Origin of the sequence: Duganella sp. LjRoot269, assembly GCF_964254095.1 — a bacterium.
GTDB lineage: Bacteria > Pseudomonadota > Gammaproteobacteria > Burkholderiales > Burkholderiaceae_D > Rugamonas > Rugamonas hordei.
This window is the reverse complement of the sequence record NZ_CAXUSL020000001.1, coordinates 6374892-6487928: the sequence shown is the minus strand read 5'-3', so window position 1 is coordinate 6487928 and position 113037 is coordinate 6374892. Positions and strand designations below refer to the sequence as shown.

The 113037-nt window shown below is 65.1% G+C and carries 99 protein-coding genes and 1 tRNA gene (2 of these 100 running past the window's edge); 52 read left to right on the top strand and 48 right to left on the bottom strand.

All coding sequences use genetic code 11. From position 1 onward, the window contains the following. Positions 1-352, bottom strand: partial view of a TRAP transporter small permease gene (locus tag ACSQ3S_RS29020; RefSeq protein ID WP_176652567.1) — the 5' portion only. 302 nt of this gene lie to the left of the window's left edge; the window shows 352 of its 654 coding nt (coding positions 1-352); it begins with the start codon at positions 350-352; its stop codon lies beyond the left edge, outside the window. Positions 353-947: 595 nt separating this feature from the next. On the opposite strand from ACSQ3S_RS29020, the gene ACSQ3S_RS29015 reads away from it, so the two are divergent. Genes ACSQ3S_RS29015 through ACSQ3S_RS29005 form a run of 3 tightly spaced genes read left to right on the top strand, consistent with a single transcriptional unit; the run spans position 948 to position 2580 of the window. Next, complete coding sequence (locus tag ACSQ3S_RS29015; protein WP_436145089.1) at positions 948-1469, top strand: methylated-DNA--[protein]-cysteine S-methyltransferase; 522 nt, start codon at positions 948-950, stop codon at positions 1467-1469. Continuing rightward, positions 1445-2350: a site-specific tyrosine recombinase XerD gene (gene xerD, locus ACSQ3S_RS29010; protein ID WP_176652568.1), complete on the top strand. Its 906-nt coding sequence runs from the start codon at positions 1445-1447 to the stop codon at positions 2348-2350. Before ACSQ3S_RS29015 ends, xerD begins: the two co-directional genes overlap by 25 nt. A gap of 53 nt (positions 2351-2403) precedes the next feature. Beyond that, the gene (locus ACSQ3S_RS29005) at positions 2404-2580 is read left to right on the top strand and encodes a hypothetical protein (protein ID WP_176652569.1); all 177 of its coding nucleotides are present in this window, start codon (positions 2404-2406) and stop codon (positions 2578-2580) included. A 46-nt stretch (positions 2581-2626) separates the two neighbouring features. Here ACSQ3S_RS29005 and ACSQ3S_RS29000 read toward each other — a convergent pair whose 3' ends face one another. Together ACSQ3S_RS29000 and ACSQ3S_RS28995 are read right to left on the bottom strand one after the other, a co-directional pair. Next, positions 2627-5764, bottom strand: coding sequence for an efflux RND transporter permease subunit (locus ACSQ3S_RS29000; RefSeq protein WP_353400798.1), 3138 nt, complete (start codon positions 5762-5764; stop codon positions 2627-2629). Between the two features lie 2 nt (positions 5765-5766). After that, positions 5767-6978, bottom strand: coding sequence for an efflux RND transporter periplasmic adaptor subunit (locus ACSQ3S_RS28995; RefSeq protein WP_436144550.1), 1212 nt, complete (start codon positions 6976-6978; stop codon positions 5767-5769). A 240-nt stretch (positions 6979-7218) separates the two neighbouring features. Between ACSQ3S_RS28995 and ACSQ3S_RS28990 the strand changes: the two genes are divergently transcribed. Further along, positions 7219-8973 (top strand): EAL domain-containing protein, encoded by a 1755-nt coding sequence (locus tag ACSQ3S_RS28990; RefSeq protein ID WP_436144549.1) that lies wholly within the window; start codon positions 7219-7221, stop codon positions 8971-8973. A 3-nt stretch (positions 8974-8976) separates the two neighbouring features. Here ACSQ3S_RS28990 and ACSQ3S_RS28985 read toward each other — a convergent pair whose 3' ends face one another. Further along, a complete protein-coding gene (locus tag ACSQ3S_RS28985) occupies positions 8977-9975 on the bottom strand; it encodes an endonuclease/exonuclease/phosphatase family protein (RefSeq protein ID WP_436144548.1) in 999 nt (332 codons plus the stop codon). 48 nt (positions 9976-10023) lie between these two features. Between ACSQ3S_RS28985 and ybaK the strand changes: the two genes are divergently transcribed. The 7 genes from ybaK (at position 10024) to ACSQ3S_RS28950 (ending at position 15419) form a co-directional block, all read left to right on the top strand. Next, positions 10024-10515, top strand: coding sequence for a Cys-tRNA(Pro) deacylase (gene ybaK, locus ACSQ3S_RS28980; protein ID WP_353400790.1), 492 nt, complete (start codon positions 10024-10026; stop codon positions 10513-10515). Between the two features lie 58 nt (positions 10516-10573). Beyond that, positions 10574-11215 carry a glycerol-3-phosphate 1-O-acyltransferase PlsY gene (gene plsY, locus ACSQ3S_RS28975; protein ID WP_436144547.1) on the top strand — a complete coding sequence of 214 codons (642 nt, stop codon included), beginning with the start codon at positions 10574-10576 and terminating at the stop codon, positions 11213-11215. A 78-nt stretch (positions 11216-11293) separates the two neighbouring features. Continuing rightward, positions 11294-11941, top strand: coding sequence for a DsbA family oxidoreductase (locus tag ACSQ3S_RS28970; RefSeq protein WP_436144546.1), 648 nt, complete (start codon positions 11294-11296; stop codon positions 11939-11941). A 136-nt stretch (positions 11942-12077) separates the two neighbouring features. Beyond that, positions 12078-13130 carry a sensor domain-containing diguanylate cyclase gene (locus ACSQ3S_RS28965; protein WP_176652576.1) on the top strand — a complete coding sequence of 351 codons (1053 nt, stop codon included), beginning with the start codon at positions 12078-12080 and terminating at the stop codon, positions 13128-13130. A gap of 19 nt (positions 13131-13149) precedes the next feature. After that, a complete protein-coding gene (locus tag ACSQ3S_RS28960) occupies positions 13150-13440 on the top strand; it encodes a DUF427 domain-containing protein (protein ID WP_436144545.1) in 291 nt (96 codons plus the stop codon). Between the two features lie 10 nt (positions 13441-13450). After that, entirely contained in the window at positions 13451-14185 is a 735-nt protein-coding gene (locus ACSQ3S_RS28955; protein ID WP_436144544.1) for an AAA family ATPase, read from the top strand. A 4-nt stretch (positions 14186-14189) separates the two neighbouring features. After that, positions 14190-15419: a metal-dependent hydrolase gene (locus tag ACSQ3S_RS28950; protein WP_436144543.1), complete on the top strand. Its 1230-nt coding sequence runs from the start codon at positions 14190-14192 to the stop codon at positions 15417-15419. On the opposite strand, the gene ACSQ3S_RS28945 is transcribed toward ACSQ3S_RS28950, so the two are convergent. Next, complete coding sequence (locus ACSQ3S_RS28945; protein WP_436144542.1) at positions 15416-16279, bottom strand: oxidoreductase; 864 nt, start codon at positions 16277-16279, stop codon at positions 15416-15418. The two genes, ACSQ3S_RS28950 and ACSQ3S_RS28945, sit on opposite strands and share 4 nt — an antisense overlap. Positions 16280-16387: 108 nt before the next feature. Here ACSQ3S_RS28945 and ACSQ3S_RS28940 point away from each other — a divergent pair, with 108 nt between their 5' ends. Continuing rightward, complete coding sequence (locus ACSQ3S_RS28940) at positions 16388-17329, top strand: LysR family transcriptional regulator (protein WP_436144541.1); 942 nt, start codon at positions 16388-16390, stop codon at positions 17327-17329. A 96-nt stretch (positions 17330-17425) separates the two neighbouring features. After that, positions 17426-17608, top strand: a complete 183-nt coding sequence (locus ACSQ3S_RS28935) for a hypothetical protein (RefSeq protein ID WP_353400777.1) — start codon at positions 17426-17428, stop codon at positions 17606-17608. Here ACSQ3S_RS28935 and tsaD read toward each other — a convergent pair whose 3' ends face one another. Beyond that, positions 17609-18649 carry a tRNA (adenosine(37)-N6)-threonylcarbamoyltransferase complex transferase subunit TsaD gene (gene tsaD / locus ACSQ3S_RS28930; RefSeq protein WP_176652583.1) on the bottom strand — a complete coding sequence of 347 codons (1041 nt, stop codon included), beginning with the start codon at positions 18647-18649 and terminating at the stop codon, positions 17609-17611. 186 nt (positions 18650-18835) lie between these two features. Here tsaD and ACSQ3S_RS28925 point away from each other — a divergent pair, with 186 nt between their 5' ends. Further along, entirely contained in the window at positions 18836-19150 is a 315-nt protein-coding gene (locus ACSQ3S_RS28925; protein ID WP_176652584.1) for a hypothetical protein, read from the top strand. 41 nt (positions 19151-19191) lie between these two features. Here ACSQ3S_RS28925 and ACSQ3S_RS28920 read toward each other — a convergent pair whose 3' ends face one another. Continuing rightward, positions 19192-20250, bottom strand: a complete 1059-nt coding sequence (locus ACSQ3S_RS28920) for a 3-deoxy-7-phosphoheptulonate synthase (protein ID WP_176652585.1) — start codon at positions 20248-20250, stop codon at positions 19192-19194. A gap of 74 nt (positions 20251-20324) precedes the next feature. Between ACSQ3S_RS28920 and ybiB the strand changes: the two genes are divergently transcribed. From ybiB to ACSQ3S_RS28865, 11 genes are all read left to right on the top strand, one after another. Continuing rightward, on the top strand, positions 20325-21314 hold the full coding sequence (ybiB, locus tag ACSQ3S_RS28915; protein WP_176652586.1) for a DNA-binding protein YbiB: 990 nt from the start codon (positions 20325-20327) through the stop codon (positions 21312-21314). A 46-nt stretch (positions 21315-21360) separates the two neighbouring features. After that, positions 21361-22569 (top strand): NAD(P)/FAD-dependent oxidoreductase, encoded by a 1209-nt coding sequence (locus ACSQ3S_RS28910; RefSeq protein WP_176652587.1) that lies wholly within the window; start codon positions 21361-21363, stop codon positions 22567-22569. Between the two features lie 173 nt (positions 22570-22742). Then, entirely contained in the window at positions 22743-22955 is a 213-nt protein-coding gene (rpsU, locus tag ACSQ3S_RS28905; RefSeq protein WP_008451879.1) for a 30S ribosomal protein S21, read from the top strand. A 139-nt stretch (positions 22956-23094) separates the two neighbouring features. Beyond that, complete coding sequence (locus tag ACSQ3S_RS28900) at positions 23095-23544, top strand: GatB/YqeY domain-containing protein (protein ID WP_176652588.1); 450 nt, start codon at positions 23095-23097, stop codon at positions 23542-23544. 99 nt (positions 23545-23643) lie between these two features. Continuing rightward, a complete protein-coding gene (dnaG, locus tag ACSQ3S_RS28895; RefSeq protein WP_436144540.1) occupies positions 23644-25440 on the top strand; it encodes a DNA primase in 1797 nt (598 codons plus the stop codon). Positions 25441-25935: 495 nt separating this feature from the next. After that, complete coding sequence (rpoD, locus tag ACSQ3S_RS28890) at positions 25936-28176, top strand: RNA polymerase sigma factor RpoD (RefSeq protein ID WP_176652590.1); 2241 nt, start codon at positions 25936-25938, stop codon at positions 28174-28176. 103 nt (positions 28177-28279) lie between these two features. Continuing rightward, positions 28280-28358 (top strand) — tRNA-Ile (locus tag ACSQ3S_RS28885). Positions 28359-28657: 299 nt separating this feature from the next. After that, the gene (locus ACSQ3S_RS28880) at positions 28658-29146 is read left to right on the top strand and encodes a DUF2442 domain-containing protein (RefSeq protein WP_436144539.1); all 489 of its coding nucleotides are present in this window, start codon (positions 28658-28660) and stop codon (positions 29144-29146) included. 37 nt (positions 29147-29183) lie between these two features. After that, a complete protein-coding gene (locus ACSQ3S_RS28875; protein WP_176652606.1) occupies positions 29184-29495 on the top strand; it encodes a DUF1778 domain-containing protein in 312 nt (103 codons plus the stop codon). Next, positions 29458-29961: a GNAT family N-acetyltransferase gene (locus ACSQ3S_RS28870; RefSeq protein ID WP_436144538.1), complete on the top strand. Its 504-nt coding sequence runs from the start codon at positions 29458-29460 to the stop codon at positions 29959-29961. Before ACSQ3S_RS28875 ends, ACSQ3S_RS28870 begins: the two co-directional genes overlap by 38 nt. Before the next feature lie 62 nt (positions 29962-30023). Next, a complete protein-coding gene (locus ACSQ3S_RS28865; protein WP_436144537.1) occupies positions 30024-31133 on the top strand; it encodes a Gfo/Idh/MocA family protein in 1110 nt (369 codons plus the stop codon). Here the strand turns inward: ACSQ3S_RS28865 and ACSQ3S_RS28860 are convergent. Next, complete coding sequence (locus ACSQ3S_RS28860; protein ID WP_436144536.1) at positions 31130-31768, bottom strand: hypothetical protein; 639 nt, start codon at positions 31766-31768, stop codon at positions 31130-31132. The genes ACSQ3S_RS28865 and ACSQ3S_RS28860 overlap by 4 nt on opposite strands. A 14-nt stretch (positions 31769-31782) precedes the next feature. Then, a complete protein-coding gene (locus tag ACSQ3S_RS28855) occupies positions 31783-32244 on the bottom strand; it encodes a GNAT family N-acetyltransferase (protein WP_176652610.1) in 462 nt (153 codons plus the stop codon). Between the two features lie 81 nt (positions 32245-32325). Between ACSQ3S_RS28855 and ACSQ3S_RS28850 the strand changes: the two genes are divergently transcribed. Together ACSQ3S_RS28850 and ACSQ3S_RS28845 are read left to right on the top strand one after the other, a co-directional pair. Next, positions 32326-32688: a DUF5710 domain-containing protein gene (locus ACSQ3S_RS28850; RefSeq protein ID WP_436144535.1), complete on the top strand. Its 363-nt coding sequence runs from the start codon at positions 32326-32328 to the stop codon at positions 32686-32688. Between the two features lie 9 nt (positions 32689-32697). Beyond that, positions 32698-33759, top strand: coding sequence for a histone methylation protein DOT1-like protein (locus ACSQ3S_RS28845; protein WP_436144534.1), 1062 nt, complete (start codon positions 32698-32700; stop codon positions 33757-33759). On the opposite strand, the gene ACSQ3S_RS28840 is transcribed toward ACSQ3S_RS28845, so the two are convergent. Next, a complete protein-coding gene (locus ACSQ3S_RS28840; protein WP_436144533.1) occupies positions 33756-34640 on the bottom strand; it encodes a LysR family transcriptional regulator ArgP in 885 nt (294 codons plus the stop codon). The two genes, ACSQ3S_RS28845 and ACSQ3S_RS28840, sit on opposite strands and share 4 nt — an antisense overlap. Before the next feature lie 87 nt (positions 34641-34727). Here ACSQ3S_RS28840 and ACSQ3S_RS28835 point away from each other — a divergent pair, with 87 nt between their 5' ends. Further along, positions 34728-35333 carry a LysE/ArgO family amino acid transporter gene (locus ACSQ3S_RS28835; protein WP_436144532.1) on the top strand — a complete coding sequence of 202 codons (606 nt, stop codon included), beginning with the start codon at positions 34728-34730 and terminating at the stop codon, positions 35331-35333. A gap of 2 nt (positions 35334-35335) precedes the next feature. On the opposite strand, the gene ACSQ3S_RS28830 is transcribed toward ACSQ3S_RS28835, so the two are convergent. After that, a complete protein-coding gene (locus tag ACSQ3S_RS28830) occupies positions 35336-36295 on the bottom strand; it encodes a GlxA family transcriptional regulator (protein ID WP_436144531.1) in 960 nt (319 codons plus the stop codon). Positions 36296-36412: 117 nt separating this feature from the next. Between ACSQ3S_RS28830 and ACSQ3S_RS28825 the strand changes: the two genes are divergently transcribed. Next, the gene (locus ACSQ3S_RS28825) at positions 36413-36712 is read left to right on the top strand and encodes a putative quinol monooxygenase (protein WP_436144530.1); all 300 of its coding nucleotides are present in this window, start codon (positions 36413-36415) and stop codon (positions 36710-36712) included. A gap of 24 nt (positions 36713-36736) precedes the next feature. Here ACSQ3S_RS28825 and ACSQ3S_RS28820 read toward each other — a convergent pair whose 3' ends face one another. Next, positions 36737-37255 (bottom strand): hypothetical protein, encoded by a 519-nt coding sequence (locus ACSQ3S_RS28820; RefSeq protein ID WP_436144529.1) that lies wholly within the window; start codon positions 37253-37255, stop codon positions 36737-36739. A gap of 497 nt (positions 37256-37752) precedes the next feature. Between ACSQ3S_RS28820 and ACSQ3S_RS28815 the strand changes: the two genes are divergently transcribed. Next, positions 37753-39633, top strand: coding sequence for a putative bifunctional diguanylate cyclase/phosphodiesterase (locus tag ACSQ3S_RS28815; RefSeq protein ID WP_436144528.1), 1881 nt, complete (start codon positions 37753-37755; stop codon positions 39631-39633). On the opposite strand, the gene ACSQ3S_RS28810 is transcribed toward ACSQ3S_RS28815, so the two are convergent. Together ACSQ3S_RS28810 and ACSQ3S_RS28805 are read right to left on the bottom strand one after the other, a co-directional pair. Continuing rightward, positions 39626-39982 (bottom strand): hypothetical protein, encoded by a 357-nt coding sequence (locus ACSQ3S_RS28810; protein WP_436144527.1) that lies wholly within the window; start codon positions 39980-39982, stop codon positions 39626-39628. The two genes, ACSQ3S_RS28815 and ACSQ3S_RS28810, sit on opposite strands and share 8 nt — an antisense overlap. A gap of 35 nt (positions 39983-40017) precedes the next feature. After that, positions 40018-41298 carry an NRAMP family divalent metal transporter gene (locus ACSQ3S_RS28805; RefSeq protein WP_436144526.1) on the bottom strand — a complete coding sequence of 427 codons (1281 nt, stop codon included), beginning with the start codon at positions 41296-41298 and terminating at the stop codon, positions 40018-40020. A 193-nt stretch (positions 41299-41491) separates the two neighbouring features. On the opposite strand from ACSQ3S_RS28805, the gene ACSQ3S_RS28800 reads away from it, so the two are divergent. Further along, complete coding sequence (locus tag ACSQ3S_RS28800; RefSeq protein ID WP_436144525.1) at positions 41492-43726, top strand: TonB-dependent receptor; 2235 nt, start codon at positions 41492-41494, stop codon at positions 43724-43726. Then, a complete protein-coding gene (locus ACSQ3S_RS28795; protein ID WP_436144524.1) occupies positions 43726-45438 on the top strand; it encodes an alkaline phosphatase family protein in 1713 nt (570 codons plus the stop codon). The genes ACSQ3S_RS28800 and ACSQ3S_RS28795 overlap by 1 nt, the downstream gene beginning before the upstream one ends. A 13-nt stretch (positions 45439-45451) precedes the next feature. Here ACSQ3S_RS28795 and ACSQ3S_RS28790 read toward each other — a convergent pair whose 3' ends face one another. Together ACSQ3S_RS28790 and ACSQ3S_RS28785 are read right to left on the bottom strand one after the other, a co-directional pair. After that, the gene (locus ACSQ3S_RS28790) at positions 45452-45637 is read right to left on the bottom strand and encodes an oxidoreductase-like domain-containing protein (RefSeq protein WP_176652619.1); all 186 of its coding nucleotides are present in this window, start codon (positions 45635-45637) and stop codon (positions 45452-45454) included. Between the two features lie 6 nt (positions 45638-45643). Further along, positions 45644-48727, bottom strand: coding sequence for a diguanylate cyclase (locus ACSQ3S_RS28785; protein WP_436144523.1), 3084 nt, complete (start codon positions 48725-48727; stop codon positions 45644-45646). 275 nt (positions 48728-49002) lie between these two features. On the opposite strand from ACSQ3S_RS28785, the gene ACSQ3S_RS28780 reads away from it, so the two are divergent. From ACSQ3S_RS28780 to ACSQ3S_RS28770, 3 genes are all read left to right on the top strand, one after another. After that, on the top strand, positions 49003-50571 hold the full coding sequence (locus ACSQ3S_RS28780) for a DEAD/DEAH box helicase (RefSeq protein WP_436144522.1): 1569 nt from the start codon (positions 49003-49005) through the stop codon (positions 50569-50571). A 104-nt stretch (positions 50572-50675) separates the two neighbouring features. Then, positions 50676-51641, top strand: coding sequence for a glycosyltransferase family 2 protein (locus ACSQ3S_RS28775; RefSeq protein ID WP_436144521.1), 966 nt, complete (start codon positions 50676-50678; stop codon positions 51639-51641). Then, a complete protein-coding gene (locus tag ACSQ3S_RS28770) occupies positions 51638-53740 on the top strand; it encodes a GtrA family protein (protein WP_436144520.1) in 2103 nt (700 codons plus the stop codon). The genes ACSQ3S_RS28775 and ACSQ3S_RS28770 overlap by 4 nt, the downstream gene beginning before the upstream one ends. On the opposite strand, the gene ACSQ3S_RS28765 is transcribed toward ACSQ3S_RS28770, so the two are convergent. The 11 genes from ACSQ3S_RS28765 to ACSQ3S_RS28715 form a co-directional block, all read right to left on the bottom strand. Next, positions 53737-54771, bottom strand: a complete 1035-nt coding sequence (locus tag ACSQ3S_RS28765) for an acyltransferase (RefSeq protein ID WP_436144519.1) — start codon at positions 54769-54771, stop codon at positions 53737-53739. The genes ACSQ3S_RS28770 and ACSQ3S_RS28765 overlap by 4 nt on opposite strands. A 9-nt stretch (positions 54772-54780) precedes the next feature. Continuing rightward, positions 54781-55182: a GtrA family protein gene (locus tag ACSQ3S_RS28760; protein WP_436144518.1), complete on the bottom strand. Its 402-nt coding sequence runs from the start codon at positions 55180-55182 to the stop codon at positions 54781-54783. After that, the gene (locus ACSQ3S_RS28755) at positions 55169-56110 is read right to left on the bottom strand and encodes a glycosyltransferase family 2 protein (protein ID WP_436144517.1); all 942 of its coding nucleotides are present in this window, start codon (positions 56108-56110) and stop codon (positions 55169-55171) included. Before ACSQ3S_RS28755 ends, ACSQ3S_RS28760 begins: the two co-directional genes overlap by 14 nt. Next, positions 56107-57807, bottom strand: coding sequence for a hypothetical protein (locus ACSQ3S_RS28750; protein ID WP_436144516.1), 1701 nt, complete (start codon positions 57805-57807; stop codon positions 56107-56109). Before ACSQ3S_RS28750 ends, ACSQ3S_RS28755 begins: the two co-directional genes overlap by 4 nt. Positions 57808-57901: 94 nt before the next feature. Next, positions 57902-61645 carry a glycosyltransferase gene (locus tag ACSQ3S_RS28745; protein WP_436144515.1) on the bottom strand — a complete coding sequence of 1248 codons (3744 nt, stop codon included), beginning with the start codon at positions 61643-61645 and terminating at the stop codon, positions 57902-57904. Next, positions 61645-63051 (bottom strand): class I SAM-dependent methyltransferase, encoded by a 1407-nt coding sequence (locus ACSQ3S_RS28740; RefSeq protein ID WP_436144514.1) that lies wholly within the window; start codon positions 63049-63051, stop codon positions 61645-61647. The genes ACSQ3S_RS28745 and ACSQ3S_RS28740 overlap by 1 nt, the downstream gene beginning before the upstream one ends. Beyond that, on the bottom strand, positions 63048-64268 hold the full coding sequence (locus ACSQ3S_RS28735; RefSeq protein ID WP_436144513.1) for an ABC transporter ATP-binding protein: 1221 nt from the start codon (positions 64266-64268) through the stop codon (positions 63048-63050). The genes ACSQ3S_RS28740 and ACSQ3S_RS28735 overlap by 4 nt, the downstream gene beginning before the upstream one ends. 21 nt (positions 64269-64289) lie before the next feature. After that, positions 64290-65090, bottom strand: a complete 801-nt coding sequence (locus tag ACSQ3S_RS28730) for an ABC transporter permease (RefSeq protein WP_436144512.1) — start codon at positions 65088-65090, stop codon at positions 64290-64292. Between the two features lie 159 nt (positions 65091-65249). Next, positions 65250-66002 (bottom strand): Crp/Fnr family transcriptional regulator, encoded by a 753-nt coding sequence (locus ACSQ3S_RS28725; protein ID WP_436144511.1) that lies wholly within the window; start codon positions 66000-66002, stop codon positions 65250-65252. A 57-nt stretch (positions 66003-66059) separates the two neighbouring features. Beyond that, the gene (locus tag ACSQ3S_RS28720; RefSeq protein WP_436144510.1) at positions 66060-67346 is read right to left on the bottom strand and encodes a tetratricopeptide repeat protein; all 1287 of its coding nucleotides are present in this window, start codon (positions 67344-67346) and stop codon (positions 66060-66062) included. Next, the gene (locus tag ACSQ3S_RS28715; protein ID WP_436144509.1) at positions 67334-69154 is read right to left on the bottom strand and encodes a CHASE2 domain-containing protein; all 1821 of its coding nucleotides are present in this window, start codon (positions 69152-69154) and stop codon (positions 67334-67336) included. Before ACSQ3S_RS28715 ends, ACSQ3S_RS28720 begins: the two co-directional genes overlap by 13 nt. 261 nt (positions 69155-69415) lie before the next feature. Between ACSQ3S_RS28715 and ACSQ3S_RS28710 the strand changes: the two genes are divergently transcribed. The 6 genes from ACSQ3S_RS28710 (at position 69416) to ACSQ3S_RS28685 (ending at position 79516) form a co-directional block, all read left to right on the top strand. Then, positions 69416-70822: a FecR family protein gene (locus tag ACSQ3S_RS28710; RefSeq protein ID WP_436144508.1), complete on the top strand. Its 1407-nt coding sequence runs from the start codon at positions 69416-69418 to the stop codon at positions 70820-70822. A 394-nt stretch (positions 70823-71216) separates the two neighbouring features. Next, a complete protein-coding gene (locus tag ACSQ3S_RS28705) occupies positions 71217-74342 on the top strand; it encodes a beta strand repeat-containing protein (protein WP_436144507.1) in 3126 nt (1041 codons plus the stop codon). 342 nt (positions 74343-74684) lie between these two features. Beyond that, positions 74685-76580: a type I secretion system permease/ATPase gene (locus ACSQ3S_RS28700; protein WP_353405077.1), complete on the top strand. Its 1896-nt coding sequence runs from the start codon at positions 74685-74687 to the stop codon at positions 76578-76580. Between the two features lie 3 nt (positions 76581-76583). Continuing rightward, positions 76584-77948, top strand: a complete 1365-nt coding sequence (locus ACSQ3S_RS28695; protein ID WP_353405078.1) for an HlyD family type I secretion periplasmic adaptor subunit — start codon at positions 76584-76586, stop codon at positions 77946-77948. An 11-nt stretch (positions 77949-77959) separates the two neighbouring features. Then, entirely contained in the window at positions 77960-79291 is a 1332-nt protein-coding gene (locus ACSQ3S_RS28690; RefSeq protein ID WP_353405079.1) for a TolC family outer membrane protein, read from the top strand. Positions 79292-79312: 21 nt separating this feature from the next. Then, complete coding sequence (locus ACSQ3S_RS28685; RefSeq protein ID WP_353405080.1) at positions 79313-79516, top strand: hypothetical protein; 204 nt, start codon at positions 79313-79315, stop codon at positions 79514-79516. A gap of 3 nt (positions 79517-79519) precedes the next feature. Here ACSQ3S_RS28685 and ACSQ3S_RS28680 read toward each other — a convergent pair whose 3' ends face one another. Genes ACSQ3S_RS28680 through ACSQ3S_RS28655 form a run of 6 tightly spaced genes read right to left on the bottom strand, consistent with a single transcriptional unit; the run spans position 79520 to position 85482 of the window. Further along, positions 79520-80272: a glycosyltransferase family 2 protein gene (locus ACSQ3S_RS28680; protein ID WP_436144506.1), complete on the bottom strand. Its 753-nt coding sequence runs from the start codon at positions 80270-80272 to the stop codon at positions 79520-79522. Then, positions 80269-81732: a hypothetical protein gene (locus ACSQ3S_RS28675; protein ID WP_436144505.1), complete on the bottom strand. Its 1464-nt coding sequence runs from the start codon at positions 81730-81732 to the stop codon at positions 80269-80271. The genes ACSQ3S_RS28680 and ACSQ3S_RS28675 overlap by 4 nt, the downstream gene beginning before the upstream one ends. Before the next feature lies 1 nt (position 81733). Then, entirely contained in the window at positions 81734-82615 is an 882-nt protein-coding gene (locus ACSQ3S_RS28670; protein WP_436144504.1) for a lysylphosphatidylglycerol synthase domain-containing protein, read from the bottom strand. Then, positions 82612-83457 carry a glycosyltransferase family 2 protein gene (locus tag ACSQ3S_RS28665; protein WP_436144503.1) on the bottom strand — a complete coding sequence of 282 codons (846 nt, stop codon included), beginning with the start codon at positions 83455-83457 and terminating at the stop codon, positions 82612-82614. The genes ACSQ3S_RS28670 and ACSQ3S_RS28665 overlap by 4 nt, the downstream gene beginning before the upstream one ends. A 4-nt stretch (positions 83458-83461) precedes the next feature. Further along, complete coding sequence (locus ACSQ3S_RS28660; protein WP_436144502.1) at positions 83462-83839, bottom strand: GtrA family protein; 378 nt, start codon at positions 83837-83839, stop codon at positions 83462-83464. Continuing rightward, complete coding sequence (locus ACSQ3S_RS28655; protein WP_436144501.1) at positions 83836-85482, bottom strand: hypothetical protein; 1647 nt, start codon at positions 85480-85482, stop codon at positions 83836-83838. The genes ACSQ3S_RS28660 and ACSQ3S_RS28655 overlap by 4 nt, the downstream gene beginning before the upstream one ends. On the opposite strand from ACSQ3S_RS28655, the gene ACSQ3S_RS28650 reads away from it, so the two are divergent. After that, on the top strand, positions 85475-86017 hold the full coding sequence (locus ACSQ3S_RS28650; RefSeq protein WP_436144500.1) for a colicin D domain-containing protein: 543 nt from the start codon (positions 85475-85477) through the stop codon (positions 86015-86017). The two genes, ACSQ3S_RS28655 and ACSQ3S_RS28650, sit on opposite strands and share 8 nt — an antisense overlap. After that, positions 86001-86300, top strand: a complete 300-nt coding sequence (locus ACSQ3S_RS28645; RefSeq protein ID WP_413448055.1) for a colicin immunity domain-containing protein — start codon at positions 86001-86003, stop codon at positions 86298-86300. The genes ACSQ3S_RS28650 and ACSQ3S_RS28645 overlap by 17 nt, the downstream gene beginning before the upstream one ends. Before the next feature lie 76 nt (positions 86301-86376). Here ACSQ3S_RS28645 and ACSQ3S_RS28640 read toward each other — a convergent pair whose 3' ends face one another. Next, positions 86377-87267, bottom strand: coding sequence for a sulfurtransferase (locus ACSQ3S_RS28640; RefSeq protein ID WP_436144499.1), 891 nt, complete (start codon positions 87265-87267; stop codon positions 86377-86379). Positions 87268-87495: 228 nt separating this feature from the next. Between ACSQ3S_RS28640 and dnaE the strand changes: the two genes are divergently transcribed. Next, positions 87496-91041, top strand: coding sequence for a DNA polymerase III subunit alpha (dnaE, locus tag ACSQ3S_RS28635; protein ID WP_436144498.1), 3546 nt, complete (start codon positions 87496-87498; stop codon positions 91039-91041). 7 nt (positions 91042-91048) lie between these two features. Here the strand turns inward: dnaE and ACSQ3S_RS28630 are convergent, their stop codons facing one another. Then, complete coding sequence (locus ACSQ3S_RS28630; RefSeq protein ID WP_353405097.1) at positions 91049-91282, bottom strand: DUF6139 family protein; 234 nt, start codon at positions 91280-91282, stop codon at positions 91049-91051. A gap of 40 nt (positions 91283-91322) precedes the next feature. Then, positions 91323-92297, bottom strand: coding sequence for a VirK/YbjX family protein (locus tag ACSQ3S_RS28625; protein ID WP_436144497.1), 975 nt, complete (start codon positions 92295-92297; stop codon positions 91323-91325). A gap of 365 nt (positions 92298-92662) precedes the next feature. On the opposite strand from ACSQ3S_RS28625, the gene ACSQ3S_RS28620 reads away from it, so the two are divergent. Together ACSQ3S_RS28620 and ACSQ3S_RS28615 are read left to right on the top strand one after the other, a co-directional pair. Beyond that, complete coding sequence (locus tag ACSQ3S_RS28620) at positions 92663-94285, top strand: ATP-binding protein (protein ID WP_436144496.1); 1623 nt, start codon at positions 92663-92665, stop codon at positions 94283-94285. Further along, positions 94275-94886 carry a response regulator transcription factor gene (locus ACSQ3S_RS28615; RefSeq protein WP_436144495.1) on the top strand — a complete coding sequence of 204 codons (612 nt, stop codon included), beginning with the start codon at positions 94275-94277 and terminating at the stop codon, positions 94884-94886. Before ACSQ3S_RS28620 ends, ACSQ3S_RS28615 begins: the two co-directional genes overlap by 11 nt. Positions 94887-94903: 17 nt before the next feature. Here the strand turns inward: ACSQ3S_RS28615 and ACSQ3S_RS28610 are convergent, their stop codons facing one another. Then, positions 94904-95716 (bottom strand): glycosyltransferase family 2 protein, encoded by an 813-nt coding sequence (locus ACSQ3S_RS28610; protein ID WP_436144494.1) that lies wholly within the window; start codon positions 95714-95716, stop codon positions 94904-94906. A 134-nt stretch (positions 95717-95850) separates the two neighbouring features. On the opposite strand from ACSQ3S_RS28610, the gene ACSQ3S_RS28605 reads away from it, so the two are divergent. From ACSQ3S_RS28605 to ACSQ3S_RS28595, 3 genes are all read left to right on the top strand, one after another. Further along, entirely contained in the window at positions 95851-97035 is a 1185-nt protein-coding gene (locus tag ACSQ3S_RS28605) for an O-antigen ligase family protein (RefSeq protein WP_436144493.1), read from the top strand. Next, positions 97032-98084, top strand: a complete 1053-nt coding sequence (gene waaF, locus ACSQ3S_RS28600) for a lipopolysaccharide heptosyltransferase II (RefSeq protein ID WP_436144492.1) — start codon at positions 97032-97034, stop codon at positions 98082-98084. Before ACSQ3S_RS28605 ends, waaF begins: the two co-directional genes overlap by 4 nt. Positions 98085-98182: 98 nt before the next feature. Further along, positions 98183-99748, top strand: a complete 1566-nt coding sequence (locus tag ACSQ3S_RS28595; RefSeq protein WP_436144491.1) for a diguanylate cyclase — start codon at positions 98183-98185, stop codon at positions 99746-99748. A gap of 16 nt (positions 99749-99764) precedes the next feature. Here the strand turns inward: ACSQ3S_RS28595 and ACSQ3S_RS28590 are convergent, their stop codons facing one another. Genes ACSQ3S_RS28590 through ACSQ3S_RS28580 form a run of 3 tightly spaced genes read right to left on the bottom strand, consistent with a single transcriptional unit; the run spans position 99765 to position 102144 of the window. Beyond that, the gene (locus ACSQ3S_RS28590; RefSeq protein WP_436144490.1) at positions 99765-100493 is read right to left on the bottom strand and encodes an alpha/beta hydrolase; all 729 of its coding nucleotides are present in this window, start codon (positions 100491-100493) and stop codon (positions 99765-99767) included. Between the two features lie 60 nt (positions 100494-100553). Next, a complete protein-coding gene (locus ACSQ3S_RS28585; RefSeq protein WP_436144489.1) occupies positions 100554-101210 on the bottom strand; it encodes a hypothetical protein in 657 nt (218 codons plus the stop codon). A gap of 34 nt (positions 101211-101244) precedes the next feature. Next, entirely contained in the window at positions 101245-102144 is a 900-nt protein-coding gene (locus tag ACSQ3S_RS28580) for a cupin domain-containing protein (protein WP_436144488.1), read from the bottom strand. Between the two features lie 98 nt (positions 102145-102242). Between ACSQ3S_RS28580 and ACSQ3S_RS28575 the strand changes: the two genes are divergently transcribed. Both ACSQ3S_RS28575 and torT read left to right on the top strand, forming a co-directional pair. Further along, on the top strand, positions 102243-102983 hold the full coding sequence (locus tag ACSQ3S_RS28575; protein WP_176652650.1) for an SDR family oxidoreductase: 741 nt from the start codon (positions 102243-102245) through the stop codon (positions 102981-102983). Between the two features lie 97 nt (positions 102984-103080). Further along, on the top strand, positions 103081-104229 hold the full coding sequence (torT, locus tag ACSQ3S_RS28570) for a TMAO reductase system periplasmic protein TorT (RefSeq protein WP_436144487.1): 1149 nt from the start codon (positions 103081-103083) through the stop codon (positions 104227-104229). Position 104230: 1 nt separating this feature from the next. Here the strand turns inward: torT and rng are convergent, their stop codons facing one another. From rng to ACSQ3S_RS28530, 8 genes are all read right to left on the bottom strand, one after another. Next, positions 104231-105697, bottom strand: a complete 1467-nt coding sequence (gene rng, locus ACSQ3S_RS28565) for a ribonuclease G (protein WP_176652652.1) — start codon at positions 105695-105697, stop codon at positions 104231-104233. Between the two features lie 74 nt (positions 105698-105771). After that, positions 105772-106392: a Maf family protein gene (locus tag ACSQ3S_RS28560; protein ID WP_436144486.1), complete on the bottom strand. Its 621-nt coding sequence runs from the start codon at positions 106390-106392 to the stop codon at positions 105772-105774. Between the two features lie 11 nt (positions 106393-106403). Next, entirely contained in the window at positions 106404-106874 is a 471-nt protein-coding gene (gene rlmH / locus ACSQ3S_RS28555) for a 23S rRNA (pseudouridine(1915)-N(3))-methyltransferase RlmH (protein WP_008451768.1), read from the bottom strand. A gap of 6 nt (positions 106875-106880) precedes the next feature. Next, on the bottom strand, positions 106881-107585 hold the full coding sequence (gene rsfS / locus ACSQ3S_RS28550) for a ribosome silencing factor (protein ID WP_353405119.1): 705 nt from the start codon (positions 107583-107585) through the stop codon (positions 106881-106883). Beyond that, the gene (locus tag ACSQ3S_RS28545; RefSeq protein WP_436144485.1) at positions 107586-108245 is read right to left on the bottom strand and encodes a nicotinate-nucleotide adenylyltransferase; all 660 of its coding nucleotides are present in this window, start codon (positions 108243-108245) and stop codon (positions 107586-107588) included. It lies immediately after the preceding gene. Positions 108246-108258: 13 nt separating this feature from the next. Further along, positions 108259-109173: an oxygen-dependent coproporphyrinogen oxidase gene (gene hemF / locus ACSQ3S_RS28540; RefSeq protein ID WP_436144484.1), complete on the bottom strand. Its 915-nt coding sequence runs from the start codon at positions 109171-109173 to the stop codon at positions 108259-108261. 6 nt (positions 109174-109179) lie between these two features. Next, the gene (purD, locus tag ACSQ3S_RS28535) at positions 109180-110448 is read right to left on the bottom strand and encodes a phosphoribosylamine--glycine ligase (protein ID WP_176652657.1); all 1269 of its coding nucleotides are present in this window, start codon (positions 110446-110448) and stop codon (positions 109180-109182) included. A gap of 6 nt (positions 110449-110454) precedes the next feature. Next, a complete protein-coding gene (locus ACSQ3S_RS28530) occupies positions 110455-111180 on the bottom strand; it encodes a YebC/PmpR family DNA-binding transcriptional regulator (protein ID WP_176652658.1) in 726 nt (241 codons plus the stop codon). A gap of 204 nt (positions 111181-111384) precedes the next feature. Here ACSQ3S_RS28530 and ACSQ3S_RS28525 point away from each other — a divergent pair, with 204 nt between their 5' ends. After that, positions 111385-113037, top strand: partial view of an alkaline phosphatase D family protein gene (locus ACSQ3S_RS28525; protein WP_436144483.1) — the 5' portion only. Its footprint extends 888 nt past the window's final position; the window shows 1653 of its 2541 coding nt (coding positions 1-1653); the start codon lies at positions 111385-111387; its stop codon lies beyond the right edge, outside the window.

Below are 113037 nucleotides of genomic sequence, written 5' to 3'. Positions count from 1 at the left end.
TCAGGCCCAGGGTGCCGATGATGCCGGTAAACAGCATGCCGCACATCAGCGCGACATAGGTGGCGCGGCGGCGCCAGGCGGTCGGCAGCCGGCTCACCAGCACGTCGACGCCGACGTGCACGCCCATGCGCACGCCGTAGGCGGCGCCGAACTTGGCCATCCACACGAACATGATGATGGCCAGTTCCTGCGCCCACTCGAAGTGCAGCGACAGCAGGTAGTCCTGCACGCCGGGGATGGGCAGGCCGGTGCCGTAGCGGTGCGCCACCGACAGGAAGATGATCAGGGTCGCCCCTGCCATCAGCAGGGTGATGATCCACTCCTCCAGATGATCCAGTATTTTTGTAAACATAGGTTGTCTCATGGGTTTTATTGATGCCAGGAAATCTGACATTTGCCCATAAATTATATTTTTGCCGGCATCGTGGCAATGAGGGGTACTACTAGGTGTTTTGCCAAGAGTGTTGCCAACAGCGAGGCTAATACCACAACTTTCTTGATACGCGTCAAATTTGTTTGATGTTTAAAACATGCGCGGCTCGGTACGGAAAAAAATGCGGAAAAAGCCAAAAAGATACGTTATGATTGCGTCGCTCTCAGGGATCCATGCATATCGATATGCAGCCCGGTAGCAAGAGCAAAGAATTGTAGGTGGGGAGTGTGTAGAGAAACGGTAATGAATACCGGCGAGATCGAGGAGACACACGTTTTACAGAATGTCGTTGCTATAGCCCTTGCAAGCCGCCACAAGCGCGCTACGAGGACAGGCAAACGACCGGGAACGTGAAGCAGGATTTGAAAACGCACCGCGAGGTGCGTTTTTTTTTGGCCGGCGTTCTACAATGCTGGCCAAGGCACGGAATGTTGTGGTTTTTATGCTGTAGCGGGAATGCGACGGTGTGGTGCATTTCGACAACTTTAGCTCTCTTTTGGTGCAAATCCCTGTGATGAAAATACAACAGCTGCATGAAATTTTTTCCGCCGTGGTAGCGTTCCCATTCGGGAAACTCGGTGTTCGTACGGAAAGTGGTCTGATAACTGAGCTGTGTTACCTGCCGCCCCATTTTGATGCGAAATCGCCACAGGACGCCATCGCCGAGCTGGCGATGGAGCAGATCGGGCGCTACTGCGCCGACGCCGATTTCAAGTTCGACCTGCCGCTCAAGCGCGCCGGCACCGCCTTCCAGCAATCCGTGTGGGACGCCATCAGCTCGATCCCGCGCGGCAGCGTGCGCACCTATGGCGAACTGGCCCGGTACATCGGTTCGGCGCCGCGCGCGGTCGGCCAGGCCTGCGGCGCCAACTGGTTTCCGGTGGTCGTGCCTTGCCACCGGGTGACCTCGGCCTCCGGCCTGGGCGGCTTCGCCAACAGCGACGACCCCAACGGCTACCTGCTGGGCATCAAGCGCTGGCTGCTGGCGCACGAAGGTTCCAAAGAATACGCATGGCAACAGACAACCTTGCTCTGATCGACGAGTTCTGCGACAGCCTGTGGCTGGAGGATGGCCTGTCGAAGAACACGCTGGAGGCCTACCGCCGCGACATGCGCCTGTTCGCGCGCTGGCTGGAAAAGATGCGGCCAGGCGTGGCCGGGCTGGCGGCCGCCGGCGCCCACGATATCGAGGGCTACATCGCGGCCCGCCACGAGGACAGCAAGAAGGCCACGTCGTCCAACCGGCGGCTGTCGGTGATCAAGCGCTTCTACCAGATGCTGCTGCGCCAGCGCCGCATCACGGACGACCCCAGCCTGAAATTGGTATCTGCCAAACAGCCCCAGCGCTTCGTCCACACCTTGAGCGAAATTCAAGTGGAGGCGCTGCTGGCGGCGCCCGACGTGGCCACGCCGCTGGGTCTGCGCGAGCGCACCATGCTGGAGCTGATGTACGCCAGCGGCCTGCGCGTGTCGGAGCTGGTGGCGTTGAAGATGCTGGAGCTGAGTCTGAACGACGGCGTGCTGCGCATCACCGGCAAGGGCGCCAAGACGCGGCTGGTACCGTTCGGCCAGCAGGCGCGGGTGTGGATCGAGCGCTACCTGAAGGAGGCGCGCGGCGTGATCCTCAACGGCCAGGTCGACGACGCGCTGTTCGTCACCGGACGCGGCGGGGCGATGACGCGGCAGATGTTCTGGGTGTTGATTAAAAAACATGCCTTGAAGGCCGGCATCACGGCGCCGCTGTCGCCGCACACCTTGCGCCACGCCTTCGCCACCCATTTATTGAATCACGGCGCCGACCTGCGGGTGGTACAGTTGCTGTTAGGGCACTCCGATATTTCCACCACCCAGATCTACACGCACGTCGCCCGTGAGCGCCTGAAGCATTTGCATGCGCAACATCATCCTCGTGGATGACCAACTTCGGTCATAATGTGACTTACGTAGTGCAATTCTGAAAGAGGTAGCAAATGGCAAAGACAAACTTCGCGTACGAAAAACGGCAGCGTGAGTTGGAAAAGAAGAAAAAAGCGGAAGAGAAAGCCCGGCGCAAGGCCGAGCTGAAGCAGAATCCCGGGCTGGCTGAGCCTGGTGAGCTGGACGACGACGGCGAGGAAGCCGGCGACGCCGCTCCTGCCGAGGAATAAAAAAACCGGGCTGCCAGCCCGGTTTGTGTTTGTTTGTGTCGTTAACTTAAGCCACTTCGGCTTCCTGCTTTACCTGATGCAGGTGCTCGCCGTCATCCTTGTGTTCATCCTCATGCTTGCCCTTGAAGAAGCGCGCGCAGCGTTTGCCCAGGCTGTCCAGATAGGTGTAGGCCACCGGCACCACCACCAAGGTCAGCAGGGTTGAGGTCAGCACGCCGCCGATCACCGCGCGGCCCATCGGCGCCTGCGTCTCGCCGCCGTCGCCCATGCCGATCGCCATCGGCAGCATGCCGAACACCATGGCCAGCGTGGTCATCAGGATGGGACGCAGCCGCACCTGGCCGGCGCACATCAGCGCCTCCAGCTGGCTCATGCCTTCCTTCTGCGCGTGGTTGGTGAAGTCCACCAGCAGGATCGCGTTCTTGGTCACCAGGCCCATCAGCATGATGAAGCCGATCACCGAGAAGATGTTCAAGGTGGTGCCCGTGACCAGCAGTGCCACCAGCACGCCGATCAGCGACAGCGGCAGCGACATCATGATCGCCACCGGCTGCAGGAAGCTGCCGAACTGCGATGCCAGCACCAGGTAGATGAAGATCACGGCGATGCCCAGCGCGATCATGGCCGAGCCCATGCTCTCTTCCATGTCCTGCGCGTTGCCGCCGACGTCGAAGCGCACGCCGGCCGGCAGCTCGATTTCCTTCATGGCCTTCTTGACGTCGCTGTCGACGTCGCCGCCGGGACGGCCTTCGACGCCCGCATACACGGCCACGCGGCGCTGCAGGGCCTGGCGCTTGAGCACCTGCGGGCTGAACGCCGGCACGAACTCGACCACCTGGCGCAGCGGCACCATGACCGGACGGCCGTCCGGTCCCAGCTTGCTCGACGCCAGCGACAGGTCGGCCAGGTCGGCCACCTTCTGCCGGCCGGATTTCGGCAGCTGCACGTTGACGTCGTAGTTCTGGCCGTCCGCGGCCAGGAAGTGCGAGGTCGTGTCGCCCGCCACGAACGGACGCAGCGCGGCGCCGATCTGCTGCGTGGTCAGGCCCAGGTCGCTGGCCAGCTCGTTGTTGATCTTGATGTTGGTGGACGGGTTGGCGCCCTCCTGGCTGTATTCCATGTCGGCGATGCCCTTGATCTTGCGCATCTTGTCCATCAGGCGGTGCGCCACGTCGTCCAGCTTGGCCTCGTCGGTGCCCAGGATGGCGATGAAGATGGGCTTCCAGCCCACCGTCAGCGTGATGCCGGCGATCTTGCCCAGGCGCGCGCGGATCGCCGTTTCCATTTCCTTCTGCGAGCGGCGCTTGTGCAGCTTGCGGTCCAGCAGCTTCATGTCGATCTGCGCCGTGTTGCGGCCGTCCTGCGTGCCCACCACCGCGATCACGTTGGCGATTTCCGGGAAGGCCTTGAGCGCGTCCTCGACCTGGTGCACCTTGTTGTCGGTGTATTCCAGGCTGGAGCCGACCGGGGTCTTGATCAGCAGGTTGACCCAGCCGCTGTCCTGGTCGGGCATCATCTCGCCGCCTATCATCGGCACCAGCAGCAGCGAACCGGCGAACAGCGAGAAGGCCAGGGCCAGCGTCAGCTTCTTCCAGCGCAGCGCCAGCGCCAGCACCTTGCCGTACACCTTGTGCAGCGCTTCGACGCCGCCTTCGAGCCAGTGCATGAAGCGGCCCAGCCACGGCACGTACTTGAAGCGGTCCTGCACCGGATCCGGCCACACCGACGACAGCATCGGGTCGAGCGTGAAGCTGACGAACAGCGACACCAGCACCGCCACCGCCACCGTCACGCCGAACTGCAGGAAGAAGCGGCCGATGATGCCCTGCATGAAGGCCACCGGCACGAACACGGCGACGATGGCGAAGGTGGTGGCCATGACGGCCAGGCCGATTTCGTTGGTGCCGTCCTCGGCCGCCTTGTGGTGGTTCTTGCCCATGCCCAGGTGGCGCACGATGTTCTCGCGCACCACGATGGCGTCGTCGATCAGCAGGCCGATGCACAGCGACAGCGCCATCAGGGTCATGAAGTTGAGCGTGAAGCCGAAGGCCTTCATGGCGATGAAGCTGGCCATCACCGCGATCGGCAAGGTCAGGCCGGTGATGATGGTCGAGCGCCACGAGTGCAGGAAGAAGAACACGATGATCATGGTCAGCACCGCGCCTTCGATGATGGTCTCCTTGACGTTGTCGAGCTGGCTTTGCACCTTCAGCGATTCATCGTTCAGCACTTCGACCTTGATGTCGGAGGACAGCGTCTTCTGCAGGTCCGCCGCCACTTTCTGGATGCGCTTGCCCACTTCGACCACGTTGGCGTCCTGCACCTTGATGATGTCCAGCGTGACCGAGCGCTGGCCGTTGATGCGCGAGATCGACAGCTCTTCCTGCGCGCCGTCCTCCACCGTGGCGACCTGCTCCAGGTAGACCGGGCCGTTGGCGCGGCGCGCCACGATGATCTTGTTGAAGTCGCGCGGGTCCTTCATCTTGCCTTCGACCCGCACCAAGCGCTCGCTGGCGCCGTAGCTGATGGAGCCGGCCGGCAGGTTGGCGTTGGTGTTCTGGATCGCGGCCAGCACTTCGTCGACGCCGACCGCCTGCGCGTTCAGGTCGTTGGGACGCAGGTTGATCAGGATCTGGCGCGCCGTCATGCCGTTGATGCGCACCTGGCCGACGCCGGCCACGCCCTGGAAGCGCTTGGCGATGACCTGGTCGGCCAGTGTCGACATGTCGCGCACCGAGGTGTTGGTGGCGGTGATGCCGATCTGCGCCATCGGGCGCGCGTTCTCGCCCTCGAAGCGGACGATGAACGGGTCCTTGGCCTCGCGCGGGAAGCGCGGCCGCACCTGCGCCACCTTGTCGCGGATGTCCTGCATCGCGCGGTCCATATTGGTGGTCAGCTCGAACTCGATGTAGACGCCGGCGCGGCCTTCCCACGAATTGGCGCGCAGGTTCTTGATGCCGCTGACGGTGTTGACCGCTTCCTCGATCGGGCGGGTGATGTCGTTCTCCACCGCTTCCGGCGAGGCGCCCGGATACTGCACCTCGATGGCCGCGCCGGGGATGTCGATGTTGGGCATGGCTTCCAGGCCCAGTCCCTTGTACGAGAACAGGCCCAGCACCATCAGCGCCACCATCACCATGGTGGCGAAGACCGGATTACGGATACTGATTTTGGTAATCCACATGATCAGCCTTTCGCTGGTTCAGCTGCTTTGGCCTGTTCGGCCGTGGGCGCGCCGCCCGCGCCGGCAGGCAGCTTGACGGAGGCGCCGGGCTTGAGGCTGTCCAGGCGCGAGACGATGACGTTGGCGCCGGCCTGCAGGCCTTCCACCACTTCGGCATAGCCTTCGTCCTCGTTGCGCAGGCCCAGCTTGACCGGCTGCGCGATCAGCTTGCCCTGTTCGACCTTGTAGACGATCTGCTTGTTCTTGTCCGCGTGCACGGCGGCCAGCGGCACGATGGGCGCGACGGCCGACCGGTCGGTGACGATGCTGCCCTTGGCGAACATGCCGGCGCGCAGCGCGCTGTCGTCGTTCTTGACCGAGATGTAGACCAGCATCGCGCGCGAGCCCGCTTCGGTGGCCGGATTGATGCGCGCCACCTTGCCGTGGAAATCGCGCTGCTGGAAGCCGTCGACCTTGAACTTGACGTCCTGGCCCACCTTGACGCGGGGGATTTCCGACGCCGGCACCTGTGCCTCCAGGGTCAGCTCGGACAGGTTGACGATGCTGTAGACCGGCATGTCCGGCGCCAGCTTCTCGCCGGCCTGCACGTGGCGCTTGCTGACCACGCCGCTGATCGGCGCCTTGATGATGCCGTCGTTCAGCGCCAGGCGGGCGATCTCCACCATCGCGGCGGTGGACTTGACGTTGGCGCGCGCCAGGTCGACGGCGTTCTGCGTGGTGTCGTAGGCGGTCTGCGCGATGAATTTCTGCTTGAGCAGGGCCTGGCTGTTGGCTTCGTTCTTCAGCGCCAGCGACAGCTTGGCCTGCGCCTCGTCCAGCATGGCCTGCTGTTGCTGCAGGCGCGCGCGCAGGTCGGCCTGGTCGATGCGGGCCAGCACCTGGCCGGCGCTGACGGCCATGCCTTCCTGCACCGTGGTGACCTCCACCACGCCCGAGATCTTGGACTTGATGGTGGCCGAACTCAGGGGCGCCAGCGAGCCGGATAAGGGCAAGCTGACCGCCAATGACCGGGCATCGATGGCCGCGACGTCGCCGCTGGCCAGTTCGAAGACTTCCTGTTTTTTCTTGTCGTCCTTGCCGGCCTGCGCGGCGGCCGGCGGCGCGGCCTTCTTCGCCTGCATCACGGTCCAGCCGCCGCCGGCGAGGGCGATGACGATCAGGGCCGCGGCCGGCTTGCGCCAGCGCTTGCTGCGGACGACGGGCTGTGGGGACATGGGCAAGGTTTCAAGTTTCATATCGTTCTTCTGGTCTAGGGTTGCCGCAGTGGGGATTGCGCATGTTGGCACTTTATGAAAATGCAAGGCCGGCGGCCACCGGAATGCGACGGGCGGTCAGAAAACACGGCTGAACTGCAGAAAAACGGGATCAAGCGCGTTTGCGCAAGGTCAATAGTCAATTCCTGAGGGCGGCAAGAATGAATGAGGCCTGAAAAGGCGTACGCCAGAGAGGGCCAAGTGGACGAACAGGATGACGGTGCGGAAGAGGGCGCGGAGGGGACTGCAATCGATTTCCGCGCATTGTACGAAAAGACCGGCGATGCGATGCTGCTGTTGCATAACGGGCGCATCGGCGGGGCCAACCCGGCGGCGCTGGCGCTGTTCGAGTGCGACCGGGTGGCGCGGCTGTTCGGCCTCGGGCTTGCCGATTTGTCACCATTGCAGCAGGCCGAGGGCGTGCTGTCGGAGCGGGCGCTGGCCGAGTTGACGGCCGCCGCTCTGCGCGACGGCAACTGCCGCTTCGAATGGTGCTGCGTCGGCTGCAACGGCGGCCCGTTCTGGGCCGAGGTGCTGCTGACGGCCCTCGCGCCGGACCTGGTGGTAGCGACTATGCACGATATTTCCGCCCGCAAGCAGGACCAGCTGGCGCTGTCGCTGGCCCTGCTGAGCGACGTGGGCGAGCGCCGCCGCTCCGAGGAGCGCACCCGCCACCTGGCCGAGCACGATTTCCTTACCGACCTGCCCAACCGCGTGCTGCTGCTCGACCGGCTCAGCCTCGCGCTGGCGACGGCGCGCCGCAAGCGCACCCGGCTGGCGATCCTGTTCCTCGACCTCGACCGCTTCAAGAACATCAACGACACGCTGGGCCACCACGTGGGCGACATGCTGCTGCAGGAAGTGGCGGCGCGGCTGGCGCGCTGCGTGCGCAGCGTCGACACCGTCAGCCGCCAGGGCGGCGACGAATTCGTCATCATCCTGTCCGAGCTGGGCGGCGTCGACCAGGCGGCCCACGTGGCGGCCTCGGTGCTCAACGCGATCAGCCAGGAGTTCGTGCTGGAGCCGCACCGGCTGCACGTCAGCACCTCGATCGGCATCAGCATCTATCCGGACGACGGCGCCGACATCGACACGCTGATACGCAACGCCGACCTGGCGATGTACCACGCCAAGGAAAGCGGCCGCAACGGCTTCCAGTTCTTCAGTCCCGAAATGAACGCGCAGATCGTCGAGCGGGTGGCCTTCGAGAACGATCTGCGGCGCGCGCTGCGCGAGCAGCAGTTCGTGCTGGAATACGAGGCACAGATCGACATCGCCAGCGCGCGCCCGCTGGCGGCCGAGGCGCTGATACGCTGGCGCCACCCGATGCTGGGCCTGCTGCGCCCCGAGCGCTTCATCGCGGTGGCCGAGGATTGCGGCCTGATGGTGCCGATCGGGCACTGGGTGCTGGAGCAGGCCTGCCTGCAGGCCAGGCGCTGGCACGACGCCGGCCATCCGCTGACGGTGGCGGTCAACCTGTCGCAGACGCAGTTCCTGCAAAAGAACCTGGCCGACAGCGTGCGCGAGGCGCTGGAATTATCCGGGCTGGCGCCGCAGTGGCTGGAGCTGGAGCTGACCGAGGCCGTCATCATGAAGCACAGCGCCAGCGCGCCGGCCACCTTACAGGCCTTGCGGGAGCTGGGCGTGCGGCTGGCGATCGACGATTTCGGCACCGGCTACACGCGCGTCGGCCATCTGCGCGAGTACCCGTTTGGCAAGCTGAAAATAGACCAGACCTTCGTCGGCGGCATCGGCGATGGCGACGGCGCGGCGCCGGCCGTCACGACCATCATCGCGATGGCGCGCAGCCTGGGCCTGACGGTGCTGGCCGAGGGGGTGGAGACGCAGGCGCAGCTGCATTTCCTGCGGCGGCACGGCTGCGACCAGTACCAGGGGCACTATGCGCGGCAGGACGGCCAGCTCGACGGCCTCAACGGCCTGCTGGACGGCGCATGACGATTACATCGCCGCCGTCAGGTCGCGCGCGCCGTACAGGCGCAGGCGCACCAGCACCTGGCCATGGTCCGACGCTTCCGGCTTGTGCTGCAGCAGGTGGTCGTTCAGATAGGTCACGTCCAGCACTTCGCCCACCGCATAGCGCGAGGCCGGATTGAATTCCTCCGACACCAGCACGTGGTCGATGGTCATGTAGTGGCCCTCGTGGATGTTGGTGTAGCCGATGTGGCGCAAGGTGTCGCGGCCCTGCTGGATCTGGTTGCAGTCGAACATGCGGCCGCTCAGTTCCTCGCCCGGCAGGCCGGCCGCGCCGGAGCCCATGACGATGGCGGTGGTGACGGCATCGGCCGTGTCGTTGAAGTCGCCGAGCACGATGCGCGGGCGGCGGGCCTGGTCCTCCAGCCTGCTCAGCAGCGCGCGCAGCGCCACCGCCTCGGTGCCGCGCCGTATCAGCGAGCGCAGGTTGGCTTGCGCGTACTGCATCGGATCGGCGAAGTCGTCGCCGCTGCGGTAGTCGGGGCGCTTGGATTTGAGGTGGATGACGATGACGTCGGCGATGCGCCGGTCCGGCAGCACCACCTGCGCATGCAGCGGCGCGCGGGCGAAGCGGCCGGCGTCGCGGCTGCCGGCGGGCAGCGCCACGCCGTCGGGGAAGTCGGTGTAGACGGCGGCCGGCACGGCCAGCGGCAGGCGCGAGACCAGCGCCACCTGCGGCATCAGGCGTGGCGCGCCGGTGTCCGGATCGGGGGCGGCATCGAAGCCGGCCAGCGCGGCCTCGCGGTAGCGGCGGCTGCGCGCCAGCACGTCGCGCAGCGCGTCCATCGAGAAGATTTCCTGCAGGCCGATCACGTCGGCGTCGAGCTGGTCCAGCTGCTGCGCGGTCCAGGCGACTTTCGCTTCGTATTCCGCCGGGGTCAGCGGCGGCAGATTGTCGTACAATTTCGCCCCAGGTTGGGAAAGATTGCAAACATTGAAAGTGGCAAAGCGAATTTCCTGCTGCATAATGGGCAACTCCCGGAATCAACAGACTTCATCAACAGCGTATCACGCATGGCCAAAAAAGAGCACATCTCCGAAACCCCCGCAACGCAAATGCTGCGCAAGCACAAGGTGGCCTTTACGGAGCACCCCTACGACTACGAAGAACACGGCGGCACCACGGTGTCCGCGCGCGAACTGGGCGTCGACGAACATCACGTGGTCAAGACCCTGGTGATGCAGGACGACGCCGCCAAACCTTTAATTGTGCTGATGCACGGCGATTGCAAGGTCTCCACCAAGAACCTGGCGCGCGGCATCGGCTGCAAGGCCGTCGAACCGTGCAAGCCGGAGGTGGCGCAGCGCCACAGCGGCTACATGATAGGCGGCACCTCACCGTTCGGCACCAAGAAAGCCATGCCGGTGTATGTCGAGGATAGCATCCTTGCGCTGGAAACGATTTATATCAATGGTGGCAGGCGCGGCTACCTGGTCGGCATCGCGCCGCGGGTGCTGGTCGATTTATTGCAGGCCAAGCCGGTGCACTGCGCTCTGGCCGACTGAGCGCCGGCAGTGTATATTCACCCTCCCGCAGGGGAATTGATACGACTTTGAGGAAATAATGAATACAGTTTGGATGACCGTCGCCGCCTACCTGATCGGCTCGATCTCATTTGCCGTCGTCATGAGCAAGGTGTTCGGCATCGCCGATCCGCGCACGTACGGCTCGAAAAACCCCGGCGCCACCAATGTGTTGCGCAGTGGAAATAAGGGCGCGGCCGTCATGACCCTGATCGGCGACGGCGCCAAGGGCTGGCTGGCGGTGTGGCTGGCGATACACTACCAGCAGCAGCTGCAGATCGGCGACGCCACCATCGCGCTGGTGGCGATCGCCGTGTTCCTGGGCCATCTGTGGCCGGTGTTCTTCCGCTTTGTCGGCGGCAAGGGCGTGGCGACGGCGCTGGGCGTGCTGCTGGGCCTGAATCCCTGGCTGGGTCTGGCGACCCTGGTGACCTGGCTGGTGGTGGCGTTCGCCTTCCGCTACTCGTCGCTGGCGGCGCTGGTGGCGGCGCTGTTCGCGCCGTTCTACTATGGCCTGCTGTTCGGCCTCGAGCCGCAGCTGCTGGCCGTGTTCGTCATGAGCGCACTGTTGGCTTTCCGTCACAGCAAGAACATTTCGAACCTGATCGCCGGCAAGGAAAGCCGCATCGGCAGCAAGAGCAAGGACGCCGCCCAGGCTGCGCCGAAAAGCAAAAAAAAGTAGTTTCGTCCCCTGCGCCCGGCGCTTGATTTTGCGCCGGGTGTCGCCATATGCTGGAAATTACTTTAGCAAAGGCGCGCCATGACCACTCCCCTGAAAATCGATTTCGTCTCCGACGTTTCCTGCCCGTGGTGCGCCATCGGCCTCAAGTCGCTGGAAAAAGCGCTGGACAATATCGGCGACGACGCGGCGGTGAGCCTGCACTTCCAGCCTTTCGAACTGAATCCCAACATGGGCCCCGAGGGCCAGGACATCGGCGAGCACCTGACCGAAAAATACGGCTCTTCCGCGGCGCAGCAGGAACAGGCGCGCGAGATGATACGGACCCGCGGCGCCGAAGTCGGCTTCGATTTCGCGATGGGTAAGCGCGACCGCATCTACAACACCTTCGACGCGCACCGGCTGCTTCATTGGGCGGACCTGGAGGGCAAGCAGAGGGAGTTGAAGGAGGCGCTGTTCTCCGCCTACTTCACGCAGGGCGAGGATCCCAGTTCGCACGACGTGCTGCTGCGCGTGGCCGGCCAGGTCGGCCTGGACACCGGCGTGGCGGGCGAGGTGCTGCAGTCGAACCAGTACGCCGACGAGGTGCGCGAGCGCGAGCAATTCTTCCAGCGCCACGGCATCAACTCGGTGCCGGCCGTGATCATCAACGAGCGCCACCTGATCTCGGGTGGCCAGCCGGCCGCCGTGTTCGAAAAAGCGCTGCGCGAGATTATGGCGCAGGCTTAAAAAATGCGGTCGCGGGCGGGGGCAAGTGCTCCCGCCATCCCTGTTTTGCGATAAACTGACCGGGTAGCACCACAGTTCGGACCCGCCGCATCGCGGGGACCCTAAAAAAGATCGCCGTCGCTACACAGGGAGGCCTATGCTGGCCGCAGAAAAAGTACATACACTTTCCACCGCCCGGCCGCAGGCCGACCAGTTCCGGCTGGCCGCGCTGCACCGTTACCATATCCTCGACACCCCCGCCTGCGAAGACTTCAGCTTCCTCACCGAGCTGGCCGCCAAGGTGTGCGAAGTTCCCTACGCTTTCATTTCGCTGGTCGACGCCGAGCGGGTGTGGATCAAGTCCTGCACCGGCATGCAGCTGGGCGAGCTGCCGCGCGGCGACAGCTATTGTTCGCTGGCCGTGCTGGGCCAGGCCGTCACTGAAATTCCCGACCTGACGCAGGACCACCGCACCGCCCACATGGCGATGACGGTCGGCGAGCCGCACATGCGCATGTACAGCAGCGTGGCGCTGACCTCGTCTGATGGCCATGCCATCGGCACCTTGTGCGTGATGGACACCAAGCCGGGCGGCTTGAGCGAGGCGCAGCGCGTCATGCTGGTCAAGCTGGCACGCCAGGTGATGGCGCTGATCGAATTGCGCTCGAATGAAAAAGCGCTGGAGTCGACGGTGCGCGAGCTGGAGCAGCTGGCCACCACCGACGAGCTGACCGGCCTGCACAACCGCCGCTCGCTGCTGCACAAGCTGAAGTTCGAGACGGCGCGCTCCAGGCGTTTCCGCTCGCCGCTGTCGGCGGTGATGATCGACCTCGATCACTTCAAGCGCATCAACGACGAATACGGCCACGCGGTCGGCGACCAGGTGCTGGCCAACGTCGGCCGCCTGCTGCGCGAGAGCGTGCGCGTGATCGACGTGCCGGGCCGCTACGGCGGCGAGGAGCTGTGCGTGATCCTGCCGAATACGCCGCTCGAAGGCGCCGTCAAGTTTGCCGAGACCCTGCGCGGCAAGATCGAGGCGCAACTGCATTATGCCGGCCCGCGCCTGCTGCCGGTCACGGCCAGCATCGGCGTGGGCGCGTTCGACCATATGGAAATCGCGGACGCCGAAAGCCTGCTGCGCCAGGCCGACGCCGCGCTGTACCGCGCCAAGCATGCCGGCCGCAATCGCGTGGAGTGCGGCCCCGTCTGACCAAGAGAGGGAGTACCTGATGCCTACAGCAACCTGGAACGGCGTCGTCATCGCGCAGGCAAGCGATGACGAAGTCGAGATCGTCGAGAACAATGTGTACTTCCCGCCGGCCAGCGTCAAGACGGAATACCTGCAGCCCAGCGCGCACACGTCGCGCTGCCCGTGGAAGGGCCTGGCCAGCTATTACAGCCTGAACGTCAACGGCAAGGTCAACGAGAACGCCGCCTGGTACTACCCGGAACCGTCCGAGAAGGCCAGCCAGATCAAGGATCACGTGGCCTTCTGGCGCGGCGTGGACGTGCAGCGCTAGCCGCCAGGCGATGGGCTTACAGGCCAAGCCGTATCTGCAAAGGATCACGGCGCTGTTCGGCGACGATATCGACTGGGAACGCCATCCGTATAGCGTGCCGGCGGTGCGCAACCTGGAGTCGATCAGCTTTCATCCGGATGTGACGTTCTTCATCGGCGAAAACGGCGCCGGAAAATCGACCGTGCTGGAATCGATCGCGCTGGCGCTGGGCTTCGGTATCGACGGCGGCAACAAGAACATCAGCCTGAATACCGCGAGCGAGAGAGCCCCGCTGCAGCATGCGTTGCGGCTCTCCAGGAGTTTCAGGACGCCTCGCGACGGCTACTTCTTCCGTGCCGAGAGCTTCCACAACGTCAGTACCCACATGGATGAGTTGTGGGAGCGAGATTCCGCCAGCGCGGAGTCGCTGCACGCGCGTTCCCATGGCGAGGCTTTCATGGCGGTGCTGTTGAACAAGTTCAAAGGCAGGGGCCTGTACCTGCTGGACGAACCGGAAGCCGCGCTGTCGCCCAACCGGCAACTGGCTGCGCTGACGGCGATCCATCAGCTGGTGGAGGAAGAGTCGCAATTCATCATCGCCACGCACTCGCCGATCCTGCTGGCTTATCCCAACGCGAAGATCCTGCTGTTCGACGGCACCGGCATCTCCGAAGTGGCCTACGAAGACACCGAACACTACTCCGTCACGCGCGACTTCCTGAATCACTACCCGCGGCGGCTGGAGCAGCTGCTCAAACCTGAATAGGTACATGGACAATATCACCCACAGCATCATCGGTTTCGGCGTTGGAGAAGTAGTGCATCGCAGTCTGCCCGACGAGGCGGACACTCAGTCGCAGCGGGTGCGGCATCGGCTGCTGCTGGTGTCGTGTGCGCTGGCCAGTAATTTTCCCGATCTCGATCTGTTCCTTGGTAAGCGCTTGCCCGATCCGCTGGGCTATCTGCTTTATCATCGCGGCCACACGCATACGGCCTTGATGGCGTTGCCGCAGGCCTTGCTGCTGGCAGCCTTGTTGTGGTTATGCTGGCCCTCCGCGCGGGCGCTGCTCAGGGCCAGCATGCCGGCGCGCTGGGGGCTGGCGGCCAGCATAGTCGCCGGCCTGGCGCTGCACCTGCTGCTGGACTTTACCAATTCCTACGGCGTCCATCCGTGGTATCCGTTCGACGGAAGATGGCTTTACGGCGACATGGTGTTCATTGTCGAACCGCTGTTCTGGGTGGCGTTCGGCGTGCCGATGGCGCTCGTCATGCGCTGGCGTTTCGCGCGCATGGCGGGACTGGCGGGTTTGCTGGCGGTGCTGGTGGCGTTTGCCGTCAAGGGGTACCTGGGGTGGACGTCGTTTGCTGCGCTGCTGTTGATTGGCGCGCTGTGCGGCGCAGCGCAGTGGCGTGCAGGCACGCGCGGCCGCGCGGGATTGCTGCTGGCGCTGGGCGTCGGTCTTGGGTTCATCGCGGTGCAGGGCGTGGCTTCGCAAGCGGGACGGCAGCAGATCACGGCGGCGTTGCAGGGCATCGATCCTGCATCGCGCGTGCTCGATGTGGCGATGACGGCGTTTCCGTCGCAGCCTCTGTGCTGGTCCTTTGTCAGCGTGGAGAGCAATGAGGCGCAGGGCAATTACCGCTTGCGGCGCGGCGTGGCCAGCATCGCGCCGACGTGGCTGGAACCGCTGGCTTGTCCGGTCGGGCTGGTGGAACAGCTGCCGTCGCAAGCGTTGTCGCCCGGCGTACTGCAATTCGCCACAGCGTCGGCGGGCTTGCAGGCACTGCGCCTGCTGAAGCAATCCAACTGCCAGGTCGACGCCTGGCTGCGGTTTGGCCGCGCGCCCTTGCTGGCATTGGCCTCCGGCGAATTGTCGGATTACCGCTTCGCCGCCACGCCGCGCGGGAATTTCACGACGCTGCATTTTTCGCAGGCCTTGAAATGTCCCGACGGCGTGCCCGGCTGGGGCTATCCGCGAGCGGACCTGCTGTCGCCTTAAGCGGCTTGCTTGAGCGGAGCCGCGTGGTCGGTCGATACCGCGAGCTCCAGCCATTGCGCCATCTCGGTTTCGACGAACAGGTTCTTGGCGCGCACGCGTTCCACCGTGTCGGAACCCAGTTGCAGGCGCACCGGCGGCTTTTCGCTGTCGGCCAGTTGCAGCAGTGCGCCGGCCAGCTTGAGCGGATCGCCCGGCTGCTGGTGGTTGGCGCCTTCGGCAAAGTCGCGCATCGCGCCGACGGTGGCGGCGTAGTCGGCGATGCGGTCGCGGGTGGCCACCAGCGACGACGCGTCAAGGAAGTCGGTGCGGAAGAATCCCGGCTCGACCACCGTGACGTTGATGCCCAGCGGCGCCAGTTCCATCGACATCGCTTCGCTCAGGCCTTCGACGGCGAACTTGGTCGAGCTGTACACGCCCCAGCCGGCGTAGGCCGAGTAGCCGCCGACCGACGAGATGTTCATGACATGGCCGCTGCCTTGCTTGCGCATCGCCGGCAGCACCGCGCGGGTGACGTTGAGCAGGCCGAAGACGTTGGTCTCATACAGCGCACGGATTTCCTCGCCGTTGGCTTCCTCCACCGCGCCCAGCAGGCCGTAGCCGGCGTTGTTGACCAACACGTCGATGCGGCCGAAGCGGGCCACCGCCTGCTGGGCGGCGGTGATGGCCTGGGCTTCCAGCTTCACATCCAGGCGCACGGCTAGCAGATTCGGATGCTCGCCCAGGGCGGCGATGACGGTTTGCGGATCGCGCGCGGTGGCGACCACGAAATCGCCCCGTTCCAGCGCCTTTTTCGCCGTCAGCAGGCCGAAGCCGCGGGATGCGCCGGTGATGAACCATACTTTTTGTGCAGTGGCAGTCATGATCGTTTCCTTCAGGTTGGGTGAGTTGGTAGAGGCAAGTGTAGGCCGTCGTTACCTGCTACACTAGCCATAGGAAAGCTGTTTGATTATCATCTTCTGGTTGTTAATATGGATAAAGCCCGGGTTATCAGTCTGTTCATCGGCGTGGTGCGCGCCAAGAGTTTCAGCCAGGCGGCGGTGGAGGCCGGCCTGACGCCGCAGGCCGTCAGCAAGGCGGTGCGCCAGCTGGAGGATCACCTGGGCGTGCGGCTGTTCCACCGCACCACGCGCAGCCTGAGCCTGACGGAGGAGGGCACGCGCCTGTTCGAGCTGGCCAACCCCGGCCTGCGCCTGCTGGACGAGGCGCTGGACCAGATCCAGAACAGCCGGCTGGAAGTGGACGGCCTGATCCGCGTGGCGGCGCCCTTGTCGATCGGCAACGGCATCATCGTGCCATTGCTGCGCGAGTTCCAGGAGCGCTATCCGGGGGCGCATTTCGACATGCAGCTCGACGACCACTTTACCGACCTGGTGGAAAGCAAGATCGACGTCGGCTTCCGCGCCGGCAGCCCGCCCGAGCGCAACCTGATTTCACGCAAGCTGGGCGAGATGCTGCTGCTGGTCTGCGCCACGCCCGGCTATCTGCAGAAATATGGCACGCCGACGACGGTGGCGGAGCTGGCGAACCACCGCTGCACCGGCTTCCGCCATCCGAATACCGGCCGGCTGCTGCCATGGGAGCTGCACGTGGACGGCGCCACCGTCTACCAGGACGTGCCGGCGGTGGCCAGTTTCAATACGGTGGAGGGGGAGCTGACGGCGGTGCTGAACGACACCGGCATCGGCCAGATGCCGGTCTTCATGATCGAGCGCGAACTGGCTGACGGACTGCTGATTCCTTTGCTTCCCGGAACCGTAACGTGCAATAACGGGGTCTTCATGTACTATCAGCAACGTACCCAGATGCCGCTGCGGGTGCGTCACTTCATCGATTTCATCTCGGAGCGGGCTGCGCAGAAGCTGGGCACGCAACAGGGCGTCGTGTCGCGCGTGCACCACAAAAGGGCCTGAAATCAAGCTGTATAGGCCAATCTGTGCCTATTTTGTTGGCACGACAATTGCGTTACTTTCCAGAAAGGAAGATCATCAACGGATATGGAGGCTGTTATGAATACCGCAACTGAGCAAAAAGCAAGCACCGTGGCCCACGAATCGTCGGCCGATGAACACCGTCTGCGCAGCGAGCGCATTGCCGCCCGTGGCGTGCGCCTGGGCGCCGGCAAGGCCAAGTACCTGATACCGCTGGTCGGACTGGCGGTGCTGGCCTCGATGGCCTTCGCCCAAGGCTAATTACACGACCTTGATGTCGTCCAGCGGCCAGCGTGGCCGGACGTTGAACGAGTAGTCCTTCTTCGCGGCGTCGGGATTGATCATCAGGCGCATGGCGCCGGCGAAGGCGATCATCGCGCCGTTGTCCGTGCAAAATTCCAGTTCAGGGTAGTAGACCTTGAACTTCTTCTTGGCTGCCGCCGCGTTCAGCGACGCCCGCAGCTGCGAGTTGGCGCCCACGCCGCCGGCAATCACCAGCCGTTTCAAGCCCGTATGCTTCAGCGCCGACACGCATTTGGCGGTCAGCACGTCGACGATGGCGTCGACGAAGCCGCGCGCGATGTTGGCCTTGTCTTGCTCGCAGATATTGGCGATGACCTTCTCTTCGTGGTTCTTCACCACCGTCAGCACCGCCGTTTTCAGGCCGGAGAAGCTGAAATTGAAATCCTTGGTGTGCAGCATGGGGCGCGGCAGCTTGTAGGCGGCCGGGTCGCCGAATTCGGCCAGGCGCGAAATCGCCGGTCCGCCCGGATAGCCCAGGCCCAGCAGCTTGGCCGACTTGTCGAAGGCTTCGCCGGCGGCGTCGTCCAGCGTTTCGCCCAGCAGCGTGTACTGGCCGACGCCATCCACCCGCATCAGCTGGGTGTGGCCGCCCGACACCAGCAGCGCGATGAAGGGGAATTCCGGCGGCTGCGAGGCCAGCAGCGGCGACAGCAGGTGGCCTTCCAGGTGGTGCACGCCCAGCACCGGCTTGTCCAGCGCCAGGCCGAGGCTGCAGGCCACCGACGAGCCGACCAGCAGCGCGCCGGCCAGGCCGGGACCCTGGGTGTAGGCGATGGCGTCGATGTCGGCGAGCGACTTGCCGGCACCTTCCAGCGTCTGCGTCAGCAGAGGAATGGCGCGGCGGATATGGTCGCGCGAGGCCAGTTCCGGCACCACGCCACCGTACTCTTCATGCATCGCCACTTGCGAATACAGGGCGTGGGACAGCAGGCCGTGTTGCGTGTCATACAGCGCAAGGCCGGTTTCGTCACAGGAGGATTCGACGCCGAGTACGATCATGAAGAATGCACAAATCAAAAGGGGAATCCGCCATTGTAATGGAAAGTGCGTGCAAGCATGCACCACGGCGGCCCCGGCCCGCACCCGCGCAGTGCGAGATTTTGCCAAATGGTCAGAATTTTCAGCCTTTTGCGTGGCATCGGTTTTGCTTAGACAAGTGCAGGAAGTTGACTAGGGAGACGGGCGATGTCCGGACAATGGAAGCTGATTTGCAAAGTGAGGGATGTGCCCATGAGCGGCGCGCGCCTTGTGCCGCGCGGACTGGCTTGGCAGGAATTGCCGGGCGTGGCGCTGTTCCGTACCGACGAAGAGCACGTACATGCGGTGCTCGAGTGCGGCGACATCGACCCGCGCGAGAGCACGACGCGCCGCTATTCGGTCAAGGTCGAGGATTGCAAGGTCTACCTGGACCTCGCTGAGCTGAGCGCCCCTGCCAGCAAGGCCGAGGCGGCGCTGGCGGGGTCGTTTGGTGTCGCCACCAGGGTGATGGCGTTCGGCTAGCGAACCAACCGTCATTCCCGCGAAAGCGGGAATGACGTGGCTTAGGGCCGGTTCTTCAGCTGCTTGTGCGCCTCGCGCAGCATCTGTTCGGTGGTTTCCCAGTCGATGCAGCCGTCGGTCACCGAGCAGCCGTACTTCAGCTGGCTCAGGTCGGCCGGGATCTTCTGGTTGCCGCCGACGATGTTGGACTCGATCATCACGCCCACCAACGACTTGTTGCCCTGCACGATCTGGTGGATGACGTCGGCCATCACCAGCGGTTGCAGTTCCGGCTTCTTGTAGCTGTTGGCGTGCGAGCAGTCGACCACCAGGTTGGCCGGCAGCTTGGCCTTGGCCAGCGCCTGCTCGGCAATCGCGATCGACACCGAATCGTAGTTCGGACGGCCGTCGCCGCCGCGCAGCACCACGTGGCCGTAGGCGTTGCCGCGGGTGCGCACGATCGACACATTGCCCTGCGAATTAATCCCCAGGAAGGAGTGCGGATGCGCCGACGACAGGATGGCGTTGATGGCGATGCTAATGTCGCCGTCGGTGCCGTTCTTGAAGCCCACCGGCGTGGACAGGCCGGACGACATCTCGCGGTGGGTCTGCGATTCGGTGGTGCGGGCGCCGATGGCGGTCCAGGCGATCAGGTCGCCCAGGTATTGCGGCGAGATCGGATCCAGCGCCTCGGTCGCGGTCGGCAGGCCCAGTTCGCACACGTCCAGCAGGAACTGGCGCGCCTTCTCCATGCCGGCGTCGACGCGGAAGGAATCGTCCATGTCCGGATCGTTGATATAGCCCTTCCAGCCGGTGGTGGTACGCGGCTTTTCGAAATACACGCGCATCACCAGCAGCATGGTGTCGGCCACTTCGGCTTGCAGGGCTTTCAGGCGGCGGGCGTAATCCAGGCCGGCCACGGGATCGTGGATCGAGCATGGACCGACGACCACGAACAGGCGCTTGTCCTGGCGGTCGATGATGTTGCGCAGGGCTTCGCGGCCCTTCATCACCGTGTCCGAGGCGCTGTCGGTCAGCGGCAGCTTGCTGTGCAAGGCTTCCGGCGACGGCATCGGGCCGAACGAGGTGACGTTGATGTTTTCGATATCTGGGGAGATCATGATTCTCTACGTATATTTATTGCGGGGGAGGGATAGTGTAGCCGAAATGTGGCGTAGTGGTTTAAGCTGATGCCATGACCACATCAACTCACGAACCCTTCCTCGCCGCACGTTTCATCAAAGAAATAGGTCGCGGCAAAAACGGCGCCCGCAGCATGAACCGCGACGACGCCCACGACCTCTACCAGGCCATGCTGGACGGCCGCGTTTCCGACCTGGAGCTGGGCGGCATTTTGCTGTCCATGCGCATCAAGGGCGAATCGGTGGAGGAGATCGCCGGCTTCCTCGACGCGGCCGAAGGCTCGTTCGAACCGCTGGCCGCGCCGCCGGGGCAGTTCGCGCCGGTCATCATCCCGACCTACAACGGCGCCCGCAAGATGGCCAACCTGACCGCGCTGCTGGCGATGCTGCTGGCGCGCGAGGGCGTGCCGGTGCTGGTGCACGGCGTCGCGCACGACCTGGGCCGCATCGCCACCGCCGAGGTGCTGGAGGCGCTGGGCGTGCCGGCCGCGCGCCACCGCGCCGAGGCGGAGGAGGCGATGGCGCAGGGCCATGTGGCCTTCATCACCATCGATGCGCTGGCGCCCAAGCTGGCGTATCTGCTGTCGCTGCGGCGCCGGCTGGGCGTGCGCAACTCGACCCACACACTGGTCAAGATCATGCAGCCGTTCGCCGGGCCGGCGCTGCGGCTGGTGTCGTACACGCACCCCGAGTATCTGGAAATGCTGGGCGAATACTTCACCACGGCGGCCTTGCACGAGCGCGGCGACGCCTTCCTGATGCGCGGCACCGAGGGCGAGACGGTGGCCAACGCCAACAAGGCGCAGCAGATCGACTGGTTCCACGGTGGCCTGCGCACGACCTTGGTGCCGAAGCAGACCCAGGTCGGAGAACTGCCGCTGCTGCCCGAGGGCAAGGATGCGGCCACCACGGCGGCGTGGATCGCCTCCGTGCTGAAGGGCGAGGTACCGGTGCCGCCATCGATCGCCGAGCAGGTGGCGCAGTGTCTGCTGGTGTCGCGCACCCTGCAGTCGCGTCAGCGGGTCAGCGAGCCCATCGAGTAAGGCCGGCCAGTCAAGTACAATACGCCTTTGGACGATTGGATTTGACATGGCAAAGTTTGATGTAGCGGTAATCGGCGCCGGCGCGGCCGGCATGATGTGTGCGGCGACGGCGGCCCAGCGCGGCAAGCGCGTGGTGCTGATCGACCACGCCACCAAGCTGGCCGAGAAAATCCGCATCTCCGGTGGCGGACGCTGCAACTTCACCAACATCAACGCCGGTCCGGCCAACTTCCTGTCCGAGAATCCGCACTTCTGCAAAAGCGCGCTGTCGCGCTACACCCCGGCCGACTTCGTCGCGCTGGTCAAGAAACACCGCATCGGCTACCACGAGAAGCACCGCGGCCAGCTGTTCTGCGACGACTCCGCCGAGCAGATCATCGACATGCTGAAAGACGAATGCGCCGGCGGCGACGTGCACTGGCGCATGCCGTGCAAGGTCACCAGCCTGCAGCAGGCGGCCGAAGGTGGTTTCCTGCTGCAGACCGACGGCGGCGACATCGAGGCCGACAGCGTGGTGATCGCCAGCGGCGGCCTGTCGATACCCAAGATCGGCGCCAGCGACTTCGGCTACCGCGTCGCCCAGCAGTTCGAGCTGCGCATGGTCGAGCCGCGTCCGGCATTGGTGCCGCTGACCTTCGATCCGCAGCAGTGGGCGCCGTTCGTCGAAATGGCCGGCATCGCGCTGGAGGTGGACGTGGAAACCGGCTCCCTCAAGGGCCGCAACCCGACCGGCGGCCGCTTCCGCGAGGACCTGCTGTTCACCCACCGCGGCCTGTCCGGCCCGGCGATCCTGCAGATCTCCTCGTACTGGACGCCGGGCACGCCCATCGTCATCAACCTGATACCCGAGCTGGACCTGGCGGCGACCTTGATCGAGGGCAAGGGCACGATCAAGAAGCAGCTGGGCAATGTGCTGTCGCAGTGGCTGCCGGCGCGCCTGGCCGAGGGCCTGCTGCTGGCGCACGGCTTCGCGCTGGACGCGCGCCTGGCCGACCTGCCGGACGCGCAGCTGCGCAAGCTGGGCGCGGCGGTCAACCAGTGGACCATCACGCCGAACGGCTCGGAAGGCTACAAGAAGGCCGAAGTGACGCGCGGCGGCATCGATACCCGCGAACTGTCGCAGCAGAGCATGATGGCCAACAAGGTGCCAGGCCTGTACTTCATCGGCGAGGCGGTGGACGTGACCGGCTGGCTGGGCGGCTACAACTTCCAGTGGGCGTGGGCGTCGGGTGTGGCGGCCGGGCAGGCGGTCTGATATAATTCGGTTCCCGGAAGTTAGCGGCGTAGAAAGATTGTCTAGTACGCCGCGTTGTTTTTGCAGTGAAAGCCGCATCGATGGCCGTCCAGATGGCCAAGCGTCTTCCATTTTGCTGCAAAACCTGCTATAGTCTCTTTCTCCCTATAACCTCAAACGGTTTGAATTTTTACATGACCACTATTCGCCTTAAAGAAAACGAGCCGTTCGAAGTCGCAATGCGTCGCTTCAAACGCACCATCGAAAAAACCGGCCTGCTGACCGAACTGCGCGCTCGCGAGTTCTACGAAAAACCAACGGCTGAGCGCAAGCGCAAGCTGGCAGCTGCCGTGAAGCGTCACTACAAGCGCATCCGCAGCCAGCAACTGCCGAAAAAACTGTTCTAAGACTGCTCTTGCAGATTCAACCCGGCAGTACGGCGCTTACGCCTCGGGTTGTATCTTGTTGCATCTGGAAGATACCCGCTCTGGTTCGCCACGGCGGGTTTTCGCATTTTTACTCCACTAATTTTCTGAGAGAAACGCCATGGGCTTGAGAGAACAAATCACCGAAGACATGAAAGCCGCGATGCGCGCCAAGGAAGCGGGCAAACTGAGCACCATCCGCCTGATCATCGCTGAAATCAAGCGCAAGGAAGTCGATGAGCGCATCGAAGTCAACGACGCGCAGACCGTCGCCATCGTTGAAAAAATGATCAAGCAGCGCAAGGACTCGATCACCCAGTTCGAAGCCGGCGGCCGCGCCGACCTGGCCGACATCGAAAAAGCCGAACTGGCCGTGCTGACCGCCTACATGCCTGCCGGCCTGTCGGACGAGGAAGTGGCCGCCGAAGTGGCCGCCGCCGTCGCCGCCTCGGGCGCCGCCGGTCCGCAGGACATGGGCAAGGTCATGGCCATCGTCAAGCCCAAGCTGGCCGGCCGCGCCGACATGACCGTCGTGTCGGCCCTGGTCAAGAAAGCGCTGACCCCGGCATAATGCCCCAGCTCTGTTGTGAGCTCTGCCGCGACTTGATCCGCATCAAAGCCGGATCGGCGCGGCGGTATAGTCTGATCAATAACAAGACCGCATAGCCAAGTGATACCACAATCCTTTATTTCCGATCTGCTGAACCGCGTCGACATCGTCGACGTCGTCGGTCGTTATGTGCAGCTGAAAAAAGGCGGCGCGAATTTCATGGGCCTGTGCCCGTTTCACAGCGAAAAATCGCCCAGTTTCACGGTCAGCCCGACCAAGCAGTTCTACCATTGCTTCGGCTGCGGCGCCCACGGCACCTCGATCGGTTTCCTGATCGAGTATTCCGGCATGGGCTTTGTCGATGCCGTCAAGGACCTGGCGCAGAACGTCGGCATGGTCGTGCCCGAGCAGGATGACAAGATACCGCCGGCCCAGCGCGCGCAAATGGCCGCGCAAAGCCTGGCGCTGACCGAGGCGATGACGCGCGCCAGCGATTTTTACCGCTCGCAGCTGCGCGGCGCCACCGACGCCATCGCCTATTTGAAGAACCGCGGCCTGACCGGCGAAATCGCCGCCCGTTTCGGCCTCGGCTATGCGCCGGCCGGCTGGGACAACCTGCGCTCCATCTTCCCCGATTACGAGGCGGTGGCGCTGGCCGAGGCCGGCCTGGTGATCGACAAGGTGGACGAGGACGGCGGCAACCGCAAACGTTACGACCGCTTCCGCGAGCGCGTGATGTTTCCGATTAAAAACACCAAGGGCCAGGTCATCGCCTTTGGCGGCCGGGTCCTCGACCACGGTGAACCGAAGTACTTGAATTCTCCCGAAACGCCTTTATTTTCTAAGGGATTCGAACTGTATGGCTTGTTCGAAGCGCGCCAGGCGATCCGCGATGCGGGTTATGTGCTGGTGACGGAAGGCTATATGGATGTGGTGGCGCTGGCGCAAATGGGTTTCCCGCAAGCGGTGGCAACCCTGGGCACGGCCTGCACCACCAACCACGTACAGAAATTGTTGCGTCAAACCGACACGGTGATTTTCAGTTTCGACGGCGACAAGGCCGGCCGCCGCGCCGCGCGGCGCGCGCTGGAAGCCTGTCTGCCGCACGTGACGGACAACAAGACCATCAAGTTCCTGTTCCTGCCGACCGAGCACGACCCGGACAGCTACGTCCGCACCTACGGCAACGAGGCGTTCGAACAGGAGATACACGAAGCGATGCCGCTGTCGCAGTTCCTGATCAAGGAAGCGGTCGGCGAGCACGATTTGCAAAGTCCGGAGGGCCGGGCCCGCGCCCAGTTCGACGCCAAGCCGATGCTGCAGTCGATGACGCCGACGTCGCTGCGCCTGCAGATCGTGCGCGGCCTGGCGCAGTTGACGCAGAGCACCCCGTCCGAGATCGAGGTGCTGTTCGAGCTGGCCAAGCCGGTCGCCGTGGCGCGTCAGGCGCCGCCCCGCACCGGACGTCCGGTGCCGGTCGGGCTGGAGCTGCAGATCGTGCGGCTGCTGGTGGCGCATCCGCCGCTCGCGCTGGACATCGACGCGGCGGCGCTGGCGGCGTTCCAGTATTTCGGCGCCGAACCGGCCGAGCGGCTGGCGCAGCTGGTCGGGGCGGCGCAGGCGCTGGGGCCGAACGGCAGTTTTGCGGCCTTTGCGCAACATCTAAAGTCGCAGGGCGAGGAGTACGACGGCATCATCTCCGAGATCGTCAAGGAGCCGGAGTCGGACTTCGATGCGGTGCGGTTGTTCCTGCGCGGCGCGATCCGCCAGGTCAAGAACGACGCGCTGAAGCAGGAGCTGAGCCAGCTGTTTGCGGCGGGTCTGTCGTCCGACGAGATCGGCGTGCGCTACCGCGAGCTGACCTCGCAGCAGGACCAGTTGCTGCGCGAGGCGCAGGCGGAGTTGGCTAGCAGGTAGGTTGTGGCAATAGTTGTCGGGCGTTTTGTGATGTAATGTTTCTGTCATTCTTCCGGGGCGGGAAGTGGGGTTTCCGCCTCTGGAAATTGAAAAGTGACGTGCTATAATAAAACGCTAAGTGTTGTATGTTTTGGCATCGTTTTCCAGTTCAGAGTGTGTTTGTTTTCAGTAAGTTAGGCTCTTGATCGACGCGGAAAGACAGGTGTCGGCGGCCAGGGCCAGCTTTGGTTTAGTTCAGCGCGCTGCGCTGTTTAGCAAACGTTCTGTTTGCTTTCTAACCTAGTCATGGTTTCTTGCCCCCACGCACGTGTCTGATGCAGTAGAATTTCTGCCAATCGCGGTGGAGTTCTGTTGAGATCGGTCGGCCTGACCGGGTGTAAGTAAGTCGTAGTATTGTCGAACTTGTGCAGTCGGCAAGTTCGAAGACGTAGGTTCGCAAGAGCCGCAAGAAACTTTATCCTAAATAAGCAAGTCGTTGTGTAATCGAAAGCGCCTGTGCCAATCAAGAAACCTGAATCCAAAGCGGCTGCAAAGCCGAGCAAAGTGACCGCAAAATCCGCGAAAACGGCGGACAAGCCGGAAACGCGTGTCGCCAGCAACCCGCCTGTGGTCAGCCAGACCACGGACGCGGCGACGCTTGCCGCCATCGATACCTCTGGCTACGTGCTGCCGTCGGTCAAAGTGCCGGGCCGGCGCGGGCGCAAACCGAAAGAATTCCAGCCCGAAAACGATGAAGTCGCCGCGCTGAATGCGGTCGAACGCGCCGAACTGAAGGCCGTCGACAAGGCCAAGGCCAAGGACCGCAAGGCCAAGGAAAAGGCGCTGCTGAAGGACGCTTTCTCGTCGGACACGGAAGCCACCGAGGAAGAACTCGAGCGCCGCCGCCAGAAACTCAAGACACTGATCAAGTTCGGCAAGGAACGTGGTTTCCTCACGTACGCCGAGATCAACGATCACCTGCCCGAGAATATCGTCGATCCGGAAGCGATCGAGGGCATCATCGGCACCTTCAACGACATGGGCATCGCCGTCTACGAGCACGCGCCGGATGCCGAGACCCTGCTGCTGTCGGACAACGTCGCCACCGTGACCAGCGACGACGAAGCCGAAGCGGCCGCCGAAGCGGCGCTGTCGACCGTCGACTCCGACTTCGGCCGCACCACCGACCCGGTGCGCATGTACATGCGCGAGATGGGCTCGGTCGAGCTGCTGACCCGCGAAGGCGAGATCGAAATCGCCAAGCGCATCGAAGATGGCCTGAAAGACATGATCCAGGCGATTTCCGCCTGCCCGGTGACGATCGCCGAGATCATCGCCGCCTCCGACCGCATCCGCGCCGATGAAATCAAGATCGACGAGATCGTCGACGGCCTGGTCGACGACAGCGAAGAAGTCGCCGCGCCGGTAGCGGCCGCGCCGGCCGAAGAGGACGAGGAAGAAGAGGAAGAGGAAGAAGAGGAAGAAGAGGAAGAGGAAGAAGCGAGCGCTTCGGGCGCCGCCGGTTTCTCGGCCGAACAGCTGGAAGCGTTGAAAAACGCCGCGCTGGAAAAATTCGACACCATCTCCCTGCAGTTCGACAAGATGCGCCGCGCCTTCGAGAAGGAAGGCTACAACTCCAAGGCCTACATCAAGGCGCAGGAAGCGATCTCGTACGAACTGCTGGGCATCCGCTTCACCGCCAAGGTGGTCGAGAAGCTGTGCGACACCTTGCGCGGCCAGGTCGACGAAGTGCGTCACATCGAGAAGCAGATCCTCGACGTGGCCGTGAACAAGTGCGGCATGCCGCGCGCCCACTTCATCAAGGTCTTCCCTGGCAATGAAACCAACCTGGAATGGGTGGACGGCGAAGTGGCCGCGGGCCACGCCTACAGCGCCATCCTGGGCCGCAACATTCCGACCATCAAGGAACTGCAGCAGCGCCTGATCGACCTGCAGGCGCGCGTCGTGCTGCCGCTGCCGGACCTGCGCAACATCAACCGCCAGATGGCGGCCGGTGAAATGAAGGCGCGCAAGGCCAAGCGCGAAATGACCGAGGCCAACTTGCGCCTGGTGATTTCGATCGCCAAGAAATACACCAACCGTGGCCTGCAATTCCTCGACCTGATCCAGGAAGGCAATATTGGCTTGATGAAGGCGGTCGACAAGTTCGAATACCGCCGCGGCTACAAATTCTCGACCTACGCGACGTGGTGGATCCGCCAGGCCATCACGCGCTCGATCGCCGACCAGGCGCGCACCATCCGTATTCCGGTGCACATGATCGAGACCATCAACAAGATGAACCGGATTTCCCGCCAGATTCTGCAGGAAACCGGCGCCGAGCCGGATCCGGCCACGCTGGCCATCAAGATGGAGATGCCCGAGGACAAGATCCGCAAGATCATGAAGATCGCCAAGGAGCCGATTTCGATGGAGACGCCGATCGGCGACGACGACGATTCGCATCTGGGCGACTTCATCGAGGACAACAACACGCTGGCGCCGTCCGACGCGGCGCTGCACGCGTCGATGCGCGGCGTGGTCAAGGACGTGCTCGACTCGCTGACGCCGCGCGAAGCCAAGGTGCTGCGCATGCGCTTCGGTATCGAGATGTCGACCGACCACACGCTGGAGGAGGTCGGCAAGCAGTTCGACGTCACCCGCGAGCGCATACGCCAGATCGAAGCCAAGGCCCTGCGCAAGCTGCGCCACCCTAGCCGTTCCGACAAGCTGAAAAGCTTCTTGGAAGGCAACTAAGACTTGACTAGTGGCTGTGCTAGCCCTTATCCTCGCGAGTTCGTTTTATAAACGGACGCGCGTAGGAGGGGCAGGCAAGGCTTCCAGCGCATAGCAATACCCTGGGCCTCTAGCTCATGCTTGGTTAGAGCAGCGGACTCATAATCCGTTGGTGCCGTGTTCGACTCACGGGAGGCCCACCAATTTATTCAGTTTTGAAATCAAAGGGTTGGCCTCGCGCCAGCCCTTTGTTTTTTGCGCTTCAATCCTAGTTCTCAAGACTGAGGTCGTCTGGCCTCGCTACAATAAAATTTCTGGCGTCAGAAAACCCAAGCTGTTTTGGGTTTTGTTACACTGCCTACAGTCTTAAGAGTCGGCGGCATGCGTTGTCGTCATTTATCTGACGATCATCGTCCTGCTAAAGCGTACAAAGCCTTGGCGCAAATCGCGAGCGATCTGAGTGGCAACATCGAGTTGCTCTGCAAGAAGTGGGAGGAAGTTCATGGACATTATTAATGACCAAACAGTTGAAGCCGCCAATCGCCGTGGGGCGGCAAAAAAAGCTACCTACCCGAGCGTTGTGGCTGCCCGCTATGACCGCCGAATTTCCCGCATCGTGATCTCTCTCGATACCGGCCTTGATTTATCTTTTTCCCCGCACCACGCTCAAAGCTTCGAAGCAGCACGTCCGGAAGATCTGGACGTTGTGGAGATCAGTCCTTCCGGCTTGGGTGTTCACTTCCCAAAGATCGATGCGGATATTTATGTGCCCAGCTTGATTGAGGGATTATTAGGTTCCAAGCGTTGGATGGCGGCTCAAAATGGCAGGGTAGGAGGGAAAGCGACAACGTCAGTAAAGGGCGCCGCAGCTCGAAAAAATGGGCTCTTGGCGGTCGCCCGAAAAAGAGCGATGCGGAAAAGATTTCTGCGAAGCTCCGTAAGCTACCGCGTGCTGACCAAGATTGACGTCACTCTGGCGTCAATGTGCTAATCTAAGTTTCAACTGTACGCAATGCGAGGTACCTTCGATGAGCGCGATCGTGGAAAAAGGCCGAATTTCGGCACGACTTGATACCGTCTCGATTGAGCGGTTGCAGCGGGCTGCCGATCTTTCTGGCGCAACGCTGGATCAGTTTGTGGTCCAAGCCGCAATGGAGAAGGCTGATCAGGTCATCGACCATAAGCAAACGATCTTCTATTCTCGTGAAGACGCAGCCTTATTCATCGACATGCTTGATAATCCTCGTCCCGCAAATGCCAAGCTGGTGAGAGCATTTGAGCGGTACATGGATGAGGTGACAAATGGGGCGCTCGATAGTGCCGCTGGCGGCGTTACATGATGTCAAAGAATTTGACTGCGGCGATCCCGACTTAAATGCCTGGCTGTGTCAGACTGCCAGGCAGCATCAGAAGAATTCTATTTCGCGTACCTTTGTGCTGACAGACTCAGCAGATCCGGCAAAGATCTTAGGTTTCTACGCGCTGGCGATCCGGCCCATGACGCCCCGTGACGAACTACCTGTCGAGGTTGCGCGCAGGTTGCCGCGTAAGCTACCTGGCTACACTCTGGCACGCCTCGCCATCAGGAAGAATGAACAACGTAAAGGCTATGGGAGCATTCTCATCGTGGACGCAATGAAGCGTGTGGAACTATCGACGTCTCAAGTCGGTGGTTATGCGTTCTTCGTTGATGCCAAGGATGCCGACGCAGCATACTTCTATGCGCGTTACGGGTTCGTTCCATTGGTCTCCAATCCGTTGACGCTGTTCATGCCGATAATGAGCTTCCCTAAATTACCGATCTGACAAACCCGCGCTTGGTATTCATACTACAATTGCCGCTCCATTCTCAACGACAGGAACTGGCAATGATAGATATGAACCGACGTGGTCTTGTTCTCGCTGCTGGTGGCGCCATCGCTGCAAGTGCCGTTGGCGCTCCTGTCTGGGCCGCGACTCCCCAACGCAAGCTGGGCTACGCGATTGTCGGCCTTGGCGGCTACGGTTTGGGCGTCATCATCCCGCAATTTAAAAACTGCGAACACAGCAAGCTGGTCGCGCTGGTCAGCGGCGATCCGGTGAAGGCGAAGCGCGTTGCGGCCGAATACGGCGTCCCCGAGCGCAGCATCTATAGCTACGACAACTACGACAGCATCAAGGACAACCCGGACATCGATATCGTCTACGTCTGCCTGCCGGTGTCCATGCATGCGGAATACACGATCCGCGCGGCGAAGGCTGGCAAGCACGTGTTGTGCGAGAAGCCGATGGCGCTGTCGAGCGCGGAGTGCGAGTCCATGATCGCCGCCTGCAAACAGGCCGGCAAGAAGCTGATGATCGGCTATCGCTGCCACTTCGAGCCGACCAACCTGGAAGCCCGGCGACGCGCGCGCGCCGGCGAGATCGGCAAGCTGCGCTACTTCCGTTCCGAGCACGGTTTCGTTCAGGGCAATCCGTCCACATGGCGGCTCAAGAAGGCGATGTCGGGTGGCGGCTCATTGATGGACATGGGCATCTACGCGCTGCAGGCGGCGCGCTACATGACGAACGAGGAACCCATCGCCGTCTACGCGCATGAGCGCACCGACCGTTCCGATCCGCGCTTCCACGAGGTCGAGGACATGATCGAGTTCGAATTGGAGTTCCCGTCCGGCGTGATCGCGTCCTGTATGTCGATGTACAGCGCCAACCAGAACCACATCCTGTTGATGGGCGACAAGGGCCGGATCGAGCTGGAACCCGGCACCGGCTATCACGGCAACCGGCTGTGGGTGGGTAACGGACGTACCGAAGAGATCACTTCGCCACCGGGACCCGGCGCGACGCAATGGACCGGCCAGCTGGACCACATGGCGCGGTGCGTGATCGACAACCGCGAGCCCATCGTCGCCGGCGAAGAGGGCTTGCGCGACATGCGCATCATCGAGGCGATCTACCGCTCCGCGCGGGAGCAGAAGCGGATCGCTCTCAAGGCTTAGTGCGCGCCGGCCGCTTCGGCGATCTTGACGTCGAACATCGAGATCACCAGGTCGGCCTGCTCCAGCAGGGCTTTAAGCGGGAAGCCGTCTTCCAGCGCGACCACCGCGCCGTCGGCGATCAGCGCGTCGGCGACACTGCCTGTCGGCGTGTGCGGCATGAAGGCGAAATGGGGGAAGATGGCGTTGCCGTGCTGGGCGATGTCGCGCAAGGTGCGCGGCGCCGCGCGCAGCAGGCCGTTGCGCACGTGGCGCTGGCGATCTTCGATGCGCTGCTTGAGCCGCGCCGACAACCGGACTATTTCTCCGTTCAAGCGGTCGACCTCGGCCTGCAGCTGACGCAGTTCGTCGTCGCCCAGCGCTTCTTCCCACTGCGTCAGCTTCAGCAGTCCGCGCTTGTGCAGGCTTTGGCGCTGCAGGTCGATCTCGATGGTGGCGAGGCGCGCCTGATGCGTTTCCAGATCCTGCGCTTCGTTGGCATCGCCGTTGGCGCGGTGCCATTTATCGTTGAAATCGAATACCAGGCCGTCGAAATAAAAATACATCGGCAGTCCGGATTCCAGTACTTGCTTGGGTGTCTTGTTCCAGCGCTCAGCCAGTTCGGCCAGCGTCAGGGTGATAGGTTCTATGGTGGGCATTATTGTCCGCTTGATCAGCGCAGGAATTTGCGCATGAAGATGGTGGCCTGCGGGTTGTCGTTGTAGCGCTCGCAGCGTTCGTAGCCCAGCCGTCCGTAGAGCGTGATGGCGGCGTGCAGGTCGTCCTTGGTGTCGAGATAGACGGCGTTGTAGCCGACTTGCAAGGCGTGGGTTTCCAGCGCCTGCATCAATGCTTCCGCCAGGCCGCGGCGACGGTATTTGTCGGCCACGTACAGGCGCTTGCATTCGGTCGCATTGGCCACTTCCGCCAGCGGACGCATGGCCACGCAGGCCGCCGGCGCGCCGTCGACATAGGCGATCCACATGGCCGAGCTGGCGTCGTTGAGGAAGGCGCGGATGGCGTCGTCGTCATCGCGTAGAACCACACCGATGACGTCGAAATATTCGTACAGCAGATGCCGCGCATCGTCGAGCTGGGCGGCTGTGGCGCGGATCACGGGGGAGGACTGGGACATTTGGCAACTATATCCACGGTGTACGGTACAGTCAACGGCCGCGCATGTAAAATGGCGCCTTCCATTAGCGGAGTAGCGAAGATGATGTTTCTAAAAGTTCCGTTTGCGGAAAAAGACGAAGCCAAGGCGCTGGGCGCGCGCTGGAACGGCGAGCGCAAGGCCTGGTATGTCCCGGACGGCAAGCCGACCGAGCCTTTCGAGCGCTGGCTGGCGCCTGGCGGCGCGGATTTCGTGCCGGCCAAGGCGTCGGTGGCGCCCAAGGCCAAGCCGCTGTCGGTGGATTCGTACATCGGCAAGTCGGTCGTCGGCAAGTTCTACATGGAACTGCCGCATGACTGCAATCCTTTCGAAACCTGCCCGGTCTGCGCGCCGGCGCTGGCCACTTCCGGCTGGCAAGCCGCGCACGACAGCGTCGAACAAATGCTGGCGACCTTGCGGGCCTAGGCTGGCGACATGCGGACCGGGGACAGACCAACCCAGCCCGTCGTCAGTTTCCAGCAGACTGGTGATGTGTTCGAGGCCTTGTTTCAAAGCATACAGGGTGGCGAGAAGCACGCGCGGCCGCCGCTGGAACTGGTGCCGGATTCGCCTTTTCTCAAGTTTATGGAAGTGGGCTACGCGCTGCGCGCCTGCCTGGAAGACCGGTCGCGCCGCGACTATCTGCTGCAGCGCTTGCGTCCCCATGTAAGCGTCATCGTCGGGACTCTGCCGGCCGGCATACTGCCGCATGGCATGCTGCCGAGGACCGCGGCGCCGGCCGGCTTCCGCTCGCTGGAGCAGATCGGCGATGCCGAAGTGCGGGCCTGGCTGGTCGAAGATGCGGGACTCATCTACGGCGAACTGCAGCGCTACGAACTGGAAAATTATTTCGACGTGATCGCGCCGCTGATTCGTCCCGGCGGCGTCATGGTCGATCTGGGCAGCGGGCTGGGCAAGGTGGTGATGTCCGCAGCGCTGGCGTTTCCCTTTCAGCGCTGCATCGGCGTGGAGTTGTTGGGCTACCGTCATCGTCTGGCTGTGCAGCGGCTGCAGACCATGCTGGGCCTGGCGCGCCAGGGATTGGCCTCCTTGCCGACGCCGTTGCTGCCGGACGCGCCGCTGCAGCTGCCGTTCGGCGCCCAGGCCAGCGGCCGCCATCTGCTCGAACTGGAGTCGCGCATCGCTTTCATCGAAGCGGACATGTTCAAGGTTGATGTGCGCGGCGCCAGTCTGGTGTTCCTTTACAGCACATGCTTCGGCCCGCTGATGGATGCGCTGGGCGACAAACTCGCTTGCGAAATGCAGGAGGGCGCGCTGGTGAGTACGACCACCTATCCGCTGAAACATCCGGCATTCAAGCTGCTGCACTATTTTCCGGCCGGTACCGTGGCGTGGACCAACGTCATGCTTTACCAGCGTACTGGGCCGTTGCAGTCATCGCCGCTGGCGGAAACCGGCGGCGCGTACGAACCGGACCCGGAGGCTTGGGAAGAACGTGCCCGGCAGGATATGGCGGCCTTGGACGGCAAGGCTTAAAGCAGCCATTTACGTGCAGTAGAGATCACGTTGTCGGACAATAGGCGGGTGAACGGCGTCTGGATATCCCACATATGCCAGATCAGCGGCACGTCCAGGTAGTCGCCGGGAGTCAGGTCGACCAGGGTTCCGGCCTTCAATGCCGGTTCGCACTGCAGTATCGGCAGCATGCCGTAGCCGAAGCCCGCTTCGACGAAGCGTACAAATCCATCGGAGCTGGCAAACGCGTGATGCGGATAGTGGCCGGTGTAGCCGGTGCGTTGGGCGATAAAGCGTTCCTGCAGCATGTCCTTGCGGTCGAATTCCAGGACCGGCGCCTGCTGCACCGCCATTGACGTCATGCCGTCCGGGAACCAGCGCGCGGCAAACGCCGGACTGGCGACGCACAGGTAGCGCATGACGCCGAGCGGGGTGGACGTAGTTCCCGCAACTTGCGCCGTTTCGCTCGTAACGCAGCCGAAAACGCGGCCTTCCCGCAACATCGTCAAAGTATGGTCCTGGTCGTCGAGGCGGATGTGCAGCATGCAGTCGCCGCTGCTCATCAACGGCGTGACGGCCTCCTGCAGCCATGTCGCGGCGCTGTCGGCATTGACCGCGATGGCAATTTCCGGCTTTGCCTCGCCCGCCTCGGGACGCTCGAACAAGGCCGCCTCCAGCAAACGCACCTGGCGATAGTGGGCAATCAGGCGCTGGCCGGCTTCGGTAGGCGAGGGCGGCTGGCTGCGCACGATCAGCAGCTCTCCGGCGCTGTTTTCCAGCATCCGTATCCGTTGCGAGACGGCGGACTGCGTAATCGACAGCGCGGCGGCGGCCTTGTCGAAGCTGCCGTAATCGATCACGGCATCCAGTGCCGCCAGCCCCCGGTAATCGACTTGTCTCATTAGAGTCTCTAATATTTACTCAATAATATTAATTATACTTATCTTCGCACGGGATTTAAGCTGGCGCCATTGTTCAGGAGAGAAAAAATGGAAGCCACAGCTTTTTTGAAAGGTATCGGACTCGGCGGCAGTCTGATCGTCGCGATCGGGTCGCAAAACGCCTATCTGTTGAGGCAGGCGCTCAAGCGCGAATTCGTGCTGACCTGCATCGCGATTTGCATCGCCTGCGACGTCGTGCTGATCGGCGCCGGCGTCGCGGGCATGGGCCAGTTGATCGTCGAGGCGCCGGCACTGCTGTTCTGGATTAAGATTGCCGGCGCCGGTTTCCTGTTCTGGTACGGCCTGCGAGCGGCGCGATCCGCGCTGAATCCCGGCGCGATGCTGGCCGGTGATGGGGCGCCGGCCGGCGACCGCGGCACAGTCATTGCGGCCATGCTGGCCTTCAGCCTGCTGAATCCGCACGTTTATCTGGACACGGTAGTCCTGCTCGGCTCGATCGGCGGGCAGCAGCCAGGTAATGGCCGGATGTATTTCGCGCTGGGCGCCATGCTGGCTTCCATCATATGGTTCAGCGGCCTGGGATTGGGAGCGCGTTATTTGACGCCCATCTTCGCCCGGCCGAGGTCGTGGCAGATACTGGACGCCATCATCGCACTGGTGATGTGGATCCTGGCTGTATCTTTGTTCATCTGACGCTAACTTGCCCGGATTTCGCGTATGCCCTTGCCGAGCCGCCGGCGCAGCAGCGTGCGCAATGTCACGCCGTCCGCATAGCCGACCATGGCCGCGATACGGTCGATATTGTGGCTGCTGGTCTTAATCAGGTGCACCGCTTGTTCGATGCGCAAGTCCTGCACATAGCTGACCGGTGTTTTGCCCAGCACCTCCTGCAACCGGCGCGCCAGCGTGCGTTTGCTGGTGGCCAGTTCGGCGGCGGCCTCGTCGAGGCTGAATCCTTGATCCATGTGGTCGCGTATCCAGCGGTCGAAGCGCTGGATCAGCGGATCGGCGTTGGCCAGATGGTCGGAAATCACATACGCCGATTGCGATGGCCGGGAGTCGATCACCAGATAGCTCGCCACCAGCGCCGCCAGCTCGGGGCTGGCCTGGCGTATCAGCCACAACGTCATGTCCAGATGGCTGAGCGCGGCGCCGCCGGTCACAAACTGGCCGGAACCGACCACCATGCGGCTGGTGTCCAGTCTGACTTTCGGGTAGCGCTGGCGGAAGTAGGCGGTCAGCCACCAGGTGGTGGTGGCCTCCTTTCCATCGAGCAGTCCGCTTTCCGCCAGCACGAAGGTGCCGATGCAGGCTGCGGCGATGCGTGTTCCGCTGCTTGCCCAATTTTTAAGCAAACCGATGGCTTCCGTGACGTCGTCGCGGGCCAGCGCCGGCTGCAGCGTGGCTGGCATTTTGTAGCCCAGCGCGGGCACGACCACCAGGTCCGGCACCGGCATACCGGCGGCAGCCACCACCGGCACGCCGAATCCCAGCGCGCTGCGTACCGTCGGGCGGACGCCGACTATCGTCACGTTGAACTGCACCGAGGGCCCGTTTTGCAGCGCGACGAGCTCGTTGGCGGTGCCGAAAGCGTCAAGGACGGTCGCCAGGCCGGTGTCAAACACGCCTTCGAGGGCCAGGACAGTGATGTTCATGATTTCGGCAAGATCAATACTAAAGATGTCAATCGTGCCAGTATCGCAGCGGTGGAGGCCTCTGTAAAGTGGATCCCAATCGCAGCCGCGATTTATTGCAACATTAAGGAGATCAGCATGATCAAGCATGCACTGTTTGCCCGTTTTGAAGCGAAGCCGGGCAAGGAAGCCGACGTTAAACAATTCCTGGAACTGGGCCTGTCGCTGGCCAACCAGGAAGCGCAAACTCCGATCTGGTTTGCCCTGCAGTTGTCCGACAACGTATTTGGCGTATTCGATGCGTTCGAGAATGAAGCGGGCCGCCAGGCACATTTGAAAGGGCCTATTGCTCAAGCCTTGATGGCGAAAGCGGACGAATTGTTCGTGCGCGCGCCGACGATAGAGGCGATAGAAGTGCTGGGACTGAAAAACAGTTAAAGCGTCAACCCTCGCCATAGAGTTTCAAAGCCGCCGGCACAATAATCTGTGCCGTCTTTTTTTGCTACTTTCTATATAAGCCATCGTGGTTTCAGCCAATACGCTAAACATGGCGTCGATGAAATTTACAGGATAATCCCGGATTAATTCATCGTTGATGCTGTTCTGCATTAATTCAATTAAAGCCGAAAAAGGAGGCGACCCGGCGGCCCGGCTTTCTTCGGTAATCTGATCGGACAGGCGTAATTCCCCGGCACTTTCATTTTCACCGGACTTTGCGCACCCCAATGGACGTGTCGACCAAACGCCGCGTGCGGCAAATTCGACAAGCGCGGCATTAATGATGGCAGTGCGTTTGTCTTCGCTGCGTGGCGCAGTGCGCAGCCCGGCACCCAAGCGCTCCAAGCTCAAAACTGGCAAGTACGTGCCAATTTTTAGCATAAAAAGCATGCTTGCAGCACTGGAGCCGGGGCAAAGCCTTGATTGTGCCAATAGGCAACACTGGAATCGGGATGGAATACCGCTGCCGCTGTCGTTCGGCATACAATGCAGATAGTCACTTTGATACGCTCTCCAGGATCCTGGTCCCGAAACGGCAGATATATATGAGCACGGACCTCAGTAATTACGCCCACCTCTCCGCAGTAGCAGCCGCATTCGCGGCAGACGCTATTCTGAGCTCATTGCTGGTTTTTCTCTGGCTTATGCAGCGCAAGGAAAAACATGCGCTGTTCTGGGGTATTGGCCAACTATCCGTGATGAGCGGAATCATGGTATGGTTCATTGGCGACACCATATTATCCGAATCGCTGCGTATTCCTTTGTGTGCATTCCTTCTTACTGTCGGCATGCTGGGTTATTGGAGCGGCACCAAATTCTTTCTTGGTGAATTGTCTCCAACTCAAATACGCTGGATATTTCCCTCAGGCGTATTGATCACCGGAATATTCTATTTAATCTGGCATAATAATCCCGCCATATTGGCGCCCGGCAGCGCCTTTGCACTCGGCACCGTGATGCTGTGGTGTGGTCAGAGATTAATGAGCGGGAAAAATCGCTATCGGCTGCTGGGATTAACGCTGGTCTTGCGTGGTGGGTTTAATTTGCTCAGCGCCGTCACGCTGGGGCCGGAATTGTATTTAATCTGGTTCGTCGGCACCACCATATTGAAAACCCTCAGCATGCTGGGTTTGATTTATGCGGTTCAAGAGGAAATCCAGCAGCGTTACGCGCGCACCATCGATAGCCTGAGCAATGGTTTCCTGATACGCGACCGCCGTGGATATGTCATCGTGGCCAACGAGCGCTGCGCCCGCTTATTGGGATGCAATAAACCTTCCGATCTGATCGGCCGCCATGTCAGCGAGTTGCTGCCCGGCCTGACCCGTCAAATGGCGGACGATTATTTCCGCCGTTTCGAGGCGCCAGGCGCCGAGTACCCCGTGGTGGAAACGGCAATGTTTACGCTGCATAACGGTCACAAGTTGCCCGTCGAAATGCTGGCGTCGCCGTACGTGGAGCGCGGCCGGCTGTACTGCCTGGTACAACTGCTGGACATCAGCGAGCGCAAGAAAAAGGACGACCTGCTGTACCGGGCGGCCCGTATCGATCCGGTCACCGGCTTTTTCAACCGCCACGCGATGTCGCAGCGGCTGGCGGAGGCGGTGGAAAGCGCCGCCGCCACGGAGGGCGAATGCGCGCTGCTGTTCATCGACCTGGACAAGTTCAAGCGCGTCAACGATTCCTTCGGCCATGCGGCTGGCGACGAGCTGCTGCGCCAGGCGGCCGGCCGCCTGCATGACGTGCTGCGGCCGCAGGACGTGCTGGCCCGCTTTGGCGGCGACGAATTCATCGTCCTGATCCCCGGCCTGCCGCGCGGCGCTGCCGAGCAGATGGCGGCCGATTGCGCCGGCCAGGTCATCGCGGCGATGGCCACCTGCTTCAATGTATCGCACCACATGATCGGCGTATCGGCCAGCGTCGGCGTTGCCTGCTATCCAATGCACGGCGGCGATAGCAACACGCTGGTACGCAACGCCGACATCGCCATGTACGAGGCCAAGAAGAGCGGACGCGGCGAGCTGCGCTTCTTTAACGACGCGATGAACGCCTCCGCCAAGGACGCGCTGGTGATCGACGGCGCCCTGCGCGGCGCCATCGAGGCCGGCGAATTCCATCTGGTCTATCAGGCGATCACCAATGCCCGCACCGGCAAGCTGACCAAGGTGGAGGCGCTGCTGCGCTGGGACAGCGCTTTATTGGGCCGCGTGGCCCCGGACCGTTTTATCCCGGTCGCGGAAGATAGCGGCATGATCGTGGAAATTGGCACCTGGGTGCTGGAAGAAGCGTGCAGACAGGTGGCCTGCTGGCAGCCGGGGGAGTTGGGCGGCATCACGCTCAGCATCAATGTCTCGGCCTGGCAGCTGGCCGATCCCGGCTTCGTCGGCCTGGTGCGTCAGGCGCTGGAGCGCCATGGCTTGCCGGCCCGCCAGCTGGAACTGGAGCTGACCGAGCGCGTGCTGATCGACGACGGCGGCACGGTGCGCGACGTGCTGGCGCAGCTGCGGACGCTGGGCGTCGGCATTTCATTGGACGATTTCGGCACCGGCTATTCCTCGCTCAGCTACCTGACGCAGTTCCAGCTCAACACGCTGAAAATCGACCGCGCCTTTGTCATGGACATCGAACATAGCGAGCGCAGCAACAATCTGGTGCACGCGATCATCGCCATGGGACACAGCCTGGGCCTGCAACTGGTGGCGGAAGGCGTGGAAACGGCCGGCCAGGCGGCGATCCTGGAAAAGATGGGTTGCCACTACCTGCAGGGGTATCACATCTCGCGCCCGATCCCGCCGGACGAGTTGCAAGTGTTTGCCGACAAGCTGCCGGCACAGCCGCTGGTCGACAATTTCGTTATTTGACGCCTGCGGCCACCGCTGCCGCGTCCGGCAGCTTTTGCGCCGCCTCGTCACGCGTCAATATCCAGATGCGGTCGATATTGCCGTTGCCGTCCACCGTGTAGTTGACCACGATATCGCTGCCGCGCAGCGAGGCCGGCATTTCTATCATGTTGTCCTGGTTGAAGATGCGCGCGGCCGGCGACAGCTGGCGTACCTTGCCGTCGATGGTCACGTCGGGAAAATAGCCGGGCGTCATTTTGCCGCGCAGCGCGTTGGTGGGGAAGGGACGTTCAAAGGCCAGCGCGGACAGGCTCAGCAGGCCAGACAGCAGCAAGGCAATCGATGCAATCGATGCAATAGGTCGCGCCATGAACAGCTCCGAGGGAAAAATCCAAGCTTACCCGATTATTTTCCCATCGTGGCGAACATCGCCAGCACGGCCGCCGCCATGACGCCGGTGCACAGCCAGCCCAGCACGGTCAGGCGGCGCGAGATCACCAGCTTGCCCATCACCGACGGCCGCGCCGCCAGCAGCATCACCACCGCCATGATGGGCACCGAGATCACGCCGTTGACCACCGCGCTCCAGTACAGCGCCTTGATCGGATCGACATGGGTGAAGCACAGCGCGGTGCCGATCACCGTCGAGGCGATGATGATGCCGTAGAATTTTTTCGCCCCCGACATCTCCAGCTCCAGGCTGTTCTTCCAGCTCATCGCGCCGGCGATGGCGTAGGCGGCCGAACCCGCCAACACCGGCACCGCCAGCAGGCCGGTGCCGATGATGCCCATGCTGAACAGCGCGAACGCGAAGTCGCCGGCGATCGGCCGCAGCGCCGACGCAGCCTGCGCCGACGACTCGATCTGCGTCACGCCATGCGCGCCCAGCGTGGCGGCGGTGGTCAGCATGATGAACATCGCCACCAGGTTGGAAAAGCCCATGCCGACCACGGTGTCGATCTTGATGCGGCGGAGTTGAGCCGGCGCCTGCTCGCTCGCATGCTTGAGTGCCTTGGCCTTGGGATCGGCACGCAAGTCCTCCACTTCCTGCGAGGCTTGCCAGAAGAACAGATACGGGCTGATCGTGGTGCCGAAGATCGCCACCACCATGGTGATGTACACCGGCTGCCACGACAGCTTGGGCAGCAGCGCATCGTGCAGCACCGTCAGCCACGGCAGCTTGAGCAGCAGCGCGGTGCCGACATAGGCCAGCAGGCTCAGCGTCAGCCACTTCAGCACGCGCACATAGCGGCTGTACGGCAAGGTCACCTGCAGCACCAGCGACAGCAGGCCGGCTCCCGCCGCATACCAGTGCGCGCCGCCGCCGGCCAGCAGCTGCACCGCCTGGCCCATGGCGGCGATGTCGGCGGCGATGTTGATGGTGTTGGCCACCAGCAGCAGGCCGACGATGGCGTACAGCAGCGGCGCCGGAAAGTGGCGGCGGATATTGGTCGCCAGGCCGTGTCCGCTGACCCGGCCGATGTGCGCGCTGATCGCCTGGATGCCGACCATCAGCGGATACGTCAGCAGCACCGTCCACAGCATGCCGTAGCCGAACTGCGCGCCGGCCTGCGAATAGGTGGCGATGCCGCTGGGGTCGTCGTCGGCGGCGCCGGTGATCAGGCCCGGGCCCAGTTTGCTCAGCCAGCCCGCCTTTGCCGCCGGTGCCGGTGACGGTGTGCTCATGTCCATAGTGCTCTCCTTTGTTCCATGCTAGGGCGGGGCCATGGGAGAGTCCGTACGTTGGCGTACGCTGGACATGTTGCCATGTCACCAATATGTCACAGCGCCGTCATCGCAACGTCATATGCGCTTCCTACAATCTTGCCAGTTTAGTTCCAGACTAGTTTCCACTAACCAGCAAGAAAGAACAACAATCATGCAACAGCGCTTCCCTTTGAAACCTTTGTGCCTGGTGGTACTGCAAACCTTGGCTTTCCACGCTTACGCAGCGGACGCGGCCGACGACAGCTCGGTCGCCGGCGCCATCGTCGGTCCGGTGCAAACGGTGGAAATCACCGGCCGCGGCCAGTCGCGCCAGGTGCAGAACATCAACAAGGCCGATCTGGCCGAAGCGCTGCCGGGCACCAGCCCGTTGAAGGTGCTGGAAAAACTGCCGGGCGTGAACTTCCAGTCCTCCGACCCGTTCGGCGCCTATGAATGGTCGACCCGCTTCAGCATCCGCGGCTTCAACCAGAACCAGCTGGGCTTCACGCTGGACGGCATCCCGCTCGGCGACATGAGCTACGGTAACAACAACGGCCTGCACATCAGCCGCGCCGTCTCGTCGGAAAACATCGGCAGCGTGTCGGTGTCGCAGGGCGCCGGCTCGGTCGGCACCGCGTCGACCAGCAACCTGGGCGGCACCGTGCAATTCTTCACGCTGGCGCCGACCGACGAGCGCGGCCTGACCTTCGCGCAAACCTTCGGCAGCGATTCGACCTCGCGCACCTTCGCCCGCGTCGATACCGGCCTGATCAACGGCGCGGTCAAGGCCTTCATCAGCGGCACCCGCCAGCGCACCGACAAGACCAAGGGCGCCGGCGGCCAGGACCAGGACCAGCTGAACTCGCGCTTCGTGTTCAACTTCGGCGAAAACAGCCTGACCGGCTTCGTCAACTACTCCGACCGCCGCGAAGTCGACTACCAGGACGTGTCGCTGGAAATGGTGCGCCGCCTGGGCTACGGCTGGGACAACTACCAGCCGGACTGGCAGCGCGCGGTCAATGCCGCCAAGGGCATCTACACCGGCGGCGTCAACAGCCTGGACGACGCCTACTACTCGGCCGGCGGCCTGCGCAAGGACACCATCGGCGGCCTGACGCTGGACCTGCACCTGACCCCGTCGCTCGACCTGAAGACCACGCTCTACCACCACGACAACGACGGCCAGGGCCACTGGTACACCCCGTACGTGGCGACCGACGCCGCCAATCCGATCTCGCTGCGCACCACCGAATACTCGATCGGCCGCGACGGCGTCACCAGCGACCTGACCTGGGAACTGGGCAACCACACCATCACCGCCGGCGTCTGGGGCGAGCGCAGCAACCACACCGTCAGCCGCAACTACTACGGCGTGACCGGTCCGGCCGACACCATGTATTTCCTGGCCAATCCGTTCCGCACCGACTTCAAGCAGAACTTCATCACCACCACCTCGCAGTACTACCTGGCCGACACCGTCAGCGCCATGGACGGCAAGCTGAAGTTCAACGCCGGCTTCAAGGCGATGGACGTCGACATCAAGGCCACCAACATCGTCGGCACCCGCGCCGCCGGCGACTTGGACGCGCAAAAGAAATTCCTGCCGCAGGCCGGCGTCAACTACGCCATCAGCGCCGACGACGAGGTGTTCGCCTCCGCATCGAAAAACATGCGCGCGCACCAGCCCGGCGTGTCCGGTCCGTTCTCGCAGACCCAGGTCGCCTACAACGCCGGCAAGGCCAACCTGAAGCCGGAAACCTCGGTCAACGTCGACCTCGGCTACCGCTTCAAGCGCGCCGACATCCAGGGTTCGCTGGCCGTCTACAGCGCCAATTTCGACGACCGCCAGCTGAGCGTGGCCACCTGCGCCGGCATCGTCGGTTGCCCGTCGACCTTTGTCAACGTCGGCAAGGTCGACACCAAGGGCGTCGAAGCGATCGCCGTGTGGAAGTTCAACCGCGAAATCAGCTGGTTCAACTCGTACACCTTCAACGATTCCAAGTACAAGTCGAACTACATGGACGGCAGCACCCTGGTGGCCGTCAGCGGCAAGACCGTGGTCGATGCGCCGCGCAACCTGTTCAACACCGAAGCGTCGTATGAAAGCGGCACCTGGTTCGCCCGCGTCGGCGGCAAGTACACCGGCAAGCGCTACTACACCTACCTGAACGACGGCGGCGTGCCATCGTTCTGGCTGGCCAACCTGTCGGCCGGCTACAAGATGAAGAACCTGGGCGTGCTGAAAGACCTGTCGCTGCAAGTGAACGTCACCAACCTGTTCGACAAGCAGTACATCAGCACCATCGGTTCCAACGGCTTCCAGGCCAGCGACCCGACCGGCACCGCGCAAACGCTGCTGACCGGCGCGCCGCGCCAGCTGTTCGTCACCTTGAACGGCAAGCTGTAATGCGCCGCCTCGCGCTGGCCTGCTGCGGTGCCCTGATATCCTCGGCCGCCGCAGCGGCCGGTGCGAGCACAACGCCTATCGAGCACGTCATCGTGCTGGTGGGCGAGAACCGCACGTTTGACAACCTGTACGGCGTGTACCAGCCGCGCAAGGGACAGACGGTGTCCAACCTGTTGTCGAAGAAAATCGTCAACAAGGACGGCACGCCGGGTCCGCGTTTTGCCGACGCGGCCCAGAAGCTGGGCCTGTCCGCCGGCGCCTACACGCCGACGCCGGAATTCAACGGCGTCTACGGCATCCTGCCGCAGCCGTGGGCCGGCGGCGCCTTCGGCCAGCGCCAGGACGTGCCGGATGCGCGCTTCCCGTCCAACCTGCCCAACGGCCCGTTCCAGATCACCCACCACGTCAGCTACGGCGCCCACACGGGCGACCCGACGCACCGCTTCTTCCAGATGTGGCAGCAGGTCGACGGCGGCAAGAACGATTACTTCGTCTGGGTGGCCGACCAGACCGGTCCCGGCCCCAGCAATCCCTATCCGACGCCCATGACGCCGGGCAAGACGCTGCAGGGCGGCGTGGCGATGGGCTTCTACAATATGTCCACCGGCGACGCGCCGCTGTTCAAGCGCCTGGCCGACCAGTACGCGATCGCCGACAACTACCACCAGCCCATCATGGGCGGCACCACCGCCAACTACTTCGCGCTGGCGACGGCCGACGTCGGCTACTACACGGAAAACGGCCAGGCCGCCGTGCCGCCGGCCAAGCTGATCGAGAATCCCGACGCCCAGCCCGGCACCAACAACTGGTACACCGAGGACGGCTATCGCGGCGGCACCTACGTCAACTGCGCCGATCCGGAACAGCCCGGCGTGGCCGGCATCCGCGGCCTGCTGGCCGGCCTGCCTTACCGCGCCTTCAACGACGGCAACTGCGCGCCCGGCCACTACTACATGGTCAACAACCTCGATCCGGCGTACGCGCCGTCGGGCGAGCCGCTGCCGCTGGGCCCGGACAAGTTCCTGCTGCCGCCGCAATCGATGCCGCACATCGGCGACGCGATGACGGCCGGCGGCGTGTCGTGGAAGTGGTATAGCGGCGGCCGCAACGACGGCAAGAAGCTCGACAAGGAATACTGCGGCATGTGCGACACGCCGACCTTCTTCAGCTCGACGATGAACGGGCCGGACAAGGACAAGCTGGTCGACCTGATGCAGTTCTATGTCGACGTCAAGGACGCCGCCAGCTTCCCGGCGGTGGCGGTGATCGCCCCGTACGACAGCATCTCCGGCCATCCCGGCTATGCGATGGAAACCAGCTTCGACGAACTGGTGGCCGGCGTGATGGAGCGGGTCAAGGCCAATCCGGCGTTGTGGAGGAGCACGGCGATCCTGGTCACCTTCGACGAGGGCGGCGGCTACTACGATTCCGGCTATGTGCAGGCGATCGATTTCTTCGGCGACGGCACGCGCATCCCGCTGATCGCCATTTCGCCGTGGGCCAAAAAAGGCGCGGTCGACCACACCTACTACGATCACGCGTCGATCGCCAAGTTCATCGAGCGCAACTGGTCGCTGCCGCCGATCTCGCCGCGCAGCCGCGATAACCTGCCCAACCCGGTGCACGGCAAGGCCGACCCATACGTGCCGGTCAACCGCCCGGCCATCGGCGACCTGATGAACCTGTTCGACTTTTCCAGCGCCCGCCGCTAAACGCTCAAGCCGCTCAAGCCGGCGCGCCGCCATGGCGCAGCCGCCACGCGGCCAGCGCCGCGTGGTAGCGCTCCAGCTCATCCTGGTACATGTCCTCGACGCAGAAGGTGCAGCCGCTGTGGCAGCAGTCGCCCGGTTGCGGCGGCTGCGGCGGCACCGGCATCGGATCGTCGGCCGCCGGCGTGGTCTGCCCGTCCATTCCCGCCTACTCCTCCGCGATGGCCAGCAGCGCCATGTTGCGGCCCTTTTCCTTGGCGCGGTACAGGGCGCGGTCGGCCGCCTGCACCAGCAGTTCCGGCGAGCTGTCCTCGGTCGGCACCATCACCGCCACGCCGACGCTGATCGTCAGATGCCCGAACGGCGACTGCTGGTGCGGCATCTTGCGGCGCGCCAGCTCGGCGCAGATTTCCTCGGCGATGCCGAAGGCGTCGGCCGTGTCGGTGGCCGCCGCCAGCAGCGCGAATTCCTCGCCGCCGTAGCGCGCCACCAGGTCGCTGGTGCGGCGGCCGTGCGCGGTGATCAGTTCGGCCACCGTGCGCAGCGCCGCGTCGCCGGCCTGGTGGCCGTAATGGTCGTTGTACTTCTTGAAGTAGTCGACGTCCAGCATCAGCAGCGCCACCGCCTGGCCGGTGCGCGCGGCGCGGCGCCATTCGGCTTCCAGCGCCAGGTCGAAACCGCGGCGGTTGCTGACGCCGGTCAGGCCGTCGGTGGTGCTCAGCGCGGCCAGCTTGCGGTTCGATTCCTCCAGCTCGCCGGTGCGCGCGGCCACCAGCTGCTCCAGCTTGGCCTGGGTGCGCGTCAGGCGGGCGATGCGGATCTTGTAGGCCAGCAGCAGCGAGCCGAGCACCAGCGCGGCCGCGCCGGCGCGGAACCACCAGCGCTGCCAGAACGGCGGCGTGATCGTGATGCGCAGGGTGGCCGGCTCGGGATTCCACACGCCCAGGTGGTTGGCGGCCTTGACCCGGAACACGTAGTGGCCGGGATTGAGGTTGGTGTAGCTGGCGCTGCGGTGCGCGGCGTCGGTCTCGACCCAGTCGCGGTCGAAGCCCTGCAGCTGGTAGGCATAGCGGTTCTCGGCCGGCTCGGTGTAGTGCAGCGCGGCGAATTCCAGCGAGAACACCGACGCCTGCGACGACAAGGTCAGCGCGGTCGGCGACGTCACCGGCCCCTCGGCCTTGACGTTCTCGCCCGGCTTGCCGTCCTGCAGCGAGTGGTTGAACACGGTGATGTCGGTGATCGCCACCTGCGGCGCGACCGAGCTCGAGCGCACGGCGCCCGGCGTCACCGCCGTCATGCCGTGCACGCCGCCGAAGTACAGGGTGCCCTTGGCGTCCATCGACGAGGAGTTGACGGTGAAGCCCTCGGTTAGGCCGTCCGACGCGGAGAAATGGCTGACCTGGCCGGTGGCCGGGTCGAGGCGGTACAGGCCGGCGATGGTGCTGCACCAGATCTTGCCGTCGAGGTCGTGCTCGATGGCGAGGATCTTGGGCGCGCGCATGGCCGCCGCGTAGGATTTGAAACGGACCGTGCCGTCCGGCTTGAACACCACCAGGTTCAAGCCCTTGCTGGTGCCGACCCAGACCCGGCCCTGGCCATCCTCGTGCAGGCTGGCGATGTTGTCGTCGCTGAGACTGGCCGTATCGTTGCCGGCGTGGCGGAAATGGCGGAACTTGCCGCTGGCCGGGTCCAGCAGGTCGAGGCCGCCGCCGTTCCATTCCGAGCCGGCCCAGACGCGGCCGGCCTTGTCCTCCAGCACGGCCGAGGTGCCGTTGACGCTGCGCGTGGTCGGGTCTTGGGCGTCGTTGTAATAGATCTTGCGGGCGTCGGTCTTGATCTCGTAGCGGATCAGGCTGTTGCCGGTGGCCAGCCACAGCACGCCGCCGGCGCCGGGCGCGATGGCGTTGATATAGTCGCTGGCGGTATTGCCGAAGTGGATCACCTGGAACGGGCTGTCCGGCGTGTCCAGGCGGTTCAGGCCGTTCGACGTGCCCAGCCACAGCGGGCCCTTGCCCTCGTCGTCCTGGTACATGCTGTAGACGATGGAATGGCTCAGCTTGCCGGGCGTCTTGTCGTCGGCGTGGTAGCTGCGCACCACGGTGCTGGTGGCCGGGTCGTACAAGCTCATGCCGACGTTGCCGCCGAGCCAGACGCGGCCGCCCGGCGCGCGGGCCAGGCTCAGCAGCGCGTTGCTGGCCGGCGCCGAGCGGCTGTCGATGCGGAACGGCACGTGGCGGGTGAAGCCCTCGCTCGACAGGTTGGCCAGGCTGATGCCGTCGGTGAAGGAGGCGATCCACAGCATGCCGCCGCGATCCTGCATGACGGCGCGCAGGTTGTCGCCGGGCAGGCTGTAGGGGTCGTCGGCCGCGTGCACGAACTGGTCGAACTCGCCGGTCGATTCGTTCCAGCGCAGCAGGCCGGCCGACAGGGTGGTGCACCACAGGGTGCCCTTGTTGTCGATGTTGAAGTTGGTGATGCGGCTGTACGGCGAGGGCACGGCCTTGCGCGTGTCCCAGTCGCTCTTGCCGTCCCAGCGGATGACGCCGGACTCGGTGCCTATCCACAGCGCGCCGGTGTTGTCGAACTGCAGCGCGCGGACGATGTTGACGCGCGCGTCCGGCTTGGTGGCCGGGTCGACCTGGTGGTGCTGGAACGTGGTGGCGCCGGGCGCCAGGTAGTCCAGCCCGCCGGGCCAGGTGCCGATCCAGACGCCGCCCCTGGCGTCCAGCGCCAGCGCGTTCAGGTCGTTGCTGGCCAGGCTGCCCGGGTCGGCCTCGTCATGGGCGTAGACGGTGAACTTGCCGGTGTTGGGATTGAAGTGCTGCAGGCCGCCCCAGCTGCCGACCCACATGCCGTCCTTGCCGTCGGAAATGATGTTCTTGATGATGCGGTGGTTCTTCGGCGCCTTGCCCGGCGGCGCGAACAGCGTGAAGTTGTTGCTCTCCGGGTTGAAGCGGGCCAGGCCGTTCTGGGTGCCGGCCCAGATGCGGCCCTGCTTGTCCTCGTAGATGGCCGACACGCGGTCGTGCGGCAGGCTGGCCGGGTCGTTGGGGTTGTTGATGTACTTGACCGCCTGGTAGCCGTTGTAGCGGTACAGGCCGTTGGTGTGGGTGCCGACCCACACGAAGCCTTTGCGGTCCTGCATCAGCGACAGCATCGACGGCTCGTCGCCGCCCAGCGGCCCCAGCTTCTTGAAGCGCAGCGACGGCGCCGGCGTGGCCTGGGAGAACAGTGAAATCAGCAACAGGAATAGCGGCAGGAAGCGGCGTAGAACCGGCAAGAGCGGGGGCATGTGGGGATTTCCGATGGCGTGCAGTTTCTGTACAGAATGGCTATTATACATGCCATTGATGCAATTGATTCCGTATATAAGTGCTGGTTTTTAGCGCAGTTGCCCCGATTTAGGGTATAGTTTACGGCGCTCATTGTATCCTGCTGTGGCCGCGCTGCCGCCCCGTCAGTCCTTCCGCACTTCCTCCAAGTTGTAGCTCCGTCCGGGCGGGCAGCGCACAATACGTCGTTAATTGAAGAAAGCTTGGCTGTCCGCTGCGGGCCGCCGCACACATTATGTCCGAAACCGAGATCATCACCCCGTCCGTTCCCGCGCCAGTCGCCGAAGCCCCAGCCGTGGCCGAACCTGCCGCCGAACCTGCCGTGGCCGCCGCGCCTGCCGAACCAGTCGTCGCCCAAGTCCGCTTTGCCGATTTCGGCCTGTCGCCGGACATCCTGCGCGCGCTGACCGGCCAGGGCTATGTGCACCCGACGCCGATCCAGGCGCAGGCGATTCCCGTGCTGCTGCAGGGGCGCGACGTCATGGGCGCGGCCCAGACCGGCACCGGCAAGACCGCCGGCTTCGCGCTGCCCATCATCCAGATGCTGCTGGCCCACGCCAGCACCAGCACCTCGCCGGCGCGCCACCCGGTGCGCGCGCTGATCCTGACCCCGACCCGCGAACTGGCGGTGCAGGTGGCCGAGAACGTCAAGGCCTACGCCCAGCACACGCCGCTGCGCTCGACCGTGGTGTTCGGCGGCATGGACATGAAGGGCCAGACCGTGATCCTGAAGGCCGGCGTCGAGATCGTCATCGCCACCCCGGGCCGCCTGCTGGACCACGTCGAACAAAAGAACATCAGCCTGGGCCAGGTGCAGATGCTGGTCATGGACGAAGCCGACCGCATGCTCGACATGGGCTTCCTGCCGGACCTGCAGCGCATCATCAACCTGCTGCCGGCCAAGCGCCAGAACCTGATGTTCTCGGCCACGTTCTCGCCCGAGATCAAGAAGCTGGCCAACACCTTCCTCAGCAACCCGGTGACGATCGAAGTGGCGCGCAGCAACCAGACCGCCGACAAGGTCACCCAGGTGGTGTACAAGGTGCCGGAAAACCAGAAGCACGCCTTGACCGCCCACCTGCTGCGCCAGCGCGAGCTGAAGCAGGTGATCATCTTCTCCAACACCAAGATCGGCGCCTCGCGCCTGGCCAAGGGACTGGAGCAGGAAGGCATGAAGGCGGTCGCCATCCATGGCGACAAGACGCAGCAGGAGCGCATGGCCGCGCTGGAATCGTTCAAGAAGGGCGAGATCGACATCCTGGTCGCCACCGACGTCGCCGCGCGCGGCCTCGACATCACCGACCTGCCGTGCGTGATCAACTACGACCTGCCGTACAACGCCGAAGACTATGTGCACCGCATCGGCCGCACCGGCCGCGCCGGCGCCTCCGGCGACGCCATCTCGATCTATTCGGACAAGGACGAGCGCCTGCTGACCGACATCGAGAAACTGATCAAGCAGTCCATCCGCCGCGGCGAGCTGGACGGCTTCAACCCGGCGCCGTCGTACGGCGGCGACGAGCGCGGCGAACGCCGCCCGCGCCGCGACGAAGCGCCGCGCGGCGCCTCGTCGTCGGCCGGTCGTCCATCCGACCGGGGTGACCGTGGCGACCGTCCCGCGCCGCGCGCCGCCGGCGCCTCCTCGTACGGCTCGCGCCGCGAGAAGGTCGATCCGTGGTTCCTCAAGCCTTACGAACCGGCCAAGGCCGTCACGCCGGCGCCGTCGGCCACGCTGGGCGGCGCGGCCGCCTCCAAGCCCAAGCAGAAGATCGCCTTCCTGCTGGGCGGCGCGCCCAAGCAGTAAAAGAAGACCGGCCCTGCGCCGGTTTTTTTTCGCCGGCCTTGCCTTTGCCGGGGCTGGCAGACGAGCGGAGGCGTTGCGCTTTTCATGTACAATTTCGCGTCCCCATGCTACGACAGAACCAATTGACCACCGTTCCCTATTCCCGCATCGCCATCGTGGTGCCCTGCTACAACGAAGCCTTGACCATCGCCTCGATCGTGCGCGACTTCAACGCCTGCCTGCCCGGCGCGCCGGTGTACGTGTTCGACAATAACTCCAGCGACGACACCCAGGCCGTGGCGCGTGCCGCCGGCGCTATCGTGCGCAGCGTGCGCCAGCAGGGCAAGGGCAATGTGATCCGCCGCATGTTCGCCGACGTCGATGCCGACGTCTACGTGATGGTCGATGGCGACGACACTTATGACGCCAGCGTGGCGCCGCAGATGGTGCGCCAGTTGCTCGACCAGGGCCTCGATATGGTGGTCGGCACCCGCCACACTGACGAGCAGCAGGCCTACCGCTTCGGCCACCGTTTCGGCAACCGTCTGCTGACCGGCTGCGTAGCCGCCGTGTTTGGCAGCAGCTTCACCGACATGCTGTCCGGCTATCGTATTTTTTCGCGCCGCTACGCCAAGTCGTTTGCCGCCCACTCGGCCGGCTTCGAAACCGAGACCGAGCTGACGGTGCACGCGCTGGAGCTGCGCATGCCGGTGGCCGAGGTGCCGACGCGGTACAAGTCGCGCCCGGAAGGCTCGGTCAGCAAGCTCAACACCTACCGCGACGGCGCCCGCATCCTGTGGATGATCGTCAAGCTGTTCAAGAACGAAAAGCCGCTGTATTTCTTCGGCATCTTCGCCGGCCTGTGCGCGCTGCTGGCGCTGGCGCTGGCCGAGCCGCTGGTGGCCACCTACCTGGCCACCGGGCTGGTGCCGCGCCTGCCGACGGCCGTCCTGTGTACGGGACTGGGCATGCTCAGCGTGCTGTCGCTGTCATGCGGGCTGATACTCGACACCGTCACCAAGGGCCGCATCGAGCAGAAGCGTTTCGCCTACCTGGCCGTGCCGGCGCCACAGCCGCCCGACGCCGCATGATCGGCCGCCAGACACGCATCGAGCTGCTGCGCTTTGCCGTTTCCGGGGTGGCCGGCCTGGCCGTGGACGTCCTGGTGCTGTATCTGGCGCTGGCGCTGGGCGCCGGCTTTCACGCCGGCCGCCTGCTGTCATTCCTGGCGGCGGTGTGGGTCACCTGGCAGCTCAACCGCCGCTACACTTTTACCGGCGCCGGTCTTTCGCCGTGGCGCCAGTGGTGGCGCTACCTGGGGGCGATGGCGGTCGGCGGGGCCGTCAACTACGCCGTCTCCGCCGCCGTCATGGCGCTGCTGGCGCACTCGCGCCGGGCGGCGCCGCTGTTGCCGGCCGCGCCGCTGCTGGCGGTGTGCTGCGGCACGCTGGCCGGCCTGACGCTGAATTTCATCAGCGCCAAATTCCTGGTCTTCCATAACGGCCACGGAGATGTCTCGCCGCTTGCGGCGCTGTGCCGGCGCTTCTGGCGTTGGCTCGACAGCGCCGCCATGCTGCGGCGCCTGTGGCTGCTGCCGCTGTTGTTCGGCCTGATGTCCTTGCTGCTGGGGCAGGATGACAACTGGGATTGGCGCAACTATCACCTGTATAACCCGTTCGCGCTGATGAACGGCAAGATCGGCCTGGACCTGGCGCCGGCCCAGTGGCAGAGCTACTTCAATCCGACGCTCGATTTGGTCCACTACGGGCTGGCGCGGCTGCTGCCGGCGCCGCTGGCCGGCTTCGCCATGGGCGCGCTGCAAGGGCTGAACGTGCTGCTGCTGTTCGCCATCGGGCGCCGGTCGCTGACCCATCTGCCGCATCCGGCGCCCCTGCGCACCCCCTTGCTGCTGGCGCTGGCGGGCTGCATGGGCTGCGCGTTCTTCAGCGAGCTCGGCAACTCGATGGGCGACAACCTGACCGCCTTGTTCGTGCTTGGCGCCGTGCTGCTGGTGCTGCGCGGCTGGCCGGTGTTGGCCGCGCCGGGCGCGGGCGGGAGGAACGCGCTGGCGCTTGCCGGCCTGCTGGCGGGCGCCTGCACCGGCCTCAAGCTGACCAATGCCACCTATGCGCTGGCCCTGTGCCTGGCCCTGCTGCTGTCGCCGGGCGTCTGGTGGCGCCGTCTGCTGCACGCCTTCCTCTGCGGTCTAGGCGTGCTGGCCGGCATCGCGCTGACGGCGGGCCACTGGTTCTGGCGCATGTGGCACGAGTTCGGCAACCCGCTGTTCCCGCAATTTAACAATATCTTCCACGCGCCGCTGGCCGCGCCGATCGGCATCGGCGACACGCACTGGCTGCCGCAGGGCTGGGCCGAGACGTTGCTGTGGCCGTTCATTTTCGCGCTGCATCCGCAGCGGGTCATGGAAATCACGGCGGTTTTGCTGTTGTGGCCGCTGCTATACCTGGGCTTTGCCTGGCTCGCGGTGGCGCTGCTGCGCGCACGGCCGGCCGCGACGCCGGCCGTGCCGGAGCCGGTGCGTTTCATGCTGGTGTTTTTCGTGCTGGCGTATGCGGGCTGGCAGGCGCTGTTCAGCATCTACCGCTACCTGGTGCCGCTGGAATTGCTGGCGCCGCTGGTGCTGTGGCTGATCGCGCACCGGCTGGCGCCGGCCGGCGGCGCCGGGCGCGCCGCCGGCGCCTTCATCGCGGCGGCGGTGCTGCTGGCGCTGCCGACGCCGCACTGGGGACGGGCCGGCTGGAGCGGCGAGGCTTTTCGCGTGCAGACGCCGGCCATGCCGCGTCCGGAGCAGGCGCTGGTCTTTTCCACGCAGGCGCCGATGGGCTGGTACGCGGCCGGCTTTCCGGCCACGCTGGCGTTCGTGTCGGTCGGCGCCGGTTTTCCGGAGTCGGCCGGCTACGCCGCGCGCGTGCAGGCGATGCTGGCGGCGCGCAGCGGCCCGTGGTATGTGCTGCTCGCTTCACGCCAGGCCGATCCGAAGTACCCGGCGCCGGGCGCCGCCGCCAGCGCGGCGGCGGCCGTGCGCGAGCACGACGAGCTGGCCGACGCGGCCGCCATCCTGGGCCGCTACGGCCTGACGCCGGACGGCGGCCGCTGCGCCGCCTATGCGGCCTACATCGGCCGCAACTACCTGCCATACCGGCTGTGCCCGGTCGGCCGCCTGCCGGGCTAGTGCGGCACGATCAGCCGCAGTAGCGGAACGGCCTGCAGCAGGCGCACCAGCGCCCCGCACAGCGCCAGCACACCCAGCGCCAGGCACGGAATGGCCAGCCAGGGATTGATGAACTGGAAATCGTAGCCCAGGGTGTCCAGATAAAACAGCACCAGCACGTGCAGCAGGTAAACGCCGAAGCTGACCCGGCCGATCGCCGTGAACAGCCGCTGCAGCAACACCGGCAGCGGCCGGCTGAACAGCGAGCGCAGCGCGACGAAGGCGGCCAGGGCGCCGATCAGCACCGGCGGGCTGGAGTACACATAAAAGGTTTCGTCGGCGCGGGCCAGGCGGTCGCACTGCCACCAGGTCAGGCCGGCCACGGCCGCCGTGGCACCGGCCCACAGCAGCCAGGCGGCGTACGCGCGCGGCGGCCGCGCCGGCAAGTGCCGGTAGATCAGCGCGCCGGCCGCCATATAGCCGCCGTACAGCGACAGGAAGGCCCAGCTGACGCCGACGTGCTCGCGGCCGGTCAGCGCCACCTCCAGCGGCACGACGCTGGCGCCGACGAACCAGAAGAACAGGCAGAACAGCTGCACCCGGACAGTGTTGGCCTGGTGGAAGCCGGCCAGCACGGGCAGGAACAGATAGGCGCCGATCAGCGTGTACAGGTACCACAGGTGAGCCACCACCGGCGCCTGGATGATGCGGGCCAGCCAGCCGCTCTGGTGCTGGTTGGCGTGGCGGAACCACAGCAGGTACAGCACAGACCAGCACAGCAGCGGCAGGCCGACGCGCCACAGGCGGCTGGCGATGGCCGGCACGGTATGCCGGCGCGGCAGCAGCAGGGCGCCGGTGATCATGAAGAACAGGGGCACGGCCACCCGCGACACGCTTTCATAGGCGTTGACGGCCCACCAGTGCGGGCCCAGCGCGCCAAAGCCCTTGGCGGCGATGTGGATGGTGATGACGAACAGGATCGCGACGCTGCGCATGCCTTCGAGGCTGAGGTCGCGCGCGACGCCGGACTGGTGGGCCGGAGGAGGGGACATGATGGCTTCCTACTGGCCGGAGGGGCGGAAAGTGATGGTCTTATGCAGCACGAAGGTCAGTACCGGACCGCACAGCAAGACCATCAGCAGGCCGATCAGGTAGTGCCAGTGCAGCGCCTGGGCCAGCGCCGACAGCGCCACGGTGAGCGCCAGGCTGCCCAGCGAGACCATGAAGAACTTGCCGTACAGTTGCAGCGTCGGGCGGCGCCGGAACGTCAGATAGCTGTTGGCAAAGAACGAGGCGCTGTTGGCCAGCGCGAAGCCGCCTACGTTGGCCAGCACCGGCGACACCTGCAGCGTCTCCACCAGCGCCACCACCACGGCCGAATGCAGCACGGTGTTGACCACGCCGATGGCGCCGAAGGTCAGCAGGTCGCGGTAGCGCCGCCAGTAGGGCTCAAGCAGCTTCACGCGCATGCTCTTCCCGCACCACGTACACCGGCCGCCGCTTGACTTCGTTGTAGATGCGTCCGACGTACTCGCCCAGCACGCCGATGCCGATCAGCTGAATGCCGCCCATGAACATGCTGGCCACCATCAGCGACGCGTAGCCCGGCACGTCGACGCCGTAGATCAGCGTCTTGATCACGATGCTGGCCGCATACAGCAGCGCCAGCGACGACACGCCGAGGCCGACATAGGTCCAGATCTTCAGCGGCACGGTGCTGAAGCTGGTGATGCCTTCCAGCGCGAAATTCCACAGCTTCCAGAAATTGAAGCTTGATTCGCCGGCGGTGCGGGCCGCCACCGCGTAGTTGACCGTCGCCGTGCGGAAGCCGACCCAGGCGAACAAGCCCTTCATGAAACGGTGGCTCTCCGGCAACTGGCGCAGAGCCGCCACCACCGCCTTGTCCATCAGGCGGAAGTCGCCGACATCCTGCGGCACGTCGATGTTGGCGATCTTGTTGTGGAAGCGGTAGAACCAGTTGGCCGACAATTTCTGCAGGCGGCCGTCGGTCAGGCGGTCGTTGCGGCGCGCCAGCACCACCTCGGCGCCCCCTTCCCACAGCGCCAGCATGTCGCCGATCAGCTCGGGCGGGTGCTGCAGATCGGAATCGATCGGCACCACCGCGTCGCCCCGCGCCCGGTCCAGGCCGGCCGTCAGCGCGGCCTCCTTGCCGAAGTTGCGCGACAGGTCCACCGTATGCAGCATCGGGTACTGCGCCTGGGCGGCGGTCAATTCCTGCCAGGTCTGGTCGCGGCTGCCGTCGTTGACGGCGATCACTTCGAAGTCGTAGCCGGGCAGGCCGGCCGCCACCAGGTCCACCCGCCGCAGGAATTCGCGCACATTGCCCGCCTCGTTGTAAAACGGCGCCACTAAAGAGACTAGTTTTTTCAATCTGTTTTCTCCACGCCCTGCTGGCGTTTGCATAGGTAAGCGAAATTCGCGTCGACACAGGCGCTCTGCGGCGGCTCGCCCAGCAGTTGCCGCACGCTGGCCAGCGATGGAAAGTCCTGCTTGATGAAGACGAAGGCCGTGCCCGGCGCCTGGGCGGCGCCGATCTCGCGCGCATAGTTGTCGCAGGGCTTTTTCAGCCGCGCCACATAGCCGGTCGACATCTTCAGCTGGCGTTTGACCGCGTAGCGCATGGTGGGCAAGATCGTCTGCGTGCCGGCCGAGGTGCCGCAGCCGAACGGCGGATAGACCATCAGCGTGTCCACCTGCGGACCGAGGAAGGCATCCCACAGCGCCGCCTCGACGCGCGACGACTGGGGCGCGTCGACGTCGTTGCGGGCCGACCGGTGGTGCCCCTGCAAGTCCCACCATTGCAGGCCGACCAGCAGCGCCAGCAGGGCTGCCGCGCGCGCCCGGCCGGCATGGCGCTGGACGCTGACCACCGTGAAGATCACGACCGCGTAGCCGACCGGCCAGAAAAAGCGGCCGGACGCGCGCAGCTGGTCGGTGACGGTGCGGGTCCACTCCGGCAGCTCCAGCGTGTACAGCGGCTGTGCCCCCAGGTAGACGTTGTTGGACAGCGCATACAGCGCCAGCAGCGCCAGCATCCACAGCAGCACCGCGTGGCGCCGGCAGAACTGGCCGTCGTGGCGCTGCCGCAGCCGGATGGCGCCGGCGGTAAACAGCAGCAGGAACACGCCGAGGTAATTGTAGCCTTCGCCCTGGCCGGTGGTGGCCATCGGGGTGGCGAAGCGCAACAGGTCGCCGCCGGCGATGGGACTGAGCAGGTTCATCGAGTAGAAGCCGAAGCCCCATTCGCTGGACTGGCCGGCCGGCGCCAGCGGCAGCATGGTCAGCCACAGGCTCAGCCCCAGCAGCAGCGGCGCGCCCAGCAGCGCCGGCAGCGCCTGGCGCCAGCCGCCGTTGCGCAGGTGGCGCAGCGCATCGGCGCCGAACAGCAGCGAGAGCATGCTGAACAGATAGATGTTGATGTAGAAGCCGCCGATCAGCAGCGCCGTCCAGCCGCCGCCGGCCAGCCGGCCCAGCCGGCTGCCGCGCAGATACAGCGCGAAGGCGAACAGCAGCAGCCACTGCGACATCAGGCTGATGTGATGGATGCGGAAGGTCAGCGCCGGGAAGGTGGCCAGCAGCACCGTCAGCGCGGCCAGCGCCGCCCACGAACGCAGCTGCGCCTCGCGGCAGATCCACCAGGCGCCGGCGCCTTGCAGCAGGTAGCACAGCATGATCCAGCCGACGTAGGGATTGCTGTAGCGCACGTCGGGGCCGTGGCGCAGCAGTTTGAGTACCAGCGCATACAGCGGAATGGTGTCGAGGAAGGTCGCCAGCGTGCCGTCCGGCCAGTTGACCGATTCGATGCGCAGCAGCGGCCAATGCCACGGCTCATGGACGTAGGCGTTGAAGCCGGAGATGTACTGGGCCAGGTCGCTGTCGTCGGACAGCCAGAAGCCCGACAGGCCGCGCATGAACTGGCCGCCGTACACCTGGTAGGCCAGCCACAGCGCCAGCAGCGCCGCCAGCAGCAGCGCCGCCGGCCCGGCCGGGTCGGCGCACAGCCACAGCAGGCGCCGTGCCGGCGGCAGCCGCAGGCGCGATGGAGGGGAAGAGTCGGCAGATACCATGAAGATGCTGTGGTGAAAAACCTAGCATTATAGTCGCTGCCGCGTGCTGTTGCCGATTAAATCACTATTGCCGGCGTGAACCGCCGGCGCCTGCTCAGGCGTCGTCGCCCCGTCCCTGCAGCACGGCCAGCAGTCCGGCCGCGTTGTCGGCCCAGGTCTTCCACGGCATGCCGGCCGACGACGGTGCCTTGCCCTGCGCAGCGAGCGCCAGCCAGTCGCGCACGGCGCCGGCCAGCGCCGCGCCGTCGGCGCCGTCGAAATAGTGCGCGTGCGGCCCCGCCACTTCGCGGAACACCGGCAGCGCGCGCACCAGCAGCGGCAGCTGGTGGCTGGCCGCCTCGATCAGCGGCAGGCCGAACCCTTCCCCTTCGCTCGGCACCAGCAGGCAGGCGCAGTCGCGGTACAGCTGCCGCAGCGCGGCGTCGTCCAGGCCCTGCAGCCAGAACAGCCGCTGGTCCAGCTGCGGGTGCTGCTGCAGGCGTTGCACGATCAGCGGGATGGTGCGGCGCTCGTGCGCCGGCAGCGGCTTCCAGCCTTCGCCGCCGACGATCACCAGGTTGGCCTGCACGCCCTCGGCCCACAATTGCTCGAAGGCGTCGAGCGCCTGCAGATGCCCTTTGCGCGGCTCGATCGTGCCCACCATCAGGAAACTCGGCAGGTCGGCAAAGCGCGCCAGTTCGGCGTTCGGCGCCGCCGGCGCGTCGCCGGCGGCGCCGATGTCGGCGCCGTGGTGCAGCACCGCCAGCTTGGGCGGCACGGCGTCGGCGTCCTGCTGCCGCAGCCACTGGCGCAATTCCTGGCGCACCGCGTCGGAGATGCAGATCAGGCGGTCGGCCTGGGCGGCGATGCAGGCCAGCCAGCCGCCGTGGGTCAGCGCGGCGCCGGACGGGAAGAACTCCGGCCGCAGCACCGGCAGCAGGTCGTGCACCAGGAAATTGACGTGCACGCCGCGCGCGCGCCAGTGCGCGTACAGGCCGGCCTGGGCGGCGGCCACCACCGCGCCCGGCGAGTAGTCGGCGCTGTAGAACACGTCGCCGGCGCTGGTGTCGGCCACCGCGTCCTGCAGTTCGGTGGCGATGCCCAGCAGTTGCGCCGTGTAGCGGCGCGCGTAGCGGTAGTGCCAGCGGCCGCCTTCGTCGCTCAGGTACACCGGCTCCACGCGCCAGCCGGGCAGCGGCTCGCGCAGCAGCTCGGCCACCTGGGTGCGCACCACCCGTTCGATGCCGGTCTTCAGGTCGTGGCGGGCGATCGCGGTGACGTCGACCAGCAGCTGGCGCGGCAGCGTGGCGTCCGGCGCGCGGGCGATCACCGCGGCCAGCTGCTGCAGCGCGGCGTCGTCGGCCGGCAGGTCGTCGCGCGCGGCCAGCGCCCGCAGCAGCGCCGGGCGGCCGTGGCGCGCGTCGGCTTCGGCCTCGGCCATCGCGCCGGCGTACAGCCTGGCGCATTGTTCCGGGCTGTGCGCGGTGTGCAGCAGGCGGGCGGCGGCGGCGCCCAGCGCCTGGCGGCGGCCGGCGTCGTCGCGCAGGCCGTCCAGCGCGGCCGTCAGCGCCGGCAGTTCGAAATGGTCGGCCAGCCGCCACACGGTGTCGGCGGGCAGCGCCGCCATCGAGCCGTTGGCGTTGACGATGGTGGCCAGGCCGTAGTTCATGCAGTCGAGCACGGCGGCCGAGGTCTCGCCGCGCGACACGCTGCGCAGCTGCACGCCGATGTCGGCGGCCTGCAGATACTGGTGATAGACGGCTTCGTCGGTCCAGCCGGCGATGCGGATGCGCTCGTGGCCGGCGATCGCGGCGCTGACTTGCTCGCCGTAGCCGCCGCCGTGGTTGGCGCCCACCAGTACCAGCAGGCAGCGCGGATCGGCGTGCAGCCGCGATGCCAGCCAGGCCTGGACCAGTTCCAGCGTCAGCTTGGTCGGCGCGATGAAGCCGAAGCTGCACGTCAGCAGCGCGTCGTCGGCGATGCCCAGCGCCCGGCGGGCGGCGCCGCGGTCCTGCTGCGCCGGCAGCGCGCGCGGCAGCGGCACCACGTTCCAGTTGGCCGCCGCCTGCGCGCCGTACCACTGGCGCGCCAGGCTGCGCGCGTGTTCGGAATGGACGATGACGCGGGTGGCGTCCTGCAGCACCGCCAGGTTGCACGGATAGCGGTCGCGCGCGGCGTCGGTGCCGTCCGGCTGCTGGCCGGCCAGCAGCGCCGGATAGCCGTGGCTGTCGAACAGCGCTTGCGACCAGGCGCCCGGCATGCCGCCGGTCATCTGCTCGTAGGCCAGCACGCTGCTGAGGAAGAAATCGTGCAGCACCACCACGCCCGGATGGCGGCGCAGCAGGCCGAACATGTGGCTGTGGAAGGGGCTGTTGCCGAACTGGTAGAGGATCTGCTCGTAGTCGCCGGCGTGCTGGTCGAACCAGGCCACGTCGCGCCGCGGCAGCGCGGCCAGCGCCGGCGGCAGGGTCAGCTTGTCCTGCCGCAGCACCAGCTCGATGTCGAAGTGGTCCAGCAGCGCCGGCAGCAGCTGCGCGGCGTAGTCGGCGATGCCGGTGCGCTCGGGCGGCAGCGGCGAGACGAAGGCCAGCTTCGGCTTGCGCGCGGCCGGGACCGGGGCGGGCTGGCCTGCGCCGGCCTGGCCGCGCCAAGCCTCCAGCGCGCGCACGGTGCGCTGCGCGGTCGCGTCCCACGAGAAGCGCGCAGCCTGCCGGCGACCGTGCTCGCGCAGGCGCTGCTGCAGGGCGGCGTCGGTCAGCACTTCGGCGATCTTGGCCGCGATGGCGGCCGGGTCGTCGGCGTCGAACATGGCCTCGTCGCAGCCGATCACTTCCGGGATGCTGGTGTTGTCGGCGCCGATCACCAGCGCGCCGCAGGCCATCGCCTCCAGCGCCGGCAGGCCGAAGCCCTCGTGGCGCGACGGGAACACGAACAGCGCGGTGTTGCGGTACAGCTCGATCAGGTCGGCGTCGCTGACGTAGCCGGTCAGGATCAGCTCATCGGCGCCGACGCCGGCGGCGGCCGCATGGGCCAGCAGCGCGTCGCGGTCGTGCTGGCCCAGCTTGCTGGCGATCAGCAACTGATGGCCGGCGCGCACCGCCGCCGGCAGCAGGCTGTAGGCGTTGATCAGGCCGTCGATGTTCTTGCGCGCGTCGAAGCCGCCGGGCGCGTACATCAGCATCGCGCGCGTCACGCCGAAGCGATGGCGCAGCGCGGTCCAGCGTTCGGCGTCCGGCGCGGCCGGGCGGAAGCTGTCGTCCACCGCCGTGGAGATCGCCACCACCTGCTGCGGCGGCAGCTGCAGCGCGTCGATCGCCTCCTGGCGCGAGTAGTCGGAAATCGACAGCAGCAGGCCGACCCGGCGCAGCGAGGCGATCTTGCGGTCGTAGTAGTGGCGCTGGGCCGGCGTGCCGAGGTAGGCCTCGGGATTGAGGAAGGGGATCAGGTCGTACAACACCACGGCGGTGCGCTCGGCGCCGGCAAAGCCGCCGACCGACACCACGGCGTCGTCGACGAAGCCTTCGAACAGGCTGGTGACCAGCACCGCGTCCGGCCGCAGCTGGGCGATCGCGTATTCGCGCAGCAGTTCGGCGGCGCGGGTGCGCGCGCTGTTGTCCGGATGCAGCTCGGCCAGCGGACCGGCCACGTCGAACACGCAGATGCGCTCGGGCGGCACCAGGCCGGCAAAGGCCGCGCGCAGCTCGGCGATGGCGTCGGCCAGCGCGCCGTTCAGCAGCAGCCACACTTCATGCTGGCCGGCGTTGCGCGCCACGCCCAGCGCCAGCGCCAGCGAATAGCGGCCGATGCCGCGGAAGCGGCTTTCCGACTGGGCTCCCTGCAAATCGATGACGATACGCATCAATGTTTCCTTGTCTTGAGCGCGGATTGGAGATCGTGGTAGATGCGCAGCGCGCGCGGCGACATGTCGCCCAGCGGCGCCGGCGGTTCCGGCGGCATCGCCTGGCTGGCCTGCACGGCGGCGTGGTACAGCATGGCCTGCAGGCGGGGCTGCAGGCCCGGCACGCGCGCCAGCCACGGCTTGAGCAGGCGCTTGACGCGCGGCCGGCGCAGCGCGGCGCGCGCCATGCGCAGCAGCAGGGCCTTGGCGCGCGGCCGCGCGGCGGCGCGCGCATCGCGCACCCAGCCGCCGACCAGGCGCCACGGCCCGGTGATGCGCCACGAACTGCTGGCCAGCAGCGCGGCGATGTGCTGCTCGGCGTGGGCGCGCTGCTGCGCCGCCTCCTGGCGCGCCTGCTCGGCCTGCTGCATGGCCTGCAGCGCCTGCTGCGCGGTCTGCTGGGCCTGCTGCAGCGCCTGGTGGAACGCCTGGTCGGCGGCGTGCAGGCGGCCATCGAGCGCGGCGATGGCGCGCGCCAGCTCCTCGTTGCGGGCGTCGTTGCGCTGGCTCAGGCGGGTCACGCCCTCCAGCCCCGACTCGGCGCCGGCCAGCCGCAGCTTGCTGTCGATGGTGTGCTGCTCCAGTTGGGCCAGCGCGGCGCGCAGGGCGTCGTGGCGGCCCTCGAGGCGCTGTTCGAAGCGCTGCGCCAGCTGGGCCAGCGCCAGGCCGTAGCCGGCGCCGAAGGCAGCCTCGAACGGCGCCAGCACGGCGCCGCCGGCGTCCTTCTGCGCCACCACGGCGTAGTCGGGGCTGACGCCGTCGAGCACGTTGATCAGGCCGACCGGGGCGTCGCCGCGCAGGCCGGCCTCCTCCTGCAGGCGCACCACCTTGTGGCGGCCGAAGCCGCCGAACTCGGTGACAAAGGCCAGCAGTTGCGGCGGCAGCGGCCGCAGGTGGGTGGGATCGAGGTAGAAGCTGGAGGCGCCGACCACCAGGTTTTCCGGATTCGGCGTCTCCATGATCAGCAGGCCGCCAGGCAGCAGCACGCGCTGCGCCTCGGCCACCAGCGCCTGCAGCAGCTCGAACGGGATGTGCTCGACCAGGTGGAAGGCCGACACCAGCGCCAGGCTCCGGTCCGGCAGCGCGCGCAGGCAGGCGATGGCGTCGCCCAGCTCGACGTCCAGGCCGCGCTCGCGGCAGGCCGCCAGCATGCCCTCGTCGAGGTCGACGCCGCGGGCGTGAAATCCCTGTTCGCCCAGCAGCTCGAGCCACTCGCCGCGGCCGCAGCCGAGGTCGAGCGCGGCCGGCGGCTGTTGCAGCGTGGCCAGCGGCGCGATGAACGGCAGGTAGGCGCGCAGCCTGTCCTTGATGATCGCGCGCGCGCCGCGGTAGCGGTCCTCGAAGGCGCGGTAGAAGCCGGCGCTCATCGGGCGATCTCGATCGCCGGTTCCATCCAGCTGGTGCCGACGAATTCTTTACGGTTCATGTTCATGACGATAAACAGCAGCGCCAGGTCGCGCCACTCGTAGTTGTCGGCCAGGTGGGTCTCGCTGCTGGTGAGCGCGGTGGTCACCGAATAGCTGCCGGGGCCGAGGTTGAGCGGGAAGCGGAAACGGTATTCGATCTGCTCGCCGGCGCGCACGGCCGTCAGCGGCTGTTCCATGTGGTGGGTGTTGGTGCCGTAGATCTGCTGGCCCAGGCGGTCCTTGATCATATAGCCCAGCACCAGGCGCGGCAGGTCGGCGTGGACGCTGACCTTGATGCGCAGCGTGACCGGCACGCCGACATTGAGCACTTCCAGCGGCGCGCCGTCGGCGTTCTCGATGCTGATCGCCGTCACCGTCGCCATGCCGTTGCCCGAACTGGTCTGGGTGCGGCCGTCGGCGCCGGTGGTCTGCTCGACGTTGACGCCGTCGCGTTCGGCGATCAGCGCGTTGTAGTAGTCCATCACTTCCTCGGGCCGGCCCTGGTACGCCAGGCGGCCGCGGTCGAGCAGCAGCGCGCGGTCGCAGATCGACTGGATCGCCGCGCGGTCGTGGCTGACGATCAGCAAGGTGGTGCCCAGCTGGCGGAACTGGCGGATGCGTTCGAAGCTCTTGTGCTGGAAATACGCGTCGCCCACCGACAGCGCCTCGTCGACGATCAGCACGTCCGGCCGGCGCACCGTGGCCACGCTGAACGCGAGGCGCATCTGCATGCCGGACGAATACACGCGCACCGGCTGGTCGATGTAGTCGCCGATGTCGGCGAAGGCCTCGATCTCCGGCATCAGCGTGCCGATCTCCTCGACCGACATGCCCAGCAGCTGGCCCGCCATGTAGGCGTTCTGGCGGCCGCTGAACTCGGGATGGAAGCCCATGCCCAGCTCCAGCAGCGCGGCCACGCGGCCGGTGATGTGGACGCTGCCGGTGGTGGGCTGGGCGGTGCCGGTGATCAGCTTGAGCAGCGTGCTCTTGCCGGCGCCGTTGATGCCGATGATGCCGACCGCCTCGCCCGGCGCCAGCTGGAAGCTGACGTCCTGGATCACCCACTTGAGGCGGTGGCGCGGGCCCAGCGACGGCAGCACCCACTCCGCCAGCCGGCCCCAGCGATTGCCGTATTGTTTGTAGGCCTTGCCCAGTTGTTTGACGCTTATCGTGCCCATGGTGTGCTCCCGGTGTGGCGCTTACAGTTCATCGACCATCTCGCCGGCGCGCTTGCGGAACAACTGCAGTCCCAGCGCGCAGCAGGCCAGGCCCAGTGCCGCGGCCGGCAGCAGGCCGCCCCACTGCGGCGGCTGGCCGTTAACCAGCACCTGCTGGTAGGCGCCGATGACGGCCGCCATCGGGTTCCACACCAGCAGCGCGCGCACCGGGGCCGGCAGCGCGCCGACCGGGTAGACGATGGGCGTGAACCAGAACCAGAACTGCAGCACGATGCCGAAGAACTGGCCGACGTCGCGGAAGAACACGTTGAGCACGCCGAGCACCATGCCCAGGCCGATGGCGAAGACGATCTGCAGCAGCAGCACCGGAAACACCAGGAAGTAGACCCAGCCGGGAAAGTTGCCCGAGAGCGCCAGGAAGGCGGTAAACAGGCCGAAGATGATGGCGAAGTTGACCAGCGCGTTGAGCACCACGATGATGGGCAGGCAGATGCGCGGGAACTGCAGTTTCTTGATCAGGTTGGCGTGGTCGATGAACACCGACTGGCTGCGCCCGGTGATCTCGGCAAACAGGCCCCAGGTCAGCGCGCCGGCGCACAGATAGATGCTGTAGGCGAAGGTGGCGTTGCTGCCCTGCAGGCGGCTGCCCATCACCTGCGAGAAGATCACCGTGTAGACCACGATCATGGCCAGCGGATTGAGCACGGTCCAGGCCGCGCCGAGCAGCGAATTGCGGTAGCGCGACTGGAATTCGCGCTGCACGCTGCCGAGCACGAAGCCGCGGTAGCGCCACAGGCCGCCGATCATGGCGCGCGAAATCATCGTGCCGCTCCGGCCGGGCTGACGGGCCGGCGCGGGACGCGGCGGTGATGCGGGCAGGTGGGTTTCGTCATGGTGCGGTGGCGCGCGGGCCGGGTGGCAAAGCGGCGGATTATAGCATGCGGTCCCTGCGGCGGCAGGGCCGCGCACGGGCGCGGCGCCCTAGCTCTGTGCCAGTTTCTGCAGCGCTTCCGGGTTGACGATGATCAGCCGGTGCGTGCCTTTCTTGATGATGCCCTGCTGGACCAGCGTCAGCAGCGTGCGGGTCACCGTCTCGCGGCTGGTGTTGATCATGTTGGCGATGTCCTGGTGGGTCGGCAGGTTCTCGACCACCTCGACGTCGTCGCTCTTCTTTTCCTTGACCAGCTCGAGGAAGCTGTAGATGCGCTTGGCGGTGTTGTGGATGCTGAGCAGGGCGCGGAACTCCGAGTCGCGCTGCACCTTGGCGGCCAGGAAGCGCAGCATCTGGTTGGCCACCGACGGCGAGTGCGAGAACAGGTGCAGCGCGGTGGCGCGCGGCAGCAGCGCGATCAGCACCGGCGTCGTCGCCACCACCGAGGCCGAGCGCATGGTGCCGTTGATGACGGCGATTTCGCCGAAGAAGTCGCCCGGCGCCAGCATGCGCAGGCCGATCGCGCGGCCATCCTCGGTGATGTCGACCACCTGCAGCTGGCCTTGCAGCAGGAACAGCAGGCTGTCGCCGCTGGCGCCCTTCTGCAGCACCACCTCGCGCTTGGCGTACTGGCGGATGCGCAGGTCGGTGCGCACCATCAGCATTTCCTCGTCAGTCAGGTTGGCCAGCAGCGGGATGTTGCGCAGATGAATCTGCATATTGATTTGCTGGCCGCCATCCAGGGCCGCCGCAGCCTCCTGCGCCGTCATCGTCGCCGGCAAAGCGGGGTCGGGCGCCGTCATGGTGCGGGCGCCGCGACGGCAGCGGTGGTGGTGGTGCGGGTTGCAATCATCGGTCGCTTAAAAGTTGTCCCAGCGCCAGTTGAGCTGGATGGCATGGCTATTATATTGAAACAGGGAGATGTTTTCCTGATTTCTTACCGCGCGCCATTCCAGCTGCAGCGTCTGGTGGGCGCCGACCGGCATCTGCACGGCCGCGCGCAACTGCCGCGTGTCCTGGTGGCGGACGATGTCGATCAGGTCCGGCGAATACACGGCGCTGCTGCGCCAGGCCTGGCGCGTCCAGCCCAGCTCGCCCTTGAGGCTCCACGGCAGCGGCTGGGTCAGCTGCAGCGCGCCGTACCAGCCCAGCCGGTTGCCGCCCAGGCGGCCGTTCTGGCCCTGGTCCGACAGGCCGCTGAGCGAGAACGACACCTGCTGCGCGCCGCGCCAGTACAGGCTGGTGCCCAGCTCCAGCGTGTTGGAGTCGTACTTGGTGCGGGTCGGATAGCGCACGTGGCTAAGGCTGGCCAGCAGCGACCATTGCAGGTTCTCCGGCAGGGTCAACGGCGGCGTGGCGCGCAGCTGCAGCTGTTCCTGGCGCTGGTACAACTGCCGTTCCAGCTGCAGCGCGCTGAACGCGACCGTGCCATAACCGCGCCACGCGCCCCATTGCCACGGCCGCTCGTAGCCGAGCAGCAGCGAGGCCGAATCCTGCTCGTGCACATGGTCGTTCTGGCGCAGGCGCAGCTGCGTGATCAGCAGCGAGCCGGTCTCGTCCAACTGTTGCAGGTAGTCAACGCCGGCCGTGGTCACGTGGTCGGCCTTGGGCAGGTAGTCCGGGCCCAGGTCCCACTGGGTCAGGGTGCTGCCGCTGCCGGTGGCGAACTGGCTGTTGCTGGCGCCCTGGTTGATGTTGTTGTCATAGCCGCGCCCCAGCGACAGCGCCCACAGCGGGCGCCACGACGGCCGCGTGTTGCAGCCGCGCGCGCGGTGGTCGTCGATCAGTTGCTGGATCGCCGGCGGCGGCTTGAAGCGGGTTTCAATCTCGCGGAACAGGCGCTCGGCCTCGGCGCCGTGGCCCAGTGTGCACTGGCTGAACGCCAGGTCCAGCCAGGCGCCGGCGTGGCGCGGCTCGTTTTCCAGGAAGCGCAGCAGCAGGGCGTTGGCGCGCTCGGGCTGGTCGGCCGCCAGCGCCCGCATCGCCTCCAGATACAGTTCCTCCTGCTGCACCGGCGGGTAGGACGGTGGCGCGCCGCTGTCGGCCGCCGCCACGGCGATGTCGGCCTCCGGCGCCTGGGCCGCCGCCGGGGCGCTCCACAGCAGCGTCAGCAGCGCCAGCAGGGGCAGGGATGTCAGTGCGCGCATGGCGCGTCCTCGAGGGTGTACAGGTTAATCGGGTGCTCCTTGCCGCGCAACACGCGCTGGCCCAGTTGGCGGAAACGGTGGCGGCTGGCGCGGCTCACGGTTCCTTCGCCGATGATGATGTCGTAAGGGTAGTCGCGCGCCGCCTGTTCCAGCCGCGAGGCCGTGTTGACGCTGTCGCCCACCGCAGTATAGATGCTGCGCATGGCGGTGCCAAAGTCGCCCGCCATCGCCAGCCCGCTTTCGACGCCGATGCGCACCCGCAGCGGCGCCAGGCCGTCGGCCGCGCGGCGGGTGTTGAGCTCGCGCACGGCCCGCAGCATGGCGCCGGCCGCGTCCAGCGCCAGGTTGGCGTGGTCGGGATTGGGCAGCGGCGCGCCCCAGAACGCCACCATGCCGTCGCCGGTGTATTTGTCCAGCGTGCCGCGCAGCGCCAGCACCGGGCGCGTCAGGCAGTCGAGGAAGTCGGTGGTCAGGCGCGCGGCCTCCTCGACCGGCAGCGCCTCGACGTGGGTGGTGTAGCCCTCCATGTCGGCGATCAGCGTGGTCACCTGCAGCTGGCGCGGCGCCAGCGGATCCTCGAGGTTGCTGCGCAGCAGCTCGTCGACGACGTCGCCGGCCACGTACTGGCGCAGCGTGTCGAGCAGGCGGCGCGAGCGCGTCTGCGCCAGTTGCCAGTGGAACGGCACGGCCACCAGCAGCAGGAACAGGTTCGACAGCAGCGGCCCGGACGGACCGAAGGCGCCGTCGTGCGGCGCGATGACATAGGCCAGCGGCAGCCACAGCGCCGAGCTGGCGAGCAGCAGCGTGATATTGGCGGCGGCGGTGCGGCGCGGCAGCGTGTAGGTGGCCAGCGCCGTCGCGGCCAGGCAGAACAGCAGCGCGATCAGGCTGCCGGGCCATGGCGCCGGCGCCAGGCCGGCCTGGCTGTCGAGCAGGCCGGTCAGCATGGAGGCGTGCACCATCAGCCCGGCGCTAAGCGCGCCCAGCGGCGTGGCGACGCGGTCGCCGATGCTCAGCGCGGACGAACCGATCAGCACCAGCCGGCCCTGGATGAATTCGGGCGGCACGCGCTGGTCCAGCAGGTCGGCGGCCTTGGCCACGGTATAGGCCTCCCAGGAGCGCGCGTACGGGATGCGGACCCAGCCGGAGGCGGTTTCGGCCAGCGGGCGGCCGCCGGCGCAGCAGTCCAGCAGCGCGCGCGACAGCGTCGGGTAGCTGCGGCCGTTGAAGACGGTGCGCATCGGCACCTGGCGCAGCACGCCGTCGGTGTCCGGGGCGACGCCGATGTTGCCGAAGTGAGCCGCCTGCGCCAGGCCGCCGTGGTTGGCGATGTAGCCGTAGGCGGGCACGGCGCCGGGGGCTGCGCCGGGCGCGCCGCCGGCCAGCACGCCGCTGTGCAGCGGATCCTCGCGCTGGCCGAAGTCGAACAGCTGCGCCACCACCAGCGGCGCATGCTGCGACAGCATGGCCATGCGCGCGTCGCCGGCCGCATCGGCCGGCTTTTCCTGCAGGATGTCGAGCGCCACGCCGCGGGCGCCGTCGGCCAGCAGCGCCTCCACCATTTCCGCCATGCGGGTGCGCGGCCACGGCCAGGGATAGCGTTCCAGGCTGGTTTCGTCGATGTCCACCAGCAGCACGCGCTGTTCCGGCTGCGCCGTCGCGTGCAGCACCGTGTAGCGGTCGCGCAACCAATTATCGAGCCGCTGCGCCGCACTGCCGTGGTCCCACTGGACCCAGGCGGTGATCAGCAGTGCGGCAATGGCGATGCAACCGCGTGCGACGGAGGTGGATGGAAACGGAATGCGCAAAATAACGGCTGATCCAGGTGGGTGTGGCGGCTCACAGACCGCACAAAATAAAGTGATTGCTAAGGTAGAATAGTCGCCCAGTATAACGGCTTGTGCTTGGAAGGAATAGTGCGTATTGGTATTTTTGCATCGCTTTCAGCGGTCACGGCCACAACTGTCGCGGCGTCGTCCGGTCAATTGTATCCAAATGAAAGAATGTGACCCGAGTCACATACTTTCATCGAGGATAGCGGACAATGTAGGCTGAGGGAGATACTTATTATGCGCAATCAATTTCACACCATGTTAGCGGCCATGCTGCTGGGGCTGGGGATGCTGGCATCGGCCGCCCACGCCGGCGAGGCCGGGAAGCTCGTGTTCGTCACTGGCCAGGTCAGTGTCGCCGCGCGTCCCGCCGTGCTCGACGCCGCCGTGCAAGAGGGTGACGAATTGACCACCGGCGCCGATGGCTATGTTTATGTCAAGACGGTCGACCAGGGTTTCCTGGTGTTGCGGCCGAACAGCAAGGCGCGCATCGTCGCCTACCATATAGATACACAAAATCCGGCCAACACCCGCGTCAAGCTGGAGTTGCTGAGCGGCGTAGCGCGCAGCATTTCCGGCGTCGGCGTCAAGCAGGCGCGGCAGAACTTCCGCTTCAACACGCCGGTCGCCGCGATCGGCGTGCGCGGCACCGACTTCGTCGTCTATACCGACCAGCAGACTTCGCGCGTGACGGTGATCTCGGGCGGCGTGGTGGTCAGCGGCTTTGCCGGCGGCTGCGGCCCCGAAGGCGGCGGCCCCTGCGAGGGCGGCGCCAGCCGCGAACTGTTCGCCGGCCAGGCCGGGCTGATGCTGCAGGTGCAGCGCGGCCAGACCAGCCCGCAATTGCTGCGCAGTCCGGTGATGTCGCCGGCCGACCAGGGCGCGCCGGCGCGTCCGGATGAGCCGGTTGGCAAGGTTGGCGCCAGCAATCCGGGCACCGATGTCAATCTCGACGCGCAGAAGTCCGGCAATGCGCTGACCAGCGGCAAGCAGATCACCCAGACCACCAACCCTGGTGGTGGCGGTGCGCTGGTGCCGCCGCAGGTGGACCAGAAACCTGATGCGGATCCGCCGGTGGTGACACCGCCGCCGGTGGTGGTGGTGCCGCCTACGCCGCCGGTGCTGCCGCCGGTCACCGTGCGCGGGCCGGAGGAAGTGATCTGGGGGCGCTACCAGGCGATTGCCGGCGGTCCTGCGGATGCCGAGGTACAGGCCAAGCTGGGCGGTGGCACCTACGCCGCGCAGGAATTCCTGGGCGCGTATCAGATCGCCCGCCTGAAAACGACCGCGTATGTGGCGCCGCGGGAAGGCACGGCTTCGTTCGTGCTGGCCGGTAGCGATGCGGTGCTCCAGCGCACCGGCCGCGATGCGGTGCAGGCGGCGGTGGAGGATGCGCATCTGGATGTCGATTTCGGTACGCGGACCTTCAAGACCGGATTGACCGTCGTCGGCGACGAGTTGCGGGTACCGGTGAATATTAATGGCAATATCACCAAAGCGGGCGAGCTGGTGAATACCACCTTATTGACCGATTCCAAGATCAAAGGTTATCTGGGCGGAGCCAATGTGGAAGAAGCTGCCTATTTGTTCCAAGTTAAATCCAGCACGGTGACGGTGAACGGCGCCACCAAATGGAGCCGCTGATATCCGCTGGCATTGGCCAGCGCGCGCCCTGAAACGGCTCCGGCGCTGTAATTCGAACTAAGAAGGCGGGTAATGTTGCAACAGCGGCATTACCCGTTTTTGTGTATACCCGGCACCTGTGATATAAAGGCGGCCGGATGGGGCTGATAGCGCAATGTTAATGTGATTATTTGTGTATATTTATGCGGATTGCATAAATATGCGGCAAATAATTTACAACTAGTTGCAAAGTCGGAAGAAAAACATTTGATTTGTGATGCCCGTCACAACAATTGTCCCTTGGTATGGCAATATACTCCCACCTTCTGCAAAAAGGGTTCAGTGTCATACGGCGCTGTATGCTCTGAACTGCGGAATTTCTGGTTTAAACCAAACTTTTTAAGGAACTATCATCATGGCGGCAACTGATTACGCAGCAGTAGTACAACAACTGTACATTTCCTACTTTGGTCGTCCTGCTGACACCTATGGCCTGCAGAGCTTCGAAGCTCAACTGGCTGCGGCTGACACTGACGGCACGCTGGTCACCACCGATGCGTTGAACGCCTACGTTCAAGCTAACCCGACCTCGGCAGTCGCCAAACTGGTCTCCAGCTTCAACACCGCGCCTGAATCGGTGGCCCTGTACGGCTCCGGCACCGACATCCTGTCGATCTCCAAGTTCGTCAACGCGATCTACAACAACGTGCTGCACCGCGATGCCGACACCGACGGCGGTACCTTCTGGATCAACGAAATCGTTGCCGGCCGTCTGAGCAAGGCTAACGCCGCGCTGGCCATCACCCAAGGCGCGCTGGCCAACACCAGCGCCCAAGGCGTGATCGACGCAGCCCTTGTCACCAAGACCGCCGCTGCTGCCGCTGACTTCACCACCTCGCTGGACACGATCCCTAAGATCAACTCCTACGCTGGCGACGCCGCAGCAGCCGCTGCCCGTGACCTGCTGAAGCAAGTGGATTCGACCACCGACCTGACCGCTTTCCACGCCACCATCGTTAGCTCGATCACCGCTCTGATCCCTCACCCAGTTGTGAACACCCAGCTGACCGCTGGCGTGGACGTACTGACGGGTTCGACCGGCGACGACGTGTTCTTCGGCGCTAACACCGCTTCGGCCACCACCACCACCTGGAGCGGCCTGGATAAGATCGACGGCGGCGCTGGCAACAACACCCTGACCCTGACCGACACCAACGGCGGCATCGATCTGTCCCTGGGTACCGTCACCAACATCCAGACCCTGAACGTGCAATCGACCGGTGCCCTGGCTTCGAACGCTGCTGACGTGTCCGGCTTCACCGGCCTGACCGCAGCAACCTTCCTGCTGAAGTCGGCAGCTGTACAGACCATCACCGCTGGTGATGCTACCGCAGTGACCGTGTCGAACACCGCTGGCGCTACCGTGGTTGGTGGTGCATCGATCAACGTCACCTCGACCGGCTCGACCGCTGCCGCTGCGACCTCGACCGCCGCTGCTGCTCAAGCTGCCGCGACCGCTGCTCTGCAAACCGCTGTTGCCGCTGCTGCCGATGCTACTGCTGTTGGCGTGCTGACCACTGCTGCAGTGACCGCAGGCACCCTGACCGCCGCTCAGAAAACCACCATCGATACCGCTGCTGGTACCTCGGTCGCTGCTGCTGCCACCGCAACTGGCACCATCGCTACTGCTGACGCTACCACGGCCGCTACCGCTGCCGCTACCCTGCTGACCTTCAACGTCGGCGCAACCTCGAACAGCGCGCTGGCTAGCGCAACGATCAAAGGCGGTAACACTGTTACCCTCAGCGATGGTGGCAACAGCACTCTGAAATCGGTAACGCTGGATGGCAATGCTGGCGCCGCTACCCTGACCGGCAAACTGCTGACCTCGGTATCCGTGGCTAACACCGCGCAAAGCGTAACCATCAACAACAGCACCACGGCTCATGCTGAAACCATCACCCTGAACAAGGTGACTGGCGGCACGATCACCGACGCAGCTGCTAAAACCCTGACCGTGACTTCGACCGGCTCGTCGTCGTCGGGCGTGACTATCTCGGCTGCTGCTGCAACCGCCGTCACCCTCGCTGGCGACAAGGCTCTGAGCGCTACCCTGACCGCTGGTCTGGCAACCGCTGTTACCCTGACCGGCGCTGGTGGCTTCACCGGCACCTTCGCTGGTGTTGACGCTGCTGCCGTGATTACCGCAACCGCATCGACCGGCGCAAACAAAGTGACCGTTGGCGCTGGCCAATCGTACCTGGGTGGTTCCGGTGTTGACACCGTCACCATCGCTGCAGCTCCTACCGCAGCCATCAGCGGCGGCGCCGGCACCGCTGACGTTCTGGTTGCCAACATCGCTGCTGACTTCAGCGCTTCGGGCAACACCAAGATCTCGGGCTTCGAAACCCTGGGTCTGGGCACCCTGGCTGATGCACACCTGTACGACGCAACCGGCTTCACCCACCTGCAAGTGGCTAACGCCATCGCCGGTGCCGCTACCTTCAACAACGTAGCCGCTGGTACCGACCTGGCGTTCTCCGCTGCTGCTGGTCAAGTTGTGACCTACGCACTGGCCAGCACCGTTGGCACCACCGACGTGCTGAACGTTTCGCTGAAAGGTTCGACCACCGCTGCTGCTACCAACTCGCTGGCTGCCGCTGGTATCGAAACCGTCAACATCACCACCAACGACAGCAACTCCACCGCAGGCCACACCGCCTTCGCTGGTCAGCTGACCCTGGCTGATTCCGCTGTGACCACCATCAAAGTGACTGGCACCATGGGCCTGACCCTGGTTGACACCGCCGACGTGGCAATCACCTCGGTTGATGCATCCGGCGTTAGCGCTGGCGGCTTCATCTGGACCACCGGCGCCCTGACCGCAACCAGCGCTGCTGTAACGATCAAGGGTAGCGCTGCTGGTGGCGACACCATCAACGCCGCTGCTGTTATCGGCAAAGGTGTGACCATCACCGAAGTCGCTGGTACCAACACCATCACCGGTTCGTCGACCATCGCTAGCACCCTGACCGGTGGTACCGGTGCTGACACCATCCACGGCGGTGCTGGTAAAGACACCATCGTTGGTGGTGGCGGTGCCGACGTTATCAACGGCGGCGTTGGCGCTGACCTGATCACCGTATCGGGCAACACTGCCAAGATCGTTCAAGCCAACGGCGATTCCGGCGTGAACACCTCGACCACGATCCAAACCGCTGAGCTGACCTCGACCTTCGACGTCATCAAAGGTCTGGTTGCTGGCGACAAGATCGATCTGGGCAATGCCAACATCATCACCGGCACCACCACCCTGGCAGGTACCAACCTGGCAGCTGGCGCCGACAACACCGCGGTGTTCTCGGCTGGTACGTACGATGCGGCTAACGGTGTGTTCACCTACGGTGCCGCTGGTACCGACACCGCCCTGACCTACGATGCTGACTCGACCGGTGGTACCCACTTCGAGACCATCATCCTGGTTGGCTACCACGCAACCACCGCTGCAACCACCGTTGCAACCGGCGTGTTCACCCTGTAATTAATATTCCTCGCGGAATAGCATTACTCTGAAAGGCCGGGCGCAAGCCCGGCCTTTTTTCATCGGCAGCGCGTTCGCGCCGCCTGTAAAAATTATCAATACAACTATTGATTAATTTTCTTCCTTGCCGTCTGTTTTTAAAAAACACGATAAATGTGTAGCAAAATGTGATTTGCATCACATTTTGGCGCGCAGTTGATCTATAATCTCTCGCCTAACATAAATATTGCAGTGTCTTGCGCCGAGCTCGGCTCTGACCTGCCACGTCACCGCTGCAGCTGTTGTGATCACCTGCCTGCCGCTGTACATTGCTACATACACTGGACTGTACCAAGCACTTACATGAAAAAACTCCTCACTCCCAAGAATGAAATTCAGCAGGTATTGTCTGATTTTCGGGGCACGTTCTATACGGTCGGCACCTTCAGCGCGATCACCAATTTGCTGATGCTGGCGCCGTCACTGTATATGCTGCAGGTCTACGACCGCGTGCTGAACAGCCGCAACGAGATTACGTTGCTGATGCTGACGCTGCTGATGCTGGGCGCCTATCTGGCGATGAGCGCACTCGAACTGATACGCAGCTTCGTGCTGGTGCGCGTCGGCGCACGTTTCGACATGCAGCTCAACAAGCGCATTTACACGGCCGCCTTCGAGCAAAACCTGAAGCGCGCCGGCGGCAACGCCGGCCAGGCGCTGCAGGATTTGACCAATATCCGCCAGTTCCTGACCGGCAATGCGTTGTTCGCCTTCTTCGACGCGCCATGGTTCCCGGTCTACCTGATCGTGATCTTCTTCTTCGAGCCGTCACTGGGTGTGTTCGCGCTGTGCGGCACCGTCATCCTGGTGATCCTGGCGTACGTGAATGAAAAGGTGTCGCACAAGCCGCTGGCCGAAGCCAACAGCATGTCGATCGCCGCCAACACCTTGGCCACGAATAATCTGCGCAACGCCGAGGTAATCGAATCGATGGGCATGCTGCCCAACCTGATGTCGCGCTGGTTCAAACTGCACGGCAAGTTCTTGACGCTGCAAGCCGAAGCGAGCGAAAAGTCGGGCAAGGTCAACGCCGTGACCAAGTTCGTGCAAGTATCGCTGCAGTCGCTGGTGCTGGGCTTCGGCGCGCTGCTGGTGATCGAAGGAAAAATCACCTCGGGCATGATGATTGCCGCGTCGATCCTGATGGGCCGCGCTCTGGCGCCGGTGCAGCAGGTGATCGGCGTATGGAAATCATGGAGCAGCACCCGCAGCGCCTATGAGCGCCTTACCGCTCTGCTGGAAACCAATCCGGCGCGGCCGGCCGGCATGCAGTTGCCGAAACCGGAAGGCCGTATCACTGTCGAAGGCGTATCCGCCGCGCCGCCCGGCGCCAACCTGCCGGTGCTCAAGGGCGTCAATTTCGCCATCGCACCGGGCGATGCGCTGGGCGTGATCGGCCCCAGCGGTTCCGGCAAGTCGACGCTTGCGCGCCTGCTGGTGGGCGTATGGCCGGCGATGATGGGCAAGGTGCGGTTGGATGGCGCCGACATCTTCCAATGGAACAAGGGTGAATTGGGTCCATACATCGGCTACCTGCCGCAGGATATCGAATTGTTCGCCGGCACCGTCAGCGAAAACATCGCCCGCTTCGGCGAGATCGATGCGGACAAAGTGGTACAGGCGGCGCAGCGCGCCGGCGTTCACGATCTGATCCTGCATCTGCCACAGGGCTACGATACCAGGCTCGGCGATGGCGGTGCCGGCCTGTCCGGCGGCCAGCGCCAGCGTCTGGGCCTGGCCCGCGCGATGTACGGCGATCCGTCGATCATCGTGCTTGACGAACCGAACTCCAATCTGGACGAAGTCGGCGAACAGGCCCTGGTCAACGCGATCCAGGATTTGCGTCAGCGCGGCAAGACCATCGTATTGATCACCCACCGGACTAGCGTCATCAGCATCACCAACAAGCTGCTGTTGCTGCGCGACGGCGTGGCGGAAATGTTTGGCCCGACCAATCTGGTGCTGGCCAAACTGCAGGAAAACACGCAAAAGGCCTTGCAGGCGCAGCAGCAAGCGCAAGCGCAGCAGCAAGCCCAGGCACAACAAGCACAGGCACAGCAGGCCCCGACTCCACAAGAACAGGAGTTGGACGCGCAGCGCAAGGCACAGACCGACGCGCAGCTGGCACAAGTACATGCGGCCCAGGCGGCCGAGGAGCGCGCGGCCCAGGCCGCCGTCGAAGCTAAGGAACAGGAATAAATCATGCGGAACTTACTTACCAACAGCAAGACTGACGTTGCGGAAGTCATCAGCCACGACGTCACTCCGCTGACCGTCAATACGGATGCGGGTGCGTATAGCAAGCTGGGTTGGCTGATCGTGCTGCTGGGCGTCGGCGGCTTTCTGTTGTGGGCCATCTTCGCGCCGCTGGACAAGGGGGTGCCTGTCAGCGGTACGGTGGCACGTGAATCGAATCGCAAGACGATTCAATACCTGAACGGTGGCACCATTGAGCAAATCCTGGTCAAGGATGGCGACGTGGTCAAGGCTGGCCAGGTGCTGGTGCGGATGAACGATGTCCAGGCGCGCGCGCAAGTCGACATCTCGCAGAGCCAGTATCTGACAGCGCGCGCGATGGAAGCGCGCCTGCTGGCCGAGCGTGCCGGCAGCAAGAGCGTCGCTTATCCTGAAGAGTTGAAGGCCCAGCGTACCGACCCGCAGACGGCGCAGGCCATGATGCAGCAGGATCAGTTGCTGATCACGCGCCAGATGGCGTTGCAGAACGAATTGTCGGCCTTCGATGAAAACATCGCGGGTCTGAAAAGCCAGCTCAGTGGCCTGACGGCTTCGCGCGATAGTAAGAAAGAACAGCTGGTGATCCTGAAGGAACAGCTTGAAGGTTTGCGTGACTTGGCCAAGGACGGCTATGTCGCCCGCAGCCGCCTGCTGGATCTGGAGCGCACCAATGTACAGCTGAGCGGCGCCGTATCTGAAGACATAGGCAATATTGGACGCACCCAGCGCCAGATCGCGGAAATCACCTTGCGCCGTGCCCAGCGTGCACAGGAATACCAGAAGGAAGTCAGTTCGCAGCTGGCGGAAATCCAGCGCGACCGTGAAGTTACCGAAAGCAAGTTGCGCGCGCAAAAATACGATCTAGGCAACGTTGAGCTCAAGGCCCCGGTCGATGGGGTGGTCGTCGGCCTGAACGTCTTCACCAAGGGGGGCGTGGTGCAGTCGGGCTTCCACATGATGGATATCGTGCCGACCGACGACGCCTTGATCGTCGAAGCGCAACTGGCGGTCAATCTGATCGACAAGGTGCGTGTCGGCATGCCGGTGGAGTTGATCTTCTCGGCCTTTAACGCCAACAAGACGCCGCATATTCCGGGCACGCTGATCCAGGTATCGGCCGACCGTGCAGTGGAAGAGCGCACCGGACAGCCTTACTACAAGATTCGGGCGCGCGTCACGCCGGAAGGCAGCAAGCTGATCGCCGCCAAGAAGCTAGACATCCAGGCCGGTATGCCGGTGGAGATGTTCGTCAAGACCGGCGAGCGCAGCATGATGAGCTACCTGCTGAAGCCGGTCTTCGACCGCTCCAAATCGTCGATGGCGGAGGACTGATCGTGGCCCCTATGCTGAAAGTACGTCCGCGTCTGTTGGCTGGTGTGATCGCCGTCGGTGCGGCGCTGTCGTTGTACAGCCAGGGCGCGCTTGCGCTGGGCTTGATGCAGGCCTACGAGATGGCCTTGAAAAACGATCCGACCTACCGTGCGGCGTACTACTCCAACGAAGGCGGCAAGGAAAACCGCAAGCTGGGCCTGTCCAATCTGTTGCCAAATATTTCCGGTAACTGGAGCGGCAGCCAGAACCGGACCACGTTGACCGAAGCGGGCAAGGATTTTCCGCGCGACTATATTTCGCGTTCGGCGACGATATCAGTACGGCAGTCGTTGTTCAACCTGGATGGCTGGGCGCGTTACAAACAGGGCGTCGCGCAGAGCAACTACGCGCAGTCGCAGTTCGACAGCCAGAAGCAGGAAGTGATTTTCCGCGTCGTCAATGCCTATCTGGACGTGCTGTACAAGCGTGATCTGCTGGCCTTGGCCAAGGTCGAGCACGACATGTATGTCGAGCAGCGTAAAGTCAATGACCGCATGTTCGACAAAGGTGAGGGTACCAAGACCGACATGCTGGAAACCCAGGCGCGGCTGGACGTCTCCGAGGCCCAGGTATTGGAGTCGGAGGACAATCTGACGACGTCACGCGAGACCTTGGCCACGATCATCGGCGGCGAAGTCGGAGAGGTCGACGAGTTGTCGCCTGATTTCCGGATTCGCCCGGATGACGGCCAACCTTTCGAATATTGGAAGAAGGTCGCCATCGAGACCAATCCGGACATCAAGACGCTGACCTACGGCGTGGAAATCGCCTCGCAGGAAGTGAACAAGGCGCGTGCCGGCCATATGCCGCGTGTGGACTTTGTTGGCACCTATGGCAAAACGGCATCCGATTCGATCAACACCTTTGACCAGGACCAGATCATCCGCAGCGTTGGCATCCAGGTCAATATCCCGCTGTATTCCGGCGGCCAGGTCAATGCGCAGTCGCGCCAGGCGGTGGCCAGTCGCGAAAAGGCCAAGGCTGACCTGCAAGCCCAGACCGACAAGATCGTGCTGGAATTGCGCAAGGACTACAGCGTAATGTTGAGCAGCGTGAAGCGCGTCGATGCGTTGCTGAAGTCGGTGGCCTCGTCGGAGACGCTGATCAAGGCGACCGAGCAAAGCATCAAGGGTGGCGTGCGCATCAACCTCGATGCGCTCAACGCCAAGCAGCAGTTGTACACCGCCAAGCGCGATCTGGCGCAGGCACGTTATAACTATTTGCTGACGTCGCTGCGCATGCGTGCATCGGTGGGCACGCTGAATGTGGATGACGTGCGCGAAATGGCGGCGTATTTCCGCTGATTGCGGTTGGCGAAAGGAATTATGGACGACGAAATCGAAGTCACCGTGGACGGCGTCACCTTCAAGCTCAGCGAGCTGAGCGAGGAGGCCAAGGAGCAGGTCGGCAACCTGCAATTCGTCGATGCGCAGATGAGCGAGCTGAACGCCAAGCTGGCGGTGTACCAGACCGCCCGCAACGCCTACCAGGCGGCGCTGCAGCAACTGGTGCCGCGCACCACGCAATAAACCTCAATCCGCCTTGAGCTGCTCCGGGCCGCGCGCCAGGAACAGCTCCAGCTCGGCCGGCGTGCCCAGCACGTGCACGCTGTCCGGCGCCAGGTCGCTGATCGAGATCTTGCCGCCGTCGCGCAGCAGCTGGCGGTACAGCGGCGCGATGTAGCGTTCACCCCGCACCAGGTTGGCCGGATCGGCGAAGAAGCGTTCGTAGGCATCGGCATAGCCGGCGCCGTCGGCGAACCAGTACAGGCCGATCGACGCATACTCCGAAATCCGCTGCTTCTCCGCCAGGTCCACGGCCCAGCCGTCGGCGCCCAGGCGCACGAAACTCCAGTGCTCGCCCGGCACCTGGAAGCACGGCACCCAGCCGTCCGATCCCTCCCGAATCTGCGACGGTTGCAGCGCCTGCGGCTCGACATAGGTATCGATGTTATAGACCAGCAGCGGCGCGTCCGCCAGCCACAGCGCGCGCGACAGGTAGGCGCTGGTGGCCTGGCCGTCGGTCAGCTCGTCCAGCTCGAGGATGCGGATGTCGGCGATGCCCAGCGCGGCGCAGCGCGCCCGCACGTACGGCGCTGAATCGTTCTCTTTCAGGCAGACGAAAATCGCCCGGCTGCCGGCCGTCAGGAAGTGCTGCAGCGAGCGCATTGACCAGTCGAACAGGCTGGCGCCGTGCGCCATGATTTCGTATTTCGGCATGGTGTAGCCGGCCGCCGTGAAGCGCGAGCCGCGTCCGGCCATGGTGATGACGATGTTTTGCTTCATTGATTTTCCACCAGATCCAGTATGGCGTCGGCCTTCAGCAGGAAGGCCATGACCTTGTTCGGCACGTCCAGGTGCAGCGGCAGCATCGACAGAAACAGCGAGGCCTCGCCCAGCCGCACGATGCGCTCGTCGTGCCCGGCCGCCTTCAGCTGGCGCTGGAACACCGGCTTCAGCGACGCGTGGTTGCTGTGCTCCAGGTGCAGCTGCAGCGCGTTGCCGTCGTCGAAGCCGATGCGGTACAGGTTGTTATTGATGAAGTCGTAGTCGCCCAGCGCGCTGTGCGACAGCTTGCAGATGTCGTACAGCGGATGGGTCCACAGCGCCTCCTCGCTGACGGCGCCGCGCGGATCGATCAGCCGCAGCAGGTAGCGCTGCTGGTCGTACAGCACGTTCGAGAAGCACGGGTCGCCATGGCCGATCGCCATGTGGTCGAAGGCGAAGCTTTTCTCGTGGCGCTGGTACAGCCGGCGGAAGCGTTCGACCTGCGCCGCCAGCGCCAGGTGGGGCGAGGCGCTGGCGGCCAGCGCGTCGATGCGGCGGCCGGCGTCGGCGGCCAGGAATTGTTCGGCGCGCTGCTCCAGCTTGGTGACGAACAGCGCGCGCGCGGCGGCGGCCGATTCGGCCTTGCCGCAGGCGCGCCGCGGCCGCTCGGCCATGAAGAACAGCAGGCGCTCGACGAAGCTGTCGAAGGCGTCGGCGTCGAAGGCGCCGTGCACCCATTGCAGCGCGGCGTCGGCCAGGTAGTAGCGCAAGGTACGGTAGGAGGCGCGGCCGTCGCGCTCCTGGTAGTCGAACGGTTGCACCAGCCATGGCCGCATGGCTTCCGGCACCAGGCCGTAGAACGCGTATTCGGCCCGCATCTTGGCCACGTCGGCCGAGCTCTTGGTGTAGTAGTAGGCGTCCAGCTTGACCTGGTTGAAGTGGCGCGCGGCGGTGGCGCCGCTGATGAAGGACAGGAAGTCGCGCATGCGCGCCAGGTCCAGCGGCTGCACCGAGGCGATGCGCTGGCAGCCGTGCCACGCCAGTTCCCAGCGGTGCAGCGGCGCGGCGCTGAATTCCTGCCATTGCTCGACCAGGCGGTGGGCATTGCGCAGGAATACCAGCAGCGGCTGGTACAGGCGGTCGGTGAAGTCTTCCTCGGCATAGGGCAGGCGCTCGACCAGCTGCAGCAGCCGCTCGGCCTCGGCGAAGCCGGCGCGGCCGGCGATGACGCAGACGCCGCATTCTTCGCCGCTGGCTTCGAGCGCGGCGCGCAGCGCCGGCAGGTCGTCGGCGCCGCGCAGGTGGATCAGGCGGCTGGCGGCCCAGGCCGGCAGGCCGGCGCGGAAGTGGTCGACCAGGCGGCGGCGCTGGAACATGATGTCGCCGAAGCGGCGGGCGCCGACCACGCCGCGCACGTCGCCTGTGGCGATTTCGCGGTCGTCCAGTATCAGCAGTATGTTGTCGTGCAGGGTGGACATATCAGGGCCTTGTGTGTCGGATGCGGGCGGCCAGCGCGAGGCCGGCCAGGAACAGCAGGGTCAGGGCGACCAGCGCCAGCGAGCGATACAGGCCATACGCGGCCGAGCCGCTGCCGGCCAGGCTGGCCATGACGCCGCTGGCGAACAGGCCGGCGAAGCCGGACCAGCCGTCGGCCATCAGCTGGATGAACAAGGCCAGCGCGGCGATCTCCAGCACCCAGATCAGCAGCGACACCAGCAGGAAGCCTGCCAGCCGGCCCTCGACCGCGCGGTAGATGGCCAGCTCCAGCTGGCGCAGCGCATGGCTGGCGCGCAGCAGGCGCAGGCCGCGCGTGCTGTGGCTGCTCAGCACCAGGTGCCGGTTCAGGTAGACGAAGGTCTTGGCCACGGCGAACAGCGCGGTCAGCGCGAAGGCGCTGACGACGACGAACAGCACGAACACCAGCCGCATCGCCGGCGGCACGTCGACCCGCAGCAGATACAGGCCGAGGATCAGCGTGGCCAGCACCAGCACGTCGCCGAAGCGTTCGGCCAGCCACACGGCCAGCGCTTCGCGCCGGTAGTCGTAGACGTGGAACAGCGCGGCCAGCCGCAGCACTTCGCCGATCTTGAACGGCAGCAGGCTGCTGGGGAAGGCGGTCAGCGCGTGGGCCGCGGCCAGCGCCGGCGCCTTGTCGCGCTGGTTCAAGGTCAGCAGCGCCAGCCGCAGCATGCGCGACAGATGGGCCGCGCCATACAGCGCGCAGACGGCCAGCAGCAGCGGCGTGTCGCCGTGGCGCAGCAGCTCGGCCACCGGCGTCCAGTGCATCAGCAGCCACAGCGGCACCAGCAGCGCCAGCGCGGTGCAGTAGGCCGGGACCAGCCGGGGCGCCGCGCGTATCATGGATGCGAGCCTGCGGCGGACGGCTTGTCCTGTACCGGCGCCTGGTTGTGGACGATCTGGCCGGTATAGGCGTCGATGGCGCGGGCGCGCAGGTCGCGCCGCAGGAAGCCGCCGCGTCCCAGCAGGAAGCCGCCCAGCAGCGACAGCACCTTGAAGGCCTGGCGGAACAGCCGCACGTTCGAGACCTGGTCTTCCTCGCGCCAGCTGATGGGGAAGAAGCGCGCGCGCTGGCCGCGGTGATAGCTGGCCAGCAGCATCACGTAGTTGAAGGTCAGGTCGTCGGGGAAGCCGCGATAGTAGAACTCGCGCAGCGCCGCCAGCTTGTACAGGTTCAGGCCGGAGCCCAGGTCGCTGATGCGGCGCCAGGCCACCAGCGAGAACAGCTTGTTGTACACCACGTTGCCGACCGTGCGCAGCGTCGAGTAGCCTTGCAGGCGGCTGCCGCGCATGAAACGCGCGCCCAGCAGGCAATCGGCGTCCAGGTGCGCGCCTTGCTCCAGTTGCGGGATCAGGTCGGCGATGCTGGCCTGGTCGTCGCCGTGCAGCACCACCAGGTAGTCGTAGCCCTGCTCGATGGCGTAGCGCATGGCGGCCTTGTGCGAACCGCCCAAACCGTAGTTGTCGTCGTTGCGCCAGGCGATGAAGTGGCAGCCGGTCAGCTTCTCGCGGCCGCGCTCGATGGCCGCTTCCAGCGTGCGGTCGGGCGAGCGGTTGTCGACCACCATCACGGTGTCGATCCAGCCTTGGACGCGCTGGTCGAACTGGTCGATGACGCGCACCAGCTGCGCCTCGCAGCGGTAGGCGGGAATGAAGACCAGGATGCGTGGACGGGGTGTGTTCATGGTTTTATGGTGCTCGCATGGTGCGGGTCAGCGTCTTCATGAAGATGAAGTTGGTGACCAGGTTGAACGGGGTGATGAAGATCTTGGCGACCAGCGGGTTGGGCAGCGCGGCCGCGACCAGTCCCAGGATATGGGAGTAGGCGAGGATGGACAGCAGCTGGTAGCCCCAGTAGATCAGCAGGTAGCGCCCGCCGCGCGGCCCGCTGTGCTGGAACACCGACTTGAGCGAGGTGAACCAGACGAAGGTGACGCCGGCGTACGACGACGCGATATTGGCCAGCGGCGCCGGGCAGCCGGCCAGCTTGACCAGCAGCGTGAAGGTGGCCATGTCGCACAGCCAGCCCAGGCCGGACAGCGCGACGAAGCGCAGCAGCATCGTCATTTCTTGGCCGCGCGGCGCGCGAGGTAGTCGGCCTTGACGCGGGCCATGGCGGTGTCGAGCTGGTCGCCGTCGTACAGCCAGATCTGCAGGCGGTCGACCGGACAGGCCTGGACGCGGCTGGGCGGCGGCAGCAGCTTGCCGATGGTGTCCGGCGTGTAGTCGAACTGGCCGCCGGCGCCGTTGTCGCGCAGCAGCGCGAAGTTGTAGTGCTGGTGCGCCGGATAGTTTTGCGGACGCAGCAGCGGACCCAGGGTGGTCACCCAGAACATCGGCACCGTGTCGTTGGTGGTGATCGTGACCGGATTGTGGCGCGGCAGGTAGTAGCTGATGGCGCTGCCGTTCCAGTAGTCGCCGATGCCGGCCTTGAGCGGGAAGCCGCCGGCCTCGATCGCCTTCAGGCAGTCGGCCACGTTGCTGGCCATGTCGACGTTGGGTTGTTGCTGGCGCGTGACCTGGACGGCGCCGGCGACGATGACGGCCGCCCCGAGCACGGCGCCTACATGCCAGGCCAGCGCGCGGCGGCGGTGATGGTGGTCCAGCAGGATCACGGCCAGCACGCAGGCCAGCGTCAGCGGGAAGGTGAAGTAGCGGTAGGAGTTCAGGTCGCCGAAGCCGGACGACAGCACCGAGCCGGCCACGGTGACCGGCAGCGCCACGCACAGCAGCGCGGCGGCGGCGCCGTAGCGCCAGCCGAGATCGCCGCCCAGGCGCGGCCAGCGCAGCGCCGGGCCGGCCGGATCCAGCTCCAGCCGGCGCAGCAGCGCCACCAGCAGGTAGCCCAGCACCAGCAGCAGCACGACGGCCAGCGCCTGCACCCAGTGGTTGGACGGCGAGAACGCGGCGGCGGTGGCCTGCATGAACAGCTTGAGCGAGTTGCCGACCGTCTCGGGCGAGGCGTGCGCGTGGCCTTCGTAGGGGATGTTACGGATCAGCAGCGCTTCCAGCGCCGAGGCCAGCAGCTGCGAGGCGGCCAGCAGGCCGAGCAGGCGCCAGGCCTGGCGCCGCCAGCGCAGCGGCAGGTGCGACTGTTTCGGCAGCGCGATCAGCGCCAGCGCCGCCAGCACCACCAGCGGCGTGACGAAGGTCAGCGCGAACAGCCGGGTCGAGGCCTTGGCGGCGGCCATCAGCAACACCAGCAGCAGCGCCGTGCTCCAGCGCGGCGCGGCCAGGTGACGCAGCAGCAGGCCCAGCCCGACCAGGCCGGCCATGGTGGCGCCGAGGTGGTTGTTGGTGCTGTAAAAATAAAACCACATGCCCGAGGCGGACGCGGTCAGCGTCACGTAGGCCAGCAACAGCAGCAGCGCGGCCTGCGCCGAGCGGCTCAGTTGCGGCGCGACCTGGCGCGCGCACCACAGCGCGGCGGCGCCCAGCAGCAGCACCTGCGCGGCCGACACCGCGAAGATGCGGCCGGGCGCGTCGGGCCACAGCGGATAGGCGATCAGGTACAGCAGCATGTCGGGCACGAAGGCGGGGGCCTGGACGAATTTCCATTCCGTCCAGCGTCCGCCGTGCTGGAACAGGTCGGTGAACAGGGAATCGAGGAACAGCGTGTCGCTGTTCAGCGTGACTTTGAAGCGCAGCAGCGTGGCGGTGGAGGCAAGCAGCAGCCAGGCCGCCGCCAGTTTGATTTTTTCGATGGACATTGTTGTTGTGTTCGTTTCCGGCAGGGAATTGCCTGATTATAAAGCTTATCAGGCTTGCCGCAACGAACAGCAGTGTGCCGGCCGCTCAGTGCTTGACCACCAGTTGACATGGCTTTGCGCGATGTCACCATATATTGGCTTGTCCGTTGCATCATCTTCATTTGAACCTCACTGGCGTGGGCGATGTCAAATGGATATTAGTGAAGACAGATCAATTCAATTTCGGGTTAGGCAGCTTCAGCACACTTTTCGACATGCGGCGAGTTTTGGCATTGTTGGGAATGCAAATCGAAAGACGCTTTTCGCGTTCCAGTTGGCGTTGACGAGACATGTTGAGTCTCCCAAGACGATGCTGCGAAATGGGTATTATCGAAACCGCGCGGTCACACATTTTGTTGACATCGATTCCCGGTTGAATGTGATGCGTCTGCATAGTGGCGATTATCTTTCTGCTTGGCGATTGAGTTCACAGCAACTAGAGTGTTTACTGAGAACTGGCAGATTGGGAGGGGGACAGCATGAGCAAAGCAGTTGAAATGTACGGTGACTTGATAGAGCGCTTTTTGGGGCATAAGCTATCCATCGAGGAGTTCAGTACTACTTTCATGGAACGTTTTCAAAGCGAGACAGAACAACTGGATGAGCCGCTTTTTTTGTTACTGGATGAACTTTTTGGCGATGTCGATTCCACTACGGACAATCTTGAATTGTTGGCCGAAAATCCCGAGTTTTATATGGACAAAGAAGGGTTGGAAGTCAAAGCGAGAGATATCCTGCAACGGATGCGGGCGTGGCGCACCCATCGTGTGACAGCCTAGCCATGGTGGCGAATCAGAGCCGCGCATCACATAGCAATCAGCCATACAGCAACGGCGCCCTCGGGCGCCGTTTTCCTTATTCCTTGCTGTAGCAGTGCGGGCACGACTTCTCGTAGACATACTCCGGCGACAGCTGCTGGCGCGGGGTGACCACGGCGCGGCAGACGAAGCATTGCACGGTCTCGGTCGGTTCCAGTTTCGGGTTCAACGCGGTGCGGTAGTCGAACACGAAGCAGTCGCCGGTGTAGTGGGCGCCGCCGACTTCCTCGAAGTACTTGAGGATGCCGCCTTCGAGCTGGTAGACGTTTTCGTAGCCGATGTTCTGCATGTGGATCGCGGCTTTTTCGCAGCGGATGCCGCCGGTGCAGAAGGTGACCACGGTCTTGCCCTCGAAGTCGCCCTTGTGGGCGGCGATCACTTCCGGGAACTCGGTGAACTTCTTGATGCGGTAGTCGACCGTGTTGTCGAAGGTGCCGACGTCGACCTCGAAATCGTTGCGGGTGTCGACCATGACCACCGGCTTGCCGTTGTCGTCGACGCCGTTGTCGAGCCAGCGCTTGAGCGTATGCGCCTCGACGAACGGCGCGCGGCCTTCCTCCGGCTTGATCAGCGGCATGCGCATGGTGATGATTTCTTTTTTGATCTTGACCAGCATGCGCTTGTGCGACTGCTCGACCGAATAGCTTTCCTTCACTTCCAGGTCGGCGAAGCGGGCGTCCGCGCGCACCCAGGCCAGGTACTCGTCGATGTGCGAGCGCGGGCCGGACAGGAACATATTGATGCCTTCCGGCGTCAGCAGGATGGTGCCCTTGAGGCCGAGCCGCTTGCAGATGTCCTGGTACAGCGGACGCATCTCTTCGGTGTTGTCGAAGGTGACGAACTTGTAGGCGGCAATGTTGACGTGAGCGGCAGCGGCAGCGATGGCGGCGGCATGCGCTTCAGCTTGTAAAGCAGTATTAGCGTGCATGATGGGCAGGAGCAAAAAAAGTAAAGAGCCGACATTATACGCGTTTTTGCTGCCCATAAAACAGGCACGACAGAGGGCTTCAGTGTTAATATTATTACTACAAAAGTGGTAAAGGGACGGTGAGGGCTGACAGCACGTGCCAAGGATCTTGATCCCATCAAATCAGATTATCGGTCCGGGCCGCCGCACGGTAAAATAGCTGGTTATTGAACCAGCATCGAGCGGCGTATGAACATGGTAGCAAACGAACAAGAAGTGGCGGCAACTTCAGCGGTAGCCCCGGTCGGACCGGCTTTCGTCCATCTGCGGGTGCACTCGGAGTATTCCATCGTCGACGGCCTGGTCCGCATCGACGACCTGGTCGGCGCCGCCGCCAAGGACAAGCAGGCCGCGCTGGCCGTCACCGACCTGGCCAATATGTTCGGCATGGTCAAGTTCTACAAGGCCGCGCGCGGCAAGGGCATCAAGCCGGTGGTCGGCGTCGACGTCTGGATCACCAACGACGACAACCGGGAAAAGCCGTCGCGCCTGATGCTGTTCGCGAAAAACCGCATGGGCTATCTGCAGCTGTGCGAACTGCTGTCGCAAGCCTGGCTGACCAACCAGTACAAGGGCCGCGCCGAGATCCGCACCGAGTGGCTGGCCGAGCTGACCGCCAAGACCTATGCGCTGCTGCCCGACGACAGTCCGGCCAACGGCCTGATCGTGCTGTCCGGCGCGCACTTCGGCGACGTCGGCCAGGCCATCGAGAACGGCAACCCGGCGCTGGCCGAAAAGAACGCCGAGAAGTGGGCCAAGCTCTTCCCCGGCCATTTCTACATCGAGATCCAGCGCGCCGGCCAGGCCAACCAGGAAACCCAGGTGCGCCACGCGGTCGCGCTGGCGGCCAAGCTGGGCCTGCCGGTGGTGGCCACCCATCCGGTGCAGTTCATTTCCAAGGACGAGTTCATCGCCCATGAAGCCCGCACCTGTATCGCCGAAGGCGAGATGCTGGCCAATAACAAGCGCGTGCGCAGGTTCAACGAGCAGATGCGCTTCCTGTCGCAGGCCGAAATGCGCGAGCTGTTCCACGACCTGCCGGCCGCGCTGCAGAACTCGGTGGAGATCGCCAAGCGCTGCAACCTGACGCTGACCCTGGGCAAGCCGCAGCTGCCGAACTTCCCCACGCCGGGCATGACCATCGACGACTTCCTGCGCGCGGAAACCCGGAAGGGCCTGGAGGAGCGCCTCGAGCAGCTGTACCCGGACCCGGTCAAGCGCGAGCAGCAGCGCCCGCGCTACGAGGAACGGCTGGAGTTCGAGAACAACACCATCATCAACATGAAGTTCCCCGGCTACTTCCTGATCGTGGCGGAGTTTATCCAGTGGGGCAAGAACAACGACGTGCCGATCGGGCCGGGCCGCGGTTCGGGCGCCGGTTCGCTGGTGGCGTACGCGCTGAAGATCACCGACCTCGATCCGCTGAAGTACAACCTGCTGTTCGAGCGCTTCCTCAATCCCGAACGCGTCTCGATGCCCGACTTCGACATCGACTTCTGCCAGGAGAAGCGCGACCTGGTGATCCAGCACGTCAAGGACCTGTACGGCCGCGATGCCGTGTCGCAGATCGCCACCTTCGGTACCATGGCGGCCAAGGGCGCGATCCGCGACGTCGGCCGCGTGATGGACTTCGGCTACAACTTCTGCGACGGCGTGTCCAAGCTGATTCCGTTCAAGCCGGGCAAGCCGGTGTCGATCGCCGAGGCGATCGAGGAAGAGCCGATGCTCAAGGAGCGCCAGCAAAATGAAGAGGAAGTGGCGCAGCTGCTGGACCTGGCGCAGCAGGTCGAGGGCATCACCCGCAACATCGGCATGCACGCCGGCGGCGTGCTGATCGCGCCGGGCAAGCTGACCGACTTCTGCCCGCTGTACACGCAGGGCGGCGACGGCGGCGTGGTGTCGCAGTACGACAAGGACGACGTCGAGGCCGTGGGCCTGGTCAAGTTCGACTTTTTGGGCCTGACCACGCTGACCATCCTCGACCGCGCGGTGCGCTACATCAAGGCGCTCGATCCGAAGGAGGCCGATTTCGACCTGGCCAAGCTGCCGCTGAACGACCGCCCGTCCTACGAGCTGCTGACCAAGGCCAAGACCGTGGCCGTGTTCCAGCTGGAGTCGCGCGGCATGCAGGGCATGCTGAAGGACGCGCGTCCCGACCGCTTCGAGGACATTATCGCGCTGGTGGCGCTGTACCGTCCGGGCCCGATGGACCTGATCCCGGACTTCTGCAAGCGCAAGCACGGCGAAAAGTTCGACTATCCCGATCCGCGTACAGAATCCATTTTGTCCGAAACCTACGGCATCATGGTGTACCAGGAGCAGGTGATGCAGATGGCGCAGATCGTCGGCGGCTACTCGCTGGGCGGCGCCGACATGTTGCGCCGCGCGATGGGTAAGAAAAAAGCCGAGGAGATGGCGGAGCACCGCGAGATCTTCCGCGCCGGCGCGGCCAAGGACGGCCTGTCCGCGCAGAAGGCCGACGAGATCTTCGACTTGATGGAAAAGTTCGCCGGCTACGGCTTCAACAAATCGCACGCCGCCGCCTACGCGCTGCTGTCCTACCACACCGCCTACCTGAAGGCGCACCATCCGGCCGCGTTCATGGCGGCCAATATGTCGCTGGCGATGGAGGACACCGAGAAGGTCAAGATCCTGGTCGAGGACTCGATCGACATCTGCGGCCTGACCATCCTGCCGCCGGACATCAACAAGTCCGACTTCCGCTTCATGCCGGACGGCCCGCCGCCTTCGGTGACCGGCAAGAAGGTCACGCAGATCCGCTACGGCCTGGGCGCCTGCAAGGGCGCCGGCCAGAACGCGATCGAGGCCATCATCGCCGCGCGCACCGCCGGCGGCCCGTTCACCAGCCTGTTCGACTTCTGCAAGCGCGTCGACAAGAAGCAGATCAACCGCCGCACCATCGAATCGCTGATACGCGCCGGCGCCTTCGATTGCCTGAACATCGACCGCGCGATCCTGCTGGCCTCGGTCAGCTTCGCCATGGAGTGCGCCGACCAGGAGGCCAAGGCGGCCAACCAGGTCAGCCTGTTCGGCGGCGACGATTCCGACCTGGTGGCGCCGCCGGAATACGTCAAGGCCGCGCCGTTCACCGACCGCCAGAAGCTGGCCGAGGAAAAGATCGCGCTGGGCTTCTATCTGTCCGGCCACATGTTCGACTCGTTCGCGCCGGAAGCGCGCCGCTTCGCCCGCACCAAGCTGTCCGAGCTGGAGCCGTCGCGCGAGCCGCGCATGCTGTGCGGCGTGATCACCGGCATCCGTCCGCAGATGACGCAGCGGGGCAAGATCCTGATCGTCACCCTGGACGACAAGACCGCGGTGGTCGAGGTGACCGTGTATGCCGAGGTGTTCGAAGAGAACAAGCGCATGTTCAAGGACGACGAGTTCCTGGCCGTGGTGGGCAAGGTGTCGGAGGACCGCTTCTCGGGCGGCTTGCGCATCTCGGCCGAGAAGGTGTTCGACATCGTCACCGCGCGCGTCAACTACGGCAAGCAGCTGGGCATGGCCTTGCCGACCACGGTCGACGTGCGCAAGGTGGCCGAGGTGCTGGCGCCGCACCGCCACGCGGACGGCCTGCCGGTGTCGGCGCGCATCACGCCGCAAGGCGTCAGCTGCGTGCTGCAGCTGGGCGAGGGCTGGCGCGTGGCGCCGTCGGACGAATTGCAACTGGCGCTGCAGCAGGTGCTGGGCGCCAGGGATGTCGCGATCGAGTATTGATCAGTGATCAGAGCTGCTGGTTCACGCCGGTGATGGCGTATCCCTTGGCTCCGATCTGCTGCAGCGGGTGAACGATATGGTAGCGGGACAGGTCGTCCTGGTTGTCGTCGACTTCCACCTGCTGGGCTTCGGGGTGCCAGTCGGTATTGGTGGCTTCCTCGGGGATGGGCTTTCCTTCCGGCACAGCCAGATAGCTGTGCTTGCCCTTCGCTTCATCTCGGCAATAAATATCCACTCGCATGGTACCCTCCTTGGACGAAAAGGCCATGGTACCGGAATTTTTATGCCAATGCGTATTCGTCGCCGTCGCGTGCGCCGGGTGCCAAGGTGGAATAATTCTGGCTCAGCGGTGTCGGCACGGCCTCGAAGCGCGGCGCCTGCAGGCCGCCGCGGATGGCTTCGGCCAGCGCGGTCAGCGTGTCGTGGCGCTTGCGCGCCTCCGAGCGTTTCTTCGACGCGATGGCGGCCAGGTCCGGCGGATTGATCGCCTCGCAGTCCAGCTGGTAGTCGCCGTCGGCGCGCGGGCGCGCCTCCATCTCCTGCCACAGCGTATCGTAGTCGGCGTGCACCTTGCCCTGGCGGGTGGCGCCGCACACGGCGCGGTTGGCGTTGCCGACCAGCCGCAGCTCGGCGCAGCCGTAGTCGTGGCCGATCTGGCCCAGCAGCTTGACCATCATGTTCTTCGGCCGCAGGCCGTGCAGTTCGCGGGTCGCGTCCTTGATCAGCTGAAGGCCCTGCTCGCCCCTCGGCCCCTGCATGCAGCCTATGCCCAGCACCGTGCCGCGCTCGCCCTGGAAGAACGAGAACGCGCAGCTGTAGACCAGCTCGGCGTTCTGCATCAGTTGCAGCACCAGCTCGCCTTCGCGCTCCATCGGTTCGATCGCCCGCAGCCGGATCTGGTAGGGCAGGCCGGACTTGCCGCTCACGCCGCCCAGCACCACGGGACCGCGCGCGGCGCGCACCGTCAGCGGGCCCAGGCCGTGGCGGAACACGAAGCGGTAGTGCTGCCGCAACAGTTCGACGCGCTGCGCGCAGTCCATCGTGTTGCTCAGGTAGGGGCGGTAAATCTTGTAGACCAGTCGCGGACGGGCCTTGACCAGCTCGGCGAACAGCGGATGGGAATTGAGCAGCTGCAGCCAGCCATAGGTGGCCTGGCGGTGCAGGGCGGCGCGCAGCGACAGCTTGAGCGTTTCGCGCAGGTGCTTCAGGCCTTGAAAATCTGCTGCGCCGGAACGGATGGTGATTAAGTGCGACATCGTGACATCTCTCTTGAAAACGGGCTGCAAAGGGCTGTAGTGCGGCAGCTGCACGAGAGACACGACCTGCGGCGCTAGGGTGGGGCGCGGCGATCTGACAGGTTGAAACCTGTGTCTTCAAGTCAATGGGAGGTGCCATTACGATAAGCAACGAGTGTATCCATCGTGTAACGTAATGTAAATTGGGGTAAAGGCGTACGCATTCCACTTAATAATTGCGGCGCGCAATTCACTGCTGTGCTATAGAGGGAATGCCAAACCCTTAAGGGGTACACGTAGGTGGAAAAAGCAATGCGCGATGGGTTTTGCCCATGCATAATGCTACATTACGATACATCACACGCTACCGAACGCACTATCGCCCGATGGCCCACTCCCGTCTCCGCTACCTCGAATTTCCAGCGTTTATCGCGCTGTACCTGCTGTTCGACTGGGCCACCTATATCGATCCGCTGTACGGGCTGAACATCACGCCGTGGAATCCGGATCCGGCGCTGGGGCTGGTGTTCTGGCTGCGCCATGGCAGGCGCGCGGCGCTGCCCTGGTTCCTCGCGCTGGTCGGCGGCGACCTGCTGGTGAGGGGTATGCCGGCCGGCATGCTGGTGACCTTGCTGTCGTCGCTGTGGCTGACCGTGGGCTACGGCCTGATCGGCGTGGCGCTGCGGCGCCAGTTCGGCGGCGGCGGCGTGTTCGACAACCGCGACCGACTGTTCCGCTGGGTGCTGATCGTGGCGCTCGGCACGCTGGTCAACGACCTGGTCTATATTTCGCTGCTGTCGGCGGCGGGGCTGATCCCGGCCGGCAAGTGGGGCATGGCGGTGCTGCGCTTCGGCATCGGCGACATGGTGGGTGTGCTGGTGTCGATGCCGCTGATCTGGATGCTGTCGACCGCGCCTGGCCGCCAGCGGCTGCGCACCATCGTCTGGCGCGCCGAGACGGTGAGCTACCTGGCGCTGGCCCTGTTCGTGCTGTGGATGGTGTTCGGCACCATCGCCACGTCCGAGTTCAAGCATTTTTACTTCCTGTTCCTGCCGGTGATCTGGGCCGCGTTCCGCCAGGGCCTGTACGGCACGGCGCTGATGGTGTTCGCGCTGCAGGCCGGCATCGGCGCGCTGGTCAAGTGGAACCACGCGGTCGATATCGCCGTGCCGGAGCTGCAGATGCTCGACGCGATGCTGGCGCTGGTGGGCTTTTCGATCGGCATCGCGGTCGATGAGCTGCGCAAGGTCGCGGCCGACTTGAAGCAAACGCTGCGGCTGGCGGCGGCGGGCGAGATGGCCGCCGCGCTGGCGCATGAGCTGAACCAGCCGCTGACGGCGCTGGCCACCTACGGCAAGGCGTGCGAATACCTGCTTGAGCGGGGCGAGGCAGGCAGCAGCGAGATGCTGAAGAGCGCGATCCAGCGCATGATCGCCGAGTCGGGCCGGGCCGCCGAAGTGGTGCGGCGGCTGCGCGATTTCTTCCGCACCGGCGCGATGAAGCTGGAGCCGGTCGAGGCCGGCCAGCTGGTGTCGGGCATCAGCCAGCAGTTCTTCAGCCAGCTGCGCGAGCAGGGCGTCGAGCTGCAGGTGCGCGAGATACCGCAGCTGTCGGTGCTGGCCGACCGCCTGCAGCTGGAACTGGTGCTGCGCAACCTGATCGCCAACGCGATCGAGGCGGTGCAGGAGCAGCCGGCCGGCGCGCGCCGCATCACGCTGTCGGCCGAAAAGCTCGACAGCCAGCGCGGCTGCCTGCAGCTGTCGGTCGAGGACAGCGGCAAGGGCGTGTCGGCGGCGCTGGCCGCGCGCCTGTTCGAGCCGTTCGTGTCGTCCAAGGCCAGCGGCCTGGGCCTGGGACTGGTGCTGAGCCGCGCGATCATGGAGGCGCACGGCGGTTCGCTGTGGGCCGAGGTGGGCGACCACGGGATTTTCAGGATGGCGCTGCCGTTGGCGCGCAGCGGGGAACACAAGCCCGAAAAAGATGGAGAACAGGTGAGCTATGCAGCATGATTTGACCGTATTCATCGTCGACGACGACCCTTCGGTGCGCGACGCCCTGAGCCTGCTGCTGGGCGTGCGCGGCTACCGCACGGCGATGTTCGCCAGCGGCGAGGCCTTCCTGCAGGCGTGGCAGGCCTCGTGGTCCGGCTGCCTGCTGATCGATATCCGCATGTCCGGCATGGACGGCCTGAGCCTGCAGCAGGAGCTGACCGCGCGCGGCTGCCGCATACCGGTGATCATCATGAGCGGGCACGGCGACGTCAGCATGGCGCGCGCGGCGTTCAAGGCCGACGCCGTGGATTTCCTGGAAAAGCCGTTCGACGACGCCAAGCTGATCGCCGCCATCGACGAGGCGCTGGGCCGCGCCCGCGCCGACTACAGCGAGCGGCAGCGCCGCAGCCGCAGCCGGGACCTGCTGGGCGAGCTGACGCCGCGCGAGCGGGAAGTGATGCAGCTGGTGGTGCTGGGCCGCCACAACCGCGAGATCGGCCCGGCGCTGGGCATCAGCGTGCGCACGGTGGAGGTGCACAAGGCGCGCCTGATGAGCAAGCTGGGGGTCGACAACGTGGCCGACCTGGTGCGCATCAGCATGCTCGACGGCGAAGCCTGAGCCGGCCCTTCAACCCTTTAGTCTTTCAATCCCTTGACCGCCAGCACGGTGCGCTCCCTGGCTCGCTGCAGCACGGTGGCGCGGTTGCTGGTTTCCTGGTCGCGCGCGTTTTCGCGGTGCCACAGGTGCAATACCTCGGTGGCATAGGCGCCGTCCTTGCGCATCACCCCCGCATTGAACAGCCGTACCACCAGGTCGGAATCCTCGTGGCCCCAGCCGAGGAAGCTTTCGTCGAAGCCGTTGACCAGGTCCAGGTCCGAGCGCCACACGGCCAGGTTGCAGCTCTTGATGCGGCGCCAGGTGAAGCGGCGGCTGGTGCGGCCCACATCCGGCAAGGTCAGCAGCAGCGGCAGCACCTTGTTCAGCGCGCCGCTGCGGCGCCAGGCCAGCTTTTCGGCCGTGCCCAGCGCTTGCAGGTCCAGGTGCTGCGCCAGCACGCGCGCGGTGGCCTCTTCGCTGAGCAGGATGCGGCTGCCCTGGACCAGGTAGCCGCGCTGCGCCAGCTTGCGGTGCTGGCTGATAAAATTACGCTGCGGTACGCAATCGCCGTCGAGGAAGACGATGTAGTCGCCGCGGGCGTCCAAGGTGCCGAGGTTGCGGGCGCGGGCGGCGCGGAAACCCAGGTCCTCCTGCCACACATGGCGCAGCGGCACCGGCGAGCGCGCCTGCAGCACCGCCACCGCCTGCTGCGTGTTGTGGCCGGAGCCGTCATCAGCGATAATGATTTCGAATCCGGCATCGTCCTGTGCGAAGCAGGCCTCGACCACGGCGGTCAGGGCGTCCGGACGGTTGTAGGTGGTGATGACGACGGAAATGGTAGAGGATGGCATAGAGGATGTTTGCGCTTGCAGGGCGTGGCGATGTCGATACATTGCCGTCTTGCAATATAAAACTATAAAAATGAATGAATAATACCTTACCAAAGAATTCCGCCAGCTCAGTCTTTATCCACAGCCTGATTTTCATGCTGCCCTTTCTGGCGCTGATCAGCAGTTTCGGGGTCGGCCTCTGCAGTTTCGCCTTTTTGCTGGCGGCCATCGTCTGCCGGCGCCGGGCCTGGCCGGCGCTGCAGCACCACCTGCCGTCTGTGCGCGGCGTGCTGATCGCCTTCGGCCTGGCGCTGGGGCTGGCCTTGCTCAACTTCTGGTTCAGCGCCGGCGCGCTGCTGCGCGACCTGGAAAAACCCAGCCGCATGCTGGCCGCCGCCACCGTCATGCTGACCGTGCTGGCGCTGCGTCCCAGCCGCAAGGCCCTGTGGTGGGGGCTGATCGCCGGCTCCATGGCCGGCGCCGCCTTCATCGCCTACCAGCGCTGGGGCATGGGCGTCGAGCGTCCCGGCGGCCTGATCAACTCGATCACCTTCGGCGACATCGTCCTGTGCATGGGCCTGCTGTGCCTGGCCGGCATGCTCGATTTCGCCGGCCGCGCCGCGATCTGGCCCGGGCTGGGCGCGCTGGCCGGCCTGACCGGCTCGATCGCTTCCGGCACGCGCGGCGGCTGGGTGGCCATCATTTGCGCCATCGTCGTGCTGGTGCGCTATGGCCACGTGCTGCGCGGCCGCCTGCGCAAGGGGCTGGCGCTGCTGGCGCTGGCGCTCATGGTGAGCACTTACTTTATCCCGCAGACGGGCGCCCGCATGCGCATCGACCAGGGCATCAGCGACATCCAGCAATACATGAACGGCGGCGAGACCTACACCAACGTCGGCGTCCGCCTGGAGCTGTGGCGCGGCGCGCTGCGGCTGATCGAGCGCCGTCCGCTGCTGGGCGCCAACGCGGCCACCGAGCGTGAGGAACTGGCGGCGCTGGTGGCGGCGCACCAGGTCCATCCTTACGTGCTGGAGTTCCCGCACTATCATAACGACATCCTGCAGGCGCTGGTGTTCGGCGGCGTGGTGGGCCTGCTGGTATGGGGCGCGACGCTGGTGGCGCCTTTCCTGTTCTTCGTGCGCCTGCTGAACCGTCCGGAATCGGCGGCGGCCGGCGTCACCGCGCCGGCGCTGGCCGGCCTGCTGCTGGTGCTGAGCTACTTCAGCTTCGGCCTGACGGAAGTGATCTTCTGGTCGGTGCGCAGCTGCATGTTCTACGCGCTGATGCTGTTCCTGCTGATCGGCTTGTGCCTGAACGCGCAGGAAAGGACGACCCCATGACCCATGATTCCTCGTCACCGCGCACGCTGGTGATCTCGCCCAACTGGATCGGCGACGCGGTGATGGCGCAGCCCTTGCTGCAGCTGCTGCGGGCCGCCCATCCCGAGCGGCCGATCGACGTGCTGGCGCCGCCGGCGGTGTCGCCGGTGTGGCGGCAGATGGCCGAAGTCGACGAGGTGCTGGAGACGCCGTTCCGCCACGGCGCTCTGCAGCTCAAGGAGCGCTGGAAATATGCGCGCATGCTGCGCCGGCGCGGCTATGCCGACGCCTATGTGCTGCCGAACACCATCAAGTACGCGCTGATCCCCTGGCTGGCCGGCATCAGGCGCCGCGTCGGCTACAAGGGCGAGAGCCGCCATGGCCTGATCAACGTGATGCACTTCGACGAAGCGCCGCCGCGGCCGATGACGGCGTTCTACGCGGCGCTGGCGGCACCGCCGGTGACGGTGCAGGGCGCGGCCCTGCGCGCGGCGCTGCCGCGGCCGCGGATGGCGGCCAGCGCGGCGCAGATCGCCGCCGTCTGCGTCCGCACCGGCATCGATGAGGCGCGGCCGCTGGTGGCGTTTGCGCCGGGCGCGGAATTCGGCGGCGCCAAGCGCTGGCCGGCGCGCCACTTCGCCGGCCTGGCGCAAGCCATCCTGGCGCGCGACCCGGCCACGCAGATCGCCCTGCTCGGATCGCCGAAGGACAAGGAGGCCTGCGCCGAGGTGGCGCAAGACCTGCCGGCGCAGGCGGTGTTCAACCTGGCCGGCGCCACCAGCCTGGCCGAAGCGATCGCGCTGATCGCGCGCGCCGCCGCCGTGGTCAGCAACGACTCCGGCCTGCTGCATATCGCCTCGGCGCTGAACCGCCCGGTGGTGGCGCTGTACGGCCCCACCGATCCCGATCATGCGCCGCCGTTTTCCGACCTCGCCGCCTCGATCTCGCTGCGCCTCGATTGCGCGCCCTGCAAGCAGCGCGAATGCCCGCTCGGCCACCAGGATTGCATGGTCAAGATGACGCCGGACCTGGTCTGGCACCGTTTGCAGCCGATGCTGTCGGCGCCCTAGGGCGGCCATGCAACAGCGCCGTCCAAAACGGCGCAGTTGCTCCGATTTGCTGTATAAAGCAGAAATACCCTCGCCCCGCGATCACGGGCCACTTCGCCATGTTTAAACGATTTTCCATCACTTTCTGGGCCACCGTATTCGTCGGCGCCGTGTGCGTGTCGCTGGTGGCCGTCGACATCTGGCGCAGCCTGTCCGCCCGCGACGCCCAGTTGCAGGAGATGGAGCGCCTGACCTCCAACGTCGCGCGCGCGATGGCGCAGCACGCGGACGACACCATCAAGGCCGCCGACACCGCGCTGGCCGACATCGTCGAGCGCATCGAGCATGACGGCCTCGCCGCGCCGCAACGGGCGCGCGTGTACGCCCAGATGATGGTGCACGTCGCCAACCTGCCGCAGCTGGCCGGCCTGTTTGTCTATGACGAAAACGGCGCATGGGTGGTCAACTCGCGCAACATGCTGGCGCCGACCAACAACAACGCGGACCGCGAGTATTTCGTCTATCACCGCACCCATGCCGGCAGCGAGGCGCACGTGGGCGAGCCGGTGGTCAGCCGCAGCAGCGGCAAGTGGGTGATTCCGGTGTCGCGCCGGCTGGACAAGCCTGACGGCAGTTTCGGCGGCGTGGCGCTGGCGACGCTGGACATCGACTACTTCCGCCGCTACTACCAAAGCTTCGACATCGGCGCGCGCGGCGCGGTGGCGCTGATCTCCGACAGCGGCGTGCTGCTGCTGCGCCGCCCGTTCGACGAGAAGCGGGTCGGCATGAACCTGCGCGGCACCGAGGTGTTCCACGCGATCCACGACCTGCGCGCCGGCGAGGTAAGCGGCAGCGGCTTCTTCGCCTCGCCCAACGACGGCGAGCTGCGCCTGAATAACTTCCGCAGGCTCGAATACTATCCGCTGTTCGTGACGGCGGCGCTGTCGAAGCAGGAGATGCTGGAGCACTGGCGGCACGACAGCTTCACCCGCTCGATCGGCGCGGTGGTGCTGGCGGCACTGCTGGGCTTTTTCGGCAAGCGGCTGGTGGGGCAGATCAATCTGCGGGCGCAGGCCGAGACCGAGCTGCGCCAGGCGCGCGACGCGCTGGAAAGCGCCAACCGCACGCTGGAGCGGCTGGCGATGCAGGACGGCCTGACCGGGCTGGCCAACCGCCGCCAGTTCGACGTCACGCTGGGCAATGAGTTCAGCCGCGCGATGCGGCACCAGCACGTGCTGGCCTTCGTGATGATCGACGTCGACTACTTCAAGCAGTACAACGACGTCTACGGCCACAGCACCGGCGACGACTGCCTGCGTTCGCTGAGCAAATTGATACGCGCGCTGACCCCCAAGCGTCCGGGCGACGTGGTGGCGCGCTACGGCGGCGAGGAGATCGGCATCCTGATGCCGGACACCGGCATGGACGGCGCGCTGGCGGTGGCCGAGCGCATCCGGCAGGCGATCGTGGCGCAGAACACGCCGCACAGCGGCAGCCCGTTCGGCATGGTGACCATCAGCGCCGGCGTGGCCACGCTGTCGCCGCAGCGCGGCGTGCACTTGCCGGGGATGCTGGTGGAGGCGGCCGACAAGGCGCTGTACGCCGCCAAGTCGGCCGGCCGCAATCGCGTGCTTGCGGCGCCGCCTATCGTGCCGTCGGCGCCCCCGCCGCCGCCCGGCGCCTAGCCTCGTCGTCTGGCGTCTAGCGCTGCTGCGCCAGCAGCCGCAAGGCCTCGCGCGCGACCGGCGGCGAGACGACGTGGGCGCCGTCGAACTCCGCATACCTGACCTCATAGCCTTCGCCGGCCAGGCGCAGCGCGATGCCTTTGCCGCGTTCGACCAGCAGCACCTTGTCCGCCACGCCGTGCGCGACGAACACGCGCGGCTGGCCGGTGCGCCGCAGCGGCGCCATGAAGCCTGGCGAGAAGGCCAGGATGTCGCCGAACAGATCGCCGTTCATCAGGCCGACCGACAGCGCGTACGAGGCGCCGTCGGAAAAGCCGCCGATGGCGACGGCGCTCGCGTCGACCTCGTAGCGGCGCATGATCCAGCCCAGCGCGCGGTCGACGAAGGCCAGGTCCGGCCCGTAGCCGCCGCGCAGCACGTCCCAGCTGGTCGACAGCGCATCGGGGATCAGCAGCAGCGAGCCTTGGCGCGCCGCGTGCGCCAGCGCGATGGCGTCGCCACCGCCGTGCTGGCCGCCGGCGCCGTGCAGCAGCACCAGCAGCGGCATCGGTCTCGGTGGCTGCTGCGGATCCTGCGCCGGCACATGCAGGCGCGCGTGGCGGCCGTCGGGGAAGGCCAGCTTGTGGGTGCCCGCCGGCAACGGCGGCGCGGCCGGCAGGCCGGCATGCAGCAGGGCGGGGCGGGCGTGCAGGCGGCCGTCGCTGTAGGGCGGTGGCGGCGATGCGTCGGGCGGAGCGGTTGCCATCACGCCTCCTGCGTGGCGGTTTTTTGGGACTAGTTTACTCCGTCCCCGCCGCGCCGGCGCTCATTTGCGCACGTAGGCGGTCAGCTCCCAGTTGTCGCGGTTGTAGATCCGGCCCATCCAGTCGGTATCGTGATAGTCCATCTTGACGAAGTTGTTGACCGCCGGCGCGAACCACACGGTTTCGGTCAGCTGGCCGTTGCCGCCGTTGCTGCCGGGCTCTTCGCCGCGATACAGCGCCTCGACCTCGATCTTCAAGGCGTCGAATTCACCGGCCGCCACTTTGATTTTTTCCCAGTTCAGCACCTTGCCCTTGACGTAGTAGCGCCAGCGCTTGCCGGATTTCGGATTGTCGCCGTCGACTTCGCTGCTCCATTCCTTGCCCGGCGCCAGCGGAAAGGCGTAGCGCGTGAACGACGGCGCGAAGTGCATGGCGCCGCGATCGATGGGATTCATTTCGGCGCTGAGCAGCTGCTTGCTCAGCAGCGCGCCGCTGGCCGCCCGCTTGATGTCGAGATGGATGCCGGCGTTGTCGATGCCGACCACCTCCAGCCGGTTGAGGCCGCCTTTCACGCCTTTCCACACGTCGGTGTACTGGTAAGTCCAGGAATCGCCGACGGCGGGCGTCGGCGCGGCCACCGGTGCATTGTTGTCCGCCAGCGCGAAAGGCGCGGTGGCTGCGAGGGCGAGGGCGGCAAGCGTCCGCTGGATCGAAGTCATGCTGTCTCCTTGGTATTATGATAAGATTATATTATCACAACATCGCCCGCGCGTAACTGCGCGGCGGCTGGCCAACGTGGCGACAGAAGGCGGTGCTGAAGGTGCTGGCCGAGCTGTAGCCGACCCGCCCGGCGACCTCCTCGATACCGAGCTCCTGGCCGCGCAGCAGATCCTTGGCCAGCGCCATGCGCCAGGACAGCAGGTAGGCCATCGGCGCCAGGCCCACCTCGCGCAGGAAGCGGGCGCAGAACGCTGAGCGCGACAACGCGGCCGATTTGGCCAGCTCGGCCACCGTCCATGGGCGCGACGGCGCATCGTGCATGTGCCGCATCGCGGCCGCCAGGCGGCTGTCGGCCAGGCCGCGCAGCAATCCCGGACTGGCGCCCGCTTCCGACGTCGAGCGCAGCGCCTCGATCAGCAGCACCTCCACCAGCCGCGTGAGCACCAGCTCGCGCCCCGCCAGTTGCGCGCCCGCCTCCTCGCCGACCATCCCGACCAATGCCGACAGGCGCTGCGCGCCGCGCACGTGCACCAGCGCCGGCAGCAGCGACACCATCAGGGCCGCGTCGGGCGAGTCGAACATGAAGTAGCCGCCCAGCAGGCGCACGTCGGGCGCTCCGGCCTGGACGCCGTGGCGGACGTCCCCGCTCTGCGCCGCCATGGCGTTGGGGTCGTAGTATTCGGGCGTCACCGGGTCGAAGCCGGACAGCGTGAAGCCGGGCGTGGCCGGCAGCAGCACGAAGTCGCCCGCCGCCAGGTCGATGGCCGGCTCGCCGTCGACCGCCAGCCGGCAGCTGCCTTCCAGCACCGCGCAGAAGCTGGGCTGGCCGAAGTCCGAATAGCGCACGCCCCAGCGGCCGGCGCCGCTGATGCCTTTCGACAGCACAGACCGCGGCCGCAGCAGCGCGATGACCTCGGACAGTGGATCGTTCATGATTGGACGCTCGCAAATGAAATCTGGACGCCTCATTGTAGTCAATCCTGCACGGCTCCACTATCGTTTCATCATCGAAACCACAAGGGAGTATCACCATGAAAACCGTCCTCATCACCGGCTGTTCTTCGGGCTACGGCCGCGAGACGGCGTCCTATTTCCTGCTGCAGGGCTGGAACGTGATCGCCACGATGCGCACGCCGCGCGCGGACGTGCTGCCGCGCTCGGACCGGCTGCGCGTGCTGGCGCTGGACGTCACCAGCGCGGACAGCATCGCCGCCGCGGTCGCCGCCTGCGGCCCGGTCGATGTGCTCGTCAACAACGCCGGCATCGGCCTGTTCGGCGCCTTCGAGGCGACGCCGATGGCGACGGTGCGCGAGGTGTTCGAGACCAACACCTTCGGCGTGATGGCGGTGACGCAGGCGCTGCTGCCGCAATTTCGCGAACGCCGCGCGGGCGTCGTGGTCAACGTGACTTCCAGCGCGACGCTTGCGCCGCTGCCGATGGTGGCCGTGTACACCGCCAGCAAGATGGCGATCGAAGGCTTTACGGCGTCGCTGGCCCACGAGCTGGCCGCGTTTGACGTGCGGGTCAAGTTGGTGGAGCCGGGCTATGGACCGACGACCGCGTTTTCCAGCAACACCGGTCCGCGCCTGGAGGGCTTGATACCGCCGGCCTACGCGCCGTTCGCGCAGTCGGTGTTTGCCGCCTTCACCAGTCCGGCGGCGGTGACCACCGAGGCCGACGTGGCCGAAGCGGTGTGGCGCGCGGCGAGCGATGCGACGGGGCAGCTGCGCTTCCCGGCCGGCGCCGACGCGGTGGCGCTGGCGGCGGCATAGCGGTGTTGGTTCTTTGTGGGGATTTTGGCGCCGGCGGTGGCGGCATCGACGCGCAACAGGTAACATTGCGTTAAGCCCCACAGGATGAGAAGTACCGATGCCTATACCCAGCGTGCGAAAACTGATGGTCCTGAGCGTGCTCGGGCTAGGCATCCTTCGCGCCGGCGCCGAGCAGGCCGCCGCGCCGGCGAAATTCGCGCCGATACCGGTGCTGTCGATCTTCCGTCCGCTGCAGGCCAACGGCTCGGCCGACGATGCGCTGGCCAGCGGCCGCGTCGTGCCCGGCCATTATGCGATGGCGCCGCGGGCCGGCAAACGCTGGCGCATTGCCTTCCTGTTCCCGCACCTGAAAGATCCGTACTGGACCGGATGCGCCTACGCCGTCGTCAGCGAAGCGCGCCGGCTGGGCGTCGCTGCCGACATCCTGCCGGCCACGGGCTACGACGATCTGCGGGGCCAGTTGCGGCTGATGGACCAGGCCATCGCGGCCAAATACGACGCCATCGTCATCTCGCCGATCGGCATGACGGCCAACAACGCCTCGATCGCCAAGGCGCGCGCGGCCGGCATCGCGGTATTCGAGCTGGCCAACGACAGCCGCAGCGACGACCTGAACATCAAGGTCACCACCTCGCTGCGCGGCATGGGCCAGGAGGCGACCCGCTGGGTGGTGCGCGACGCCCAGCAGCGCGGCCTGAAGTCGGTCAACATCGCGCTGCTGCCGGGACCGATGGGGGCGGGCTGGGTCAAGGGCGAGGTGGACGGCACGCGGATCGCCGCGCAGGAAGCGCCTATCGCCGTCAACATCATCGACATCCGCTACGGCGACAGCGACTTCGCGCTGCAGGCGCAGCTGGCGACGCAAATGCTGGCCAGGCATGGCGCCAAGCTCGATTACCTGATCGGCTGCACCGGCTGCGCGCCGGCCGCGCTGGCGCCGCTCAAAAAGGCCGGCCTGGACGGCAAGATCCGGCTGGTGGCCTACGACCTGACGGGCGACATCGCGCACCTGATCCGCAACAAGGAAATCTACGCCGCCGCCGACACCAAGGGCGTCAGCCAGGGCAGGGTGGTGATCAACGCCGCCGTCAACCTGCTCGAAGGGCGCGGCAAGGAGCTGCCGCATACCATCCTGGTGCAGCTGGGCGTGGTCGACCAGTCGAATTTTTCCAGCTATCCGTTCGACACCTCGATCGCGCCGGACGGCTACAAGCCGGTGCTGTCCTACGACCCGGCACGGAACTAGGCTACATCAGGATCACGTCGTACTGCTCCTGGTGGTAGGCCGTCTCGACCTGCAGCGAGATTTTCTTGCCGATGAAGTCGCCCAGCATCGCCAGGTGTTGCGACTCCTCTTCCAGGAACATGTCCACCACTTCCTGCGAGGCGAGGATGCGGAATTCACGCGGGTTGAACTGCTTGGCTTCGCGCAGCAGTTCACGCAGGATTTCGTAGCAGATGGTGCGCGAGGTTTTCACCTGGCCCTTGCCGCTGCAGGCCGGGCACGGTTCGCACAGGATGTGCGCCAGCGATTCGCGGGTGCGCTTGCGCGTCATCTCCACCAGCCCCAGCGCCGAGAAGCCCGACACCGACACCTTGGTGCGGTCGCGCGACAGGGTCTTCTTCAGCTCCAGCAGCACCGCGTTGCGGTGCTCGGTGTTTTCCATGTCGATGAAGTCGAGGATGATGATGCCGCCCAGGTTGCGCAGCCGCAGCTGGCGGGCGATCGCGTGCGCCGCCTCCAGGTTGGTCTTGAAGATGGTGTCGGCGAAGTTGCGCCCGCCGACGAAGCCGCCGGTGTTGACGTCGATGGTGGTCATCGCCTCGGTCTGGTCGACGATCAGGTAGCCGCCGGACTTGAGGTCGACGCGCCGCCCCAGCGCGCGCAGGATCTCTTCCTCCACGCCGTACAGGTCGAACAGCGGCCGCTCGCCGGTGTAGTGCTGCAAACGGGGCAGCACGCCCGGCGTGTAGGCCTGGCCGAACTCGACCAGGTTCAGGTAGTTCTCGCGCGAGTCGACCTGGATGGTGGCGGTGTCGTCGTGGACGAAGTCGCGCAGCACGCGCTGGGCCAGGCTCAAGTCCTGGTGCAGCAGGGTGGTGGCGGGCTTGGTCTTGGCGCCGTGGACGATGGCGCCCCAGGTCTTGCGCAGGTATTCGACGTCGGCGGCGATGTCGGAGTCGGACGCGTCTTCCGCCTGGGTGCGCACGATGTAGCCGCCCTTTTCCTCGGCCGGCAGCAGGCCTTGCAGCCGCGCGCGCAGCGCTTCGCGCTCCGCTTCCTTTTCGATCTTCTGCGAGATGCCGATGTGGGAGTCCTGCGGCAGGTAGACCAGCATGCGGCCGGCGATCGAGATCTGCGTCGACAGGCGCGCGCCCTTGGTGCCGATCGGGTCCTTGATCACCTGCACCGTCAGCACCTGGCCGTCGAACAGGATCTTTTCGATCGGCGTCGGCGCGGCGTTCTGGCCGCCGTCGTGCGGGCGGGCTTCCCAGATGTCGGCCACGTGCAGGAAGGCGGCGCGTTCGAGGCCGATGTCGATGAAGGCCGACTGCATGCCGGGCAGCACCCGCACCACCTTGCCCGAATAGACGTTGCCGGCCAAGCCGCGCGTCAGGGTGCGCTCGATGTGCAGCTCCTGCACGGCGCCCTGCAGGATGAGGGCGACCCGGGTTTCCTGCGGGGTGATGTTGATCAGGATGTCTTCGTTCATTTGTCTCTACGGCCGGTTAGGTGAAAATCGGCTTCTGTATTCCCTGTTGACTGAACGACGATCATACACGCCGCTCAGGGTAGCGGCAAACCGGCCTGCCTGAGCAGCTGTACCGTCTCGTACACCGGCAGGCCCATGATGCCGGAATGGCTGCCGGCGATGTGTTCGATGAACTGGGCGGCCGGGCCCTGGATGCCGTAGCCGCCGGCCTTGTCGTAGGGTTCCTGGGTGGCGCAGTAGGCGGCGATGGCGGCCGGCGTCAGCACGCCGAAGCGCACCTCCGACACCTGCGTGACCTGGCCGGCGAAGTCCGCCGACTGCACGGCGACCGCGGTCAGCACCTGGTGCGTGCGCCCCGACAGCTGGCCCAGCATGGCGATCGCTTCGTTGGCGTTGGCCGGCTTGCCGAGGATGGCGCCGTCGATGGTGACGGTGGTGTCGGCCGACAGCACCACGCGCGGCGCCATGCGGCGCTTGACCACCAGGTCGGCCGCGAAAGCGGCTTTTTCGCGCGCCACGCGGGCCACGTAATCCATCGGCGCCTCGCCGGGCAGCACCTCCTCGGTGACGTCGGGGCCGCGCGGGCCGTCGCTGCGCAGCAGCAGCAGTTCGAAATCGATGCCCACCTGGCGCAGCAGTTCGCGCCGGCGCGGGCTCTTGGAGGCGAGGTAAATCTTTTTGTCGACCGGCTTCATATAGTTATGTTTTAAACGCGGTGATAAGGATGGTTCTGAGTGATGGACCAGGCACGGTACAGCTGCTCGGCCAGCATCACGCGCACCATGCCGTGCGGCAGCGTCATGCTGGAGATGCGTATCAAACCTTCGGCGCGCGCCTTCAGCTCGGGATCGAGGCCGTCGGCGCCGCCGATCAGGAAGGCCGTGTCGCGCCCGTCCTGCTGCCAGGCTTCCAGCTGCTGCGACAGGCCGACCGAGGTCAGGTCCTTGCCGCGTTCGTCGAGCGCGATGATGCGCACCGATTTCGGCAGCGCCGCCTCGATGCGCTCGCGTTCGAGCGCCATCGCGGTGGCGGCGGTCTTGCTGCCCGAACGGTCGACCGGCTTGATCTCCTTCAGCACGATCTTCAGTTCCGGCGGCATGCGCTTCGCGTATTCGGCGAAGCCGGTTTCGATCCAGGCCGGCATCTTGTGGCCGACCGCAGCGATGATCAGCTGCATGGCGGTTTACTCTGCGACTTTTTTGATGCGCTTGATGACGGTCTTGGCCGGCGCTGCGGCGGAGGCGAGCGCCGAATCTCCCTTTGGCTTGGCTACTTTACGTTTAGGCGGCAGCGCCTTCAGCACTTCGGCGGCGGCGACGGCCGACTTGGTCTTGCCGACCTTGATGGTCTTGCCGGCCGGGACGGCGGCTGCCTTCTTGGCGGCAGGCTTCTTCGCGGCGGCCGGTTTGGCGGCGGCGGCTTTGCGGGCCGGGGTCTTCTTCTCGATCACCGGCGACGCGTCGACCGCCTTCTTGCCGGCGGCCAGGTGGCTGCTGACTTTCTTCGGCGCGTCGGCTTCTTCGCCTTCCTTGGTCGACTTGCGCTTGGCGGCGCCCATCTTGACCGGCTTGTCGCCCCAGATCTCTTCCAGGCGGTAGTAGGCGCGGATCGGCGCCTGCATGATGTGGACGATCATGTCGCCCAGGTCGACCAGCACCCATTCGCCGGTGTCCTCGCCTTCCATGCCGTAGACGTCGCCGCCGGCGGCCTTGACCTTGTCGCGCACCGAGGCGGCCAGCGCCTTGGTCTGGCGGTTGGAGGTACCGGAGGCGATGGCGATGCGGTCGAACAGGCTGGTCAGGTGGGTGGTATCGAACAGGGCGATATCTTGGGCCTTGACGTCTTCGAGTGCGTCAACGACGAGGGATTGCAGTTTTTTGATGTCCATTTAGCTTTTGTATAGATTGTGTTGTTCAATATAGTCTAGCACTAGCGGCGGGATAAGCGAGTTTGCCGATTCCCCCCGTTGTAATGCCGCACGTATTTCGGTGGCGGAGATATCCACCGCGAAGTCTTGTGCCAGATAAGTCAGACCGTGCGGCGTGTTGCGGATTTGTTCAGGCGTTCCCAGTCGGCTGGAAAACGCCTCGGCCACTGCCGGCGGCAGGCCGGCGGTGGCAATGCTGAAACCAGGGCGGGCGGCCACGCAGATATGGGCGTAGTCGAACAGCGCCTGCCATTCATGCCAGGTGTCGAGCCGCTGCAGCTGGTCGGCGCCCATCAAAAAGGCGATGGAGGCCGACGGCCCCAGCTCGGCGCGCACCTGGCGCAGCGTGTCGATCGTGTAGGTGGCAAGCCCCTGCTCGCTGCGCTCGATCTCCTGCAGATCGACCACGACGCTGTACGGCTGGCCGGCAAAGGCCAGCGCCACCATGTCGGCGCGCTGCCGGGGCGTCGCTTTCAGCGTGGATTTCTGCCATGGCAGGCCGGCGGGGATCACGCGCAACTGGTCCACCTGCAGCAGGTGCGCGAAATGCGCGCCCAGTGCGATGTGGCCCTGATGCACCGGATCGTAGCTGCCTCCCAGCAGTGCGGTTCGGTAGACCATCAGCAGGCCATCGTCACGCCGCGAGCCAGTCGCGATGCGGCAGGAAGTCGGTGTAGAGCGCCGCTTCCGGCGTGCCGGCCTCGGGCTCCCAGCGATAGCGCCATTTGACGATGGGCGGCATCGACATCAGGATCGCCTCGGTGCGTCCGCCCGACTGCAGGCCGAACAGCGTGCCGCGGTCGAACACCAGGTTGAACTCGACGTAGCGCCCGCGGCGATAGGCCTGGAAGTCGCGTTCGCGTTCACCGTACGGCGTGTCCTTGCGCGCTTCCAGTATCGGCTGGTAGGCCTTGAGGAAGGCGTCGCCGACGCTCTGCATCATGGCGAAGCTCTGCTCGAAGCCCGCTTCGTTGAAGTCATCGAAGAAGATGCCGCCGACGCCGCGCGCTTCCTGGCGGTGTTTCAGGTAAAAATACTCGTCGCACCATTTCTTGAAGCGCGGATGCAGTTCGTCGCCGAACGGCGCCAGCGCGTCGGCGCAGCTCTGGTGGAAGTGCCTGACGTCTTCCTTGTTGCCGTAGTACGGCGTCAGGTCCATGCCGCCGCCGAACCACCACGCCGGTTCGCCGCCGGCGGTGGTCGTGGTGAAGAAGCGCACGTTCATGTGCACCGTCGGCGCGTACGGGTTGCGCGGATGGATCACCAGCGACACGCCCATCGCTTCCCACGGCTTGCCGCCCAGGTCGGGCCGATGCGCCGACGCCGATGGCGGCAGCTTGGCGCCCATCACGTGCGAGAAGTTGACGCCGCCGCGCTCGATGACGTTGCCTTCCTCGACCAGCCGCGAAATGCCGCCGCCGCCCTCGGGCCGATCCCACGCGTCGCGCAGGAAGGACTTGCCGTCCACGGCCTCCAGCGCCTGCACGATGCGGTCCTGCAGGCCGAGCAGGTAGGCCTTGACGACTTCGGGGTTCGGAAAGGACGACATCTTATCCTAATGCTTCAGGCCGCGCCAGCCAATATCGCGGCGGCACTGCATGCCGTCGAACGCGATCTGGTCGACCACGTCGTAGGCCTGCTTCTGCGCCATCTTGATGCTGTCGCCCAGGCCGACCACGCACAGCACGCGGCCGCCGGTGACCTGTAGCTGGCCGTTGACGTCGGCGGTGCCGGCGTGGAAGGTCACCGATTCCGGCGTTTCGGCCGGGATGCCTTCGATGACGGCGCCTTTTTGCGGCGTGTCCGGATAGCCGGCGGCTGCCAGCACCACGCCGACGGCGGTGCGGCGGTCCCATTCCAGCTCGATCTGGTCCAGCGTGCCGTTGACGGCGTGTTCCATCACCGCCACCAGGTCGGTCTTCAGGCGCGACATGATCGGCTGCGTCTCGGGATCGCCCATGCGGCAGTTGAATTCCAAGGTGCGCGGATTGCCCTGGGCGTCGATCATCAGGCCGGCGTACAGGAAGCCGGTGAAGACGATGCCGTCCTTGGCCATGCCGGCGATGGTCGGGTTGATAATCTCGCGCATCACGCGGGCGTGCATGGCCGGCGTGACGATGGGGGCAGGGGAGTAGGCACCCATGCCGCCGGTGTTCGGGCCTTCGTCGTTGTCCTTCAGGCGCTTGTGATCCTGGCTGGTGGCCAGTGGCAGCACGTGCTTGCCGTCGCACATGACGATGAAGCTCGCTTCCTCGCCGGCCAGGAATTCCTCGATGACGATGCGCGCGCCGGCGTCGCCGAAGCGGTTATCGGCCAGCATGTCGTCCACCGCGCGGTGCGCTTCTTCCAGCGACATCGCCACCACCACGCCCTTGCCGGCGGCCAGGCCGTCGGCCTTGATGACGATCGGTGCGCCGTTGGCGTCGATGTAGGCGTGCGCCTGCGCCACGTCCGAGAAGGTCTGGTATTTGGCGGTCGGGATGCCGTGGCGCTGCATGAAGGCCTTGGCGAAGTCCTTCGACGATTCCAGCTGCGCCGCTTCCTTGGTCGGGCCGAACACCTTCAGGCCGCGCGCGCGGAACAGGTTGACGATGCCGCCGGCCAGCGGCGTCTCGGGACCGACGACGGTCAGGCCGATGTGCTCCTGCTCGACGAAGTTCGCCAGTTCATGCAGGTCCGTGATGTTGACGTTGACCAGGCGCGAATCGCGCGCGGTGCCGCCATTGCCCGGAGCGACATACACCATCTGGATACGTTCCGATTGCGCCAATTTCCAGGCCAGCGCGTGTTCACGGCCGCCGGAGCCGACTACCAATATTTTCATAAATCCTCAGTCTTCGATCAGCGTGTTGGAATAGACTTCCTGGACATCGTCCAGTGCTTCCAGCGCGTCCAGCAGTTTTTGCATCTTGACGGCGTTATCGCCGGTGAATACGGTCTCGGTGGCCGGCTTCATGATGATCTCGGCCACTTCGGCCTTGAAGCCCGCCGCTTCCAGCGCATCCTTGACGGTGGCGAAGTCGTGCGGGCCGCACAGCACTTCGAAGCCGCCTTCTTCATCGGCCACCACGTCTTCGGCGCCCGCTTCGAGCGCCACTTCCATCAGCGCGTCCTCGTTGGTGCCGGGCGCGAACAGGAACTGGCCGCAGTGCTTGAACATGAAGGCCACCGAGCCCTCGTTGCCCATGTTGCCGCCGTTTTTGTTGAACGCATTGCGCACTTCCGCCACGGTGCGCACGCGGTTGTCGGTCATGCAGTCGACGATGACGGCCGCGCCGCCGACGCCGTAGCCTTCGTAGCGTACTTCCTCGTAGGCCGCGCCATCCTCGCCGCCGGTGCCGCGGGTGATCGCGCGCTGCACGTTATCTTTCGGCATATTGGCGTCGGCCGCCTTGTCCACGGCCAGTCGCAGGCGCGGATTCGAGGTCAAGTCGCCGCCGCCCATGCGCGCAGCCACGGTGATTTCCTTGATGAGACGGGTCCAGATCTTGCCGCGTTTAGCGTCGGTGGCAGCCTTTTTGTGCTTGATGTTGGCCCATTTGCTGTGTCCAGCCATGTTCGGTCTTCCTTCGGCGGTGTTCGTTGGTATGCGGTGAGGGCAGTATTTTACCATAGGCTGGCCCTCAGAAACCGCCGCCGGGCCGCCGTCGGCCGCCGCCCGGGATACTAGAGGGCCGCCTCGACTTTTTGTAGGGCGCCTGTCACATGCCGATGCTAACATTTATTTTTTAAACATTATTATAAAAACCACGGAGACGACATGGACAGAAGGCAGTTTCTCAAGTACGGCAGCTTCATCACGGTATCGGTAGCATCGGGCGCCGGCCTGAGTGCCTGCGGCGGCAGCGGTTCCGCCCCCGCCGACGGCGCGGCGGGCGACCTGCCGCTGGCCAGCGGTCCGTGGAAGTTCCCGCAGAGCGTGGCCTCGGGCGACCCCAAATCCGACAGCATCATGCTGTGGACCCGCGCCGTGCCGTCCGGTGCCGACAGCGTGGCCGCCGCGCCAAGCGCCGCCGACAGCGCGATCCGCCTGGTGATGACGGCCGCCGACAACAGCGCCGCCCTGGGCGGCAACACGGCGCTCAGCGGCGCCACCGTGGTCGATGTCAAGCTGCCATTGCAGTCGCAATACGACAACACGGTGCGCCACAAGGTGACCGGGCTGGCCGCCAATACGGTCTACTACTACCAGTTCGTGGCCGGCGACACGCGTTCCAACGTCGGCCGCTGCAAGACCGCGCCGGCCGCCGACGCCGACGTCGCGCAGCTGCAGTTCGCCTACATGACCTGCCAGGACTGGAGCGTCAACCACTGGGGCGCGATGACCAGCATCGCCGGCGAGAGCCTGGACTTCATCGTCCACCTGGGCGACTACATCTACGAGACCGTCGGCGAGGACTTCCAGCTCGGCGCCGTCGAGTCGCGCCACGACGCGCTGAAGCTGCCGGACGGCGCCTTCAAGAGCGGCACCTCGGGCGCCAAGTACGCCACCACGCTGGCCGACTACCGCTACCTGTACAAGAAGTACCGCACCGATACGCGCCTGCAGGCGCTGCACGAGCGCTTCGCCTTCATCGCCATCTGGGACGACCACGAGTTCACCGACGACGCCTGGCAGGACGCGCAGACCTACGACGGCTCCTTCAGCACCGCCGACGGCTCGGACCTGCACCAGACGGGCCGCCGCCGCAACGCCAACCAGGCGTGGTTCGAATACATGCCGGCCGACGTCAGCCTCGACACGGCCACCACCAGCTTCCAGAACATCAAGATCTACCGCGACTTCCAGTTCGGCAAGCTGATGCAGCTGGTGATGACCGACGAGCGCCTGTACCGCTCCGACCACGTGATCCCGGAATCGTCGATCAATCCGGCCACCGGCCTGCCGCTGGGCCGCATCGGCGCGCGCTACCTGGTGCCGCAGGATATCTTCAACACCGTGGAGGCGCAGAAGATGGCCGGCGCCACCGCCATCGGCCTGGCTTCGCCGCTGGATACCGTGTCGATGCTGGGCTCCACCCAGCGCCAGTGGTGGATGGACAAGATGAAGGCCGCCACCTCGACCTGGAAATTGTGGGGCAATGAAGTGTCGCTGCTGCGCATGGGATTGAACGGCGTCGACGCCATCGCCACCTTGCTGGCGCTGAACGCGGTGCCGACCATCGCCGCGTCGATCCTGACCACATCGGCGGCGGCGGGGAACAACCTGCCGCTGGCCGGCGCGATCGTGGCGACGGCCACCGCCGGCGCATCTTCAGCGCTGGCGCAGCGTGGCGCCGGCGCGATCATGCAGACCTACGGCACGCCCGGCAGCAGCGCAACCACGCAGGCCGCGGCCGCCGTGGCGGCCGGTCTGACGGCGCCGCAAGCGGCGATCGCGGTGGCGACTTACGGCGCGGTGTATATCGCCATC

Coding starts and splice junctions, on each gene's coding strand:
- ACSQ3S_RS28665 (WP_436144503.1), bottom strand. CDS start 83,457: ATGAACACACCCCGTCCACGCATCCTGGTCTTCATTCCCGCCTACCGC.
- ACSQ3S_RS28730 (WP_436144512.1), bottom strand. CDS start 65,090: ATGATTTCGCGCGCCATGATCGGCGGCCTGTGGCGCTACCGCGGCTTC.
- ACSQ3S_RS28655 (WP_436144501.1), bottom strand. CDS start 85,482: ATGTCCATCGAAAAAATCAAACTGGCGGCGGCCTGGCTGCTGCTTGCC.
- ACSQ3S_RS28610 (WP_436144494.1), bottom strand. CDS start 95,716: ATGCCATCCTCTACCATTTCCGTCGTCATCACCACCTACAACCGTCCG.
- ACSQ3S_RS28560 (WP_436144486.1), bottom strand. CDS start 106,392: ATGAAGCCGGTCGACAAAAAGATTTACCTCGCCTCCAAGAGCCCGCGC.
- ACSQ3S_RS28650 (WP_436144500.1), top strand. CDS start 85,475: ATGGACATTGTTGTTGTGTTCGTTTCCGGCAGGGAATTGCCTGATTAT.
- ACSQ3S_RS28740 (WP_436144514.1), bottom strand. CDS start 63,051: ATGAGCGCCGGCTTCTACCGCGCCTTCGAGGACCGCTACCGCGGCGCG.
- ACSQ3S_RS28690 (WP_353405079.1), top strand. CDS start 77,960: ATGCTGAAAGTACGTCCGCGTCTGTTGGCTGGTGTGATCGCCGTCGGT.
- ACSQ3S_RS28830 (WP_436144531.1), bottom strand. CDS start 36,295: ATGAACATCACTGTCCTGGCCCTCGAAGGCGTGTTTGACACCGGCCTG.
- ACSQ3S_RS28945 (WP_436144542.1), bottom strand. CDS start 16,279: ATGACTGCCACTGCACAAAAAGTATGGTTCATCACCGGCGCATCCCGC.
- ACSQ3S_RS28670 (WP_436144504.1), bottom strand. CDS start 82,615: ATGATACGCGCGGCGCCCCGGCTGGTCCCGGCCTACTGCACCGCGCTG.
- ACSQ3S_RS28595 (WP_436144491.1), top strand. CDS start 98,183: ATGTTTAAACGATTTTCCATCACTTTCTGGGCCACCGTATTCGTCGGC.
- ACSQ3S_RS29000 (WP_353400798.1), bottom strand. CDS start 5,764: ATGTGGATTACCAAAATCAGTATCCGTAATCCGGTCTTCGCCACCATG.
- hemF (WP_436144484.1), bottom strand. CDS start 109,173: ATGTCGTCCTTTCCGAACCCCGAAGTCGTCAAGGCCTACCTGCTCGGC.
- ACSQ3S_RS28800 (WP_436144525.1), top strand. CDS start 41,492: ATGCAACAGCGCTTCCCTTTGAAACCTTTGTGCCTGGTGGTACTGCAA.
- ACSQ3S_RS29005 (WP_176652569.1), top strand. CDS start 2,404: ATGGCAAAGACAAACTTCGCGTACGAAAAACGGCAGCGTGAGTTGGAA.
- ACSQ3S_RS28620 (WP_436144496.1), top strand. CDS start 92,663: ATGGCCCACTCCCGTCTCCGCTACCTCGAATTTCCAGCGTTTATCGCG.
- plsY (WP_436144547.1), top strand. CDS start 10,574: ATGAATACAGTTTGGATGACCGTCGCCGCCTACCTGATCGGCTCGATC.
- ACSQ3S_RS28960 (WP_436144545.1), top strand. CDS start 13,150: ATGCCTACAGCAACCTGGAACGGCGTCGTCATCGCGCAGGCAAGCGAT.
- ybiB (WP_176652586.1), top strand. CDS start 20,325: ATGACCACATCAACTCACGAACCCTTCCTCGCCGCACGTTTCATCAAA.
- ACSQ3S_RS28940 (WP_436144541.1), top strand. CDS start 16,388: ATGGATAAAGCCCGGGTTATCAGTCTGTTCATCGGCGTGGTGCGCGCC.
- ACSQ3S_RS28765 (WP_436144519.1), bottom strand. CDS start 54,771: ATGTCCCCTCCTCCGGCCCACCAGTCCGGCGTCGCGCGCGACCTCAGC.
- ACSQ3S_RS28910 (WP_176652587.1), top strand. CDS start 21,361: ATGGCAAAGTTTGATGTAGCGGTAATCGGCGCCGGCGCGGCCGGCATG.
- ACSQ3S_RS28710 (WP_436144508.1), top strand. CDS start 69,416: ATGCGCAATCAATTTCACACCATGTTAGCGGCCATGCTGCTGGGGCTG.
- dnaE (WP_436144498.1), top strand. CDS start 87,496: ATGAACATGGTAGCAAACGAACAAGAAGTGGCGGCAACTTCAGCGGTA.
- ACSQ3S_RS28850 (WP_436144535.1), top strand. CDS start 32,326: ATGATGTTTCTAAAAGTTCCGTTTGCGGAAAAAGACGAAGCCAAGGCG.
- ACSQ3S_RS28820 (WP_436144529.1), bottom strand. CDS start 37,255: ATGCCGAACGACAGCGGCAGCGGTATTCCATCCCGATTCCAGTGTTGC.
- xerD (WP_176652568.1), top strand. CDS start 1,445: ATGGCAACAGACAACCTTGCTCTGATCGACGAGTTCTGCGACAGCCTG.
- ACSQ3S_RS28825 (WP_436144530.1), top strand. CDS start 36,413: ATGATCAAGCATGCACTGTTTGCCCGTTTTGAAGCGAAGCCGGGCAAG.
- ACSQ3S_RS28995 (WP_436144550.1), bottom strand. CDS start 6,978: ATGTCCCCACAGCCCGTCGTCCGCAGCAAGCGCTGGCGCAAGCCGGCC.
- ACSQ3S_RS28625 (WP_436144497.1), bottom strand. CDS start 92,297: ATGTCGCACTTAATCACCATCCGTTCCGGCGCAGCAGATTTTCAAGGC.
- ACSQ3S_RS28870 (WP_436144538.1), top strand. CDS start 29,458: ATGGGGCGCTCGATAGTGCCGCTGGCGGCGTTACATGATGTCAAAGAA.
- ACSQ3S_RS28780 (WP_436144522.1), top strand. CDS start 49,003: ATGTCCGAAACCGAGATCATCACCCCGTCCGTTCCCGCGCCAGTCGCC.
- ACSQ3S_RS28770 (WP_436144520.1), top strand. CDS start 51,638: ATGATCGGCCGCCAGACACGCATCGAGCTGCTGCGCTTTGCCGTTTCC.
- ACSQ3S_RS28720 (WP_436144510.1), bottom strand. CDS start 67,346: ATGCGCGCACTGACATCCCTGCCCCTGCTGGCGCTGCTGACGCTGCTG.
- ACSQ3S_RS28640 (WP_436144499.1), bottom strand. CDS start 87,267: ATGCACGCTAATACTGCTTTACAAGCTGAAGCGCATGCCGCCGCCATC.
- ACSQ3S_RS28925 (WP_176652584.1), top strand. CDS start 18,836: ATGTCCGGACAATGGAAGCTGATTTGCAAAGTGAGGGATGTGCCCATG.
- ACSQ3S_RS28955 (WP_436144544.1), top strand. CDS start 13,451: ATGGGCTTACAGGCCAAGCCGTATCTGCAAAGGATCACGGCGCTGTTC.
- ACSQ3S_RS28950 (WP_436144543.1), top strand. CDS start 14,190: ATGGACAATATCACCCACAGCATCATCGGTTTCGGCGTTGGAGAAGTA.
- ACSQ3S_RS28725 (WP_436144511.1), bottom strand. CDS start 66,002: ATGACGGCGCCCGACCCCGCTTTGCCGGCGACGATGACGGCGCAGGAG.
- ACSQ3S_RS28900 (WP_176652588.1), top strand. CDS start 23,095: ATGGGCTTGAGAGAACAAATCACCGAAGACATGAAAGCCGCGATGCGC.
- ACSQ3S_RS28815 (WP_436144528.1), top strand. CDS start 37,753: ATGAGCGGGAAAAATCGCTATCGGCTGCTGGGATTAACGCTGGTCTTG.
- ACSQ3S_RS28790 (WP_176652619.1), bottom strand. CDS start 45,637: ATGGACGGGCAGACCACGCCGGCGGCCGACGATCCGATGCCGGTGCCG.
- ACSQ3S_RS28750 (WP_436144516.1), bottom strand. CDS start 57,807: ATGGTATCTGCCGACTCTTCCCCTCCATCGCGCCTGCGGCTGCCGCCG.
- ACSQ3S_RS28575 (WP_176652650.1), top strand. CDS start 102,243: ATGAAAACCGTCCTCATCACCGGCTGTTCTTCGGGCTACGGCCGCGAG.
- ACSQ3S_RS28745 (WP_436144515.1), bottom strand. CDS start 61,645: ATGCGTATCGTCATCGATTTGCAGGGAGCCCAGTCGGAAAGCCGCTTC.
- ACSQ3S_RS29015 (WP_436145089.1), top strand. CDS start 948: ATGAAAATACAACAGCTGCATGAAATTTTTTCCGCCGTGGTAGCGTTC.
- waaF (WP_436144492.1), top strand. CDS start 97,032: ATGACCCATGATTCCTCGTCACCGCGCACGCTGGTGATCTCGCCCAAC.
- torT (WP_436144487.1), top strand. CDS start 103,081: ATGCCTATACCCAGCGTGCGAAAACTGATGGTCCTGAGCGTGCTCGGG.
- ACSQ3S_RS28660 (WP_436144502.1), bottom strand. CDS start 83,839: ATGACGATGCTGCTGCGCTTCGTCGCGCTGTCCGGCCTGGGCTGGCTG.
- ACSQ3S_RS28775 (WP_436144521.1), top strand. CDS start 50,676: ATGCTACGACAGAACCAATTGACCACCGTTCCCTATTCCCGCATCGCC.
- ACSQ3S_RS28580 (WP_436144488.1), bottom strand. CDS start 102,144: ATGAACGATCCACTGTCCGAGGTCATCGCGCTGCTGCGGCCGCGGTCT.
- tsaD (WP_176652583.1), bottom strand. CDS start 18,649: ATGATCGTACTCGGCGTCGAATCCTCCTGTGACGAAACCGGCCTTGCG.
- ACSQ3S_RS28880 (WP_436144539.1), top strand. CDS start 28,658: ATGGACATTATTAATGACCAAACAGTTGAAGCCGCCAATCGCCGTGGG.
- ybaK (WP_353400790.1), top strand. CDS start 10,024: ATGGCCAAAAAAGAGCACATCTCCGAAACCCCCGCAACGCAAATGCTG.
- ACSQ3S_RS28685 (WP_353405080.1), top strand. CDS start 79,313: ATGGACGACGAAATCGAAGTCACCGTGGACGGCGTCACCTTCAAGCTC.
- ACSQ3S_RS28845 (WP_436144534.1), top strand. CDS start 32,698: ATGCGGACCGGGGACAGACCAACCCAGCCCGTCGTCAGTTTCCAGCAG.
- ACSQ3S_RS28970 (WP_436144546.1), top strand. CDS start 11,294: ATGACCACTCCCCTGAAAATCGATTTCGTCTCCGACGTTTCCTGCCCG.
- rng (WP_176652652.1), bottom strand. CDS start 105,697: ATGAACGAAGACATCCTGATCAACATCACCCCGCAGGAAACCCGGGTC.
- ACSQ3S_RS28785 (WP_436144523.1), bottom strand. CDS start 48,727: ATGCCCCCGCTCTTGCCGGTTCTACGCCGCTTCCTGCCGCTATTCCTG.
- ACSQ3S_RS28605 (WP_436144493.1), top strand. CDS start 95,851: ATGCTGCCCTTTCTGGCGCTGATCAGCAGTTTCGGGGTCGGCCTCTGC.
- rlmH (WP_008451768.1), bottom strand. CDS start 106,874: ATGCAGCTGATCATCGCTGCGGTCGGCCACAAGATGCCGGCCTGGATC.
- ACSQ3S_RS28840 (WP_436144533.1), bottom strand. CDS start 34,640: ATGAGACAAGTCGATTACCGGGGGCTGGCGGCACTGGATGCCGTGATC.
- ACSQ3S_RS28835 (WP_436144532.1), top strand. CDS start 34,728: ATGGAAGCCACAGCTTTTTTGAAAGGTATCGGACTCGGCGGCAGTCTG.
- ACSQ3S_RS28810 (WP_436144527.1), bottom strand. CDS start 39,982: ATGGCGCGACCTATTGCATCGATTGCATCGATTGCCTTGCTGCTGTCT.
- ACSQ3S_RS28645 (WP_413448055.1), top strand. CDS start 86,001: ATGAGCAAAGCAGTTGAAATGTACGGTGACTTGATAGAGCGCTTTTTG.
- ACSQ3S_RS28965 (WP_176652576.1), top strand. CDS start 12,078: ATGCTGGCCGCAGAAAAAGTACATACACTTTCCACCGCCCGGCCGCAG.
- ACSQ3S_RS28855 (WP_176652610.1), bottom strand. CDS start 32,244: ATGTCCCAGTCCTCCCCCGTGATCCGCGCCACAGCCGCCCAGCTCGAC.
- rpsU (WP_008451879.1), top strand. CDS start 22,743: ATGACCACTATTCGCCTTAAAGAAAACGAGCCGTTCGAAGTCGCAATG.
- ACSQ3S_RS28590 (WP_436144490.1), bottom strand. CDS start 100,493: ATGGCAACCGCTCCGCCCGACGCATCGCCGCCACCGCCCTACAGCGAC.
- ACSQ3S_RS28700 (WP_353405077.1), top strand. CDS start 74,685: ATGAAAAAACTCCTCACTCCCAAGAATGAAATTCAGCAGGTATTGTCT.
- ACSQ3S_RS28530 (WP_176652658.1), bottom strand. CDS start 111,180: ATGGCTGGACACAGCAAATGGGCCAACATCAAGCACAAAAAGGCTGCC.
- ACSQ3S_RS28920 (WP_176652585.1), bottom strand. CDS start 20,250: ATGATCTCCCCAGATATCGAAAACATCAACGTCACCTCGTTCGGCCCG.
- ACSQ3S_RS28615 (WP_436144495.1), top strand. CDS start 94,275: ATGCAGCATGATTTGACCGTATTCATCGTCGACGACGACCCTTCGGTG.
- ACSQ3S_RS28545 (WP_436144485.1), bottom strand. CDS start 108,245: ATGGTCTACCGAACCGCACTGCTGGGAGGCAGCTACGATCCGGTGCAT.
- ACSQ3S_RS28705 (WP_436144507.1), top strand. CDS start 71,217: ATGGCGGCAACTGATTACGCAGCAGTAGTACAACAACTGTACATTTCC.
- ACSQ3S_RS28860 (WP_436144536.1), bottom strand. CDS start 31,768: ATGCCCACCATAGAACCTATCACCCTGACGCTGGCCGAACTGGCTGAG.
- ACSQ3S_RS28630 (WP_353405097.1), bottom strand. CDS start 91,282: ATGCGAGTGGATATTTATTGCCGAGATGAAGCGAAGGGCAAGCACAGC.
- ACSQ3S_RS28675 (WP_436144505.1), bottom strand. CDS start 81,732: ATGTCCACCCTGCACGACAACATACTGCTGATACTGGACGACCGCGAA.
- rsfS (WP_353405119.1), bottom strand. CDS start 107,585: ATGGACATCAAAAAACTGCAATCCCTCGTCGTTGACGCACTCGAAGAC.
- ACSQ3S_RS28585 (WP_436144489.1), bottom strand. CDS start 101,210: ATGACTTCGATCCAGCGGACGCTTGCCGCCCTCGCCCTCGCAGCCACC.
- ACSQ3S_RS28875 (WP_176652606.1), top strand. CDS start 29,184: ATGAGCGCGATCGTGGAAAAAGGCCGAATTTCGGCACGACTTGATACC.
- ACSQ3S_RS28805 (WP_436144526.1), bottom strand. CDS start 41,298: ATGAGCACACCGTCACCGGCACCGGCGGCAAAGGCGGGCTGGCTGAGC.
- ACSQ3S_RS28680 (WP_436144506.1), bottom strand. CDS start 80,272: ATGAAGCAAAACATCGTCATCACCATGGCCGGACGCGGCTCGCGCTTC.
- ACSQ3S_RS28865 (WP_436144537.1), top strand. CDS start 30,024: ATGATAGATATGAACCGACGTGGTCTTGTTCTCGCTGCTGGTGGCGCC.
- ACSQ3S_RS28935 (WP_353400777.1), top strand. CDS start 17,426: ATGAATACCGCAACTGAGCAAAAAGCAAGCACCGTGGCCCACGAATCG.
- ACSQ3S_RS28695 (WP_353405078.1), top strand. CDS start 76,584: ATGCGGAACTTACTTACCAACAGCAAGACTGACGTTGCGGAAGTCATC.
- ACSQ3S_RS28735 (WP_436144513.1), bottom strand. CDS start 64,268: ATGGGCACGATAAGCGTCAAACAACTGGGCAAGGCCTACAAACAATAC.
- ACSQ3S_RS28985 (WP_436144548.1), bottom strand. CDS start 9,975: ATGCAGCAGGAAATTCGCTTTGCCACTTTCAATGTTTGCAATCTTTCC.
- ACSQ3S_RS28795 (WP_436144524.1), top strand. CDS start 43,726: ATGCGCCGCCTCGCGCTGGCCTGCTGCGGTGCCCTGATATCCTCGGCC.
- purD (WP_176652657.1), bottom strand. CDS start 110,448: ATGAAAATATTGGTAGTCGGCTCCGGCGGCCGTGAACACGCGCTGGCC.